Origin of the sequence: Streptomyces durmitorensis (assembly GCF_023498005.1) — a bacterium.
In the GTDB taxonomy this organism is placed as follows: domain Bacteria; phylum Actinomycetota; class Actinomycetes; order Streptomycetales; family Streptomycetaceae; genus Streptomyces; species Streptomyces durmitorensis.
In genome coordinates this window covers 8,538,057-8,648,409 of sequence record NZ_CP097289.1, presented here as the reverse complement: position 1 = coordinate 8,648,409, position 110,353 = coordinate 8,538,057, and the positions used below count along the sequence as shown (strand labels likewise).

Sequence of the window (110,353 nt, the reverse complement as noted above, 5' to 3'; positions counted from 1 at the left end):
GGCAGTCGGTGGCGCGGGCGGTGGTCGAGGCCATGGACGGCGAGTCCGGCGGCGAGGAGGACGGGGGCCACGAAAACGGGGGCCAGGAAGACGGAGGCCAGGAGGGCGATGGCGAGCAGGAACCGCACGCGGCCGGACCCGGGCAGGGCCCGGTCGAGCAAGGCCGCTTCGGCGAGCGGGAGCTCATCGCGCGGCTCCGGACGCGGCGCGTGCTGGTCGTCCTCGACGACTTCGACCCCGTACGTGAGGAGTGCGTGCGCATGGTGCAGTCGCTGCTGCAGCGCGCCCCGGGCGTCCGCATTCTCGCCACCGGACGGCAACCCCTCGGCCTCGGCCAGGAGTTGGTGCTGCATCTCGGGCCGCTCCCGGTCAGCTCGCCGGGGGCGCAGGAGGAACCGGGGCCCGCGGTGCGGCTGTTCATGGAGCGGGCGCGCGGCCTCGGGCGCGGGACGGAAGCGGACCCCGAGCCGAGCGCCCGGGGCTCCGCGCACGCCCCTTCCCTGCCCGACTCCCTGCCCGACGAAGCCGAACTGCGCGCGGTCAGCGACATCTGCGCCCAGCTGGAGGGCGTACCGCTCGCGCTGGAGCTCGCGGCGGCGCAGACCGCCCTGCACCCGCCCGCACAGCTCGCGCGGATGCTTCGCCCGGCCCAGGGATGGCTCGGCAGACCCGAAGCGCCTCTGCGGCGGCATCGGTCGCTGCGGGCCGCGGTGGGCGCCAGCTACGCGCTGTGCGGGGAGGCCGAGCGCAGCGTCTGGGCTCGGCTCAGTGTCTTCGCGGGCGAGTTCGACGAGGACGCCGCCGTATATGTGTGCGCGGGCGGCGGGCTCGACCCGGCGCGCGTCGCGTCCTGTCTCGCGCGGCTCGTCCTGGCCTCGGTGCTCGAACCGGTGCGTGATCCCGGGGGCGTGCTGCAACCCCGCTATCGGCTGCCTGCCGCGGCCCGCGGGTTCGGTGCCGAACGCCTCGAATCCGCCGGCGAGTCCGCGGCGGCGGCCACCCGCCACCTCGCCTGGTACCGCGCCGTCGCCTCGAAAGCACACCAGTTGTGGAGCACCGGCCGGCACGAGCAGGCGACCCTGCTGGTGCGCGACGAGGAGCCCGATCTGCGGGCCGCGCTCGAACGGGACCCGGACAACGCCGACGAGAACGCGACCGCCCTCGGCATGGTGGTGGACCTCTGGTTCTGGTGGGCCGTGTGCGGCCACGCCACCGAGGGGCGCGAGCATCTGCGGCGGCTGCTGCCCCTCGGACGCGCCGACACCGCCGGTTGCGGGCAGGCCCTCTGGCTGGCCGGCTGGCTCTCGGCCTGCACCGGCGCGCCCGAGGCCGAGGAACTCCTCGGCCAGGCCTGGCGCGTCGCGGTCCTCGCCGGGGACGACGCCACCATCGGCCGGGTCGCGCACGTGCAAGGCGTCATCGCGCTGCGCAACGGCGAGACGGAACGTGCCATCGAGCATCTGCGGGAGGCCGCCCACACCGTTCCCGACCATGCTGACCACGGCCCGCCCGCCGCGGTCAGCTGGGCCGGGCTCGCCGTGGCCCAGGCGCTCGTCTCCCCGGCCGACGCGCTGCGCAGTGTCCGCCGCGCGTCGGCCGGAACGCAGACGCGGCATGACATATGGACGCGCTCCATGACGCAGTACGCCCACGCCCTCGTCGAGCATCTGCGCGGCCGCCACAGCCGCGCCTGGCGCCGGGCGCACAAGGCTCTGGCCGGGGTCCTCTCCGTGACCGGGCCGCTCGGTGCCGCCTCGGTCCATCCGGTCCACCAGCTGATCGCCGCGATCGAACGCGGTCCCGCGCTCGGCGGTGTCGCGTGGGTCCCGCCGTGCGGGTGGGATCCACCGGGGGCTTGAGGCGCGGGCGACCGGCCACTGATGGCCTCCCCGCTGCCCACTGATGGGCCATCACCTCACGGCAAATGCACCTTTTGGGTCAAATCCCGTAAAAGACATAAGAACATACGGTTCGTTCATCTTCCTGCGGTCTACACATAGTTCGATCAGGAAGCGAGTGAACGGAGTGACTATGCGCTCGGTCGGCCGAAGGCACGCGCTGAGTCTGGGACTTGCGGTGACAGCGGGCGTGGGCCTCGCCGGGTGCGGTGCGAAGGAGCGGGGATCCAAGGGTGCGGCGTCGCCGTCGCCGTCCTCGTCGCCGTCCGGACGGACGCAGGGACATGGGCGCGAAGGAGAGGGCGGCCAGCACGGCGCGCAGCAGAAGCAGCCTCCGGCGAAGCTGATCGGTGACGGCTCGACCTCGTACACGGGCAAGCAGCCGCATCAGCCGGTCACCCCTGTCCCCCTGGAGCCGGGTGAGACGCCCCCGCAGTTCGTGATCTTCTCCTGGGACGGTGCGGGCGAGGTCGGCAACGGCCTCTTCCCGCGTTTCCTGAAGCTGGCCGAGGACCACGACGCGAAGATGACGTTCTTCCTCTCCGGGCTCTACCTCCTGCCGGAGTCCAAGAAGCGGCTCTACCGACCGCCGAACAACGCGGTCGGCGCCTCCGACATCGGCTATCTCACCGACGGCCACATCAAGGAGACACTGAAGTACGTCCGCCAGGCCTGGCTCGAAGGCCATGAGATCGGCACGCACTTCAACGGACACTTCTGCACCGGCACCGGAAGCGTCGCCCACTGGACGCCCGCACACTGGCAGAGCGAAATCGACCAGGCCGCCTCCTTCGTCAAGGAGTGGCGGACGAACACCGGCTGGACCGATCTTCCGTCGCTTCCCTTCGACTACGACAAAGAACTCGTCGGCGGCCGCACTCCCTGCCTCCTCGGCCGGAACAATCTGCTGCCCGTCGCCCGCGAACGGGGCTGGCGCTACGACTCCTCGTCGCCCGGCGGATCGCAGCGGTGGCCGGAGAAGCGCCTGGGGGTCTGGGATCTGCCACTCCAGCAGATCCCGTTCCCCGGACACCGTTTCGAGGTCCTGTCCATGGACTACAACGTCCTGGCCAACCAGTCGAAGAATTCGACGCGGGCACCCTCGTACAACTATCCCGGCTGGCGCACCCAGGCGACGCAGTCGTACCTCGCCGGATTCCGCCGTGCGTACGAGACGAACCGTGCCCCCTTCTTCATCGGCAACCACTTCGAGGAGTGGAACGGCGGCATCTACATGGATGCCGTCGAGGAGGCCCTCAAAGGAATGGCCGGGAAGAAGGACGTGCGCCTGGTCTCCTTCCGGCAGTTCGTCGACTGGCTCGACGTCCAGGACCCGGCCGTCCTCGCCAGGCTGCGCGGACTCCAGGTGGGGCAGCGCCCCGACGGCGGCTGGCAGAACTTTCTCGGCAAAGCGACCAAGCGAGAAATCAACAGAGAGATGGAGACGAGGAGTTGACCATGAATCGGTGGAAGCTGACGTACGTGTCCGTGGCGGGAATCGCGGCCGTCGCCGTTCTGACGGGCCCCACGGCGACCGGCGCCGCCGCCGTGAGCCCGCACGCCCCGCACGCACCCGGGGCAGCCGCGACCGCGGCCCCGCGGCCGACGCTGACGGCGAAGGCGACCGTGAGCAGCGTGCGCGCCTGGCAGCAGTTCCGCATGTACGGGGTCAGCCACCACATGCGGACCGGCACGCGCGTCACGCTCCAGCAGAAGCAGGGCAAGCGGTGGGTGTCGCTGCCCGCGTCGGTGAACACCACGCGCTCCGCGACGTACAACATGCGGGTCAAGCTCGGCCTCAAGGGCCGCAACGCCCTGCGCATCGTGGGCGGCGGCGCCATCTCGCCCGTCGTCAATGTGACGGTCCGCTGAGCCGTGCCGTGTTCCCGGTCAATGACTCAACACCGCACCCCGCTTCCCAAGACCGGTCCGTGGCGCGAGCGCCAGTACGCCGACCTTGCCCGTGTGCCGGTTGGACTGGACGAGGCGGGCGGCTTCGGCGGTGTCCTGGAGGTCGTACGTCACCGACAGGGCGGGCCGGATGTGGCCGAGGTCCAGGAGGCGGGCCACCGCGGCTTGTTCCTGGAGGTTGGCTCCGTGGCTGCCGATGACGCGCTTGAGGCGCATCCAGAGGTAGCGGTTGTCGAACTCGTGGAGATAGCCGGTGCTCGATCCGCAGGTGACGACGGTGCCGCCCCGGCGGACCACGAAGACGGAGACCCCGAAGGTCGCCCGGCCGACGTGCTCGAACACAATGTGCGGGTCCTCCCCCACCGCGGCACGGATCCGCTTGCCCAGCTTCTTGCCGACCGCCGCCGGGTCGGCCGGAGCGCTGCCGGTCAGGCCGATCTCGGCGCGGTTGATGACCGCGTGGCAGCCGAAGGCACGGGCGCGCTCCGCCTTCTCCTCAGTGCCGACCACGCCCACCGCGATGCCGCCGCCGTTGCGTACGAGCTGCGCGGCGTACGCGCCGAGGCCGCCCGCCGCGCCCCAGATCAGCACGATGTCGCCCTGCGTCATCCGCGCGCCGCGGTCGCTGACCAGCATGCGGTAGGCGGTACCCGCGCACAGTGGGTTGCCGGCCGCTTCCTCCCAGGTCAACTGGTCTGATTTGGGGAGGAGTTGATTGGCGCGGGCCACGCAGTAGTGGGCGAGGCCGCCGAAGTTGGTCTCGAAGCCCCAGGCAAGCTGGGAGTCGCCGAGCATGCCGTCGGCGTGGGTCGCCGGTTCCTCGTCGTCGACGTAGGCGGGGGTGACCACGACCTCGTCGCCGATGCTCCAGCGGCGCACCCCGGCGCCCGTACGGACGACGACGCCCGCCGCGTCCGAACCGACCACGTGATACGGCTGATCGTGCCGCGCGGCCCAGCCGCCTTTCGCGCCGAAGTGCCGCAGAAAGGAGAACGTGGATATCGGCTCGAACATCGCCGACCACACCGTGTTGTAATTTATCCCGCTCGCCATCACGGCCACCAGGACTTCGTCCGGGGCGAGTTCCGGCATCGGCACGGAACCCACGTGGAGTGTTTTTCGGACGTCTTTGTCCACCACCCCCACAAAACTCTCCACATCCTCCCTCCGCAGATGCGCGGCGGTGAATTCATCGGGTAAGGGAAGCCGGCGCAGTTCGTCCGCTCCGGCTCCCGCGACAACTGCCTCTGCGAGCACATCCATGACGTTCCTCCTTCGGCACAACTGTCCAATGGGGCAAGGTCTGTTCATCACTTTCCGAGTAGGTGAGAGAACCCATGGCAGAAGAGAGCACCGTGCTGTGGGGCTGGGGCGTCACCTGGCACGATCTGGTGATCGGCGCGGTGATGTACGCCGTCGCCGTGCACGGCATCACCATCGGCTACCACCGCCTGTTCACGCACAAGGCGTTCAAGGCCGCCCGCCCCCTGAAGATCGCCCTCGCGGTGGCCGGGACCATGGCCGTCGAGGGCGACGCGATCACCTGGTGTGCCGATCACCGGCGCCACCACCAGTTCGCGGACCGGCCCGGCGACCCGCACTCCCCCTGGCGGTTCGGCACCTCCGTGCGCGCGCTGCTCAAGGGCATGGCGTGGGCACACGTCGGCTGGACGTTCAACAACGACAGGACCAACCAGCAGAAGTACGTCCCCGACCTCCTCGCCGACCGCGATCTGGCCCTGGTGGCACGGTGGCAGCCGCTGATCGTGCTGTTCTCGTTCGGTGCGCCCGCAGTGGCCGGAGGCCTCTGGGGCGAGGGGAGTTGGGACTCCGGCGCCGCCTGGTCCGCCTTCTTCTGGGCCGGGCTCGTGCGCATCGGTCTGCTCCATCACGTCACCTGGTCGATCAACTCGATCTGTCACATCAGCGGGGACCGGCCCTTCCGGGTCCGGGACCGCTCCGGGAATGTGTGGTGGCTCGCCCCGTTCTCCGGCGGCGAGTCCTGGCACAACCTCCACCACGCCGACCCGACGTCCGCCCGGCACGGCGTGCTGCGCGGCCAGCTCGACTCCAGCGCCCGGCTGATACGCCTCTTCGAGCTGGCCTCGTGGGCGAGCGCCGTGCGGTGGCCGGACGAGCAGCGGCTGGCCCGCCTCGCCGCCGACGTCAGGGCGCCGTCGCGGGAAGCCCAAGGCCCGCCGCCAGCGTCGGCCAGGAAGCCTTGAACTCCTGCTGCCAGGAGGGCCAGGCGTGCGAGCCGCCGCGGTAGAAGTGGACCGTCGCCGGGACACCGGCGCGGTCCAACTGCCTCGCGAATCCACGCGCTTGGCCCCACAGCGTGCCCTCGAGGACCGCCCCTTCGAGATTGCCGAAGTCGCTGCTGGGGATGCCGCTGCCCTGGGAGACGTAGAGCCGGGTTCCGGCGAGCTGCTCGGCCAGGGCGGCCGGGTTGTGGCGGTTCCAGTTCTCGCGGTGCAGGAAGGGACTGCCCCAGAGGGCGGACGGAAGCTGCAGCTCCCTGGCGACGATGGCGTTCATGACCGTCGGCATGCCGAGGGCCGTCGTGTCCAGGACACCGCTGTACGAAGCCGCCGCGCCGAAGGTGCCGGGGTGCCGTGCGGCGAACGCCATCGCGCCGTAGCCGCCGGTGGAGACTCCGGCGACGGCGCGGGTGCCGTTCGCGCGGTAGGTGTCACGCAGGAGAGACGTCAACTCCTCGACCTGGAAGGTCTCGTAGTCGGGGGCGGTGGGGCTGCCGTGGTTCCACCAGTCGGTGGGGATGCCGGTGGGGCCCGACGCCGGGATCACGGTGATGACGTCCTTGTCGGCCAGGAACTCCTCGACGTCCGTCTCGCGGGTCCAGGAGGTGTAGTCGTCGTGGGCTCCCTGGAGGAGGTAGAGCACGGGCCACGTACGGTCAGGCCGCTCCTTGAACCGGGTCGGCAGGATGACGCGTACGGGAAGCTGTCTGCCCACCGCGGGTGAGTCGACGGTGAGGTCGACGGTGCGGGAGTCGAGCCACTTCTCGCCGACGACGCGCGGCCCTTCGGCGGCGTTTGCCGCCGCCTGCGACGCGGCGGGTGCCCCCAGGGCGGTGGTGGTGCCCAGGGCGCCGCCGGTGGCGAGGAGGGCGGTGACCGCGGCGAGTGCGGCCAGCTTCTTGCGTGGTCTGCGGTGCTTCTGCGGCATGGGGTGTCCTCTTCCAGGAGGGACGGTCAGCGGTCAGGTGGGTCAGGCATGGGGCAGGTCGCGGGTCAGGAGCTCCGCGAGCGTGTCCACGACCGGGGCGTCGAGCAGGGAGAGGTGGTGCCCCGGCAGGGGGATGACCGTGAGGTCGGTGCAGTGGGCGTCCCAGCCGAGGCTTGCGTCGTCCCGTTCGTAGCGGGCGTCGCGCACGGTGTGCGGGGCCGGTTCGCAGGCCCGGTAGAGGAGGGTCCGGCCGGCGTACGGGCCGGGCGTGTGGCGTTCGCCGCTGCGCAGGTCGAGGGCCGAGGTGCGCTGATGGTCGAGGACGGCGTGGGGCAGGTCGACAGCCTGCTCGAGCAGCTTCATGACGAGGGCGATCTGCTCGGCGTCGTCCCTGCGCGCCAGTTCCTCGTAGGGCAGGGAGAGGTGGGTGCGGTACGTGCGCGCTATGTACGCGGCGAAATCGGCGTAGCGGCGGTGGGCTTCCTCCAGCGGGGTCAGGCCCGGGGGCGCGGGCAGGGGCAGCACGGAGTCGAGGAGGACCAGGGCCCTGACGGTGCCGTGCCGCGTGAGGAGCCGCGCGGCCTCCTGGGCGAGAAGGCCGCCGTAGGACCAACCACCCACGATCCACGGGCCGCCTGGGTGCTCCTCACGGATGCGCTCCGCGAAGTGCTCCGCGCGGGGCCGCAGATCCTCCGGAACGGCCAGCCTGTCGAAGCCGTGGACGGGGCGGGTGCCGGAAAGGCGTTCGGCGAGGCGTGCGTACACCTGCGAGGTGCCGCCCGCGGCATGGGCCAGGAAGAGAGGGATTCCGTCGCCCGTGTCGGCGAGGACGCGAAGCGGCCCCTTCGCCGCTCCACCCCTTCCCGGCCGTGGACGGCGCGGCTCGACCCCGCGGGCAGCCGCGTGGGACGTGGCTCCCCCGCCCCGCGAGCGCTCGGCCGACTGCCGCTCCGGCAGCAGGTCCGCGACCCCCCTCAGCGTCGCCTGCCGCAGCAGCACCCCCGGTTCCACCTCCACCCCGAACTCCCGCTCCACCGCGATCCGGATGCGTGCCGCGGTGAGCGAGTCGAGGCCCAGGTCGGTGAGGGGCATGTCGGCGTCGATACGGTCGGGGGTATAGCCCATGACCTCGGCCACGCAGCCGCGGAGGCGGTCGAGCGGCCCCGTGGCGCGGCTCGGGGCCGCGGCGTGACGTGGCGTCTCGTGCGGGCCGGGTTCCTCCCCCGCCCAGAAGCGGCGATGACGCCAGCGCGGTGCGGGGACGTCGACGATGCGCGCCCCTGGATGCAGGAGCCGGCGGGGCTCGGGAAGCCCGCCCACCCCTCGTACGAGCAGGGCAGCCAGGGACGTACGGAAGGTGAGCGCGTCGTCCGTGTCGCGGCGCTGGGTCGGCAGAATCAGCGAGCCGTCCACGTCCGCGTCCCGCAGCGTCTCGGTCAGCGGAAGCAACTGCGTGGGATGCGGGGCCACTTCGACGAACACGCGGTGGCCGTCGTCCGCGGCGGCACGCACCGCCTGCCGGAAGCGGACGGGGCGCCGCAGATTGGCCACCCAGTAGTCGGCATCGCAGGGCGCGGGGTCGCGCGGATCGGCCAGGACGGTGGAGTAGCGGCGGCAGCCGGGCCGCGCGTGCCGCACGGCGCCGAGCTCCCGGGCGAACTCGGCGAGCAGCGGGTCGACATCGGGCGAGTGCCCGGCGCCGGTGACGCGCAGGGAGCGGGCGAAGCCGCCCTCCTTGGTGACGTGGTCGACGAGTGAGCGCACGTCGTCGGCGGAGCCGGTGACCACGCTCTGCGCGGGGGACGCGTGGACGGCGACCTGGAGCGTGCGGAAGTCGGCAGCCAGGGCCGCGATGCGCTCGCCGGGGAGATCCACCACGGCCATGGCACCGCCCGTGAGCCCGGCGAGAAGCCGCGAACGGACCGCGACGACCCGCGCTCCGGTGGCTTCGTCGAGCGCGCCGCAGGCGACGGCCGCGGCGATCTCCCCCATGGAGTGGCCGATCACGGCCGCGGGCTCGAAGCCGTACGACTTCCACAGCGCGGCGAGGGCGACCTGCATCCCGTACAGGGCGGGCATGACTACGGCGGGCGAGGTCAGATCGGCGCCAGGATCCATGCAGTCCCTTAAGGACACACCTGCCTGCTCGTGCAGCAGCGGCTCCAGACGGTCGACGGCGGCAGCGAACTCCGGCTCCGCGGAGAGGAGTTGGCTGCCCATTCCGGGCCACTGCGACCCGTACCCGGAGAACACCCACACCGCCCCGGGACCGTCCCCGGACACGGGCGCACCGACCACCACCCGCCCATCGGGCTCACGCCCTGCCAGGCGGTCCAGCGCCGTGGTCAGCTCCTCCCGGTCGCGGGCGACGACCGCCGCCCTGTGCCGGCCCCGTCCCGCGCGGCCCGCCAGTGTCCTGGCCAGGTCCGCCGGGCGGACGGAGCGGCTGTCCGGTTCCGTCAGCCACTGGGCCAACTCACCCGCGTACGCGCGTACGCGGTCCTCGGTGACCCCGTCGAGCAGGGCGACGGCGGGGCCGGTGACCGTGGGGCGGGCGCCGCGCGGCACGCGGTGTTCCGCAAGGACCACGTGCGCGTTCGTGCCTCCGAAGCCGAACGCCGAGACTCCCGCCCGTGCGGTGCCCGAGTAGCGGGGCCACGGCTCGGGGCCCGTGACGACGCGCAGGCCCAGTGCGTCGAGGTCGGCGTGCGGGCCCGGTGCGGTGAAGTGCAGGTGGGGCGGTATCTCGTCGTGGTGCAGGGACAGGACCGTCTTGATGAGGCCCGCGATGCCCGCCGCCGCTTCCAGGTGGCCGATGTTCGTCTTCACCGAGCCGATGAGCAGCGGCTGGTCCGCGGCCCGCCCACGCCCCGCGCCGAGCGCGGACGAGAGCGCGGACACCTCGATGGGGTCGCCCAGGGCTGTGCCCGTGCCGTGTGCCTCGATGTAGTCCACGGTCTCGGGCCCGGCGGCATGGCACTGCTCCAGGAGCGCGCGCTGGGCCTGCGCGCTCGGCGCCGTGAGGCCGTTCGAGCGGCCGTCCGAATTGACCGCGGTGGACTCGATGACCGCGAGGACGCGGTCGCCGTCGCGCTCCGCGTCCGCGAGGCGCTTGAGGACGACGACGCCGCAGCCCTCGCCGCGCACCATGCCGTCGGCGGACGCGTCGAAGGCCTTGCACCTGCCGTCGGCGGCCAGCGCGCCCGCCCGCTGGAAGCCGAGGGTCACCGCGGGGGAAAGGAGGAGGTTCACCCCGGCGGCGAGCGCCATGTCGCTCTCCCCCGCCCCGAGACTGCGGACCGCGTGGTGCACGGCGACGAGCGAGGAGGAGCACGCCGTGTCGACCGCCATGCTCGGGCCGCGCAGGTCCATGAGGTAGGAGAGGCGGTTCGCGGCGATGCTCAGGGCCGCGCCCGGTGAGGTCCAGGCGCCGATCGACTCCGGGTCCGCGGTGGTGAGATGGGCGTATTCGTTGCCGCTGATGCCCACGAAGACTCCGGTACGGGTGCCCGCGAGGGACGGCGCGGGCAGCGCCGCGTGGTCGACGGCCTCGCGGACCACCTCGAGAAGCATGCGCTGCTGCGGATCCATGGCGGTGGCCTCGTCCGCGCCGATGCCGAAGAACTCGGCGTCGAACCCCGCCACGCCGTCGATGCCCCCGTCCCCGAGGAACCCGCCGTGCCTGCTGATGTCCTCCGGCAGGCTCTTCCCCTCCCGCACGAAGGCCGCCCAGCGGTCGTCGCCGACGGCGCCCACGGCGTCGCGGCCCTCGCTCAGGAGCCGCCAGAAGGCGGCGGGTGAATTGGCTCCGCCGGGCAGGCGGCAGCCGACGCCGATGACCGCGACCGGCGTATCGCCTGCTTCGGAAAGGGAGTTGGGGACGCCCGCCTCGGACGGCGAACCGCCGTGCTCCGGTTCGCCGCGCGCCACCCGCTGTGCGAGCGCGCCGATCGTCGACGCCTCCCAGAGCAGCGTCGCGGGCAGCCGGGTACCCACGAGTTCGCCGAGGCGTGCCGTGAGGACGACCGCGTCACGGGAGGTGAGCCCCAGCTCCGCCAGCGGACGGTCGTCGGCGATCTCCTCGGCGGTGAGGCCGTACCAGGTGCTCAGGCTCTCGACGATCGCGGCCCGGACCTCCGCGTGGCCCACGTCCCTCATCGCGTGCCCTCCGCGCCGCCCCGGCCCCCCTCGCCGAAGGCGCCGAGCAGATAGCGCGCCCGGCCCGCGGCTCTGGCGACCTTGCCGCTGCTTGTCCTGGGCAGCGAGCCCGGCGGGACGAGGAGGAGTTCGGCGAGGCGCAGTCCGTGCCGGGCGGAGACGGCGGCCGTGGCGGTGCGCAGGGCGGCGAGCAGGTCCTGTTCGGTGGGGCGCGCACCGCGCCGGTGCTCGGCGACCACGACCAGGACGTCGCTCTCCGTCCCCGTCCAGGGCACGCGGAACGCGGCGAGCCGGTCGCGGCGCACGAGGTCGACGGCCGACTGCACGGTCTCCTCGATGTCCTGGGGGTAGTGGTTGCGGCCGTCCACGATGATCAGGTCCTTGAGCCGCCCGGTGATGTACAGCAGGCCTTCGTGGAGCGCGCCGAGGTCCCCCGTGCGCAGCCATCCCGCCTCGCCGTCGTGGCCTGTGGCATCGGGTGGACGGAAGCCGAACACCTCCTCGGAGAGGCCGTTGCGCTTCCAGTAGCAGAGGCCGATGTTGGGACCGCGCAGCTGGATCTCGCCGACCTCGCCCGGATCCAGTGCAGCGCCGGTCGCCGGGTCGGCGATGCGCAGCTCCTGCCCTGCCGGGGTGCCGCAGGCGACCAGGTGGGTCGCTTCCGGGGTCGTCAACTCCCTTACGTCGAGCCGCCCTTCGGACAGGGCCAGTGGATCGCACGCGAGGACCGTGGGGGGTTCGGCGAAGGTGTCGGTCGTGACGAACACGGTGGCCTCGGCGAGGCCGTACGCCGGACAGTGGGCCGCGGGCGCAAGGCCCGCGTCGGCGAACGCGTCGCGGAAGCGGTCGACGGTGCCGGGGCGCACGGGTTCGCTGCCGTTGATGAGCACCTTGACGCGGTCGAGGCGCAGCTCGGCGGCCTCCTCCCTGTCGATCCTGCTCGCGCAGTAGTCGTACGCGAAGTTGGGGGCCGCGCTGATCGTGCCGGGGTAGGCGGCGAGCAGCCGCAGCCAGCGCACCGGGTGCTCCAGGAAGGCCACCGGGTCCATGAGGGCCGAGGGGAAGCCGCCGACGACGGGCGCTGCCACGCTCAGGACGAGGCCCATGTCGTGGAAGAGCGGCAGCCAGCCGACCGTCGTGCTGCTCGCCGCGTCGGCCGCGAAGGCCTCGATGGCCTGACGGGCGTTGGCCACCACGTTGGCGTGGCTGATCACGACGCCCGCGGGGCTGCGCGTGGAGCCCGACGTGTACTGGAGGTAGGCGATGTCGTCCGGTTCGATGCGTTCCGGAAGGGCGATGGCGGGCGTCGCGCCCGGTCGTTCCACGCCCGGCCGTTCCACGCTCGCCCGGTCCACCGGGACCACCGGCACGGACGGCAGCCCCTGCTCGGCCATGAAGCGCCCGACCCCGGCGGCTGTGCCCGCATCGGCCAGTACGCACGCGGGCTCGCAGTCGGCGAGTACGGCAGCCAACCTGCCCTCGTGGCCCGGTAGTTCAGGGCTGAAGAGCGGTACCGCGATCACTCCCGCGTAGAGACAGCCGAGGAACGCCGCCGTGTAGTCGAGGCCCTGCGGGAGCAGCAGGGCCGCCCGCTCACCGGGGCCCGCGACCGCGGCGATCCTTGCGGCGGTCGCGCGGGCACGGACGTCGAGACCCTGCCAGCCGAGGGTGTGATGCAGGCCGGGCGAGGAGGGCTCGGGGAACTCCACGTAGGTGAAGGCGCGTTGGTGCGGGCGGTGCGCGGCCCAGTGCGCCAAGTGGTCGGTCAGCAGCGGACCTTCGGGCAACTGAGGGGACGGCGGGCTGAACATGGCGGCTCCATCTGGACAGCGCGGGGACCGGGACGAGCGGTGCACCAGGTTCCGCCCGGATGTGACCCGTGAGTAAGACGGGTTGCTGACAGATCGTCTGACACGCTCTGTCACTCGGCTGATAAGCCATGGCCCTGGATTCGGCGCCATGGGCAGCAGCGGCGACCTGTCGGGGCCCCGGAGAATCCGGCAGCGGAACCGCATCGCGACCGAGGGGAGCCGCACGTGGGCCGGGGCAGGCTGATCGCGCTGCTGGCGATGCTCGCCCTGGCCGGCTTCATCACGACGCTTGACAACACCGTCATCAACGTCGCCCTGCCGACGGTTCAGCGCGAACTCGGCCTGACGGTAGCCGACTTGGAGTGGGTGGCCACCAGCTACGTACTGAGCTTCGGCTCGCTCCTTCCGGCCGGGGGCAGGCTCACGGATCTGCTCGGCCGACGGGTCGTTCTCGCGGCGGGGATCGTCATCTTCACCGCGGCCTCGCTGGCGGCCGCCCTCGCCGACAGCGGCGGAACACTCATCGCGGCGCGCACGGTGCAGGGCGTGGGGGCGGCGCTCGTCATCCCGGCCTCGCTCGCGGTGGTCGCCGCCGATCTGCCCGCCCGCAGGCGCGCCATGGCGGTCGGCCTGTGGACGGCGGCGCTCGCGGTCGCACTCGCGCTCGGTCCCGTGGTGGGCGGGTTCGTCACCGAACGGTGGGACTGGAGCTGGGTGTTCCTGCTCAACGTCCCCTTCGGCATCCTCGCCCTGCTCCTGGTGCCCGCTGTCCCGCGGGCCGTCGACCGCGTACGGCACGGCCTGCTGCCGCTCCTGGACCTGCCGGGCGTGGCGCTGTCCACGACCTCGCTCTTCCTCCTCACATACGGCCTGGTCAGGGGCGGGGAGCACAGCTTCAGCACGCCACCCGTGCCGCTCTGCCTCTGGCTTTCGGCGGCCACCGGGATCGCGTTCCTCGTCGTCGAGTCGCGGACCTTTCTGCCGCTGGTGGATCTGCGGCTGCTGCGCAACCGTTCATTGAGCGGCGGTGCGGCGGCGCAGGTGCTGTGGGGCATCGGCGTCAACGGCGTGTTCTTCTTCACCGCGCTCTACCTCCAGCGCGTGCTCGGCTTCTCGCCCACCAAGGCGGGTCTCGCCTTTCTGCCGCTGGCCGGTGCGCTGCTCGTGACGACGCCGTTCGCCGAACGTGCGGCGAAGGCGGTGGGGGCGCACTGGTCCATCGCCGGGGGTCTCGTCCTTGTCGCGGGCGGGCTCGTGTGGGTGTCGGGGACGGGGCTGCACGCGCAGTACGGGGATCTGCAGCCGGGGCTGCTCCTGATCGGCGCGGGCTCCGCCCTGACCACTCCGCTGACCGTGCGTTCCGTCGCCGACGTCCCCGCGACGCGCACCGGCATGGCTTCGGGGCTCGTCAGCGCGGCCCGTGAGATCTCCGGGGTGTTCGGGGTCGTCCTGGTCGGCGTGGTCCTGACCCGCACGGAACGCACGGCACTGCGGGACGGCGCCGATCCGCGCAGCGCCTTCCTCGACGGCTACGACACGGGACTTCAACTGGCGGCGCTCTGCGTCCTGTTGGGGGCCGTGGTCACCGCCGTCACGCTGCGGCGTCCGGCGCGGCACCGGCGTCCGGGGGCGCCTCCCGGGGTCAAGCGGACGCCCCGCCGCCCGGTGCGCCAGTGACGTACTCCTCACTCCTCCTGCTGGTCCGGTGTGTCCGTGACGTACTGATGGAGTCGGCCGGACGCCGCCAGCATGGCGGTCGCGCGCGCGGCGACGCCCGCGAGGCGCTGCGCGATGGCCGCCCGCAGCGCGTCGGGGCTGCCCGTCTCGCGCAGGCCGTCGAGGACGGCCTGGATCTGGGGCAGGGGGTAGTGGCCCTGCCGGAGGATGCTGACGATGCGGGCGTCGCGTACGTCGGCCGGGCTGAACCAGCGGTAGTGGGTGACCGGTTCGCGCTGGGGCGCCAGGAGGCCCGCCGACTCCCACACCCGCAGCGCCGAGGTGCGCACACCGAGGCGGGCGGCCACCTCGCCGATGCGCAGGCGCGGTGGCGAGGAGGTCTGCGGCGCGTTGTCAGGGGGCTCCTTCGCAACGGCTTCGAGCGCCTCGCCCGCGGCCCGCAGGGAGAGCCGCTGTTCGTGCAGTGCGGCGTGCCCGGCGTCGACGAGGGCGAGCGCCAGCGGCACGTCGCCCGCGTGGACGGCCCGCATGATCGCCTGGGCGGTGTCGAGGCCGTAGCCCGGGACGAGCGCGCGATAGGTGAGCAGGGCGTCGCGGTGGCGGGTGCCGAACCTGCGGTATCCGGCGGGCGTGCGCCGGGTGGGCGGCAGGATGCCCGCGTCGGCGTAGTTGCGGATCTGCTGGGTGGAGATGCCGGCCGCGCGGGCCAGATCGACGGGACGCAGTGCCGTCTCGGCTCGGCTCATGAAGGACCTCTCCTGACTGCTGATGAACCCCCGAGTTGAAGGTTATCCGCTCCCAGATGCCTCTCTTGCAGCCCATGCTTTCGAAAAAGTCCCAACTAGCACTTCAATGGAACACTTGAAGCCATGGATGCCAGCATCGCCACCACCGATTCGATCCGCATCAAGGGCGCGCGCCTTCACAACCTCAAGAACGTCTCGCTCGCCATCCCCAAGAACCAGCTCGTCGTCCTGACCGGGCTCTCCGGCTCCGGCAAGTCCACGATCGCCTTCGACACCCTGCACCGGGAGGGTCAGCGGCAGTATCTGGAGTCGCTCGGCCTGGTCACCACCTTCGTCAGCAAGCCCGCGGTCGACTCGATCACCGGCCTCTCGCCGTCGATCAGCGTCGACCAGCATCTGACCAACCGCAGCCCCCGGTCGACGGTCGGCACGGTCACCGAGGTCTTCACGTATCTGCGTCTGCTGTGGGCGCGCATCGGCCACCGCCCGTGTCCGGCATGCGGGCAGGATGTCCCGCCCGCGTACCGCGTGAGCGGCGACGACCTCTGGGACGACGAGCCGTCAGGCGCCGGACCCGCCGAGGGCACCGAGGGCGCGTCGCCGGACGACGAACAGCCCGCACTCCCCTGCCCGCACTGCGGGACGCCGGTCCCGGGCATGGTGATGGGGACCTTCTCCTTCAACAAACCCGCCGGTGCCTGCGTGACCTGCACCGGCATCGGCACCGTCTTCCAAGCCGATGTGAAGCGCCTGGTCGACGACGGTCTGAGCGTCTCCGGCGGCGCCGTGCTCGGCTGGCTCCCCGTCCTGACCGCGCGCAACATCCCGATCCTGCGCGCCGCCGGCGAGCACTACGGCTTCGCCTTCGACGCGGAGATGCCCGTACATGAACTGGGCGCACCACAAAGGGACTTGCTCCTACACGGTGTGGAGAGCGAGCAGTTTCGCCGCCACTTCCCCGATGCCGCACCGCCGTCGACGGTAGCCCGCGGCCGTTTCGAGGGCGTGGTCACGAACATGCTGCGGCGCTACGCCGAGCGCATCGACGACGACGCCTACCGCGAGAAGGCGGAGAAGTTCCTCGTCAACGACGTCTGCCCGGACTGCGAGGGCACCCGCCTTCGTCCGGAGTCCCGACGGGTCACCGTCGCCGGACTGACCATCGTCGACGCCTCACGCCTGCCCCTCGACGAACTCGCCGGGTGGATCGACGGACTGCGGGCGCACGTCACGGACGGCGAGGCATGGCAGGTGACCGAGCCGATCGTGGACGATCTGCGCGAGCGCGTGCGCCGCCTGGTCGACGTCGGCGTCGGCTATCTGACCCTGGAGCGTGCCACGCCCAGTCTGTCGGCGGGCGAGACCCAGCGCCTTCGCCTGTCGGCGCTGCTCGGTTCCGGACTCACCGGAGTGCTGTACGTCCTGGACGAACCGACCATCGGCCTGCACCCCGCGGACACCGCCCGCCTGATCGACGTCCTGCGCCGCCTGCGCGACCTGGGCAACACGGTCCTGGTCATCGAACACGACCTCGATGTGCTGCGCGCGGCCGACCACGTCGTCGACGTCGGCCCCGGAGCGGGCCGCGAGGGCGGGCACATCGTGGCCGCGGGTTCGCCGGACGAGGTGGCGGCGACCACCGGTTCGGTCACCGGCGACTATCTGTCCGGGCGCCTCGCGATGCCGCTTCCCGCGCTCCGGGCGCCCGCGTCCGGAGCCGAGCTGGTCATCCGAGGGGCACGGGCGCACAACCTCAAGAACGTCACGGCGCGACTGCCGCTCGGCCGGCTCGTCGCGGTGAGCGGCCCCTCGGGCTCGGGCAAGTCGTCCCTGGTGCTCGACATCCTGGGGCGTGCCGCACGGCAGCGTTTCCACGGTGCGGGCGACGCGCCGGGCGCCCACGACGGCATCGAGGGCTGGCAGCACATCGACAAGGTCGTGACCATCGACCAGCAGGCGATCAGCCGGGTACCGCGGTCGAACGCGGCGACGTACTCCGATGCCTTCACGCCGATCCGCGAGGCGTTCGCCGCGAGCACCGACGCACGCCAACGGGGCCTCACCGCAGGGCACTTCTCCTTCAACGTGGCGGGTGGCCGCTGCGAACGGTGCACGGGCGCGGGTGTGCTGACGGCGCAGATGCACTTCCTGCCCGATGTGGAGGTGCGCTGCCCCGCCTGCCGCGGCCGTCGCTTCAGGCCCGATGTACTGGCCGCGCGGTACGGCGGTCACGACATCGCGCAGGTCCTCGCCATGACCGTCGACGAGGCGCTGGCGGTGTTCGCCGCCGTGCCGGGGGCGGCGACGCGGCTCCAGCGGATGTCCGACGTCGGCCTCGGCTACCTCCAGCTGGGCCAGCCGGCCACCACGCTCTCCGGCGGCGAGGCGCAACGCGTCAAGCTCGCGAAGGAGTTGGGACGCCGCGCCACCGGGCGCACCCTGTACCTCCTGGACGAACCCACGACCGGCCTGCACGCCGCCGACACGGCGCGCCTGCTCGGCGTCCTCCAGCGCCTGGTCGACGCGGGCAACACCGTCATCACCATCGAGCACAACCTCGACGTCGTCCGCGCCGCGGACTGGGTCGTCGACCTGGGTCCCGAAGGCGGCGCGGCGGGCGGCGAGATCGTGGCCGAGGGCACACCGAAGGAGATCGCGCGGGCGAGCGCGTCACGGACGGGGGCGTTCCTGGACGGGGTGTGACGCGAAGCCCCGGGTGGCGCCGCTGTTGCCGATGTCGCCAGTGCTGCCCATGAAGCCAGTGCTGCCGATGTCGCCGATATCGCCGATGACGGTCGCGAAGCCGTCCGGACCCAGTACCGCGAGGGTGCCCGTACGCAGCCACCCGCCCGGCAGCAGCCGCCGCCACGTCGCCGCGGGGTCGCCCCAGTAGCCCGCGCACACCTGCGGCCCCCGCACCAGGAGTTCACCGGCGTGCCCCGGCGGCAGCGCGACCTCCGGAGCACCCTCCTGACCGATGCGGACCTCGGTGCCGGGCAGGGGCAGGCCGGACGTGCCGGGGCGGGCATTGGCGCCGCGCGGGTTGGCGAGGACGGCGCCGGAGGCCTCCGGGATGCCGTAGCCCTCGACGAGCACCGCGTCGACGGAGTCGCGGATCCGGTCGGCGGTCCCGGCGTCCAGCGTCTCGGTCAGCCAGGTCCGCACGGTGGCGAGGGCCTCAAGCTCGTGAGCGGGGCGCTGGAGAAGGCGCCGGCAGTCGGCGGGGTCGGCCGCCAGGAGGGTCGCCCTCCTGCGGCGTGCCGTGCGCAGGAGGGCCTGTGGCTCGGGGGTCGGCAGGAGGACGGTACGCGCACCGGTGAGCAGCGGGGCGGTCAGGCCGAAGAGCATCCCGTGCGGGCGCCACAGGGGTGTGACGGCGAGAGCGGTCTCCTGACCTTCACGCAACTGCGGGTGCCACAGGGCCAGTTGATGGGCCGCCGCGACCAGGTTCGCGTGTGTGAGTATCGCCGCGGGGCCGTCGGCGGTGGCGTACGCGAGGACGGCCAGATCGCCCGGCTCGGGCCCGCCACCGCCCGGCCGGGACCGGTCCCGCTTGATCCGGACCGGCTTCCGTATACGGCCTCGCCCCGGCCACTCCCCACCGACCGGGACGGCGACGACGCCCCGTACACACGTGTCGCCACGCACCGCGTCGAGCCGCTCCCCCGCGGAGTCGGCGGCCATCACCAACACCGCGCCCGAATGGGCCAGTTGATGCCTCAGCGCCCGCGGGGACGCCTCGGGGTCGACGGCCACCACGACGGCTCCGAGCCGCAGCACCGCATGCCACGCCACCGCGAACCACGGGCAGTTGGGCAGGACAAGCGCCACCCGGTCGCCGTGCCGGACGCCCAGCGTCCGCAGCCTTTCGGCGCATACGCCCACTGCTCGGTGCAGCCCCGGGAGGCCGGACCGGCCGCCGTGGCGCCGGGCCGCCGCGTCGAGCAGGCCGGGGAGCGTGACGTCGGGGACCTGAAGACGGTGCGGTACCCCGGCGGCGTAGAAGCGGAGCCACGGTCGTGGTTCCCGGGCGGCCGTCACGTGTGGCTCGGTCATGAGCTGATCGTGGCGCAGGAGGGCGGGTCGTCACTTGTGCCCCACGCACAGTTCCGGCGCGGCGGGCTGTGGTTCCACTGACTATCAACGCCTGGTTACTGCTCCGTAACTTCACGGCGTGCACAGCGATTCCCCTCGAAGGTCCCCCCTCGAAGGCCCCCCTCGAACCGAAGGAGCACCCGTGCGCACGCCAAGAGCGAAACGGAAGACGAGGCTGCTCGCGCTGACCGCGGCCGTCGCCCTGGCGGGCCTGGGCCTCGGCGTGCCGACCCTGACCGCGGGCGCCGCCGCGACCCCGGACGCCTCGGCGGCGTGCGACGCCCCGGACGAGCGGATCTACCAGGTGCCCGGCGGCGTGCCGAGCGACCCCGGCAGCGTCATCGCCTGCCGGGCCACCGAACTCCCCCACGTGCCGGGCGACATCCCGATGCACGCCTGGAAGGTGCAGTACAGCTCGAAGGACAACGCGGGCAGGGCGGTCGCGGTCTCCGGCACCGTCGCCGTGCCGGACGCGGAGTGGAAGGGACGCGGCAGCCGTCCCGTCGTGGCCTTCAACCCCGGGACGCTGGGGCTCGGTTCGCAGTGCGCGTTCTCCAAGCAGCTCGCGGGCGCGTTCCAGGACGAGTACGAGGGCGAGAACGTCGCGGCGCTCCTGAAGGCCGGATACGCCGTCGCCGCGACGGACGGAGCGGGCTACCTCGACGGCCAGACCCATCCGTACGTCTCCGGCGCCGACGCCGGTCACGCGCTGCTCGACATCGCGCGCAGCGCGCCCGAGATCCCCGGCAGCGGCCTCGACCCGAAGACGAAGGTCGGCCTGTGGGGCTACTCCGAAGGCGGTGCGGCCAGCCTGTGGGCGGCGCAGCTCGCGGCTTCGTACGCTCCTGAGCTCGACGTCGTCGGCGACGCGTCCGGCGGTGTGCCGGGCGATCTGAAGGTGGTCGCCAAGGCGCTCAACGGCGGCCCGTTCGCGGGTTTCATGGTCGACGCCGTGCTCGGCCTGTCCTCCGCGCATCCCCGGATGCCGTTCGACGAGCTGATGAACGACCAGGGCGAGGAGACCCTTGAGAAGGCCAGGTCGCACTGTCTGGCCGGGACGATCTCGGCCCTCGCGGGCCAGAGGATCGAGGACAACACCAAGGACCGGCTGAGCTTCGAACAGCTCTACGCGCTCAAGGGCACGGACGGCAGGACGTGGGGCGAGGTCGTCGACGCGCAGAAGCTCGGCGTCGGCATCGGCCGCGCGGGCTCCGGCGCCACGTACGAGATCGACTTCCCCGTCCTTCAGTACCGCGGCGCTCTGGAGGAAGTCATCCCGGTCGAGACCGAGGACGCGACGCGCAAGGCGTACTGCGAGGCGAACATCACCACCCAGTGGAAGGTCTATCCGGGCGAGCACCTGACGACTGATCAACTCGCGAAGGACGACGCGGTCAAGTGGCTCGGCGACCGCTTCGAGGGCAAGCCGGAGTTGGGCAACTGCCTGCTTCCGTGACCGAGTTCGCACGCGCTGCCTCTTGTCACCCGGGTGACGAGAGGCAGCATCATGTCTGTCCGTCCTTGACGGGCCGCCACGTACCCCCGGCGGTATCTTCACCAAACCTTTGTCCCCCGCGCGCAGAGGGAGCACCCCATGGTGAACGGTTCGGCACTGCCCGCCGGTATACCCCCGGCAGGCGCACCCGCGTCCGCGGGCACCCCGGCCGAGGAGTCGTCCGCCGCGTTCAGAGCCTTTCCCTCGGGCCTCCACGATCACGTGAGACCGTTCCTCGACGACATCACATCGGAGGTGGTGCGGGCCATCCGCACGGAGATACCGGAGTACGCACGCCCGACCGACGACACGTACATGCACGTCGTGAACCGGGGTGTGGAGCAGGCCCTCGAGGGGTTCCTGGCCCGGATGGCGCACCCGGACACCGACTGGGAGTCGGTGAAGGCCACGTACCAGAACATCGGCAGGGGCGAGGCGGACGAGGGCCGCAGCCTGGACTCCTTCCAGTCGGCGCTGCGCCTGGGCGCGCGCGTCACCTGGCGCCGGGTCAACGCCCTGGTCGACGCCGACCTGCTGCCCCGGCACGTCCTCGCGGCCTTCGGCGAGGCACTGTTCCTGCACCTGGACGAGATGGCGGCGGCGACGACCGCGGGCTACACCGAGGCCAGGCTGCACGCGGCGGGCGAGCTGCAGCAGCGCCGGGCCCGCCTCATCGATCTGCTGACCGCCGATCCTCCCGCGTCGGCGGAGGCCATCGCCGATCTCGCGCAGACCGCACAGTGGCCCATCCCGCGCGAGGTGGCCGTCGTCGTCATCGACCACGCCCTCACCCCGGAGACCATCCGGCCCATCGTGCCGCCGGAGTTCCTCGCGCGCTTCTCGGAACAGCCCGGCTGCATCGTGGTGCCCGACCCGGAGGGCCCGGGGCGGGCCCGCTCGATCGCCGCCGCGCTCCAGGGCCTGCGCGCGGTGATCGGACCCACGGTCGCGCTGCACGAGGGCGCGCGCTCGCTGCGCTGGGCGCTCGACGCCCTTGAGCTGTCCCGGCGCGGCATCCTGCCCCGCGCGGGCCTGCTGCACTGCGCCGACCATCTGGCGACGCTGGTGCTCTTCCACGACGAGGCGCTGATCGACGCGCTCGCGCAGCGGCATCTGCTGCCACTCAAGGAGGTGCGTTCGCCGCAGCGGGAGCGCCTCGCCGAGACCCTGCTGTGCTGGCTGCGGTGCGGGCACAACGCGAGCGAGGTGGCCACGCGCCTCGCAGTGCACCCGCAGACGGTCCGCTACCGCCTGCGACAGCTGGACGAGGTGTTCGGCGACCGGCTGCACGATCCGGTGGCGCAGTTCGAGATGCAGTTGGCGCTGCACGCGCTGAGCCTGCGGCCGCCGGCCACCGGTGAGGCGGTCGCCGTGCGGTGAGGCGGCGGCTGCCTGCGCATCGGGCACGTCACCCGTACGCGCCGCGAGCGCGGCCGTCCGCGGCCGTTATCGAGCCGTAATGTCCCCTTCGCCCCAACTCCCAAGCGAAGGAGAGTCCTTACGTGCGTGCCCGTCCCATGGCCGCTTCCGCCGTACCCGCCACACCCGCCCTCCCGACCACGAAGCGGACCCCCCGGACCTCCCAGCGGATCCTCCCCCGCCTCGTGGTCCTCTTCCTGCTCCCCCTGCTCACCACCCTCAGCGGCACCCTGCTCGCCCCGGCCCACGCCCACGCGGACGCACTGGTGCGCCACGCACCGTCCGCCACCACACTGCTGGCTCCGCCGCCCGCACCCGACGAGCCGTGCACCAGCAAGGACGCCGCCGTCTGCCTGATCCGGCAGATGAGCCCGGAGGAGCGCGAGCAGGCGCGCGAGGTGCGGCTGCGCTACCACCGGCTGCTGGACACCATGGAGCGCGTGGCGGACCGTATGCACGAGGAGGGCCGCTCCGACGAGGAGATCGCCCGCGTCCTCGTCGACATGCGCAACGAGGCCAAGGACATCACCCGCGCCGGGATGTCCCCCGAAGCGGTACAGGCCTTGGAGGCGCGGAACATGAAGAAGTACGGCAACCCGCTGGGCCCGACCGCGGACCAGCAGTTCGCCAAGTACGGCAGCTGGGCGAAGGTCATCGAGGCGGCGACCCGCACCAGCGCCGCCGTCGACCAGGAACTCGGCATCCCGCCGCGCGTCTGACCTCCATGCTGCTTCAGGATTACGACCGCCACGGCCGGACGTGGGACCTCGATGCCCGAACGGGTCTTCTCTCCCCCGCGTCCGGCCGCTGCCACGGCTTCGTCCACGCGGGCGGGGAGGCGGCAGCGGCGCTGTACGCCGACCCGTCCGACGGCGAACCGGCCATCTGGCTCCAGTACGGACGACGCCGCTGGGACTGCGCCACGGTGACGGTCCATCAGTCGCCGGGACCGAACGGAACCCGGCGCTTCACGGTCGAGGGTGCGCGGGGGACGGACCTCGAACTCCTCTACCCCGCACCGGATCCCGGCCCCTTCGACCCGACGTACGACTGGATCGACGCGGAGGGAGACGACTTCTTCCTCTGGGCGGCGGGCCGCATGACGGACGCCGACGCCACGTCACGTACCACACTCCTGGCGCACTTCCGGGCCGGTTTCCTCCCCGCCTGATGTCACAAGTAGCCTCTCCGAGCGATGAGTTGAGGGCTTCTGCGGAGTCTTCACCCACACAAGCAGAAACCGAGAAAAGACCGGGCCGCGCACAAGGTTCGCGACCCCCACCCGGAGGTACACCATGTGCGCCCACCAGCCCTCGTGCCCGCCCGCCGACAGCCCCGACCACCTCGCGGCCCGCATCACCTCAGCCCACCCGGAACAGGGCTGGAGCCTGCTGTGCAACGGCACCATCGTCTTCGACGACACCGGCGAACTGCTGCCGGACGGACGGGTGGTGGCGGTGGCCAGGCCGCTGGCGATGGCGGCCTGAGCGCGGCGCTCGCCTCACGGCCGAGGCGTACGCGCCGGTGACCGTCCCCCGGCGCCCGGCTTGCGCCACCCGCGCTCGATGGCCCGCATCAGCGCGGGGTACACGATCAGGTACCGGAACGGCTTGATCGCGGCCATGTAGGCGGCGCCGAACCAGCCGTTCGGCTTCACCAGGACCGCCATCTGCCCGCGGTACCCGCCTGAGCCGTCCGGGACCCAGCTCAGGTGCATGACCGTGTGCACGGTCCTGTTGGCCAGCTCCGCCGCCCATTCGTCCTTGAGCAGGTACAGCGAAGTGAAGGGGAAGTCGGCGGACTCCGGCCCCTTCGGGGCGGCCCGCAGGTCGTCCGGCATCCGCTCCTTGAGCGAGGGCACGCGCGCGCCGATGCCGGACTTCGGGCGGTCGAGGCGGAGCACGGCACCGATCTTCCACCGGGCGGCCCAGAGGAAGCGGACGATCAGCGGCGCGCCCTCGGGAAAGTCTCCGCCGACGGTCTGCGACACCAGCCTGGGGAGTTCGTCGGGACCACCCGGCGCGGGCAGCGCCCAGACGTCCTCCACCGTGAAGTCGTGGGCGAGTTCGTGGATCCGCCAGGGACGTGACGTGTGCGCGCTCTTCGGCAGCTTCATTCCTGGGCCTCCGTGACGGTGTAGGCCTTGGGCGGCAGGCCCAGCAGGCCCCTGACCGCCCTCTCGACCAGTTCGACGTCGTGCGGGACGTGCCCGGCGAGGCTGCTCACCAGGCCTTCGAGGGTGCCGATGTAGGCGAGCGCGACCTCACGGGGCGGTGGCCCGGGCGGGATCGCGCCGCTCTCCTGTGCGGCGGCGATCCGGTCGGCGCATCCAGTGGCGAGCCGATCGATGACTCCGGAGAGCGCCCGGCCGACCGCATGGTCCTGGCCGGAGAACTCGACCGACAGCGCTCGCATCACCCGGGCCACGTCACGGCGGCAGTAGACGGCGTGACCCCGCGCCATCACGAGCAGCGCGTCGACGGGGTCGGTCTCCTGGGCGGCGGGCCCGCCGACCTCGGCGTTCCAGGTCTCCTCGACCCACTCCACCACGGCCAGCGCCAACTCTTCCTTGTTGGCGAACAGGTGGTACAGGGCGCCACGGGTGTAGCCCGCCTCGGCTGCCACCCGCTCCAGCGCCACGTTTCCGTACCCGTACGTGGAGAACCCGCGCGCGGCCGACTCCAGCAGGGCGCTCCTGGTCCGGGCGCGCCGGTCCGCCTGCTTCTCGCGAACACCTTCAGGTCGTGCCGTCATCGCCACCCTGTTTCACATACAGACATGTATGTAGGTTACTTTGAGGCTGCGCAGCACCGCAATACGAGCCGATCTCACAAGGAGAGCCTCATGAGGGTGGGCATGGTCGCGAACCACTATCCGCACGCCGCGTACCAGGAGGAGTTCATCGCGCGCGTCCACCGGGTCGCCGAGGAGTTCCGGCGGACCCCGGGCTGCCTTTCGGCCGACTGCTGGGTGTCCGACGACGCGGTGGTCTCGATCGTCCAATGGGAGTCGGAGGACGCCTTCGCGGCGTCGTTCGCCGCCGTGAAGGCTGCCGGGCTCGATCTCGACTACGACGAGCGCGAATCACGCCCCCGCGAGATCCGCCGGCTCATCGCCGCCTGACCCCGAGGGGACACCTCACGGCGCGATCGCGCCGAGCAGCGCCCGCGCGCACAGGTCACGCACCTGTGCGCGGGGCAGCAGCTCCGGCTCCTCGAGCCACTCCAGGCAGACGGTCACCATGAAGGCGAGCCAGCCGCGCACGGCCAGGCGCAGCGTGGGCAGGTCGTGGGTGGTGGCCGCCGTCTCGGGGTCCGCGGCCAGGGCTTGCAGGATCTGGTCCTCGTGGGCCGCCAGGCCTTCGTGGTAGATCCCGCGGACCGTGGCGTCGCCCGTCTCCTCCGCCCGGTGGAAGGCGCGGAAGCCTTCGGCGTGCGATTCGACGTACGCGAGGAACGTGTCGAGGCCCGTGCCGATCTGGTCGCGGACCGGCACTCCGGGCACAGCCGCCGTCAGGCGCAGCATGCGATGACTCTCGCGCTGCACCACGGCGGCGAAGAAATCGCTCTTGGTCGGGAAGTAGTGGTAGAGCAGCCCGCGTGAGACGCCCGCGATCTCGGCCACCCGCTCGACCCACACGTCGTCGTACGGATTCTGCGCGAAGAGCCGCGCCCCTGCCGAGAGCAGCTGCTCCCTGCGCTCCTCGGTGCTGAGTCTGCGGCGCGTGCGCTCCTGCGGGTTCGCGGCCATGTGAGCACCTTACTTGACGTGGATTCAATAGCGGGACCAGACTGGAAGGCCTTATTGAATCCGCGTACAACAGGCTCAACGGGTCTGCGGCCCAAGGGAGATGGCACACATGGCGCAGGTGTCGCAGTCATCGCAGGTGGCAGAGGGTGCTGGGACGGCCGGGGCTGCTGACCCTGCTGGGTCTGCTGGGTCTGCTGGGCTCCCCAAAGGGTTCCGCAGCGCCGAGCTCGCGTGGCCGCGCCTCGACCTCATCCCGCATCCCCCGCGCCGCCTGCCCCTGATCGGTGACGTCCTTGGCGCCAACGTCCGTACGCCCGTGCAGGACTCGATGCGCATCGGCAGCAGCCTGGGGCCCATCTTCCGCCGCAAGGCCTTCGGCAAGGAGATCGTCTTCGTCTGGGGCGCCGAGCTCGCGGCCGAGCTGGCCGACGAGTCGCGGTTCGCCAAGCATGTCGGCCTGGGGGTGGCCAATCTGCGGCCGGTGGCCGGTGACGGCCTGTTCACCGCGTACAACAACGAGCCCAACTGGCAGCTGGCGCACGACATCCTCGCGCCGGGCTTCAGCCGCGACGCGATGGCCGGCTACCACCCGCTGATGCTGGACGTCGCCCGGCAGTTGACCGACCGCTGGGACGCGCGGGAATCGGCGGGCCGGTCCGTGGACGTGCCCGGCGACATGACGAAACTGACCCTGGAGACGATCGCCCGCACGGGCTTCGGGCACGACTTCGGCTCCTTCGAGCGGTCCAGGCCGCACCCCTTCGTGACGGCCATGGTCGGCACGCTCTCCTACGCCCAGCGCCGCAACGTCGTGCCGCCCGCGCTCGCCCCGCTTCTCCTGCGCGGCGCGACCCGGCGCAACGCCGCCGACATGGCCTACCTCAACCGCACCGTCGACGACGTGGTCGCCGCCCGCCGCGCCGCGCCGGGTCCCGGCGAAGGCGATCTGCTCGACCGGATGCTGGAGGTCGCCCACCCCGACACCGGTGAGCGGCTCTCCGCCGAGAACATCCGCCGACAGGTCATCACCTTCCTGGTCGCCGGGCACGAGACGACCTCGGGCGCCCTGTCGTTCGCGCTGCACTATCTCTCGCGCTCCCCCGAGGTCCTGGCCCGCGCGCAGGCGGAGGTCGACGCGGTCTGGGGCGACGCGGCGGAACCCGCGTACGAGCAGGTCGCCAAGCTCCGCTATCTGCGCCGCGTCCTCGACGAGTCGCTGCGGCTGTGGCCGACCGCGCCCGGCTTCTCCCGCCAGGCCCTGCACGACACCACCATCGGCGGCACCCACCCCGTCCGCGCGGGCGGCTGGGCTCTCGTCCTGGCCACGCTGCTGCACCGCGATCCGGCGGCGTGGGGCGAGCGGCCCGAGGAGTTCGATCCCGACCGGTTCGCCCCTTCGGCGGTGCGTGCGCGGCCCGCCCATGTCTTCAAGCCGTTCGGCACGGGCGCGCGGGCCTGCATCGGCCGTCAGTTCGCGCTGCACGAGGCGACGTTGGTCCTCGGTCTGCTCCTGCGCCGCTACGACCTGCACGCCGACCCCGGTTACCGCCTGCGGGTCGCCGAGCGCCTCACCCTCATGCCCGAAGGCCTCACGCTGCGGCTCACCCGCCGCGCCGCGGCCGCGTAGGGACGCGATTGTCAGACCCGTGCGCAAGAGTGGAGGGTCCACCGGTGCGAACCACCGGTCCTTGTGACCCCGCGCAGAGGAGCTCTCGACATGACCGGCACGCCGACCCCCGAACTGGCCGCCGCCCAGGCCTGCTTGCGGCTGCTGCACACCGCACGCGCCGCGCTGTCCGGCCCTTCACCGGCCGCGGCGGCCTCGCTGCTCGCAGGTCCCATGGCGGAGGCGGACGAGGCGCTGCGCCGCGCGGGCCTGACGGGCAACGAGGCCGAGCTCCTGAACAGGATCTACGACCTCGGGCCCGACCGCCCCGATCCCCGGACGCACCCCGGTCCCCGGGAGTGCCCCGCTTCGGCTAGTTCGGCTCCGTCACTTCCTTAGGCTGATCGGCCCTCTTGGGTTCCGTCGATGCGTTCGGCTTCCAGGTGAACTTGTCGCCGCCCACCCAGCGCACCAGATCCGGGTCGTCCACGTCGTGCACGACGACACCCGCCTGAGCGGCCACCTCCAGGACGTCGACGAGTTCCCTGGCCTCGCCGACCACCTCGCCGTCGAGCTCCACGATGCGGAAGGGCGGTCGGCCGGGGTTGACGCCAAGGACCGTGATCCGAGGGTTCGCCATATAGAGGTTCGCGCTTTCGGTCATGTCTGGAGGCTTCCACGCTCCGGCTCCGTCATGACCATCACGACCTGCCCGTTCGGCCGCTCGGGCTACGTACCGGTCGTCTCGGGACGCCCGACGAGCCGCTCGGCCGCCGAGCGCGCCGAGGCCAGGGCACCCTTGCGGTCGGCGCCGCGCTGCCCCAGGACGACACGGGTGCTCAGACCGTCCAGGAGTGCGAGGAGTTCACCGGCGCGGCCCGCGGCGTCGTCCACCGCGAAGGCCTCCTGAGCCGTGCCCTGGGTGAGCAGGGCCTCCAGATCGGCCTGCCAGCCGCGGTCGAGGTCGTCCTGGGCCGCGCGGAGCGGTTCATTGGCACCGGCACGCGCCCACAGCTCGATCCAGAGCATCCAGCGGGGGTCACGCGGCCCCTTGGGCAGGTACATCCGCAGGAACCGGTCGAGCTTGCGGGCGGGGGCCGCGCGCCCCGCGAGCAGCGCGCGGCGCTCCTCGGTGAGCGCGGCCTCGCTCCAGCTCAGCGCCTCCAGAAGCAGGCGGTCCTTGCTGCCGAAGTAGTACAGGATGTGGCCGCCGCTGGTGCCGAGACGCTCGGCGAGCGCGGACATGGTGAGCGCGGCGAGGCCGTTCTCGGCGATCGCCGTCATCGCCTCCTCCAGCATCCGGTCCCGCGCGACCTGCCCGTCCCGCCGTCGTGCCACGCCTGCTCCCATTCCGGTCCCCGCGTCCTGCTCCACCCGCCGACCTTATCCCCGGTGCCCGCGGCCGATTTCCCGCAGGGTCTTGACGGCTCCCCGACCTGTGGCGCATTTTGAATGCCGTTCTAGGTCATAGAACGGCATTCAAAGTCTGGGTGCCGGAGAGTGAGGTGCTCGCATGGCGCGACAGGCCGCGGATTCCGCCGGGACGACAGCCGAGGCGGCAGCCGGGACGGCGGTGGGGACGACAGCAGGGACGACCACCGGGCTCGGCACGGGCGTCACCAGCGACGAGGTGTTCCGGGTCGAGACCCACGGCATCGACCCGATCCCTGACGAGGACCGGCACGGCAGCGCCAAGGATCTGTTCTGGCTCTGGTTCGGCTCGAATCTGACCTTCACCTACGTCATCAACGGCGCCCTCGCCGTCAGCTTCGGCCTCAGCTTCTGGCAGGCCACCGCCGTGGTCGTCATCGGCGGGCTCTCCTTCTTCGCCATCAGCGCGGCAGGCCTGAGCGGCATCCGCACCGGCACCGCGACCCTGGTCATCTCCCGTGCCGCCTTCGGCGTACTCGGGAACTTCCCCGCCGGACTGCTCAACTGGGTCGTCTCCATCGGCTACACCATCGTCAACACCGTGGTCGGCACGCTCGCCCTGGAAGCGCTCTTCACCGACCTCGGCTGGACGGGCGGCGGGGACGCGGCACGCGCCCTCGCCCTGACGGTGACCCTCGCGATGACCTTCGCGGTGGCCATGTGGGGGCACGCCACCGTGCAGCTCGCCGAGCGCTGGATGGCGTACGTGCTCGCCGCCGGCTTCGGGGTGCTGCTCGTCTTCGTGCTGCCCGATGCCGACTTCGGTGCGGCATCGGGCGGTGGCGCGGGATTCTCCGGCTGGACGCTCGCGTTCGTGGTGATGCTCGCGGGGCCGTTCTCGTACCTGCCGATGCCCGCCGACTACACCCGCTATCTGCCCCGGGACACCTCACTGCGCTCGATCACCGTCACCGGCGCGCTCGGCGGTCTCGTCTCGTCCGTGGCGCTCGGTGTCGCGGGCGTCGCGGCCGCCACGCAAACCGACATGACGGATGCGGTCGCGGGGGTGGAGGGACTGCTTCCGGGCTGGTTCCAGCCGGTGTTCCTGCTGCTCGTGCTCGGCGGCTCGGTCACCAACTCGATTCTCACGCTCTACTCCTCGAGCCTCAACCTCCAGGTGCTCGGCATCCCCTGGAGCCGTGCGAAGGCCATCGTCATCAGCGTCGCCGTGACGGCGCTCGGCTCGCTCGGCGCACTGTTCCTGACCGACTTCACCGAGTCTCTGCTCAGCTTCCTCTCGCTCCTGATCATCGTGTTCGCGCCGTGGGGCGGGGTGTTCCTCGCCGACATGCTGCTGCGCCGCTGCCGGTACGACACCGGGGCGCTGCACACGACCGGGCGCGACGGTGCCTACTGGTACCGGGCCGGTTTCCATCCCGCCGGGATGGCCGCCCTCGTCGCCGGGATGGCCTTCGCCGCGCTGACCTGCGACTCGGAGCTGTGGACCGGGCCGCTGGTGGCGCCGCTCGGCGGCGGTGACCTCACCTTGCTGGGCTCCGTCGTCGCCGGGTTCACGTACTGGGCGCTCGCCCGCCGCAGCGTGCCCGCTTCCCTGTCGGCCTCCGCCTCCGCCTGAGGCATCCCCGGCCCACTGACCAACCACCCGAACCACCCGTACCGCCCCAGGAGTTCACCTCTCATGACCAGCACCACCCCCAGGCCCGCGGATCTCGTCCTGCGCAACGCCCGCATCCACACCGTCGACCCGGACCTCCCCTCCGCCGAGGCGCTCGCCGTACTGGACGGGCGCATCGCATGGCTGGGCCCCGACGCGGAGGCGGATTCCTGGACCGGCGAGGGAACCCAGGTCGTGGACGGCGGCGGACGCCTGGTCCTGCCCGGCTTCATCGACGCCCACAACCACGTGCGCCTCGGCTCCGACGACGCGTGCGTACAGCTCGCCGGCGCCCGCACCCTGGGCGAGATCCACGACCGCATCCGCGCCTGGCACACCGAGAACCCGGACGCGGACTGGATCGAGGCCGAGGCCTTCGACTACTCCGCGATCCCCGGCGGCCGTATGCCGAACGCCGCCGACCTCGACCCCGTCACCGGCGACACCCCGGCCTTCGTCCTGAGCTACGACGTCCACACCGCCTGGCTCAACACGGCCGCCCTGCGCCGCCTCGGCGTCGACCGCGCACATACGTCGCTGCCGTTCGGCCGCGCCGAGACCGACCCGGCGACGGGCGAACCCACCGGGTTCATCAAGGACTTCGCGGTCAAGGGGCTCTCCCGCGACGGCCACCGTGCCCTGCGCGAGCTCGGTCTTCCGTGGGCGTCGCCCGACCGGCAGTACGGGCGGCTCGCCAAGAGCCTGGACGACGCGATCGGCTTCGGCATCACCACGGTCGTCGAACCGCAGAACTCCCTGGACGACCTGGAGCTCTTCACCCGCGCCCGCGAGGAGGGGCGGCTGCGTTCGCGCATCGTCGCCGCGCTCTTCCATCCGCGCGGCACGACCGACGCCGACCTGGACGACTTCGCGGCCGCCGCACAGCGGTTCGCGGACGACCGGCTGCGCGTCGGGCCGCTCAAGCTGTACATCGACGACGTCGTGGAACCGCGCACCGCCGCGCTCCTTGAGCCCTACTCCGGGTGCGGGAAGCATCGGGGCGACACGTTCTACCCCGCGCACGAGTTCGCGGAGCTGCTCGCGAAGCTGGACGCCCGCGGCTTCCAGTGCTTCGTGCACGCCACCGGCGACCGGGGCATCCGCACGGTCCTGGACGCCGTCGAGCATGCCCGCACCCTCAACGGGCCGCGCGACGCCCGGCACCAGGTCGTCCACGTCGAGTGCCTGGACCCCGCCGACACCCCGCGCTTCGCCGAACTCGGTGTCGTCGCCTGCATGCAGCCGCGCCACTGCGCCCCCGAGATCGCGGGTCCCGGCCAGGACTGGGCCGAGAACATCGGCGCGGACCGGTGGCACAAGGCCTGGCCGATGCGGAGCCTGCACGAGGCGGGCGCGGTGCTCGCGCTCTCCAGCGACTGGAACGTCGCCGAGATGGACCCGATGGCGGGCATCTACACCGCCCTCACCCGCCGCCCCCTCGGCGGCGGCGACCCCTGGCAGCCCACCGAGACACTCGACGTCGAGACGGCCGTCCACGGCTACACGATGGGCTCCGCCCACGCCAACTTCCTTGAGGACGAACGGGGTTCGCTGACCGTGGGCAAGCTGGCCGACTTCGTCGTCCTGTCCCGGGACATCCTGCGCGTACGTCCTGAGGACATCCCGGGGACGAAGGCCGAGGTCGTGGTGGTGGGCGGAGTGGTGACGGTCGGGTAGCCGACCGCGGGCGGACAAGCCGGGGTGCCCCGGCGGTTCAGCCGAGCCGCTCGATCGCCTTGAGGACATGACCGGCGCCGTCCTCCGCGCCCATCCGGCGGGAGACGGCACGGGCGGCTTCCTCGTACGCGGCCTCGCGCACCACACGCCCGAGCTGCTCGGCGAGGCGCTCCGCCGTGAGCTCCTTGAACGGGACGGGTGCGGTGGCCGCGCCGAGTCCGGCGAGCCGCGAGGCCCAGAAGGGCTGGTCCGCCATGACGGGTACGGGGATCGCGGGCACCCCCGCCCGCAGCCCCGCCGCCGTGGTGCCCGCGCCCGCGTGATGGACCACGGCGGCCATCCGCGGGAAGAGGAGCGCGTGGGGCACCTCGTGGACGGTGAGGATGTCGTCGCCGTGCGCCATCAGCCCCGCCCGCCCCTCCTGGAGGACGCCCCGGAGCCCGGCCCGGCGCAACGCGGAGACGGCCAGCTCGCTCAGTCGCGCGCCCTCCCCCGCGGCCATGCTGCCGAACCCGATGAAGACGGGCGGCGGTCCGGCCCGCAGGAAGTCCTCGTAGGGGGCGGGCAGCGGGGTGTCCGGGTCGTGATGCGGCCACCAGTTGCCGACGACGTCGAGACCTTCGCGCCAGTCCGCGGGCCGGGACACCACGGCCGTGCTGAACCCGTACAGGACCGGCCACTCGGCCTCTTCCTGGCGACGCCGCAGGGCACTCAGGGCGGCCGGAGGCAGCGAGAGCCGCGCCCGCAGGTCCGCTGCCGCGTCGGCGTAGACACGGTCGGCCATCCGCAGCGAGAAGCGGCCGAGCGCGCGGTTGGCAGGGCCGCCGAGCGACCTGCCGCCGGTCACCACCGGCGCGAACTCCCTTGTGGGATGGGTGGGTTGCAGGTAGACGCCCAGGGACGGTACGCCCATGGCCTCGGCGAGCTGCCGGCCGAGGGGCGCCGTGGTCGTCGAGAGCAGCAGCACGTCGGCGCCGGGTTCCGCGGCTTCGACGAGCCCGGCGCCCAGCTCCCGTACGAACGCGGCGGCCGTGCGCATCAGCTGCCGCTTTCCGCCACCGCCGCCCGCACTCGTGTCGGCGGGCAGCGGACGGAAGGTGAGCCCGGCGCCGCGCACGAGCGGCGCGAAGGACTCCTGCGTGGCAAGGGCGACGTCGTGGCCCGCTTCCCGCAGCCGGGCACCGAGGCCGGTGTACGGGGCGACATCGCCGTACGACCCGGCGGCGGCCAGCAGAATCCTCATCGGCCCGCCACCTCGCTCCCGCCCTCTTCCGCGTTGGCCCGCACCGCCGCGTGCAGGAACGCGGCAAGCCCGGGCCGCTGCTCCGAAGGCGGTACGACGAGGGCGAAGGCGCGGGGGTCGTCGGCGAAGTCGTCGGCGATGCGCAGGTGCATGGCGGGCGGGCAGGGCGTGAACCAGCGGGTGATGTGCTGCCGGTGCTCCTCGGCGAGGGCCGTGGCGCGCTTCCCCTCGGCGGGTTCGCCCTCGTCGAACGCCTTGATCAGTTCGGCCCGCCAGTGGGCCGCCTCGCCCATGAGCCGGGCCCAGTCCTCCTTGGAGTGGGCCGCGGCACGGCTCATCGCCTCCCTGTGCCCCGCGCTGTTCTCCCACTTGAGCCCGGCCTCGGTGGCGTAGCTCAGGTCGAAGGTGATCTCGCCGAACACCTCGAACCGCTCCTGCGGGCTGAGCCGCACGCCGGTCTGCTGCACCTCCATGGCCCGCTCTGCGACCTCCACCAGGCGGCCCAGCTTGCCGATCTGCTCCACCAGCGCCTTGTGCCGGGCGCGCAGCTGGTCGAGCGCGTTTGCCTGCGGGTCCGCGAGGATCTGCGCGATCTCCTCCAGGGCGAAGCCGAGTTCGCGGTAGAAGAGGATCTGCTGGAGGCGGGCCAGATCGGCCTCGCCGTACAGGCGGTACCCGCCCGGGCTGCGCTCGCTGGGCACGAGCAGCCCGGACCGGTCGTAATGGTGGAGAGTGCGGACGGTGACCCCCGCGAACCCGGAGACCTGCCCGACGGTGTAGCTCATGGACCTCGCCTTTCGTCGCGTACAGCGTGCAGCCTGACGCGACGTGAGGGTCAAGTCGGCCCTGAGCTCACGACCAGCCGTGCTCGACGGTCATCGGCTCGAAGGCGATCCGGGTCAGCGAGCCGTCGTCCGCCCAGCGCACCTCGACCGTGTCCGCCGTGGCGCTCACCACGGTGGCCGCGTCGGCCAAGGACGCGGGTTCCGGCTCCGCGGTGAGCGTGGCCAGAGCCGCGTACACGGCCGTGCCCTGCGCATCGGCCGTGAGCCGCGGCAGGCGGGCCCACCGGGTGAAGGCGGTGCCCTGGGGTGCGCGTTGTTCGTCCTGGCCGCTCCAGCCGTGCAAGGGGTGCAGCGCGGAGAGCAAGGACTCGTCCGGGCCCGTCGCCCAGCCCGTGTGGGTGACGCGGGCGCCGTGCGGTGCGCCGACGACGCGGTGCACGCGCAGTTCGTGGCGGCCCCTGGCCACGGTGACGCTCTCCACGCGCAGCCCCGGCACCATGGGCGGGCCGCTCACGAAGGCCGGGGCGTGCCGGGACGCGGCCCAGCCCCAGCCGTCACCCTGGCCTGCGCCCAGCGGGTGTATTCGGCAGCGGGCGCTGCGCACTCCCGCCACCTCCACGGCGAGGTGGTTGTCCGCGGTGTTGCCGCGTGCCGTGGGTCCTGTCCTGGTGGAGTAGGCCTGGCGGGCGTAGAGCGGGTCCTCGTGGGCCGCCGTCTGGGCCTCGTGGGGGCGCGCGTGATCGCTGCCGTGGTTGTGCAGCCTGACGATCCCGTCGGCGCGGGTGCTCTGCACCAGGAGGCCGGGCGCGGGCAGCGCGAGGACCTGGTCGCGGCTCTCGCTGGGGGCGGGTTCCTCGGTGGCGGTCCACAGGGGGTGGGTGGCCGGTGCCAGGAGACCGACGAACGCCTTCGACGCCCAGTACGGGGACGCGGGGCCCGAGTAGGGCTGGAGGGTCGCCTCGTGCGGGCCGTGCCAGCCGAGGCTGAGCAGTCCGTCGGCACCGACGGAGCCGCGGTCGAGGAAGTAGCGCAGCGATCCGCTGAGGATCCTGCGCGAGGTGCCGGGGGTGAGGGGCGTGTGGCCGGTGAGCGCGCCGAGGGCCACGGAGGCGCCCGCGGCGAAGCGGTAGGTCAGGGAGCGGCCGAAGTGGATCGGGGCGCCGTCGCCGCCGAAGAGGAGCCCGAAGCTCTCCAGGTGCTCGTGCAGGCGGGCGCCGTGCCGGGCCAACTGATCCTCATCGCCTGCGAGTTGGGCGTCGAGCGTCGGGTACAGGTGCAGGGCCCAGCCGTTGTAGTGGTCGAAGGCACGGCCGTCTCCGTCGGCGTACCAGCCCTGGCCGCGGTTCCAGGTCTCCAGGAGTCCGATGGCCCGCTCGCGCGCCCGTGCCGTGCCCGCGTCTCCGCGGCCCACCGACTCCAGGAATCCGGCCACGGTGTACGGGAAGAGGTACCAGTTGTTGGGCGCGGGGACGTGGCGGATCGCGCCGCGCAGCCACTCGGCCGCACGGTCCTGTACGTCGGTGTCGAGCCGGTCCCACAGCCAGGGGCGGGTCAGCCGCAGGCCGAGGGCGACGGACGCGGACTCGACCATCGGCTGGCCCTGGACGTTGTGGTCGAGGATCACCGGCCAGGACTCGGCGTCGTCGCGGCCCGGTGTGCGGGTGCCCGCCGCGAGTCCTTCCGCGTACCGGTCCAGCCAGCCGTGCGGGTCCTTGCCATCGGCGCCCGCCACCCGGAACGCGGCGGCGAGCAGGGTGCGGGCGTATCCCTCCAGGCCGTCCGACCGTACGCCCGACGCGGAGGGCCGCCCCGGCAGGTCGAGGAGTGCGCCGCGCGGAGTCGCCCACTGCCAGGCGGCGCTCAGGAGACCGTCGGCCGCGGCCTCCCAGTGCTCGCGCGTGTAGCCGGTGTGGGGGCTCAACTCCCGGTCGTCTTGGGGCAGTCCGGGGATGCTCATGCGAGGTAGGCCAGCCTTTCGCGTCGTACGGCATGGGCGAAACCGTCGCCCGCGGCCCAGCGGCCGAGCTCGGCGACGGCGAGGTCGGCGAGGCGCCCCCACTCGTTGCCCTGCGAACCGGCCAGGTGGGGGGTGATCGTGACGTGGTCGCACTCCCACAACGGGTGGTCGGGGGGCAGGACTTCGGGGTCGGTGACATCGAGGACGGCGCGGATGCGGCCGGCCAGCGCGGCCTCGGTGAGGGCCTCCTGGTCGAGCACCGCGCCGCGGGCCGTGTTGATGAGCACCGCCTCGTGGCGCATGGCGGCGATCAGTTCACGGCCGACCAGACCTCGGGTGGCGGGCAGCAGCGGCGTGTGGACGCTCACCACGTCGCTGCTCGCGAACAACTCCCCGATGCCGACCGGCCGCACACCCAGCGCCTTGGCCTCCTCGTCGGAGACGTACGGGTCGTGCAGCAGAAGCTGGAGGTCGTAGGGGCGCAGGAGTTCCATGACACGGCGGCCGATCATCGACGCGGAGAGGATGCCGACGCTGCGGCCGTAGTTGCCCACGCCGCGCGAGAGGCCGAGCCAGTCGTCGCGGCGCCGCGTCGCCTTGTACTCCCTGGCCCGCTCCATGACGTGCTTGCCGGTGAGCAGGATCATCGCGACGGTGTACTCCGCCACGGGCAGGGCGTTGGCCGCGGCGGCCGACGACACCTCGATGCCGCGGTCCCAGCACTCCGGGGTGATGTGGCCGCGTACCGACCCCGCGGTGTGGACGACGGCCCGCAGCCGGGGCGCGGACGCGAGCACGGCGGCGTCGAGGGGCGGGCATCCCCAGCCGGTGACCAGGACCTCCACGTCCTGGAGCACGGCGCGGGCCCGGTCGGTGGTGAAGTCGTCAAGGACGGTGTCCGGTTCCAGGTCGCAGACCCGGCCGAGTGCGGCCAGGGCGTCGGGACCGAGCACGGCCGTCGCCGCGTCCCGCGCCATGGCGAGCGCGGTGTGCGGACGGTGGCTGCCGTTCATCAACACGTTCCCTTTCACATGACTCACTGGTGGCTCACTGGTGACTCACTTGACCGAGCCCGCGGTCAGACCCGACTTCCAGAAGCGCTGCAACAGGATGAAGGCGAGGATCAGCGGAAGGACCGCGAGGAGCGATCCCATGATGACCACGGGGTAGTACTCGGGCGAGACGGTGGCCGAGCTGTTCCAGGTGTAGAGGCCGAGACTGACCGGGTACAGCTTCTCGTCCGAGAGCATCACCATCGGCAGGAAGAAGTTGTTCCAGATGGCGGTGAGCTGGAAGAGGAACACCGTGACCAGGCCGGGGCCCAGCATCCGCAGGGAGACGCGCACATACGTGGTGAGCTCCCCCGCGCCGTCCACCCGGGCCGCTTCGAGCACCTCGTCGGGCACATAACCCTGGCTGAAGATCCGCCCCAGATAGACGCCGAACGGGTTGAACAGGACCGGGATGAACACCGCCCAGAAGGTGTCGACGACGCCCGTGGCCGATGCCATCAGATACAGCGGAAGGGCGAGCACCGTCTGCGGCACCATCACCGCCGCGAGCACCAGGCCGAAGGCCTTCTCCTTGTGCCGGAAGCGGTACTTGTCGAAGGCGTAGCCGCAGGCGACGCTCACCAATGCGCTGATCGCGGCGCCCAGGACGGCGTAGAGGAGGCTGTTGGTGTACCAGCGGCCGTAGAGGCCGCCGTCCATGGCGAACAGGTCGCGCAGGTTCTGTACGAAGGAGAAGTCGGACAGCGAGAAGAAGTTGCTGCTGAACAGCGCGTCCCGGTTCTTGGAGGCGGCGAGCACCAGCCACAGGACGGGCAGCAGGGTGTAGAGCACCGCGATGCCGACCACGGTGTTCACGACGGTGCGGCCCAGGAGGCGGGGGCGGTGCGCGGTGAGGGTGTCGGCGCTCATCGCGCGGCCTCCTTCTGGGAGCGGTTGGTCCAGCGGGTGACGCCGTAGGAGAGGGCGACCGTGCACAGGAGCAGGATCACCGAGGCCGCCGCGGCGAGGCCGTAGTTGTTGCGGGTGAAGGCCGCGTCGTAGATGTACATGCTGGGCGAGAAGCGCGAGTTGATCATCGGGGACGACTGGCTGAGCAGCATCGGTTCGGTGAACAGCTGCATCGCCCAGATCAGGGTGAACATGGCGACCATGACGATCGAGGGGCGCACCAGCGGTGCCTTGACCTGGAGGGCGGTGCGCACCGGTCCCGCGCCGTCGACGACGGCGGCCTCGATCACTTCTCGGGGCACGGCTTGCAGCGCGGCGTAGAAGATCACCATGTTGTAGCCGAGGTTGCTCCACAGGGCGATGTTCACGATCGAAGGGAGCACGGTGTTCACGCCGAGGAAGTCGATGTGGATGTCACCCTTGGAGAGCACGTCGACGACCGGACTGAGACCGGGCGTGTAGAGGTACAGCCAGATGAGGGCCGCGATGATGCCGGGCACCGCGTGCGGCAGGAAGAGCCCCAACTGGGCCCAGGCGCGCAGCCGTACGACGCCCGAGTCGAGCAGCAGGGCGAGGGCGAGGGCCCCGATCACCATGAACGGGATGTAGATCAGGCAGTACAGGGCGACCGTGCCCAGGCTGCCCAGGAAGGTCGGGTCGGTGAGGACGGCGGTGTAGCTGCGCAGGCCGACGAAGACCGTCTTCTCCGGTCCGAAACCGAGACCCGGCTGATCGTCGCTGAAGAAGCTCAGCCAGACCGCGGTGCCGACGGGTATCAGGAAGACCGCCACCAGCAGGATCAGGAAGGGGGCCATCAGGACACCGCACGCCACATGTTCACGGCGCCGGGCACGCGTGCGTGCGCCGCGGGCGGGGACCGGGGCGTCGGCGGTGCGGGTGGCGCGGGCCGGGGGCGCGGTCGTGGTCATCGGGGGTCACCTGCCTTTCTGCTGGTGCTCGTCGCGATGCGGGGTCTCTTGGCGTGCCGGGGTGTTCGGGCCGGTCATGTGCTGTGCTCGGTGATGGAGAGGCCAAGAGCCTTGAGGTCCGGCATGGTTCCGTCGTGCGCGGCGCGCACGGCGTCGATGAGCGAGCCCTTGCCGCCGCCGGCGCGCGCGAAGCCGTCCTGCAGCACTCGCTGGGTGGCGGTCATGCGCGGGCCCCAGACCCAGCCGTCGCCGATCGTCCCGGCCTGTTCCTCGAAGAGGCGGTAGATGTCCTGGCCCGAGTAGTAGGTGCGGTCGAACGCCTTGCGGCCCACGGGGACCAGGTCGGGGACGGCCGGGTACTGGCTGCTCGTGCCGCTGGAGAGGCGGGCGCGCAGGGCGTCGGGGTGCGAGACCTGCCACTCGATGAACTCCATGGCGGCTTCGGGGTGTCGGCTGTCCTTGGTGACGGCGAAGGTGGAGCCGCCGTGGGTGCCGACGACGGGGTTCTCGGGGTCCCACTGCGGGAGCGGGGCGATGGCCCACTGACCCTTCTGGCCCGGCCTTGCGTTCATCTGCGAGCCCGCGTCCCAGGCGCCGGTGAGCCGGGCCAGGATCAGTCCCTCACCGAGCTGCGCGTCGTGGTGCCTGCTCTCGCTGGCGTTGACGAAGAGCAGGTCCTCGTCGATGAGCCCCTGCCAGTACGCCGCGACCTTCCGGGTCGGCCGGTCCGTCAGCGACACGTTCCAGGCGCCGTCGCGGGTGTCGAACCACTGGGCGCCCGCCTGCCACGCCCACGCGGCGAACTGGGTGCCGCCGTCGGTGGGGAAGAGCGCGAGCCGCCGGTCGCGGTCCTTGTCCCGCACGGTGCGGGCGGCCTCGGTGAACTCCTCCCAGGTGCGCGGGACTTCGATCCCGTACGACTCGAACAGGTCGGAGCGGTAGTGGAGCACCATCGGCTCGACGTCGAGCGGGACGGTGAAGACCCGCTTCTCGAAGGTGGTGAGGCCAAGTGCCTGCGGAAGGAGCTTGGCGCGCAGCCGGTCACTCATCAGTGAGGTGATGTCCCGGGCGACGCCGTCGATGGCGAAGCCGGGGACCTGGGGGTACTCGATGGTGGCGACGTCCGGGGCGTTTTGGGCCCGGGCCGCGTTGCTGAGCTTGGCGTATCCGCCCATGGCGCCGGACGGGATCTGCTGGAACTCGACCTGGATGCGGTCGTGGGTCTTGTTGAACGCGTCGACCACTTCCTGGCTTCCGCGCAGTGCGGACCAGAAGGTGATGCGTGTGGTGCCGCCTTTGCTGCGCGACGTGCTGCCCGTGCTGCCCGAACAGGCGCTGAGCGCACCTGCCATGGGAACTGCGGCTGTCACGGCGAGCAGGGACCGGCGGCTCGGTCGACCAGGCATGGGTGCCTCCCGCGGCTCTTGTTCGGGACACCGGGAATCCTGATCGCGTGAACGTTGCCGGTCAATAGACCGATCAAAAGAAACTGAAGCGGTCAAACGATCCCTGGATGTGTCGCGGATCCACGGACCTTGAGCTCCGGCAGAAGCTGCACGCGCTGCGTCGTCCCGGCGCCCGGCCCCGCCAACTCGTCCAGCCTGCGCAGCAGAAGCCCGGCCGCCGTCCGCCCCACCTCGTGCTTCGGCGGGGACACGGCGGTCAGCGGCGTGCTGCCGAGCGCGGCCACCACGTCGTCGTACGCCACCACCGAGCAGTCCTGCGGCACCCGCACCCCGCGGTCCATGAGCTGCTGCACGAGCATCAGGGCGTCCACGTCGCCGTGCAGCACGGCCGCCGTCGCCCCGCGTTCGCGGAGCCGCGCCGCCAGGTCCAGTGGTTCGCGCACCCTGCCGGGGCCCGCGCCCGCGGCGCTGAGCATCACGGACCAGTCCTCGATCTCGGGCCGGGACGCGGCGATCTCGGCGAAGGCAGCGCGCAGCGCCCTGGCCGTCGGGCTGTCGTCGCGGGCGGCCAGGACGATCCGCCGGTGGCCGAGCCCGACGAGGTGGTCGACGGCGAGATGGATGCCGTACCAGTGGTCGGTGCAGACCGAGTCCATGGCGTGCAGCGCACTGCCCGCGCGCGGGCGCCGCTCCATCAGGACCGTGGGTACGCCCGACGCGGCGAGCCAGGCGTAGTCCGCCTCCTCCTCGGCCGCGGTGCGCCAGCGCGGGGCGATGAGGAGACCCCGCACGTCCTCGGCCAACACCCGCTCGACCAGCGGCCGTTCGGCGCCCTCCACCTGCGGTGCGATGTGCAGCGCGACCCGCACCCCGGCCTCGTTCAGGACGCCGCGGGCCCCGTGCATCGTCTCGTACAGATAGGTGTGCCGCTCGGGCACCATCAGCGCCACGGCCCCGCCGCTCGCCGGCGGCTCGGCAGGCGCGGAGCTCCGTTCCACCGGCCCGACCGACCGCGCAGTGCCGTGCCCGCGCCGCAACTTGCCCTCCCGGGCGAGGTCTTCGACGTCCCGGCGCACGGTGATCACCGAGACCTCTAGATCGTCGGCGAGATCACTCAGCCGCGCCTCACCACGCGACTCCACGACGGCGAGTATCCGCTGCCGCCTGACATCCCTCGGCTCCCGCATGCTGCCGACCCCCTAGCGACGTACCCATCGGGTGTTCGTTTGAGCGTTTCGCTGGAGGATATCGATCATTGCCCCGTCCGTGTCCAGGTCGGCGATGTTCGTCACTGGCGGCTGAGCGAGCGCGTGATGCCGGCCGCGACCGTGGTGACCAGGACCCAGCCCGTGGCGATCAGCAGATACGAGAGCCACTGGTAGCGGCCGTCCGGCGCGAAGGCCGACTCCTGCCCGAAGCCGATGATCGGAAGGAGCAGGTCAAGGGTGTAGAAGACGGGGTTGAAGTGCGGGGCCTCGTCGGACTTCAGCGGGCGCGGATGGTGGAGGGCGAAGGCGACGGCGCCGGTGAGGAGCAACACCAGCAGCCACCCCGCGGCGCGCATCGGGCGGAATCCGTAGCCGACCGTCACATCCTGAAGGTGGCCCCAGATCCTGGCGTACGCGGGCAGGGTGCGCCGGTGGCGGCGGAGCTTGGCCAGCTGCACGGTGCGGGCGGCGGCCTCGTCGCCCACCGTGCGGTACGCGGCGGCCAACTGCTCGTAGCTCTGCGGGAGATAGCCGGTCGTCTCACGCTCGAGGAGCGGCAGCCGCTGCTCCGCGGGCAGGTCAGGGGCGAGCCTGCGGTAGCCGAGGCCATCGAGCTTGACCTGGTCGGGCCACACCTCCGGGGAGACGTACAGCAGGTCCAGCTGGGAGCGCCGCAGGTTCACGGTCCCCTGGATCGGAGCGGCCTCCCGCAGCCACAGCTCCCCGACGACACAGCTGCTGGCGCGCAGCGCCGTCCCGCCGGGGTGGGAGAGGCGGGCGTGGGCCAGATTGACGTGCCGCGGGATTCTGGCGCCGCTCAGGTTGACCGTGCCGCGGGCGCGCAGCCGCTTGGCCCGCAGATCGGTGCCGACCGACAGGGTCTCGACGTCCAGGGCGATCTCACCGGGGCCGCCGCCCACTTCGGCGCCGTCGAGGTTGACCTGGCCCCCGACGGTGGCTCCGTTCATCCGGACCTGGCCATGGGCCACCAGGCCGGGGGCCCATACGTCGGCGCCGATCACCGCGTGGTTCAGCTGGAGCACCGCTTCCGCCGCGGTTTCGGGGTCCGGCGCGTCCGGCGCCCCGGGGTCGTGCGGGGTGCCCAGCTCCGCCCCGTTGGCGAAGAAGGCGCCGGTGATCTGCGCGCCCGCGAGCCGCACGGGGCCCGCTATCCGGCAGCAGGTGATCCGCAGGGCCGACTCGACCCGGAGGGTGCCCGCCTTCAGCCCCGGCAGAACCGAGTCGCCGAGCGCCAGCGTGCGGACCTGGGCCCCGTACAGGTTCGGCGCCTCATCGAAGTGGCAGGACCGCAGCCGTACGGGCTGCTCGACCGTCCCGTACATGAGGTCGAGGCACCCGGTGATCCGCGCGCCCGTCAACTTCATGCCGGCGATCTCGCCGTCCTCCGTCGGCCCGTTGAGCAGCAGCGCCCTCAGCACCTCGGCGCGCACGGTCCGCTCGGGCCCCCAGGACCCACCGGTCCCGGGATCGTCCTCGGGGCTCTCACGGACCTCGGGGCTCTCGCGGAAGTCGACGCCCTCGCCGAGCGGAAACGCCTGCCAGACGCGGCGCTCCGCGGGTGTCAGGTCGGTGATCTCCATCGCCGGGATGCTGTCGCGGACGTGTTCGAGCTGTCAACTCCGGTCCCTTGTGCGCCCCTTGGGATCACCTGCCCGTCCGCGCGGAACCTTGGGCGGAACCTTAATTCGAAATGGGATCCATTTTCATATAGCCTCGGCACCGCACCGCCGAGAGAGGACCCGAGCCCATGGCCGTACCCAAGCGGAAAATGTCCCGCAGCAACACCCGCCACCGCCGAGCCCAGTGGAAGGCCAGCACCCCCCAGCTCGTGCCGGTCACCGTCGACGGCTCCGCCTACCTGGTGCCCCAGCGGCTCGCCAAGGCGTACCAGCGCGGCTTGCTGCGCCCCGAGGGCTGACGGGCGCGGCCCCGATGCCTCACAGCAGCAGGCGCAGCAGCTGCGCGCACGCCTCCCCCTCGTCCGTGTGCCGGGCGAGGGGATGGTGCGTTCCGCGTTCGTACGTTCCGGTCTCCCACGCCTCGCCGTCCTCGGTTCTCCGCAGGTAGACGAAGTCGGGGGGCGTGGGGGCCGGTTCGTGGACGCCCTCGATCCAGTAGTAGCCGTCGGCGACACCGGCCTCGCGCAGCACGGTGGGCAGTCCACGGATGTCCATCGGCGCGCTAGTCGTTCGCGGGCTCGAGGTAGCCGTGCTCCAGCAGCCACTTCACGTTCAGACGCTGACCCTCGCCCGGGTCCAGGAAGACCGGGTCGAGCTTGATCTGCTGGCCGCCGCCGGGCTGCGCGAACCAGGGGGCGATGCCGCCCTGCCAGACGTGGAACGGCTTGCTCACCTCGTAGACGCGGTAGTCGCAGGCGACCGCGGCGTCACGGGTGTTGAGGTTCTGCGGGGGCAGCGCACGCTCGGCGTACGAGTCGCCCGCGGGGGCCAGGAAGGAGCCGTACTCCGATCCGAAGCGGTCGAGGAGCTCGCCCTCCTCCAGCTCCTCGGGATGCTTGTCGACCTGGCCGTTGGCCGTCTCGAAGCCGTCGTTCGGCGGGTACTTCCAGCCGCCCGATTCGGCGGGTCCTTCCCAGTACTTCTTCAGGAAGGACGACGGCGAGAGGCCACCCGTGCGCTTCCATCCCTTGAGCAGCGGGCCGACCGGCTCCTGCCACTTCTTGGGGAGCCACTTCGGGCCGAGGCGGGCGTCCTTGTGGAACTCACCGGTGCAGGGCTCGTGCCGCGCCGAGGACGACGGCTTCGGCTCCGCCACCGCCGTCGCCGTGGGTGCCGCCGCCATCGCGGTCGCCACGCCCAATGCAGCCAGCACAGTACGCATCCGGATCACAGAACTGCGGTCCACTCAGCAACTCCTCGCGTATCCACGGGAAACAGAAACAGCTCGCACAACGTATCCGAGCAGTGGCTCTCAGTGGTCAACTTCCGTCACGGCGAGCCAGAACCGGCCATCGGGCCCCGGCGGAGGTGGTTCCGAGCAGGCCCTCACCCCACCGGGGGCCGCCGTGAGAGTGGAAGTTCGCCCGCTCCCACCAGGACGCGGCCCTGCCGCCCCGGGCCCGGCGGGAGGCTGTCGCAAGCTGCCGGTAAGGAGCCTTTCCTATCGCCTGAGGAGCTGGTTATCGACATGCCCGGAATGTTCCACACGCATCGTGCCGGACGTCTGCTGACGACCTTGAGCTGCGCGTTCGTCGCCGCGTCCGTTCCGCTGTTCCCCTCCGGGAACGCCTTCGCCTCGGCCGGGGACCCACCCGCCGACCGGGCCGTGGCCGCGCCGCTCCCCGGAGGTCTTGGACCCTGCGTACCGGGCAACTGCCCTCCGGGCCCGTACCCGCCCATCGACAATGGCTCGATCGTGTTCCGCGACAACGCCATCAACGTCTTCGCGGGCGGCGACTTCCGGGTGCGCGGGAGCGCGGCGGAGGCCGAGGGGCGCGTCGTCGTCCTCGGCGACTTCGACCAGGACAAGGCGGACGGGGCCGGCGGCGCCTACAACGTCGGCGAGGCGGGCGTAGGCTCCCGGGTCGCGCCGCCGGTCGGTTCCGACTGGCTCACCACCGGGGGCGGCATCACGATCGGGGCGGGCGAGCGGCTCCTCGCCGAGCAGGGGGTCGTACGTCACGCGGGCGCGGCGAGCGGCACGATCACGGCCCAGGACGTGACCGAGGACCCGGACGCGGCGGCGCCGTACACCGCGCTGCGCGGTCAGCTCAACGCGGCCAGCCAGTGCTACGCGCACGGGGAGGACGGCACGCGTACGCCGACCGGTACGGCCGTGCACGGGGGCGGCGAGACCGTGTTCACCGGGGACGGCACATCGGCGCTCCAGGTGTTCAACGTCGACTTCGACCTGGCAGGCGCGAGCGGCGGGCAGGAGGGCATCCGGTTCCTGAACATCCCGGACGGGGCGACGGTCCTGGTCAACGTGCTGGGCACGCAGCGGGTGGTCAACACGTACAGCGGCGGCATCGACGACGCCACGGACCCGCTCAACAGGCTGCGGGAGCGCCTGCTGTGGAACTTCCCCGACGCGACGGACGTGGAGATCAAGGGCACGGGGCAGTTCCAGGGCAGCGTACTGATCGGCCAGAACGCGTCGGACACGACGGTCAGCGTGCCCGGCATCAACGGACGCTTCTTCACGACCGGTTCGCTCACCCACACCAGCGCGAAGGGTGGCGGCGGCGGCCAGGAGTTCCACAACTACCCCTTCGTGGGTGACCTGCCCGAGTGCGGGGCCGAGCCGACGGTGACCGGCACGGTCGAGGTCGCCAAGAAGGACGCGGAGGGCGGGAAGGCGCTGTCCGGCGCCGTCTTCGAGCTCTGGCAGGAGACCAACGGAGTCCCCGGCGTGCAGACCTCCGGCGACAGCCCCGACACCCAGGTCGGTGCTCCGTGCACCACGGACGGCCAGGGCGAGTGCAACCGGACGGTGCCGCTCGGCACGTACTACTGGGTGGAGACCAAGGCCCCGAACGGATACGCCCTGCCCTCCCCCGCCTCCTTCGGTCCGCTCGTCGTGACCGCGCAGAACGCGGGCGACGGCGTCAAGGTGACCGCGAAGAACAAGAAGAAGACACCCAATGACGACACCAGGGGCGACCTGCACGTCCGCAAGACGGACCGCACCACCGGCCGTCCGCTGGCCGGGGCCGTGTTCGAGCTCTGGCGCGAGACCAATGGCAAGGACGGTCTGCAGACCGCAGGAGCGGACCCGGACACCCGCAGGGGACAAGGGTGCGCCACGGACAGCCAGGGCCGCTGTGACTTCACCGACCAGCCGCTCGACTCCTACTACCTCAGGGAGACCGCCGTACCGGACGGCTACCGCCTGCCCTCCCCCTCGGTCACCGGCCCCTACCGGCTGACCAAGGAGAACGCCGGCAAGGGCGTCACCGTCCGGCTCAGCAATGTGCGGGACGACACGGGCAAGAAGGGCAGCAGGAGCTGAGCCTCACCCGGGGCTCGGGTGAGGCCCGGGTGAGGCCCAGCACCGGCGGCCGGCGGTGCGTCAGCCGCCGGTGCCGGGCTTCGTTCCCCACACGTAGATCCGGTCACCCTTGTGCAGCAGCCGGTAGAGCCGCTTCGCGTCCGCCACCGTCAGGTTCACGCAGCCGCCGGATCCGGACGAGAAGAGGTCGTGCCGGGTGCCGTGCAGGGCCTGGCCGCCGTTGAAGAACTGGGCGTAGGGCATCGGCACCTTGTAGATCGTCGAGAAGTGGTCCCGGTGCTTCCAGAAGATCCGGTGCCAGCCGCGCCGCGTCTCCAGGCCGTCGCGCCCGCTGCGCATCGGCACCGGCGCGAATTCGAGGCGCCGCCCCGCCTGCACCCAGAGGAGCTGCCGGGTCAGGTCCACGCAGACCACTCGGTACGCCCGGGACGGACAGCCCCGGCGGGCTGCGGGGTCACGCCGCACCTTGTCGGCGACCACCGTCCGGTACGTCCGCAGCGAGGCGCGCCCGTCGGCGGGAGAGACGCCGAGGCGCTGCTGCAACCGCCGGATCGCCGCGCAGTCCTCCGGCGACTGGATCCCGTCGACCGGTCTGCGCAACTCTCGCTCCAGCTGGCGCTGGTAGGGGGCGGTACCCGCGGTGCACGGCGGCTCGGGGCGGGCGGACGCGGCGGCTGCCGGGATGGCGGGCAGAGCGAGGAGCAGGGCGGTCGCGGCGAGGAGAGAGCGGGCGAAGGGGTACGTCATGTAATCAGATTTGCCGCTTGCGCCCGTTCTAGGCTGGTCTGTTCAGGTTTCCCTCACAGTCGCCGGGCACGTCCAGGTCGGCGGGCATGCCGTCCAGGACGGTGAAACTGCGGTCGAGGCGCGTAATACGCAGCACCCGCCAGACGCGCGGACTGCTGCGCACCAGCCGCAGGGAGCACCGCCTCGCGACGGCCAGGCCCTTGATGCGCACCAGCAGCCGCAGGCCGCCGGCGTCCAGAAAGGACACCTGCCGCAGGTCCACCACCACGTCAGCGCCTGGCGGGTCCAGTAACTCCGCTATGCGCGGCGCGAGTTCCAGGTCCGCCCAGGCGTCCAGTTCGCCGCGGAACGTCAGAACGATCGATTCGTCCACCACACGGTGGTGCAGCCCAAAGCCCGGGTCGGGCGTGCCCATGGTCCACCCCCCAATTTCACTACACCCCGCATACTAAGAGTTACGACAACGCGAGCGGCGCGGCCCTGAGGTCGGCGCCCGACGCCGCCGGGGACTGGGGCGGCACCGCGAATGGCATCTACATCTTGCCCGCTCAGAGCCAGTTCATACCTCGGGGTGGCATCCTCGGCCACCGTGCGGCGCATATTCGCGGTTGACCTGCCGCAGTTACTCTCCGTGTTCTAAGCGCGGTGCGCGACACCGATCGCGCGCCGCGCCAGAAGGGCATGGACGCCCGACACCGGACTTCGTCCGTCAGCGATCTCGGCATTGCGCAGAATGCAACTCGGGTTGCGCCTCTTGATCGTGGGGATTCTGGGCATCACTCTGTCTGCCACACGCGTCACTACCGACACTCGAGGAGCGGACATGGCGGCAGAGATGAACAGCGGGTCCGACAGCCGGTCCGAGGCGAGCGGCTGGGGGCGGCGCGGATTCATCGGAGCCGTCGCCGCCACGGCTGCCGCCGCCGCTGTCGCCACGCCCGCATCCGCCTCGGCGTCCGCCCTCTCCCCCGAACGGCCGCCGCGCCGCACACGGCAGCTGTTCCTGGGCACGTACACCAGCCAGTCCGGCGGCGGCACCGGCCTCGGTCTGGCGACGTACGACGACGCGACCGGACGCATCACCGGCACCGGCACCCTCGCCGGCGTACCCGATCCGTCCTACCTCTGCCTCCATCCTTCGGGCCGGACGCTCTACGCCGTCAACGAGCGGGAGAGGGGCGGTGTGACCGCGATCGCGCTCTCGGCCTCGGGTCCCGAAGTCCTCGGCTCGCGAGGCACCGGCGGTGCCGGGCCCTGCCATCTGTCCGTGCACCCGAGCGGGCGCTGGCTGCTCAGCGCGAACTACCTCTCGGGGAGCGTGGCCGTCCATCCGATCCAGGGTTCGGGCGCGCTGGGCGAGTTGACCGACTCGGTCACCCACTCCAGCCCGCCTCCCGGCCCGGGGCAGGACGGGCCGCACGCGCACCAGATCGTGACCAGCCCGGACGGCGGGCACCTCCTGGCCGTCGACCTGGGCAACGACGCCGTCTACAGCTACCGCCTCGACACGAAGAAGGGGAAGCTCACCCAGGTCTCGTACGCCACCCTGCGACCGGGCGCGGGACCGCGCCACCTCACCTTCCACCCCTCCGGACGCTTCGCCTATCTGGCGAACGAGGTCGACAACACCGTGGTCGTCTGCGGGTACGACCCCGCGAGCGGGCGGCTGACGCCGGGTGCGCCGCAGTCCACCGGGACGGGCGAAGGCACGAGCTATCCGGCGCAGTTGCTCGTCACGCGCGAGGGCGCCTTCGCCTTCCTCGCCAATCGCGGGCACAACAGCCTCACGCGGTACGCGATCGAAGAGGGCGGCGCCAGGCTGCGGCTGCTCGACACCGTCCCCGTCGGCGGGGACTTCCCCCGGCACATCGCCTTCTCGCCCTCCCAGCGACTGCTGTTCGCGGCGAACCAGAAGTCGAGTTCGGTGAGCGTCTTCCAGGTGGGCAAGGACGGCCAACTGCGCCTGACGGGCGCGCCGTTCGCGGCACCGCTGGCCGTGTGCGCGCTGCCGGTCTAGGGCGCGTACAGGTGGGAGGCCGTCGACGTGCGCGCTTGTTGCCGGTCAGGGGTGGTGTAGGCGAAGTTCAGCACCGTGCGGCGGATGCCCGGCCTGCGCAGTGCGGTGACGCGATGGGCCGTGGTGTCGGCCCGCAGGAGGTAGCCGTCGCCGCTCCTGTGGTGCGCCTGGGCGGCGGCGGTGTGCAGGGCGTCCAGGACGCCCGTGCGCGGGGTGTAGTGCAGCAGGCCGCCGTCTGCCGGGTCGTCCGGCGCCTCGATGAAGAGCACCAGGGCCAGGGGGTAGTCGTCGGTGTGGGCCCCGTGGGTGTCGCCGGGCCGGTGCAGGATGTTCAGGACGTGCCGCTCCAGAGGGTCGGCGACCTCGACCGCGGCCAGGGACGCGACCGCGCCGAGCCAGGCCAGGAGTTCGCCGTCACCGTACAGACGCGGGATCAGGACGGATTCCCTGGCGATGGTGTGGCCGCCGAGGGTGGTCATGTGGCGGGGCGAATCGTCCGTCGACGCCATGGCGAAGTCCCTGCGCACCGCCAGCTTCTCCAGCCGCTCCACCTCCCGCGTCAGCTCCTCCAACAGGTGCGGCGGGATGAGCGACGGCAGTCGCAGATACCCCTCGGCGGCGAAGTGATCGCTCAGCGGCGGGACGTGGCCCGGTAAGGAAAGCACCGGGCGGACCTACCCCGGCCCGCGGCGGGACAACCACCATGCCTCACCGGCGCCGCACGCCGACACACGCCGCCGCACGCCGAGGGCAGGGAAGGGAGGTGTGCTGGACGGAGGCGCTCATGGCCGTGACGCTGGAGGGGCATACGCCTCAGCCCCGCCCGCCTCAACCGCATGCACCCGAGGGAAAGGCCGCACCCCTTCCATGACTTCGTTCCGTCCCGCCCCCGCCTGGCTCTCCGACGCCGTCTTCTACCAGATCTATCCGCAGTCCTTCGCCGACTCCGACGGCGACGGCATCGGCGACTTCAACGGCATCACCGCGCACCTGGACCATCTGGCCTGGCTGGGGGTCAACGCCGTCTGGATCAACCCCTGCTTCACCTCGCCGTTCCGCGACGCCGGGTACGACGTCTCCGACTACCTTTCCCTGGCGCCGCGTTACGGCACGGACGACGACCTGGCCAGGCTGGTGGCACAGGCGGGGCGGCGCGGGATCCGGGTGCTGCTCGATCTGGTGGCCGGGCACACATCCGACCGGCATCCGTGGTTCACCGCGTCGACCGACGACCCGGGCGACCACCGCTACATCTGGGCGCCCGAGGGCCTTCCGAACGGTTTCGTGCCGTCCCCGGGGAGCCGTCCCGGCGCGTATCTGCCGAACTTCTTCGACTCCCAGCCCGCCCTCAACTTCGGTTACGCGCGCAGGGATCCGGCCGAGCCGTGGCGGCAGCCGGTCGACGCCGAGGGGCCGCGCGCCAACCGGGCCGCCCTGCGCGACATCATGGACCACTGGCTGCGCCTGGGCCTCGCCGGATTCCGCGTCGACATGGCGCACTCCCTCGTCAAGGACGACCCGGACCGCAGGGCCACGACCGAGGTGTGGACCGAGCTGCGCGGCTGGCTGGACACCGCCCACCCGGACGCGGTGCTGCTCTCGGAGTGGGGCGATCCGGCCGTGTCCGTGCCGGCCGGGTTCCACGTCGACTTCTTCCTGCAGTTCGGCGGACCCACCAACGGCGGCCCCCTGCGCTCGCTGTGGAACAACGGCGAGGGCACCGCATCCGAGGAGTGGGACCCCGTCGACTGCTTCTTCGACCCGAGCGGCAAGGGCTCGGCGCGTACGTTCGTCGAGGCGTGGCGGGCGGCCCGCGAGGCCATCGGCGACGCAGGGCACATCTCGCTGCCCACCTCCAATCACGACTTCTCCCGCCTCAACTGCGGCCCGCGCACGGCCGAGCAGCTTCCGGCGGCGTTCGCCTTCCAGCTCACCTGGCCCACGCTCCCGGCGATCTACTACGGCGACGAGATCGGCATGCGCTACATCCCGGGCCTGCCCGACACCGAGGGCAGCGTGCTCGGGCCGCACTACAACCGCGCGGGCTCGCGCACCCCCATGCAGTGGGACGACAGCGCGAACGCCGGTTTCTCCACCGCCACGGCCGACCGTCTCTATCTCCCCGTCGACCCCGACCCGCAGCGCCCCGACGTGGCCGCCCAACAGGCCGACGACACGTCCCTGCTGCACCTCGTGCGCCGCCTGATCGCCCTGCGCAAGGCCTCCCCGGAGCTGGGCCCCGACGGCTCGGTGGAGGTGCTGCACAGCGGCTATCCGTTCGTGTACGTCAGGGGCGGGCGCCATCTCGTGGTGATCAATCCCCGCAGCACACCGGCGGCGTTCACCACCGATGCCGTGGGCTCGACGGCCCCTCGGGCCCTGGAGGCGGACGGCGTGGAGGCCGGGAGCGGCACCGTCACGGCGCGAGGATTCGGGTACGGCGTCTTCGATCTGCGTGCCGCATCAGCCTCCGATTGAGTCCCGACGGGACAGATGTCCCATTGGGACATCGCGGGTGTACAGTCGAAGACATGAACAAGGCGACGGAATCCGGCCCAGGAGCCCCGGCCACCGACCGGGGCGGCGAGGACCGCAGGCAGCGCAAGGCCCGGCAGACCCGGGAAGCGCTCGCCGACGCGGCCATCGACCTGATCCTGGAGCACGGCCTCGCGGCCGTCACCGTGGAGGCCGTCGCCGAGCGCGCCGACGTCACGCGCCGCACCTTCAGCCGCCACTTCGGCAGCAAGGAGGCCGCGGCGCTCGACTTCACCCGCGCCGACGGCGACCGCATCAACGCGGCCCTGCGCACCCGCCCCGCCGACGAGCCCCCGCTGGCCGCCTACCGCGCGGCCGTGCGCGACTGGCTCACCGACCCAAAGACCCCGGGCCTGCACCGCCGGGCCCGGACGCGGGCGCTGCTCGCCCTCGTCGACACGGAACCCGCACTGTTCGCCGCGTACGAACGCGTCCGGGTCGACGCCCAGGACGAGTCCGTCCGGATCATCGCCGACCGGCTCGGCACCGACCCCGTCCGGGACCAGCGCCCGGCCGTCGTCGTCGGTGCCGCCGCCGGAGTGCTGACCGCCGCCCTGCGCAGCTGGGCACGCGGCACGCACGGACACGACGCAGACCTCACCGCACATGTGGAGCGGGCCTACGCCGTCCTGACCCAAGAGGCAGCCCTCGCGGCCTCCCACATCGCATGAGGAAAGTGAAGAGCACCATGAGCACCACCCCCGCCACCACCGTCCCCGACTACGCCACCGAGTTCGCGGGCAGGACCGCCCTGGTCACGGGCGCCGCATCCGGCATCGGTCTGGCCACCGCCCGCCGCCTCGGCCAGGGCGGCGCGAACGTCGTCATCGCCGACTTCAACGCCGAGGGCGCCGAGAAGGCCGCCGCGCAGCTCCTGTCGGAGGGCGTGAAGGCCGCCGCGGTCGCCGTGGACGTCACCGAGCCCGCGTCGGTCGAGGCCGCCGTGCGATTCGCCGTCGACACGTTCGGCGGGCTCGACCTCGCCGTGAACAACGCGGGCATCGGCGGCGAGAGCAAGCCGACGGGCGCGTACGACATCGACGTCTACAACCGCGTCGTCCGCACGAACCTCGACGGCGTCTTCTACTCCATGCGCTATGAACTCCCCGTCCTGGAAGCCGCGGGCGCGGGCGCCATCGTGAACGTCGCCTCGATACTCGGCTCCGTCGGCTTCGCGGGCTCCCCCGCCTACGTCGCCGCCAAGCACGGCGTCGTCGGCCTCACCAAGACCGCCGCCGCCGAGTACGCGTCGAAGGGCGTCCGCGTGAACGCGGTCGGCCCCGGCTTCATCGAGACGCCGCTCCTGCAGAACATGGACAAGGAGGCGTACGACGCGCTCGTCTCCCTGCACCCGGCGGGCCGCCTCGGTCACTCCGAGGAGGTCGCCGAGCTGATCGTGTTCCTGCTCTCGGAGCGGGCCTCGTTCATCCACGGCAGCTACCACCTGGTGGACGGCGCGTACACCGCCCGCTGACCCCTACGGCCGCCGGGCCTACGGCTTGGTGAAGTCGACGTCCTGGGCCCTCGCGACGATCTCCACCTCGTCGCCGAGGGCCCATTCGGCCACCCGGGACACCATCGCCGCCGGGACCACGTCGCTGATGCCCTCTGCGGCCGGGATGTCGTACGTCGCGTGTGCGTCGTGCGGCAGGACGACACGGAAGTCCAGTTCCAGGGCACTGCGCGCGGTCGCCAGCACGCACATCTCGGACTGCACCCCGCAGATGGCCAGGTCCCGCACGCCCGAATCGGCGAGCAGGTCCGCGAGTCCGGTCTCCTCGAAGCCGTCGTCGACGGTCTTGCGCAGGACCCTCTCGCCGCGGTCGGCGTCCGCCGGAAGGTGTATCTCCCAGCCCTGAGTGCCGGGTTCGTCGACGGACCCCGGCTCTCCGTCGTTCTGGAGCTGTACGACGAGGGCGCCCGCGGCGCGGGCCCGCGTGATCAGGTCGGTCGTCCGGGCCAGGACGCGGGCCGCTTCGGGCACGGCGCCTTCTCCGGTGACGAAGGCGGACTGCATGTCGACGACGATCAGCGCTTGGACGGGCTTGGCGGGATGTGCCGATGACTCACTCATGGTCCACCATCTTGCCGTTCGCCATGATCAGGCGTACATCGCCCAGGGCCTGAACGTCCTTGAGCGGATCGCCGTGCACCGCGATCAGGTCGGCGCGGTAGCCCGCGGCCAGGCGCCCGACGTGGTCGGCGATGCCCAGGGCGTCGGCTGCCTCCGTGGTCGCCATGTCGATGACGCGGTCGGGTTCGATGCCCAAGTGCTGGTAGAAACCGAGGCTCTGGGCCAGACCGTCGCAGCCCGCACGCTGCACTCCCGCGTCCGTTCCGGCGATCAGGCGCGCCCCGTGCTCCGCCATCGTGCGGACCTGGTCGAACATCGCCTCGGCCCGTTCGGCGCCGAAGAACATGGGCAGCATCCGCCAGTTCGGGCTGATGGTGGGGCAGATCCGGATGCCTTTGGCGACGATGGCGTCCAGGACGTCCTCGCGCAGGTCGAACCCCTTGCGCGTCATCCAGGTGCAGTGCTCGATGGTGTCGACGCCCGCCATCACGGCGGCCACGATCCCCGCGGTGCCGTGTCCATGGGCGGCGACCGGCAGCCCTGCCCGGTGCGCCTCGCGGACGATCACGCGGATGTCGGGGGCGCCGAACTGGGGCTGCCAGGTGGCGGGGCCGCCTCGGGTGAGACCGCCGCCGGTTGCCATGACCTTGATGACGTCCGCGCCGAGCTCGGCGTTGCGCCGCACCAGCGCACGGATCTCGCTCTCGCCCTCGACCTCACCGCCCAGGAACCAGCAGTGGCCGCCTTTGGTGGTCAGCGGTGTCGTGGCGGCGACGATCCGCGGTCCCGGCACCCGGGACGCGGCGATCTCCTCGCGCAGGCGCAGGGTGAGGCGGCCCCGGTCACCCAGATCGCGCACCGTGGTGACACCGCTGCGCAGGAACTGCAGCGCCCGCTCCTCCATCGCCGCCATGAGGGTGGTGTCGCTGTGCGCGTCCAGGACCGCGACGGGGTCCTTGCTCGCGTCGAAGACCAGGTGGACATGGGCGTCGATGAGTCCGGGAAGCACCGTGGCGTCGGGCAGCGCGAACCGCTGCGACACGCCGCGCGCCAGGGGCTCGACCTCGGCTCGGGCGCCCACCGCGACGATGTCCGTGCCCTGGGTCAGTACGGCGCCGTCCGTGACGTACCGGCCACGCGGGCCGGTCAGGACCCGCCCTGCCGTGAGCAGCGTCTGGCTCGTCTCGCTCATCTCTGCCTTTCCAGGAAGGAGTTGGAGGAGCCGGCGTGATGCCGGCCTCCATCGTCCGTCATGGGAGGGCAGAACGTCCGCCGCGCGACCGGGAGCGGAAGGCATGTTCGCGCGGCGTCCCGCGGGTACCCATAGCCTGGGCCGAGTGCCCGCGCAGGACGTCGCAGGATGTCGCAGGACGGAGGTCAGGGTCTGATGAGCACGGAAATCAAGGTCCTCCTTGTTGCCGGCGCGATTCTGGTGGCCGCGACACTCGCGGTCGCGATCGCGCTGCTCGTACGTCTGGTCCACGCGCGGCGCACTCTGCGCGCGGCGGGGCTGCCGGTCGAGCGCCAGTGGGTGTTCTGGGGCGCGGTCGCCTATCTCGTCCTGCCGGCCGATCTGCTGCCCGATCCGGTGTTCCTCGATGACATCGGGGTGCTGGTGCTCGCGCTGCGGTCGATGAAGTCGGCGAATTCAGGCATCGGGGGGCGTGGGGCGCAGTAGGGGGCGTCGCAGGTGCCGGGCTTTGGTCAGCAGCATGTGCATCCGCTCGGTCACCTGGGTGACGTCCTCGACGGGTTCGTCGAAGGCGAGCCGGACGTCCGCCTGGCTGCGGGCCTTCTCCAGGCGCAGGGTGAGGGCGTAGCGGTCGATGGCCAGCGGGCGTACGCGCACCACTCCGTGCAGGCTGTCCGCGCAGACGAGCTTGGTCAGCTGCTCGACGGCTTCCTCGTGCGCGTCGGCGAGATGGGTGAGCAGCCGCGACTCGGCCTCGGCCAGCGGATCGGGGGCCGCCAGGGCGAGTTCGTCGAGGTCGATGCCGATCCGGCCGCCGGTGGAGTCGTGCAGCACGGCGCAGGTCGGCGCGAAGATGAATCCCTCCCCGTCGGGCACCAGCGACCCCGAGAGCCACAGCCGGGCCCGGATCCGGTCCCTGACCGGCACGGGGGCGACGTCGGCGAACTCCACCAGGGTGGACGGTTCACCGCGCGGCGCGCAGATCATCGCGGTGGCCAGCGCGCTGTCGGGGGGCGGGGACAGCAGGAGGATGCCCTCCGGCGTGACGCTGTGCGCGCCGACGAGTTCATCCCTGCCGATCTCCGTGGTCACCGCACAGGACCACGCGGTGGTGAGCAGTGAGCGAGCGCGTGCCGCTGCGGTGGGCACGGACGTGCTGGCGTGACGGACACCCATCCTTGAACCTCCATTAGGTAAGCCTTGCCTAACTTATCGGAGATCGCGGAACAGGGCCAGTACGCGAAAGGCCCCGCGCGGCGAACCACACGGGGCCTTTCGGATGCAGCGTGGTCAGTGACCGCGGGCGATCCACTCCTCCAGGTGCGGCGCCTCCGCGCCCACGCTCGTGCTGTCGCCGTGCCCGGTCCGCACCACCGTCTCCGGGGGCAGCGTGAGGAGCCGGTCCCTGATCGAGTCGACGATCGTCGGGAAGTCGCTGAACGAGCGGCCCGTCGCTCCGGGCCCGCCCGCGAAGAGCGTGTCGCCGGTGAAGACCGTGCCGAGCGCGGGCGCGTAGAGACTGACGGCGCCCAGGCAGTGGCCGGGGGTGTGCAGCACCTTCAACTCCGTGCCCGCCACGGTGAGTTCCTGCCCGTCGGACAGCTCGCCGTCAGGGGCGCGGTCGGGGTGGGTCTGCTTCCACAGCTCCGCGTCGGCGGGGTGAAGGAGGATCGGCGCGCCGGTGCGGTCCGCGAGCGCGGGGGCCGCGTCGATGTGGTCGTCGTGGGCGTGCGTGCACACGATCGCGACGACCCGCCGCTCCCCGACCACGGCCGCGATGGCGTCCGCGTCGTGCGCGGCGTCGATGACCACGACCTCGCTGTCGTCCCCCACGATCCATACGTTGTTGTCGACGTCCCAGGTGCCCCCGTCGAGGGAGAACGTGCCCGAGGTGACCAGGTGGTCGATGCGCGCCGCCATCAGAGGACCACCACCGAACGCAGGACGTCCCCGTGGTGCATCCGCTCGAACGCCTTCTCCACGTCCGCCAGGGCGATCGTCTCCGTGACGAACGCGTCCAGGTCGAGCCGCCCCTGCTGGTAGAGATCGATGAGCATCGGGAAGTCGCGTGAGGGCAGGCAGTCGCCGTACCAGCTCGACTTGAGCGCGCCGCCGCGCCCGAAGACGTCCAGGAGCGGCAGGTCGATGCGCATCTCCGGTGTCGGCACGCCGACCAGGACGACCGTGCCCGCCAGGTCGCGTGCGTAGAAGGCCTGTTCGTACGTCTCCGGGCGGCCGACCGCCTCGATGACGACATCCGCGCCGTTGCCGCCGGTCAGCTCGCGGACCGCCTCGATCGGGTCCGCGGAGCGGGAGTTGACGGTGTGCGTGGCACCGAGGTCCTTGGCCGTCCGAAGCTTCTTGTCGTCGATGTCGACAGCGATGATCTTCGCGGCTCCGGCGAGCCGCGCGCCCACGACCGCCGCGTTGCCCACACCGCCACAGCCGATGACGGCGACCGAGTCGCCGCGCCCCACGTTGCCGGTGTTGATGGCGGCGCCGATGCCGGCCATGACACCGCAGCCGAGGAGCCCCGCCGCGGCGGGCGACGCGGCCGGGTCGACCTTGGTGCACTGCCCGGCGGCGACGAGGGTCTTCTCCGCGAAGGCGCCGATACCGAGCGCGGGCGAGAGCTCCGTGCCGTCCGTGAGGGTCATCTTCTGCTGGGCGTTGTGCGTGTCGAAGCAGTACTGGGGGCGGCCGCGCAGGCAGGCGCGGCACTGGCCGCACACCGCACGCCAGTTGAGGATCACGAAGTCGCCCGGCGCGACCTCCGTGACACCGTCGCCGACCGACTCGACGACGCCCGCCGCCTCGTGGCCGAGGAGGAAGGGGAAGTCGTCGTTGATGCCGCCCTCGCGGTAGTGCAGGTCGGTGTGACAGACACCGCAGGCCTGCACCTTCACCACGGCTTCCCCGGGCCCCGGATCCGGCACGACGATCGTCTCGATCCGTACCGGCTCGCCCTTCGCGCGCGCGATCACGCCCTGTACCTGCTGCGCCATGAGGTCAGCCCCTCTTTCTTCCGGTCCAGCTTCCGGCGTCACTTACTCGTCCGGCATCACATGTTCTTCCCGCATCCTCACAGACCGGGCCGCTCCGCGACGACCCCGCGGACCCGGCCTGATCCAAACGAGAGGCCCTAGGGTGGTCGCGTGCGCGATCTCGCTGCTCAAGCCCTGCTTCCGGTCAACGCGACGCTCGGTGTGGCGCTCCTGGTCCTGCTGCTCGCCGCGGCCACGACGGCCGCCGTTTTCCGCCTCTCCCCCGACGGGTCGCACGGCAGGGCGCGGGAGATCCTCGTGGCCGGGGCACGGGCGGCTCTGCAGCTGGGCGTGGTGTCCCTGGCGATCGGCTGGGTGATTCACCATGTCGTGGCGCTCTTCGCCTTCCTGCTTCTGATGGTCACCGTCGCCGCGCGCACCGCGGGGCGCCGCATCACCGCCAACGGCAGCTGGTGGTGGGTGGCGCTGCCGATCGCGGGCCCCGTCGTCCCGGTGGTGACCTGCCTGGCCCTGGCCGGGCTCCTGCCGGTGCGCGGCATCGCCATGATCCCCGTGACCGGCATCCTGATCGGCGGCGCGCTGACCGCGACGGTGCTCGGCGGGCGCCGCGCCCTCGATGAGCTCCATTCCCGCAACGGCGAGTACGAGGCGGGCCTCGCCCTCGGGCTGCTCGCCCGGGACGCCCGGCTCGAGGTGATCCGCCCCGCCGCCTCGGACGCCCTGCTTCCCGGACTCGACCAGACCCGCACGGTGGGCCTGGTCACGCTGCCGGGCGCGTTCGTCGGCATGCTCCTGGGCGGCGCGTCGCCGGTGCTCGCCGGCGCGGTGCAGCTGTTCGTCCTGATCGCCCTCATGGCGGTCCAGGCGATCGCGGTGGCCGCGACCGTCGAGCTGGTCGCCTGCGGGCGCCTGAACCGGGCGGGGACCGAAGTGATCGGCGGGGCCGCGTGAGCGTAGGGTCCGCACCATGTCTGTCTACGAAAATGCAGAGATCGGCGCCCTCCAGGGCGGCTCGGCGAACCTGGGCCAGTACCTCGGCAAGGCCGTTCTGATCGTCAACGTCGCCTCCAAGTGCGGCCTCACCCCGCAGTACGCGGGCCTCGAGCGTCTGCACGAGAAGTACGCGGCCCGTGGCTTCACCGTCCTCGGCGTGCCCTGCAACCAGTTCATGGGCCAGGAGCCCGGTACGTCGGACGAGATCGCCGAGTTCTGTTCGGCGACGTACGGCGTGACGTTCCCGATGACCGAGAAGGTCGACGTGAACGGCGACGACCGGCACCCGCTGTACGCGAACCTCGTGGGCCAGGCGGATGCCGAGGGGCACACGGGCGACATCCGCTGGAACTTCGAGAAGTTCGTGATCAGCGCGGACGGCGACGTGGTGGCCCGGTTCGGCCCGCAGACCGAGCCGGACGCTCCCGAGGTCCTCGCCGCGATCGAGGCGAACCTTCCGAAGTAACGCACGGCAGGGGCGCGGAGTCGCCGAACTCGACGGTCTGCGGGCCTAGCCCGGGAGGGCCTGGCCGCCCAGCCCCTCCCGGGCCAGGCCCGCGAGGGCGGTCGCCTCCGCGCTGCCCTCGTCGGCGCTGAACACGTGCACCACGAGCCCCGTCTCACCGGGGGCGGCCGGCACGTGCAAGGTCTCGAAGTCCAGGGTGAGCAGCCCGGCCTCCGGGTGCCGCAGCCGCTTGCGGCCCGCCGCGCACATCACGACCTCGCCGCTGTCCCAGATCCGGCGGAACTCGGCGCTGCGCGCGGCCAGTTCGGTGATGAGCGCGGCCAGCTCCGCGTCCTCGGGGTAGCGCCCCGCCGCCACCCGCAGCTGGCCCACGGCCTCCGCCGCCCTGTCGCCCCAGTCGGGGAACACCTCGCGCGACGCCGGGTCGAGGAAGAGGAACCGGGCGTTGTTCCTGTCGCGCCGCCGTGGTTCGGCCAGACCGCCCATCAGCTCTGCGCCGAGGCCGTTCCAGGCCACCACGTCGAGGCGGTGGTCCGTCGCGAAGGCCGGGAAGTCGGCCATGGAGTCCAGGATCCGCCGCAGCAGCGGGCTGACCCGGGCCGTGGGCGCGGGGTCGCGCCGGGCCGCGGCCAGGGTGGCCAGGTGCCCGCGCTCCGCCGCGTCGAGGCCGAGCGCCCCGGCGAGCGCGTCGAGCACCTCGGGGGACGGCTGGGTGGCCCTGCCCTGTTCGAGACGTACGTAGTAGTCCACGCTGATCCCGGCGAGCTGGGCCAGCTCCTCGCGGCGAAGGCCGCGCACCCGTCGGCGACGGCCGCCGGCGATGCCCACGTGCTCCGGCGCCACGCGCCCCCGGCGGGCGCGCAGAAATCCGCCGAGTGCCCGGCGGGTGTCGCCGATCCCGTCACTGCTCTTCATCTGGTCCACGCCGTCCATGGATCAAGTATGCGTGGCCCTCGCAGTACCAGGATCGGCGTTCCGACGGTTCAACAGGGTTCTGGCTCGCCCGTCCCGTCCGGGAGAACGTGGCGTCATGAACGAAGCCACGCCCCAGCAGCCGAAGAAGATCCTCGTCGTCAGCGCCCATCCGGAACCCCGCTCGCTCAACGCGTCACTGGCCGCCTTCGCGGTCGACGAACTGCGCGCGGCCGGGCACGAGGTGGAGGTCTCCGATCTGTACGCGATGAAGTGGAAGGCGACGGTGGACGCCGACGACTTCCCCGACCACGTCGCCGACCGGCGGCTGCACGTCATGGCCACCTCCGAGCGGGAGACGCTCGCGGGCCGCCTCTCGCCCGACGTCGCGGCGGAGCAGGAGAAGGTGCGCCGGGCGGACGCGGTGATCCTGCAGTTCCCGTTGTGGTGGTTCTCCGCGCCCGCGATCCTGAAGGGCTGGATCGACCGCGTGTTCACCGCGGGGTTCGGCTACGGCCCGGCGGTCCCTCCGCCCTACAGCGGGGGCGCGCTCGCGGGGCGGCGGGCTCTGGTGTCGGTGACGGCAGGGGCCCGGGAGTCGTCGCTCTCCGACCGCGGCATCCATGGCCGCCTGACGGACGTCCTGCATCCGCTGCAGCACGGCCTGTTCTTCTTCACCGGCATGGAGCCACTCGAACCGTTCGCGGTCTACGCGTCGAACGACCTGCCGGAGGATCGGTTCGCGGCGGCGAAGCGGGCGTACGGGCGTCGGCTCGACGGGCTGTTCACGGATGAGCCCGTGCCGTTCCGGTCGCTCGTCGGCGGCGACTACGACCACGACATGCGGCTGCTGCCCGGCGTGGAGGCGCCCGGGACGAGCGGACCGGATCTCCACGTCCGGCCACGCGGCTGAGCGGCGGGCCCTTGGAGGACGGCGGGAGCGAGGGGGCGGCCATGGCGACCGAACCCATAACTCCCCTGGCGTACGGCGCTATCCGTACGTCTTCTTCCACCGCGCCCGGTGCCGGGTGTCCCCCTGGCCCGCACCGCTCACGCCGAGCAGCGACTCCAGCGAGGCGCCGCTGTTCCACAGGCCCAGGTGGTCACGGTGCACGGCCACGATGCCGTGCCCTGCCGCGAAGGTCTCCGAGGGGCGGCTGAACCGCGTGGTCGTCACGAAGATCGCCACATCGGCCCCGAAGTGCACCCGCGAACCGAGGAGATCGCGCATCTCGCGGCTCGCTACGGTGCTGCTCGGCGCGTAGCGCTTGCACTGGACGACCATGGTCCTGCCGTCCGGGAGCCGCCCGACGACATCGGCGCCGTTGTCCCCCGCCCCGCCCACGCGGCGCACTTCGGTGCACCCGTCCCTGCGGCACAGCTCGGCGACCAGCTCCTCGAACTCGGTGCCGGTCATCGCGTCCGCCCGCGCGAGCGTCCGGTGGCCCGCCCGCACCGCGTCCTCGCGCCGCCACGCGCGATCACGGCCGCGCGCCATCCGGTCCGTGCGCCACAGCCACCACCCCACGAACCCGAGGCCACCGAGGATCAACACCCCTGCCGCGTAGGGCCAGATGGCCGACCAGAACACCACCACCAGGAGCAGCAGGGCGGCGCCGCCCACCGCACCCGTCCTGCGCCTCGCCTCGCGCCGCCTGCTCGCCGCCGTACGCCGTCCCCGTCGAGCGGTCATCAGGGCCCCCTCCGCCGTCCTTGCACAGCAGTGTGGGCAGGGACGGCGGGTTCGGGAAGAGCGCACGCACACACGGTCGCCGGCCACCCCGTACATCCAGCCGGACCAAGCTGACCTGCGGGCTTCGGGCCGCGCTCATACGGTGGCTGAATGGTCATCAGGTACCTCCCGCGCTCCTCATCCGTCCGCACCGCGGCCCTCGCGGTCGCCGCTCTGGTCCTCCTGCCCACACCCTTCGCCACGGCCGCCACAGAAGAGCCCACGCCGCCCAAGCCGGGCCCCGCGTACACCTCGGACCTCCTGGACCGGCCGGGCGTCCAGGCCCGCCCCGGTGCCGGCGCCCCGGCCGTCCCCGCCGACGTCTCCGCGCTCTCCTGGCTGGTGGCCGACGCCCGTTCGGGCGAAGTGCTCGCCGCGCACAACGCGCACCGTCAACTGCCGCCCGCCTCCACCCTGAAGTCGCTCTTCGCCCTCACCGCGCTGCCCCACCTGGACGCCGTGGCCCGGCACAAGGTCACCCAGAGCGAGCTCTCCGAGGTCGGTGAGGGCAGCAGCCTCGTGGGCGTGGAGGCGGGGCGCAGCTACACCATCGCCGACCTGTGGCGTGGCGTGTTCCTCAGCTCGGGCAACGACGCCGTCCACGTGCTGGCCGAGCTCAACGGCGGCTGGCAGCAGACCGTCCGTCAGATGCGCGCCAAGGCCCGCTCCCTGGGCGCCCGCGACACCCATGTGGTCTCCCCCGACGGCTACGACGCGGCGGGGCAGGTCTCCTCGGCGTACGACCTTGCGGTGTTCGGCCGGGCGGGGCTCGCGGACCCGCAGTTCGCCCGCTACTGCTCGACGTCGGTCGCCAAGTTCCCGAACGGCAACTGGTCCTACCCCATCCAGAACACCAACCGCCTGCTCACCGGAGCCGACGGCGTGGCCCGCTACCCCGGCCTGCTCGGCATCAAGAACGGCTACACCAGCCACGCGGGCAACACCCTGATCAGCGCGGCGCAGCGCGGCGGCCGCACCCTCATCGTGTCGGTGATGAACCCTCAGGTGAGCGGCGGACACCGCGTGTACGAAGAGGCCAGGTCGCTCCTCGACTGGGGCTTCAAGGCGGCGGACCACGTCAGGCCGGTGGGTTCGCTGATCCCCAGGAGCGAGAGTCAGGGCACGGCGCAGGGTCCCGCGCACGCCGCCGAGCTCGCCGCCCATGGGGTCGAGGCGGACGGCTCGGACTGGACGGCGATCCTGCTCGTCGTCGCGGGTGCGGCGGCCCTGGTGGCGGGTTCGGTGGTGGTGATCCGGCGGCGGCGGACGGTCCGTGCCTACCGCTTCGCGGGGCGCCAGTAGCCGAGCGCGTGCACGCGCTGTTTCGGGATCGAAAGGTCCTTGCGGACGTATGAGGTGAGGGCCCGGGTCGTCGTCGTGTCGCAGGTGATCCACGCGTACACGTCGGTGGGGTCCTCCACCAGCGCGGGCAAGGCGGCCTTGACCTCGGCGACCAGGTGGCTTCCGGCGTCGCGTCGCTCCACCCGGTGCAGGTCGTGCAGGGCCGGATCGAGGCGCAGGTCGAGGTCATGGTCCGAGGCGTGCTGCGTCTCCAGCCAGACGGTCGCCGGCACGTCGGGCATGGCGGTGAGGAGTGAGTTGACGGCCGGGACCGCCGCCGTGTCCCCGATCACCAGGAGCCGTGCGGGTGGCGGCTCCGGCACGTCGAAGCCGGTGCCCTGCAGGGTGGCCTCGATCCTGTCCCCCGCACCGGCTTTGCGCGCCCAGTCGCTCGCGCGGCCGTCGTGCAGGGCGAACTCCAGGCTGAACGTACCGGCGACGGGATCGGGGTCCACCAGGGTGTAGGCGCGCTGGTGGTGCCTGCCGTCCGCCTGGTCGAACCACAGACGCACCCACATCGTCGGATGCACTCCGGTCTGCGCGAGCATGCCGCCGTCCGTGAGGCGCAGGCGCCGGTAGTGCTCGGTGACGTCCTCGGCGCCGGTCACGGTGAACTCGAAGTCCTTGCCGCGGAACAGCTTGAGGACCGCGCCCTCCCAGCCGTGCCCCATCGGATTCCCCTCCCCTGAGCGGCCGGAAACCGCCCACCACGATTGAGTTAGGGCAGCCTAACCTAATCATCGCCGGGCACGTACGGCGCGCTCAGACTCCACCGAGGAGGCGGGCGAGATCCTGGTCCAGGTCGAGCCCCGCGGCCTCGCGCCCCGTACCGACGACCGCGTACGTACGCAGCAGGAATCGCCGCAGCACGGCTCTGTCGAACTGGACCAGGGCAAGACCCTGCGGCGCATGGAACTCCAGAACCGTGCGCGCCCGCCCGCACGGCCAGATGTGCACGTCACCGCCGCCCGCGGGGGCGCGAAGGCCCTCCTCAAGGAGCTGGCGGGCGAAGATCCAGGTGACTTCCGCACCGTCGAGGGAGGCCTCCGGCGGGAAGGTGATCTGGACGGCCAGGGGGTCGGCCGCCTCGTAGCGCAGGGTCACGGGCAGTGGGCGCTCGCGCCCTTCAGAGGTGACCAGGCGGGCGCGGGCGGGCTGCTCAAGGGTGACGGCCATGATCGGACTCCTCTTCTGGCGCAGCTGCCGCTGCTCGCTCTGCTTTCTTCCGTGACTGTTCGAGTCCGTGGCGAGGGTGTTCATTACGCGACACGCGGGCCAATCCCTGTGACCTGCGCCACTCCCGCATCACAAGTCAGACATTTACCCCTTAGTGTTTCGAATTCGTCCGAACCACCCGCAGTGGGACCGGGAGAGTGCTCTGCCATGACCGACGTATCCGCCGACGTATCCGCCGACGGGCCCGTCACCACGCCCGCCACGGCCACGTACTCCCGCATCTACGAGGAGGAACAGCCCCGCCTTGTCGCCTACGCGCGCTCGCTGACCGGCAACGCCTGGGTCGCCGACGATCTCGTCGCCGAGGCGCACTTCCGTGTCTGGCGGCGGCTCTCCGCGGGCCACGAGATCGAGAACGTACCGGCGTACCTCATGACGACCGTGCGGAATCTCGCGGTGGCCGTGGGGCGCGATGCCGGGCGCGAGACGCCGCGTGATCCGCATGCCGCGGAGGCCGTCGGCGCGGTGACCAGTAGCGGTGACGACCCCGGCGACCGTGTGTCCTCCGTGGATCTGCTCGGCCGCGTGCTCGGGCAGTTGCCCGAGCGGTGGGTGAAGGCGCTGTGGCTGGCCGAGGCGGAGGGGCAGCCGCTGGAGACGGTCGGCCGCCGGATCGGCGCCGGGCAGGGCGCGACGGCCGTGCTGCTCCACCGGGCCCGCGAGGGGATGCGGCAGGCTTTCCTGCGCGCACATCCCGGGACGCCCGAGGATCCCGCGTGCGAGCAGCACTGGGACCGCATACCCGGCCACATACGCGGCGAGGCCTCCGCCCGGCAGTCCGAGCAGCTCCTCGCCCATCTCGACGCGTGCGCCGACTGCCGGGGCAGGCTCGCGCTGCTCGCCCGCGCGAACGATCGGCTGCCCGCGCTGGTCGGACCTGCGCTGCTGATCCTCGTTCTGGGGGGCGCGGGCGAGTTCCTCCTGCCGTTGGCCGCGGGTTCTGTGGGGGTGGGCTCGGCTTCTGCTTCTGCTTCTGCTTCCGCTTCGAACGGGCATGGCGGTTTGCTGCACGGCGTACGTCACGTCCTCACCGGGGGCGGCAAGCTGCCCGCTGCCGCGGTGGGGGTCGTGGGCGCGTCCGTGGCGGGGGCTGCTGTGGCGGCGGGGCTTGTGCTCGGGGGGTCGGGTGCGGGTTCGGGTGCGGGTTCGGGCCATGCGGTGCCGCCGCAGCGGGCTGCCTCGGTCGAGAGCGGGGCGCCGGAGCGGCCTTCCGCTCCGGCGGGTCCTGTTGCTCGTCCGCCGGAGCCTCGTCCGCCGGAAGCACCTCGTCCCGCGGCTCCGGAGCCTCCGGAGCAGAAACCCGCCGCCGAGGAGGCTCCAGTTCCGGCGAAGCCGGAGGCGCCTGTGCCTGAGCCGCCGGTTCAGCCTGAGCAGCAGGGTTCGGCGGAGCCGGTGGCTCCGGTGGCGCCTCCTGAGCCGGCGAAGCCGGTCGCGCCGTCTGCCGAGCCGACGGAGCCTGTTGCGCCGCCGGTCCCGACGCCGACCCCTACTCCCACGCCTACGCCTACGCCGCAGACGCCCACCCCGGAGCCCACTCCGGTGGACCCGACTCCGGTCGAGCCGACCCCGGTCGAGCCCACGCCTCCGCCGGAGCCGGTCTGTGAGCCCTGGGTCGGGCCGATCTATATCTGCCACAGCCCGTAGGAGGGGGTCGGGGCGACAGATTCAGTCCCCAACCCCGCCCCTTCCCGAAAACCCTCTGGCGCGGGGGCCTTGCGCACCGTCATCACCGGCTCTGCCGAGTTCGTCCTCAAACGCCGGACGGGCTGGAAGATTCCGGCCGGGCTGGAGAATTCCAGCCCGGCCGGCGATTGAGGCCATCCTGTACGGGAGTCCAGAGGGCGGAGCCTCCTGGTTTCGGGAAGGGGCGGGATCGGGGAACAGACACCGCATGCTCCTAGCCCGCCTCGCCCACGTGTCCGCCGCCGTGGCCACCACCCCCGCCCGTTCCCAGAAGATCGCCCTCCTCGCCGATCTCTTCCGCGCGGCCACCCCCGCCGACGCCCCCATCGTCATTCCCTACCTCGCGGGCCGCCTCCCCCAAGGGAGGCTCGGCATCGGGTGGAGTCTGCTCAAGGAGCCGCCCGCGCCCGCCGTCGAACCCACCCTCACCGTTCAGGCCACGGACAATGCCCTGACCGCCATCGGCGCCCTCTCAGGTCAGGGGTCACAGGCCGGACGGAAGCGGTTGGTCAGGGAGTTGATGGGGGCCGCCACCGGTGAGGAGCAGCGGTTTCTCTTCGGGCTGCTGACCGGTGAGGTCCGGCAGGGTGCACTCGACGCCATCGCCGTGGAAGGTCTCGCCCGAGCCACCGAGGCCCCGCCGGCCGCCGTGCGTCGCGCGGTGATGCTGGCCGGAGCGGTGACCCCTGTCGCCGAGGCTCTCCTCGCCAGGGGGCCGAGCTCCCTGGACGAGTTCCGGCTCAGCGTCGGCCGGCCCGTGCTCCCGATGCTGGCGCACGGCGCGGGATCCGTGACGGAAGGCGTCGGCAAGCTGGGGGTGGCGTGCGCCGTCGAGGAGAAGCTGGACGGCATCCGGGTCCAGGTGCACCGCGACGGGGACGACGTCCGCGTCTACACCCGCACCCTCGATGACATCACCGATCGGCTCCCCGAAGTCACCTCCACAGCAAGGGAGTTGGCAGGGGAAGCCTTCATCCTCGACGGTGAGGTCATCTCGCCCGGCGGCGACGGCAGACCCCGGCCCTTCCAGGAGATCGCCGGACGCGTCGGGTCCCGTGTCGATGTCGCCACCGCCGCCGCCGGACTTCCCGTGTCGCCTGTCTTCTTCGACGTCCTTTACAGCGACGGACAGGATCTGCTCGACCTGCCGTTCGCCGAGCGGCACAGTCACCTGGCGCGGCTCGCGCCCGAACCGATGCGGGTGCGGCGCGCCCTCGTCGACGACCCCGCCGACGAGGCTCAACTCCGCGTCGGCGAGGAGTTCTTCGCCGATACGTTGCGTCGCGGCCATGAAGGCGTCGTGCTCAAAGCCCTCGACGCGCCGTACAGTGCCGGCCGCCGTGGTGCGAGCTGGCTGAAGGTCAAGCCGGTGCACACCCTGGATCTCGTGGTCCTCGCCGCCGAGTGGGGGCACGGGCGGCGGACCGGCAAGCTGTCCAACCTCCACCTGGGCGCCCGGCGCGCGGACGGTACGTACGCCATGCTCGGGAAGACCTTCAAGGGCATGACCGACGTGATGCTCGCCTGGCAGACCGAGCGGCTCCGTGAGCTCGCGGTCAGCGACGACGGATTCGTGGTGACCGTACGCCCCGAGCTCGTCGTCGAGATCGCCTACGACGGGCTGCAGAAGTCCACCCGCTATCCGGCCGGCGTCACGCTGCGCTTCGCCCGGGTCGTCCGCTATCGCGAGGACAAGTCGCCCACGGAAGCCGATTCCGTCGAGACGGTGTTGGCGGAGGGTCAGTCTTAGGCGCGAGGCGGGATCTCTACCACCAAGTTCAGGCAAAGAACGGGCCGATAGGGTGACCTTAACGCCGTATTGACGCCCACCAGCCAATCAGCAACTAGGGGAAGAGCTGTGTCCGCATCACGTCTCAGCCAGACGCCACTCCCAGGCATCGGCATCCGGTACGACCTGACCACCCGAGAACACCGCCAGATCTCGGTCGTCGCGCACCGGGACGGCGCGCGCACCCTCAGCGCCTACCGTGCCGACGACCCCGACGAGTGCGCCCTCTCGCTGCGGCTGAGTTCCGGTGAGGCGGACGCGCTGATCGACGCGCTGATGCCCTCGCACCACAGCCCGAACCTCCTGCACACCACCGACCTCGGTCTCGTCGCCGAACGCATCGAGGTGACCGGCACCTCGCACTGGAACGGGCGGGTGCTCGGCGAGACCCAGATGCGCACCGAGACCGGCGCCTCGATCGTGGCCGTCCTGCGCAGGGCCGAGGCCATTCCGTCGCCCGCGCCGGACTTCCGCCTCGCGGGCGGGGACACCCTCATCGTGATCGGCACCCGCGAGGGTGTGGAGAGCGCCGCCGCGATACTCGGGCGGGAGTGATTCGATGCACTCCGCTGTCTTCCTGATCGAGTTCGGCGCGATCATCCTCGCGCTCGGGCTGCTCGGCAGATTCGCCGGACGGTTCCGCTTCTCCCCCATTCCCCTCTATCTGCTCGCCGGGCTCGCGTTCGGCGAGGGCGGGCTGCTTCCGCTCGGCGCCAGTGAGGAGTTCGTCGCCATCGGCGCCGAGATCGGCGTCATTCTGCTGTTGTTGATGCTGGGGCTCGAGTACACCGCGAGCGATCTGGTCAGCAACCTCAAGACCCAGTACCCGGCCGGTCTGGTCGACATGGGGCTCAACGCCGTGCCGGGCGCGATCGCCGCCCTGCTGATGGGCTGGGGTCCTGTCGCCGCCGTCGTCCTCGCGGGCGTCACCTGGATCTCGTCGTCCGGAGTCATCGCGAAGGTCCTGAACGACCTGGGCCGCCTCGGCAACCGTGAGACGCCCGTCATCCTCAGCATCCTGGTCCTCGAAGACCTGGCGATGGCCGTGTATCTGCCCATCATCACCGCCCTGTTGGCCGGTGTCGGCTGGGCCGCGGGCAGTCTCACCCTGGGCATCGCGCTCGGGGCCGCCGGTCTGGTGCTGTTCCTCGCCGTGCGCTACGGCCGCGTCATCTCGCGCTTCGTGTCGAGCGACGACCCCGAGAAGCTGCTCCTGGTCGTCCTCGGTCTGACCATCCTGGTCGCCGGGATCGCGCAGCAGCTCCAGGTCTCCGCCGCCGTGGGGGCGTTCCTGGTCGGCATCGCCCTGTCCGGCGAGGTCGCCGAGGGCGCGCACAGTCTCCTCGCGCCGCTGCGGGACCTGTTCGCCGCCGTGTTCTTCGTCTTCTTCGGCCTGCACACCGATCCGGCGAGCATTCCGCCGGTGCTGCTTCCCGCGCTTGTACTGGCCGTCGTGACGGCGTGCACGAAGATCGCCACGGGGTACTGGGCGGCCCGCCGCGCCAAGATCTCCGTCAAGGGGCGGTGGCGGGCGGGCGGTGCGCTTGTGGCGCGCGGCGAGTTCTCCATCGTCATCGCGGGGCTCGCCGTCACCGCGGGCATCGAACCGTCGCTCGGCCCGCTGGCCACGGCGTACGTCCTGATCCTCGTGATCGTCGGCCCGCTGACCGCACGCTTCGCGCAGCCGGTGGCCGCACGGCTCTCCCGAAGCCGCAAAGCCACGGCTACGGTGTCTCTGCCTCCTCAGCGGGAGCCGGTCCCGGCCACGGAGGACTCGCTCGACGGGCAGGGCACGGGGGGCCGTTCCTGATTCCGGCGCAGTCTGATTCCGGCGCAGTCTGATTCCGGCGCAGGGTGGGCGCCGAAGCGCGGCCATGGCCCGATCATGTCGAGCATTGGCCGTCCACCCTGCTTCCAAAGCCGAAACCGCCGTCGAAGATGAAGCTCCGAAGAGTCCAGTCCAGGAGGAACGATGGCGTTGGAGATGCGGGACCGTTGCGAGCGCTGCGAGAAGGCGGCCCTGCCTCTCGACGCGCCGGCGCGTATCTGCTCCTACGAGTGCACCTTCTGCGAGCCGTGCGCCGTCGGCATGCAGCATGTCTGCCCGAACTGTGGCGGCGAGTTGGTGCGCCGCCCCACTCGCGCATCGGCCTGAGGGCACCGCGGGGCTGAGGGCACCGCAGGGCTGAGGGCGCGCGCCCCGGAAAAGGCTCCGGCCGAGCTCGTCGAGCTCGGCCGGAGCCTGTTCGCGTCGGGCGTCTCACCGCCCCACGGCGTACCCCTGCATTCCCCGCGGGTTGGCCGCCGCCGAGAGCACCCCGGTCCGCGGGTCCCGCGCCACCGCGCACAGCCGCCCCTCCGACCAGGGCTCGCCCACCGTCACGTCGTGCCCGCGCCGCCGCAGCTCCTCGATGACCGCCTCGTCCATGCGGGACTCGACCGTGACGCTGCCCGGACGCATGCCGCGCGGGTAGAAGGAGCCGGGGAAGCTGTCGTTGTGCCAGTTGGGGGCGTCGATGGCGCCTTGGAGGTCGAGGCCTCCGCGTACGGAACCGCGCAGCGCGACCGCCAGGAAGAAGTGGACCTGCCACTGGTCCTGCTGGTCTCCACCCGGCGTGCCGAACGCCATCACCGGTACGCCGTCCTTGAGCGCGAGGGACGGTGTCAGGGTGGTGCGCGGGCGGCGGCCCGGCGTCAGGGAGTTGGGGAGGCCCTCTTCGAGCCAGGCCATCTGGAGGCGGGTGCCGAGCGGGAAGCCCAGTTCGGGGACGACCGGGTTGGACTGGAGCCAGCCGCCGCTCGGCGTGGCCGCGACCATGTTGCCCCAGCGGTCGACGATGTCCAGGTGGCAGGTGTCGCCGCGGGTCGCGCCGTCCGCCGAGACGGCCGGTTCGCCGGGGACGGGTGAGGTGCCGCTCTTGGCGACCGTCGGCTCGCCGGCGCCCGCTCCGGGCAGGCCGAGCGCGTCGAAGCCGGGCTCGCCCGCGGCGACGGCGCGAGCGTGGTCGGAGATCTTCGCGGTGCGCCCGCCAGGGCTTCCCGGGCGCAGTTCGTGCGAGGCCTTCTCGCCGATGAGCGCCCGCCGCTCCTCGTTGTAGGCGGGGGACAGGAGATCGGCGAGCGGGACCGTACCGGCGCCGTCCGCGTCGCCGTACCACGCCTCGCGGTCCGCCATGGCGAGCTTGCAGCCCTCGATCAGCAGGTGCACGTAGTCGGCCGAGCCGTACACGGGCAGGTCCGCGCGTGCGGAGGGCAGCACGGCCAGCTGCTGGAGGAACGCCGGGCCCTGGCTCCAGCCGCCCGCCTTGCACAGGGTCCAGCCGTTCCAGTCGTACGTCGCGGGGGCCTCGTAGGTCGCTTCCCATCCGGCGAGGTCGGCGGCCGTCAGCGTTCCGGTGTGCCGGGATCCGCTGGTGTCCATCGTGGGGACCGCGGCCTGGCGTATGAGCGCCTCGGCGATGAAGCCCTCGCTCCAGGTCTTCCGCGCGGCCTCGATCTGCTCGGTGCGCGAGCCGTTGCCCGCTTCCTCGATCACGCGGCGCCAGGTCGCGGCGAGCGCAGGGTTGCGCAGGAGTTCGCCGGGGCGCGGGGACTCTCCGCCGGGCAGGTAGACCTCGGCCGACGAGGGCCACTCGGTCTCGAAGAGTTCGCGCACCGTCTCGACGGTCTCGCCGACGCGCTCCACGGGCGCGTGCCCGTCCTCGGCGTACCCGATGGCGTACTTGAGGACATCGGCGAGGGACTTGGTGCCGTGGTCGCGCAGGAGCACCATCCACGCGTCGAAGGCGCCCGGCACTGCGGCGGCGAGCGGTCCGGTGCCCGGCACGAGGTCGAGGCCGAGCGAGCGGTAGTGGTCCACGGTCGCTCCGGCGGGCGCGACGCCCTGCCCGCACAGGACCCGCACCTCCCCTTCGGCGGGCGCCACGATGATCGGCACCTCGCCCGCCGGGCCGTTGAGGTGCGGCTCGACGACGTGCAGGACGAAACCCGCGGCGACGGCCGCGTCGTAGGCGTTGCCGCCGTCCTCCAGGACGGCCATCGCGGACTGCGAGGCGAGCCAGTGGGTGGAGGACACCATGCCGAAGGTGCCTTGGAGTGTCGGCCGGGTGGTGAACAAGAGGGCTGCTCCTAGCGTGCGGTGCGGGTACTGGGGATCGTACGGAGGGTCTGGGCCGCGGCGGCGTCCGGAGCCGTTCCGTCGTCGGCGACGAGGTGGCAGGAGACCTCGCGTCCGCCGTCTCCGGGCAGCGTGCGCAGCGCGGGCACCTCGACACGGCAGCGGTCGACGGCCAGCGGGCAGCGCGTGTGGAACCGGCACCCCGGTGGCGGGGCGAGGGGGCTGGGCAGTTCACCGCTGAGGACGATGCGCTCGCGGGTGCGCTGGAGCGCCGGGTCGGGCACGGGCGCGGCGGAGAGGAGCGCCTGGGTGTACGGGTGCTTGGGGTCGGCGAACAGCTCGGCGGTCGGGGCCTGTTCGACGATCTGGCCGAGGTACATGACCGCGATGCGGTCGGCGAGGAACTCCACGGCGGCCAGGTCGTGCGTGATGAACAGGCACCCGAAGCCGCGGTCGCGCTGGAGATCGGCCAGGAGGTTGAGGACCGAGGCCTGGACGGAGACGTCCAGGGCCGATGTGGGTTCGTCGGCCACCAGGAGGTCCGGGTCGACGGAGAGCGCGCGGGCGATGGAGATGCGCTGGCGCTGCCCGCCGGAGAGTTCGTGCGGATGCCGGTCGGCGTGCTCGGGGCGCAGGCCGACCTGGGCGAGGAGTTCCGCCACGCGCGCGCGTGCGGCGTCCCCCTTGGCGATGCCGTGCAGGCGCAGGGGTTCGGCGATGATCTGCCCGACGGTCATGCGCGGGTCGAGCGAGGAGGAGGGGTCCTGGAAGACGAGGTGGAAGTCCTTGCGCAGGGGACGCAGGGCGCGCCGCGAGAGGCGGGTCACGTCTTGGCCGTTGATGTGGATGGCGCCGCCGGTGGGTTCGTCGAGCCGCACGGCGCACCGACCCACCGTCGACTTGCCGCTGCCCGACTCGCCGACGAGTCCGACGACTTCGCCCTTGCCGACGGTGAGCGTGACGCCGTCGGCGGCGCGTACGACGCCGCCGGGTCCCGCGAAGTGCCGCTCCAGGTCCCGCAGTTCGAGCACCGGCTGCGCGTCGCCGTCGCGCGTCTGGGTGGGGGTCACTGTCCGGCCTCCTGGGTGGTGGGCGTGAGCACGGGGGTCTCCTGCGGGTGCCAGCAGGCCGCCCGGTGCGCGGCATCGGCTCCGGCGTCCAGGGACACCGCTTTGAAGCCGGGCCTGCGCGTCGTGCACTGGTCGTCCGCGTGCGCACAGCGCGGGGCGAAGTTGCAGGCGTCCGGCTGTGCGTCGAGGCTCGGCACGAGACCGGGGATCTCGGGCAGGCGGCGCTTGCCCTCACCGCCGGGGCGCAGGACGGCGCCCAGCAGGCCGCGGGTGTAGGGGTGGCGCGGTTCGGCGAACAGCTCGTGCACGGGGGCCTGTTCGACGGGGCGGCCCGCGTACATGACCAGGACCCGGTCGGCGGCGTCGGCCACCACGCCCAGGTCGTGGGTGATCAGGACGATCGCGGTACCGAGCCGTTCGCGCAGGGACTGCAGGACTTCGAGGATGCCCGCCTGGACGGTGACGTCGAGTGCGGTGGTCGGCTCGTCGGCGATCAGGACGGACGGGTCGCAGGCGACGGCGATGGCGATCATGACGCGTTGCCGCATGCCGCCGCTGAGCTGGTGGGGGTATTCGTCGACGCGCTGGGCGGGGGCCGGGATGCCCACCAGGTCGAGGAGTTCGACGGCACGCGCGCGTGCCTCCTTCTTCGACAGGCCCTGGTGGCGCCTCAGCACCTCGCCTATCTGTCGCCCGATCGTCAGGACCGGGTTCAGCGAGGACATCGGCTCCTGGAAGATCATCGCGATGTCCTTGCCGCGGACCCGCCCGAGCTCCTTCTCGCTCGCTCCGGCGATCTCGGTCCCGCCGAGTCTGATCGACCCCTCGATGCGCGCGGTGGGCGGCAGGAGCCCCATCACGGCCATCGCCGTGACGGACTTGCCGCACCCCGACTCACCGACCACCGCAAGTACTTCGCCCGGTGCGACGTCGTACGAGAGATGGTCGACGGCGTGCACGGTGCGAGTGTCGGAGCGGAAGGAGACCGACAGATCGCGCACGCTCAGTACTGGGTTTGTCATCGGGTGGCTCCTCGGGGGTCGAGGACGTCCCGCAGGCCGTCGCCGAGCAGATTGAACGCCAGGGTGGCCGCGACGACGGCGAGTCCGGGGAAGACCGCCATCCACGGCGCGGGCGCGAGGAAGGACTGGGCGCCGGAGAGCATCACGCCGAGCGAGGCGTCCGGTGGCTGCACGCCGAGACCCAGGAAGCTGAGCAGTGCCTCGCCGATGATCGCGGCGGGGATGCCGACGGTCGCCTGGACGGTCAGCGCGGAGGTGGCGTTGGGCAGGATGTGCCGGAGGAGCACGGTGGCGTCGCCGCCTCCGTTGGCGACGGCGGCGGCCACGTAGTCGACGTGCCGCAGCCGCAGCGTCTCCGCGCGGGTGATGCGGATGACGGCCGGGATCTGTGAGATCCCGATCGCGATGGTCGCGTTGGTGAGCGAGGGGCCGAGCACCGCGGCGAGCCCGACGGCGAGCACCAGGAAGGGGAAGGCCAGCATCGTGTCGGTGAGCCGTGAGACGACGCTGTCGGTGAACTTGCCGTAGTAGCCCGCGAGCAGCCCCAGCGGCACGCCGACGACGAAAGCGAGCGCCACCGCCAACACGCCCACCTGCATCGACGCCCGCGCCCCGTACACGACGCGGGAGAGCTGGTCGCGGCCGAGGTCGTCGGTGCCCAGCCAGTGCGACCAGCCGGGCGCGGCAAGGGCGTCGGCGAAGTCGGGGCGCGCCGGATCGTAGGGCGCGACCAGGGGCGCGAAGAGCGCCACGAGGACGAACACGGCGGCGATGACACCGCCGGTCATGGCGAGCCGGTTCTTGCGCAGGGCGCGCAGCTTGCCGCTGCGCGCGCTCGCGGAACGTATCCGTCCCAGCGTGGTGAGGACCGCTGTGGTCACCGGGCACCTCCGAGCCGGATGCGCGGGTCGATGACCGAATACGCCACGTCGACCAGCAGGTTGATGAGGATGTACGCGGCGGAGGTGCACAGCACCACGCCTTGCAGGGTCGCGTAGTCGCGGGTGAAGACGGCGTCGATGGTGAGTTTGCCGAAGCCGGGCAGGACGAAGATCTGCTCGGTGACGACGGCGCCCGAGATGAGGTGGCCGAGCTGGAGCCCGAGCACGGTCACGACCGTCACCAGGGAGTTGCGCAGCGCGTGCCCGCCGATGACCTCGCGCCGGGACAGGCCCTTGGCCCGCGCGGTGCGTACGTAGTCGGCGGAGAGCGAGTCGAGCATCGCCGCCCGTGTCTGGCGCATCACCACGGCGGCGAGGCCCGAGCCGAGGACGATCGCGGGCAGCACCATGCGGCGCAGGTTGTCGAGCGGGTCCGTACCGAAGGGAACGTATCCGGATGCCGAGAAGACCGGTAGGGCGATGGCGAACCCGAGGACCAGGACGATGCCCAGCCAGAAGGTGGGGATGGAGAGCCCGAGGAGGGCGAGGGCGTTGGCCAGCCACTCCTCCGGCTTTCCGCGCCGCACGGCGGCGACGATGCCCGCGCCGATGCCGACGGTGACCGCCAACAGCAAGGAGAGGGCGGCCAGTTCGAGGGTGATGGGCAGGGCCGCGGTGATCGCGTCGGCGACGGGGAGGCCGGTGCGTGAGGAGGTCCCGAGGTCACCGGTGATCGCGTGGCCGATGAACCGCCCGTACTGGATGACGATGTTGTCGTCCAGGCCGTAGCTCTCGCGGACCGCGGCGAGCGCCTCGGGGCTGCGCTCCTCGCCGGCGAGGGCGAGCGCGGGGTCGCCGGGCAGGGCGCGGATCCCGGCGAAGACGACCATGCTCACGAGGACGAGCGTGATGCATGACTGCCGGAGCCGGGTGAGGATGTAGGCCGTCATGGGGCTCAGCCGCGGGGTGATCGAGCGGGCGGGACCCAGGCGCAGGGGGCTGAGGCTCATCGCGCGTACCCCGCAGTCGTGACGCGGACCAGGCCGTCGCCGTAGACGCGGACGCCCGCGACGTCCTTGCCGGTGACGATGTAGTTCTTCTGCCGGTAGAGGTAGATGAGCCCGCGCCTCTCCTGCGCGCGGTGGGTCAACTCCGCGTAGATCTTGGCGCGTTCGTCCGGGTCGGCCTCGGTGCGGCCGCGCTCGACGAGGCGGTCGATGGTCGGGTCCGAGAGGCCGTAGGCGTTCATCGCGCCGCGTGTCTGCAGGAAGCTGGCGATGTTGCCGTCCGGGTCGAGCCGCCCGGACCAGCCGCTGGTGAAGGCGTCGTACTTCCCGGAGTCGGTCTCTTCGAGCATCGTGGCGTACTCGGTGGGGCGCAAGGTGACGGCGAACCCCGCTTCCTTGGTCATGGCCTGGACGACTTGTCCGAGGCGGCTGGACTCGGGCGTCGTGGACACCTTCAGCTCGATGCGGACCGGCGTCTTCACCCCGGCCTCCTTCAGGAGCCGCTTGGCCTTGGCGACGTCCCGCTCGGGGCAGACGGACGCCTTGACGCCGGGCGCGATGGCGGACTCGGGTGAGACGGGGCCGCAGGCGGGCTCGAACATGCCCTGGAAGACGACCTTGTTGATGAGATCGCGGTCGATGGCGAGCTCGAACGCCTCACGGACCTTCGGCTCGCGCGCGAGGGGCGTGTCGATGCGCCCGGGCTTCTGCCCGAGGCCCTTCACGTTTCCCACGTTGAGGCCGATGCCCTGGTAGCCGAGCGAGGGCGAGTTGAAGAGTTGGAGGCCGGGCTCGGTCAGCGCGCTGCGGACGTCGACGGGGGTCATCTGGTCGCCGACCTGGATGTCGCCGGAGCGCAGGTTGGCCAGGCGGACATTGCCGTCGGGTATCGGCTTGTAGATCACTTTGTCGAGGTGGACCTGGTCGGCCGCGTAGTAGTTGGGGTCCTTGGCGAGCACGATGCGGTCGCCGCCGACGCGCTCCACGTACTTGAACGGGCCCACGCAGGAGGGGTGGTTGGTGAAGTTCTTGCCGTACTTCTTGAGTGCGGTCGGCGACATCACCATGCCCGAGCGGTCCGCCAGGACGGCGGTCAGCGGCACGTAGGCCTGCTTGAGCGTGAGCTCCACCGTGTACGGTCCGGTCGCCTTCGCCCCGGCCAGCGGGGCGAGTTCGGTGGCGCGCGCCGAGCCCGCGAGGTCGCGGTGGCGCAGCAGCGAGGTGACGGCGGCCTCCGCGTCCAGCTTCGTCCCGTCGCTGAACTTCAGGCCCTTGCGCAGGCCGAAGGTGACGGTGCGGCCGTCCTTCGACGTCTTGGGAAGGGCCGTGGCGAGCTGCGGGATCACGGTCCCGTGCTCGTCGATGTCGTAGAGCTTCTCGCACATCCCGGCGAAGACGGTGCGGCCCACGAGGGTCTGCGCGAGGGTCGGATCGAGCTTGTCCGGGTCGGCGTTGAGGGCGACGGTGAGGGTGCCGCCGTCGCGCACGGGACGGTCGTCGGTCATGCGCTCACCGCCGACCTCGGTGGCCGAGGACTGCAGGGAGCCGCAGCCCGCCGTCAGGGACATCACCAGGGCAACTGCCGCGAGGGCAACCGCTTTTCGGCGCACGGGTAGGTACCTCCGCCAGGGGTGGTTCCGGGCTGATCGTGGACGATCAAGGAATACGGCAGAACGTATTTCGCATACAGTCCGCACACAAGAGGCCTGTCCGGATGCCGGACCGGATTTGATGAAGATTGAATAACCGGGCGCGACATTCGGCGGCCTATCCGTCCATCAAGGGACGACGTGCCTTTCCGTGCCTCAAGGGACGACCTGCCGCATGCCGCCCGACGGGCCGTTGTCAGTGGGCCGCGCTAATCTCCGCGCAACTGACCGTTCACCCCGATCTGGGAGGTTTTCATGGCCTCGCGTCTCAACCCGTATCTGAGCTTCGGCGGCGATGCCCGCCAAGCGCTGGAGTTCTACAAGGAGGTCTTCGGCGGCGACCTGGCCCTGAACACCTTCGGCGAAGCCGGCCACCAGGGCACTCCGGAGGCCGACCAGATCATGCACGGCATGCTGGAGGCACCGAACGGCTTCACCCTGATGGGCGCCGACACCCCGCCCGGCATGCAGCACACCCCCGGCAGCAACTTCTCGGTGAGCCTCAGCGGAGACGACGACGCCGAGCTGCGCGGCTACTGGGAGAAGCTCTCCGCCGGCGCCTCGGTGGCCGTGCCGCTGGAGAAGCAGATGTGGGGCGACGTCTTCGGCATGTGCACGGACCGCTTCGGCGTCCCCTGGATGGTCAACATCAGCGAGCCGCAGAGCTGACCGCCCACCCGCGGTCCGCAGTGCTGATCACCCGCCCGCGGAACCGACCGGTCGTCCGTCCGGGGCCCGGCCCTGCCGTGCCCCGGTCGCGGCCTGTGACCAGCGCGCCTACGGTGTGACGGGGATGTCTTGTGTGGCGGGGGGCGTCTGGAGGCACCGATGGACCGCTCGCCCGCGCCTGAGCCCTTCGATGCGGTGCAGACCGCGGGATCCTCGGCGTCCTCTCCCCCACATCCGAGCGGCGGGAGCCACGAGCACCGCTGGCTGATCCTCGGGATCGTGGGGATCGCCCAACTCATGGTGGTCCTCGATGCGACGATCGTGAACATCGCGCTGCCGTCGGCCCAGCAGGATCTCGGGTTCAGCGACGGCAACCGCCAGTGGATCGTCACCGCGTACGCACTCGCCTTCGGCAGCCTGCTGCTCCTCGGCGGGCGGATCGCCGACCTGGTGGGCCGCAAGGTGGTCTTCCTCGCCGGTCTCGGCGGCTTCGCCCTCGCCTCGGCCCTCGGTGGCGCGGCGACCAGCTTCACCATGCTCGTGGTGGCCCGCGCCCTCCAGGGCGTCTTCGGCGCGCTCCTCGCGCCCGCCGCGCTCTCCCTGCTCACCACGACGTTCACGGACCCCAAGGAGCGGGCGAAGGCGTTCGGCATCTACGGCGCCATCGCGGGCGCGGGCGGCGCGGTCGGCCTGCTCCTCGGCGGCGTCCTGACCGAGTATCTGGACTGGCGCTGGTGCCTGTACGTGAACCTCATCTTCGCCGTGCTCGCCATGCTGGGCGGCGCCCGGCTGCTGCACGGGGGCAGGCCCGCGGACCGGCCGAAGTTGGACGTCCCCGGCACGCTGCTGGTCTCCGCGGGCCTGTTCTGCATCGTCTACGGCTTCTCGAACGCCGAGACGCACGCCTGGAGCGACGTCGACACCTGGGGGTTCCTGGTCGTCGGCGCCGTCCTGGTCGCGGCTTTCGCCTGGTGGCAGACGCGGGCCGAACATCCGCTCCTTCCGCTGCGGGTGGTGCTCGACCGGGACCGCGGGGCGTCGTTCCTCGCCATGTTCATCTCGGGCGCCGGCATGTTCGGCGTCTTCCTGTTCCTGACGTACTACCTCCAGCAGATCCTCGGCTACACGCCCGTCAAGACGGGGCTCGCCTTCCTGCCGATGGTCGCCGTGATGGTGGTGATCTCGGTCGTCACGACCAACTGGCTCGTCCCGCGGTTCGGCGCGAAGCCGATCGTGCCGCTCGGCATGGGTCTCGCGGCGGCCGCGATGGCCTGGCTCACCGCCCTCGACGTGCACAGCGGGTACGCGGCCCACGTGCTGCCGCCGCTGCTCGTCGCGGGTCTCGGCCTCGGTCTGGTCTTCGCCCCGGCGATGAGCATGGCGACGGCGGGCGTCGCCGCGCACGACGCGGGTGTGGCGTCGGCGATGGTCAACACCAGCCAGCAGGTGGGCGGTTCGATCGGCACGGCCCTGCTCAACTCGCTTGCGACCAGCGCCGCGGCCAACTACCTGGTGGGCAAGCAACCGACGCCGGAGGTCCAGGCCCAGTCCGCGATGGAGAGTTACTCGACCGCGTACACGTGGTCGGCAGTCTTCTTCGCGCTCGGCCTCCTCGTTACGGTCGTGCTCTACCGCAGAGGAGCTCCCGTCCACTCGGACGCGGACGGCGGCACGGTGCACATGTAGAGCGGCGGTGGGGCGATGGTTTCGACGGAGAAGGCTTCGGCGACGGACAGCGCCGACGGCGGCGTCGCGCTGAAGTCGGCGCGGGGCCGCTGGGTGCTCACCTGTGCCGTCCTCGCGTCCGGCATGGCCATGCTGGACGGCACGGTGGTGAACGTCGCCCTGCCCACGCTCGGCCGCGATCTGGACACCTCGCTCGCGTCCCTCCAGTGGGTCGTCAACGCCTACATGCTCACGCTCTCGGCCCTGCTGCTGCTCGGCGGAGCGCTCGGCGACCGCATCGGCCGGCGGCGCACCCTGGTCATCGGCGTCGTGTGGTTCGCCCTCGCATCCGCCCTGTGCGGGCTCGCGCAGGACGCGGGGATGCTCATCGCGGCGCGGGCCCTGCAGGGCATCGGCGGCGCGCTGCTCACACCGGGGTCGCTCGCCCTGGTGCGTACGTCGTTCCGGCCGCAGGACCAGGCACGCGCGGTGGGCGCGTGGTCGGGGCTCGGCGGGGTCGCGGGCGCGATCGGGCCGTTCCTCGGCGGCTGGCTGATCGACGGTCCCGGCTGGCGGTGGATCTTCCTGATCAATGTTCCGCTGGCCGCGCTCGTGCTCTTCGCGGTCCGCCATGTGCCGGAGAGCCGGGCCGAGGGCGCCACGGAGAAGCCGTTCGACGTGACGGGGGCGTGCCTTGCGGCGCTGTTCCTCGCGGGCATCAGCTTCGCGCTGATCGGCGCCTCGGGAGACTCCTCGAAGGCGGTGGCTCTCCTGCCGGGTCTCGGCGGCCTCGCGGCGGGAGTCGCCTTCGTCGTGGTCGAGCACCGCCGCCGCAACCCGATGCTGCCGCTCTCCCTCTTCCGCTCCCGCCTGTTCAGCGCGGCCAACGTCATGACGCTGTGCCTGTACGCGGCCATCGGCGGGCTCTTGTTCATGCTGCCGGTGCAGTTGCAGACGACGCTCGGCTACGACGCACTGCAGGCGGGCACCGCGACGCTCCCGATCACGGTCCTGATGCTGCTGCTGTCGGCCGCGGCGGGCGATCTGTCGCGGCGGGTCGGCCCCACCCTGCCGCTGGTCGCCGGTCCGTTGGTCGCGGGCGCCGGTGCGCTCCTGATGCTGCGGATCGAGCCGGGCGCCGCGTACGTCACGGAGGTCCTGCCCGCGGTCGTGGTGCTCGGCCTGGGGATGAGCCTGTTCGTGGCTCCGCTGACGGCGACGGTCCTCGCCTCGGTGGACGCGGGGCGCGCGGGCCTGGCGAGCGGCGTGAACAACACCGCGGCGCGGGTGGCCCAGATGCTCGTCGTCGCCGCGCTGCCGCTGGCGGTGGGCCTTTCCGGGACGGCGTACGCGGATCCCGACGCGCTGAACACGGCGTTCGGCAAGGCGGCCGTGGGCTGCGCGGGCCTGTTCGTCCTCGCGGCGGCAGCGGCGGCGGTCTTCATCCGCCCGCGGCCCGCCTCCTGGCACGAGGACGCGGGGAACACGCCGCGCTGCAAGTCCCATCTGGGCGTCAGCGCACCGCCGTTGGAGCCGGGGAAGGACTGCGCGGGATGAGGGCCGTGCCGAGGGGCCCGGCCCTCAGAGCACCACGTCGGGAGCGTCGCGCACGAACAGCGTGACCGACACGCTCTCCTTGAAGCCGTTGCGCCGCATCAGCGCGGCGGACGCCGTGTTGCGCGACTCGACATCGGTCACGACGGCCGTGGCACCGGCGGCGGTCAACGTCGCGCAGCAGGCCTGCACCAGATGGCTGGCGACGCCCTGCCCCTGGTAGTCGGGGGCGCTGGCGATCCACTCCAGGTTCCCCCAGTCCGCTCGCTGGTCGAATCCCATCGAGCCGAGGACGAACCCGGCGAGGGCGTCACCGTCGAGCGCCACCCAGCAGGAGGAGGCATCGGCGTCCATGTGCCCGGCGATCGCCGAGAGGGACCAGGACGTGTACGGCTTCACCGAGGTGTCGTACAACTCGCGCCCCAGGGCGAGGACGTCGGCCAGATGGGTGGGGGCCATCCGTTCGAGGACGATCGGGGACCGCTGGTGAGCGGCGGCGGCTGACATGGGACCTCCCGGGTGACGGACGCCGGGGCCCGCACGGGGGCGGGGCGGTGACCGGCTGCTTCTCACGCTATGAGGGCCCGGGGCGTCGCGCACGCCAGGACCGGCGGCCACGGCGCCCCCGGCTGAACCGAGGAGCCCCTTAACAGACTGCTGTCGCGAGCGCCTATCGTGGTGCGCATGTCCGCTCCTGAGCTGATCCGCATCGTCTCCCGTTCCTCTCCCATGGCGCTGGCCCAGGTGGAGCGCGTACGCGCCGAACTCACCGCGCTGCACCCCGGGATCCGCACGGAGGTCGTGCCGGTCACAACCTCCGGCGACCGGTGGATGGGGGACCTTTCGAAGCTCGGCGGCAAGGGCGCGTTCACCAAGGAGGTCGACGCGGCGCTGCTCGCCGGTGAGGCGGACCTCGCGGTGCACTGCGTCAAGGACGTACCGGCGGACCGGCCGCTTCCTGCGGGCACCACCTTCGCCGCGTTCCTCAAGCGGGACGACATCCGCGACGCGCTCATCCACCCGGGCGGGCTCACCCTTGACGAGCTGCCCGCGGGAACCCGCATCGGCACCTCGTCGGTGCGCCGAATCGCTCAACTCGCGGCGTCACACCCGGAGTTGGAGTGCGTACCGATGCGGGGGAACGCCGGGCGCCGGATGGAGAAGCTGGCCGCGGGCGACGCGGACGCGCTGCTGCTCGCGGTGTCGGGCCTTGAGCGCATCGACCGTATGGACGTGGTCACCGAGGTCCTGTCGGTGGAGACGATGTGTCCGCCGATCGGCGCGGGGATCCTGGCGCTCCAGTGCCGCGAGGACGACACGGAGACCATCGACGCCGTGTCGGGCCTCGGCGACCCCGAGGCCTGGCGGGAGGCCACCGCCGAGCGCATGTTCCTGCACGTCCTGCAAGGGCACTGCAACTCCCCCATCGCCGGGTACGCGCGCTGCGAGCGGGGCGGCGACCTCTCGCTGCGCGCCCGCGTCTTCACCCCGGACGGCAAGACGGTCCTCAACGCCCACGAATGGGCGGGGCCGCTCGACCCGGCGACGCTCGGCACGTCCGTGGCCGTGACGCTGCTGCGCCAGGGCGCGCGCGAGCTGATCGACTCCATCGCGCACTGAAAAGCATGGCCGGTAATCCCGACGCTGAACTGACGGCACCGGCAGCGCTCACGCGACGGTGACCTGCACGCCGACGGCGGCGATGGCGTCGAGTTCGCCCCCGGGCGCACCGGCGTCGGTGACCAGGGTGTGCACCCCGGCCGTCGGGCAGATCTTGGCGAACGTCGCCCTGCCGATCTTGGTGTGGTCGGCGACCACGACGGTGCGGCTGCTGTGGCCGGCGAAGGCGCGGTCGGTGGCCGCCTCCAACTGGTCGTGCGTGGTGCACCCGTGGACGGCGCTGATGCCGTCCACGCCGAGGAACGCGATGTCCGTGTGGTGGTCGGCGAGGGTCTTCTCGGCGATGGGGCCGACCAGTTCGTAGCTCTCGCTGCGGGCGGTGCCGCCGACCACGATCAGGGTGACGGTCGGGCGCAGGACGAGGGCGGCCGCGATGTTGACGGCGTTCGTGACGATCGTGACGGGGCCGCGGTCGGCGAGCAGACGGGCCACTTCCGTGGTGGTGCTGCCACCGGTGAGACCGACCACCGCACCGGCGGGGACCAGGTGGGCGGCGGCCCGCGCGATGGCCTGCTTCTGCGGGGAGCGCTGACCGACCCGGTGCCGCAGCGGCACCTCGATGCTCAGGCCGCCGAGGACCGCGCCCCCGTGCGTGCGCTCCAGGAGCCGCTGGTCGCTCAACTGCCGCAGGTCACGGCGGACGGTGGCCTGCGAGACCCCGAGGAGCAGGGACAACTGCGCCACGTCCGCGCTGCCTTGGGCAGCGACATGCTCAAGTATCCGCGCCTGGCGGTCGCTTCTCAGCACCGGTCGAGCATAAGCCGGGACGACCGGCCCGAGCAGAGTCCCGCAAGATTGATGCGCGTTTCTGCTCAAGTGCGTCACGTGCTTCTCGGTCCTCTCCCCTTGACATGACTGAAACTGCTCGATTAACTCCCTGGCACGCCGATGCCGAGCACTCGGCGCAGAGGTACGCCCAGCCGGTAGTTGGCCTCGGCCATGAGCCCGGACTGAGTCGCCAGGACCCTTTTCCGTGTCCGAGGCGGGGACGTGCCCTCGGACATCTGGAGCTCCTCGATGAGCCTCAATCGTGTTCTGCGCAGGGGCATCGCCGCGTCCGCGGCGCTCACGGCCACCGCCGCCGCCTGCCTGCTCGCCCCGTCGTCGGCGTCCGCGGGCGCGGCCGCCGCCGAACTGCCCCCGCTGCACGCCGGGTTCGACTACCAGATAGGCGGCGCGTACACGCCGCCCGCCGGGGTCGAGATCGTCAGCCGCGACCGAGCCGCCGCCCCCGCGCCCGGCCTGTACAACATCTGCTACCTCAACGCCTTCCAGGCCCAGCCCGGGGCCGAGGGCGACTGGGATCCCGACCTGCTGCTGCGGGACGCCGACGGCGACGTCGTGTACGACGGCGAGTGGGGCGAGGCCGTCCTGGACATCCGCACCGCCGACAAGCGCGAGCGGATCGCCGCCAAGGTCGGCGGCTGGATCGACGGCTGTGCCGACCAGGGCTTCCAGGCCGTCGAGCCGGACAACTACGACACCTTCACGCGCTTCCCGGACCTGCTGACGGCCGATCAGGCCATGTCCTACGTCGCGCTGCTCTCCGCGCACGCCCACGAACAGGGCCTGGCCGCCGCGCAGAAGAACACCCCCCAGCTGGCGGGCGAGCGCGAGCGGACCGGGCTCGACTTCGCCGTCGCCGAGGAATGCGGCGCGTACGACGAGTGCGGGGATTACACCTCCGCGTTCGGTGACGACGTCCTGGTCATCGAGTACACGGACAGCGGTCTGCGCAAGGCCTGTTCGGGCTGGGGCGAGCGGCTGAGCATCGTGCGCCGCGACGTCGACGTGTCGCCCGCGGACAGCAGCGGATACGTACGCCGGACCTGCTGAACCGCGGCCATCCGCGTCGCCGCGCCGCGCGGGCTTCCCCGGCGCGCAGATCGCCCGGAACCGGGCGTCGCGCCCCACCTCCCCGCCATGGACGTTCCGTCCATGGACCCTTCGCGCCGCGGGCGCATCCGATCCCCCTGGAGGCAGTGATGAGCGCAGGAACCCGAGCGCCGGGAAGACCCTCGCGGCGCGGTGTGCTGCGCGCGGGCGGCGCGGCGGCGCTTACGGCGGTCGGGGGCGCGCTGGCCGGCTGCGGCACGGGGCCCGCCGACGGGGTCGGCCCCGACGGGCGGGTGACCATTCAGCTGTGGCACGGACAGACGGACACCGCGGCCAAGGTGCTCAAGGGCCTGGTCGCCCGCTTCCACGCCGCTCATCCGGACATCCGCGTCGACCTGGGCGGCGGTGTGCTCGCCGACGCCATGCTGCAGAAGGTCACCGCCGCGCTCGCCTCGGGCTCGTACCCCGATGTCGCCTACGTCTTCGGCTCCGACCTGGCCAGCGTCGCCCGCAGCCCCGAGGTCGTCGACCTGACCTCACAGGTGCGCGAGGGGCCGACGCCGTGGCGCAACTTCTGGGCACCGGCCCGGCAGGCCGTCACCATCAACGGCCGGGCCCGGGCGGTGCCCGCGGTCCTGGACTGCCTCGCCGTGGTCTGCAACAAGAAGCTGTTCGCTCAGGCCGGGATCGATCTGCCCGAGGCGGGCTGGACCTGGCAGGAGTTCACCGACACCGCGCGCCGCCTGACCGATGCCTCCAAGGGACGGTTCGGCACCGGCTGGCCCGGCACCGGCGACGAGGACACCGTGTGGCGGATGTGGCCGATGGTGTGGGACCTGGGCGGCGACGTGATCGCCGACGACGGGCACGGCATCGGCTTCGCGAAGGAGGGCGTACGCGCCCTGGAGGTCGTACGGGACCTGGCGCGCGACAAGAGCGTCTACGTCGACCCCAAGCCAGGCAGCGAGCAGATGTACCAGGTCTTCCTGTCCGGGCGGATGGGCATGGTGCCCACAGGACCCTGGCAGCTTCCGGACATCACGCAGGCCGAGGTCGACTACCACGTGGTGCCCCTGCCCAGCTTCAGCCGCCGCCCCCTGACCATCTCGGGCCCCGACACCTGGACGGTCTTCGACAACGGCTCGGCCAGGACGGAGGCGGCCCGCACCTTCGTCACCTGGCTCAACCAGCCCGCCCAGGACAGCCGTTGGGCCGTAGAGGCGGGCGGCCTTCCGCTGAGCCGCCGCAGCCAGGACCGTCCGGCCTGGCGCGAGCACGCCGACCGGATGCCGGGCCTTCCGGTGTTCACCGAGGCGGTCGCATCGGCGCGGGTGCGTCCCGTGCACGCCGCCTACCCCCGCATCTCCCAGTCCCTCGGGCAGGCGGTCGTCTCCGTACTGCTCGGCCGCAAAAGCCCCGCCGACGCGGTGCGCTCCTGCGCCGAAGAGGCCAACGCCGCCCTGCTGATCCCGCGTTGAGGACGTTGAGGACACCGCCATGCCGTCACTTCCCCGCCCCCTGACTCTGCCGCCCGACACCTCCGGCCGACGTGCCCTGCGCCGTCGGCGCCGCGGCGAGACCGTCACCGCCTGGGCCTTCGTCTCCCCCGCGGTGCTCGTCATCCTCGGCCTGAGCGTCCTGCCGGTCGTGTGGTCGCTGCTCCTGTCCTTCCAGGCCAACGACCTGGTCACGCCCAGCCGTTGGGTGGGCCTCGACAACTACCGCGCCCTGTCGCAGGACCCGCACTTCAGCCAGGCCGTGCGCAACACCCTGCTCTACACCGTGTTGTACGTGCCCTTGAGCATCGGCATCGGACTTGCCCTCGCCCTGGCGCTGAACCGGCGGATCCGCTTCGTCGGCCTGTACCGCACCTTGTTCTTCGTGCCGTTCGTCATCTCGGCCACCGCCCAGGGCGTGCTGTTCTCGTTCATCCTCGACCCCGACTTCGGGGCGGCCAACTCCGTCCTCCACCACCTGGGGATCTCGCCGCAGGGCTTCCTCACCGACTCGTCGCAGGCGCTGTTCGTGCTGGTCGCCATCACCCTGTGGAGCGGCACCGGACTGTGCACCGTCATCTACCTGGCCGCGCTCCAGGACGTCGACCAGTCCCTGATCGAGGCCGCCCGCCTGGACGGCGCGGGGCGCAGGCACCTGCTGCGGCACGTGACGCTGCCCGCGCTCTCCCCGGTCAGCGTGTTTCTGCTGCTGTGGCAGACCATCCAGTCCCTCCAGGTCTTCGACCTGGTCTATGTGACCACCAAGGGCGGGCCCCTCGGTTCGACCACGGTGATCGTCTACTTCATCTGGGAGCAGGCCTTCAAGAACTTCACCGCCGGGTACGGCGCCGCGGCCGCCTACGTCCTGGCGCTCGCCCTGTTCGTCGTGGCCGCCGTGCTGCGCGTGGTCCGTGGCCGTGAGCGCACCCTCCGTACGAAAGCAGCCGCCTGATGACCGCGACCACCACCGCGCCCGGAACCACCGCACGCCGGGCGTCCGAGCCCGCCGCTGTGCGCCACCGCCGCTTCCGGCTGCCCTTCAGCGCCTGGCACGTTCTGCTCGCGCCGCTGGCGGTGCTCTTCGCGGTGCCGCTGCTCTGGCTGCTCCTGAGCTCGGTGATGAGCAACGCGGAGATCAACCGCTTCCCGCCCGCGCTGTGGCCCTCGGGCATCGACCTGGGCGGCTACCGCTATGTCCTGGGCAACGCCATGTTCCCGCGCTGGCTGATGAACTCCGCGATCGTCTCCGCCGTCGCCGTCGCATCGAACCTCGTCTTCGGCGCGCTCGGCGGCTACGCGTTCGCGCGGATGCGCTTCCGCGGCTCGCGGGTGCTGCTCGTGCTGATGCTTGCGACGATGGCGGTGCCCTTCCAGCTGACGATGATCCCCACCTTCCTGGTGATGAAGAAGCTGGGCCTGATCGACACCCTGGGCGCGCTGATCGTGCCCTCCCTCGTCACGCCGTTCGCGGTGTTCCTGCTGCGGCAGTTCTTCCTCTCCCTGCCCAGGGAACTGGAGGAGGCCGCCTGGATCGACGGCTGCTCGCGGCTGCGGGTCCTCTGGGCGATCGTGCTTCCGCTGGCGCGGCCCGCGCTCGCCACGGTGGCCGTGCTGACCTTCCTCACCACGTGGAACGACCTGACGTGGCCGCTGATCGCGATCAACCACGACACCCAGTACACGCTGCAACTGGGTCTCACCACGTTCCAGGGGCAGCACCACACCCGCTGGTCCGCGGTGATGGCGGGCAACGTCATCACCGTCCTTCCGGTCCTGCTCGCGTTCCTCGTCGCGCAGAAGGCCTTCATCCGCTCGGTCACCTCCAGCGGCCTCAAGGGCTGACCTTCCCGGCCCGTCTCGTCGCGCCCGTCCCTCTCTCCCGCACGATCCGAAGGAACTCGATGCCCCACTCGTACGACCTGCTCGTCATCGGGGACGCCAACCCCGATGTGATCCTGGGCCCGCTGACCGGCCACCTCGCCTTCGGCCAGCGCGAACAGCTCGTCGGCGCCGGGTCACTGACCCTCGGCGGCTCGGCCGCGATCATGGCGTGCGGGGCCGCGCGCCTGGGCCTGAAGGTGGCCTTCGCCGGGCGTGTGGGCGACGACGACGCGGGCCGCTATCTGCGCGACGCGCTCGCCGCCCGTGGCGTCGACACCCGCGCCCTGCGTCTGGACGCCTCCCGCCCGACGCCGCTCACGGTCGTACTCACCCAGGGCGAGGACCGGGCCATCCTCACCTCTCCTGGCACCCTCACCGCCGTCAGCGGCGACGACGTACCGACCGAACTGCTCGCCGACGCCCGGCACGTCCACGCCGCCTCGTACTTCCTCCAACCCCGCCTCGCCGCCGACCTGCCCCGGCTGCTGCGCACCGCGCGATGGCACGGCGCGAGCACATCCCTGGACACCCAGGACGACCCGTCGGGGCGGTGGGAGCCGACAGCCCTCGATGCCGTCCTCGCCGAGACCGACATCCTGCTGCCCAACGCCCAAGAGGCCCTGCGGTTGGCCGGGCTGCCGTCCGGCACCCCGCAGCAGGCAGCCGAACTCCTCGCCGTGCGCGTCCCGTTGGCCGTCGTCAAGAACGGCGCCGAGGGTGCCCTGTGCCACAACGGCCACACCCTGCTCACCGCGCCGGGCCTCCCCATGGCCCCCGTCGACACCGTCGGCGCCGGAGACAGCTTCGACGCCGGGTTCATCGCCGCCCTCCTCGACGGACGGCCCCCGCACGAGGCACTGCGGTACGCCGTCGCCTGCGGATCCCTGTCCACCCGCGCTCATGGCGGCACCGCGGCCCAGCCCACGCGGGACGAAGTCCTCGCCCACACCACCCCGAGCGGAGCACACGCCTCATGAACCACCCCAAGATCGCCTTCATCGGCGCGGGCAGCGTCGTCTTCACCCAAGGCCTGCTCGCCGACCTCTTCGCCTTCCCCGAACTGAAGGGCGCCCACATCGCCCTGCACGACATCGACCCCGAACGCCTGACCACCGCACAGGCCGCGGCCGACCACATCGCCGACCACCTCGGCGCGCACGCCACCGTCACCAGCCACGCCGACCGCCGAGAGGCCCTGGCAGGCGCGGACTTCGTCATCAACATCGTGCAGGTCGGCATGGGCGAGGCCACCCGCACGGACTTCGAGGTGCCCGCCCGCCACGGGGTGCGCCAGACCATCGGCGACACCCTCGGCATCGGCGGCATCTTCCGTGCGCTGCGCACCTTCCCACTCCTGAAGGCACTCGGCGAGGACATCGCCGAACTGTGCCCCGACGCCTGGCTCCTGAACTACACCAACCCCATGGCCATGAACGTCCAGTACCTCACGCAGGCCACAGGGCTGACCCGGGTGGTGGGCCTGTGCCACTCCGTGTACTGGACCATGCGGGACCTGGCCGAGCTGGTGGACGTCCCGTACGAGGAGATCACCTACCTGGCGGCGGGCGTCAACCACCAGGCGTGGGTGCTGAGGTTCGAGCACCAGGGCAGCGACCTCTACCCCCGGCTCGACGAACTGATCGCCCAGGACGCGCAGTTGCGGCGCCGGGTGCGCGTCGACATGTACCGGCGGCTCGGCCACTACCCCACCGAGACCAGCGAGCACTCCTCCGAGTACGTCCCTTGGTACCTGCACCACGACAGCGAGGTCGAGCGCCTGCGCCTGCCGATCGGCGCCTACCTCGGCATCGTCGACGAGAACGTCGCGGCCTACCACCACACGCGCGACGCCCTGGCCGCCGGTGAACCTCTCACCGTCGAGGGCACCATGGAGTACGCCCCTCAGATCATCCACAGCATCGTGACCGGCACCCCGCGCACCGTCTACGGCAACGTCCCCAACCACGGTCTGATCGACAACCTCCCGGGCCACGGGGTGGTCGAAGTCCCCTGCCTCGTCGACGCCTCCGGCATCCAGCCCACCCGCGCGGGATCACTGCCCCCGCAGCTGGCCGCGCTCAACCGCACCTACCTCAGCATGAACGACCTGGTCGTCCGGGCCGCCGTCGACGACGAGCCACGCCACATCCGGCACGCGGCGATGACCGACCCGGCCACCGCCGCGGCCCTTCCCGTGGAACAGATCTGGCGGCTGTGCGACGCCATGGTCCGCGCCCACGGGGACCGGCTCCAGCCCTCCCTGCGCCGGCTCCTGGGCGACTGAGGAGCCAGTCATCGGCCCGGCAGCCCACCCCTCGCATCCCATGGAATCCCATGGAAACAGAAGGCACCCCCATGTCACTCACCCATCAGGAAATCGACACACAGCCGCAGTGCTGGGAGTACGTACTGAGGCAACTGCCCGAGTACGCAAAGGCGTTGCCCGCCAAGGGCGAGCGCGTCGCCGTGATCGGCTGCGGTACGTCGCTGTTCATGGCCCAGGCCTACGCCCATCTGCGGGAGGACCTGGGGCACGGCCCCACCGACGCGTTCCCCGCATCGGCGGCCCGGCTGCACCGTCCTTACGACCGCGTCCTGGCCCTCACCCGCTCCGGCACCACCACCGAGATCCTCAGCGCCCTCGGGACGGCCCCCTCCTCCACGCGGGTCACCACCGTCACGGCGGTCCCCCGGTCGCCTGCCGCACGCGCCGCCGACGACGTGATCATCCTCGACCACGCCGACGAGCGGTCCGTCGTGCAGACCCGCTATCCGACCACTCAACTGGCTCTGCTACTGGCCCACTTGGGCCACGACCTCGGCCAGGCGCTGGCCGATGTGCCCTTGGCCCTCAGCGCACCGCTGGATCCGCGGCTGCTCGCGGCGGAGCAGATCACCTTCCTCGGCGACGGCTGGCACGCCGGGCTCGCGCACGAGGCGGCGCTCAAGGTGCGGGAAGCGGCGGCGCATTGGACGGAGTCCTACCCGGTGATGGAGTACCGCCACGGCCCCATCGCGGTGGCCGGTCCCAGGCGGGCCGTGTGGAGCCTGTCCCCGCTGCCCGCTGACCTCGCCGCCGCCATCGCGGCCACCGGCGCGCACCTGCGCGGCCCGGAGCTCGATCCGCTCGCGGAACTGGTACTCGCCCAGCGCCTGGCCGTGCGGCTCGCCGAGGACGCGGGACGCGACCCGGACCGGCCGGCGCACCTGACCCGCTCGGTCGTCCTGGCCTGACGGTCGGCCCGGCCTCACCTGCATCCTGCTCCTGACCGTCGAGGTCTCGGCAGACGTACGTAAGATCGACATCGCGTCATATGTCGCCACGGTCTTCGTGACGCGTCGCTCCGGCGGCTCCCTCACCAGCTGCCGCCCCGAACGAAGGTCTTCGATGCACCGCCCGTACCACCCTTACCACCCGTACCGCCTGTACCGCTCGCGCCCGTTCCGCCTGGCCGCCTGCGCCGCCGCCCTGGCCCTGTCCGCCGCCTGCACCACCGCCGACGGCAAGGACGCCCCGGCCACGGACGGGGCGGACTCCGTGCGCGCGCCGAAGGCCGACGCCGTCTTCGACTACCAGCTCGGCGGACCCTACGCCCCGGACGACGCCGTGCAGGCGGTCTCCCGCGACCGCTCCGCCGAGCCGGCCAAGGGCCTGTACAACGTGTGCTACGTCAACGCCTTCCAGACCCAGCCGGGCGACGCCATCACCTGGTGGAAGAAGAAGCACCCCGATCTGCTCCTGAAGGACGACGGCGGCTCCCTGGTGGTCGACGACGACTGGGAGGAGCCGCTCCTGGACATCTCCACGTCCGCCAAGCGCCGGGAGCTGATGGACGTCGTCGGGCCGTGGATCGACGGTTGCGCGAAGTCGGGCTTCGACGCCGTCGAGCCCGACAACCTGGACTCCTACGAGCGCTCCGACGACCTCCTCAAGCCTGAACACGCCGCTGCCTTCGCCAAGTTGCTCGCCGAGCGGGCCCACAGCCGCGGCCTTGCCATCGCCCAGAAGAACACCACCGACCTCCTCCCCGAGCGCGGCCGGATCGGGTTCGACTTCGCCGTCGTCGAGGAGTGCGCGGCGTACAAGGAGTGCGGTGACTTCGCCGATGCCTACGACGACAAGGTCTTCGCCGTCGAGTACACGCGCAAGGACTACGGCAACGCATGCGACGCCTGGGGCTCTCGCCTGTCCATCACACTGCGCGACCGCGACGTCAGCCCCAAGGGCGCGAAGGGATACGTCTTCGCGCAGTGCTGAGGACCCGCACCTGACCGTTTCGCCCTCAGCCCTTCAGCCCTTCAGCTCTTCAGCCCCTCAGCCCCTCAGCCCCTCAGCCCCTCAGCCCTCTTAGTTCTTGACCGCTTCCGCGATCCGCAGGGCCGCCTGGGGCGGTGTGAGATGTGTGGTGTCGATCACCTCGGCCTCCGCGTGCAGCCAGGTGCGGGCCGCCTCCGCGTAGGGCTCCAGGTAGTCGATGCGGAACTGTGAGGGGCCGAGGTCCTTGTCCCCCTCGATGCGCCCCCTGAGTGTGTCCTGGTCGGCGTGGAGGACGAAGTGCCTCACCGGGATGGCGTGTTGGGCGAGACCCGCGCTGATCTCGCGCCAGTACTCCTCGACCAGGACGGTCATGGGCATCACGAGGGTGCCGCCGGTGTAGTCGAGCACGCGACGGGCGGTCTCGACGACCAGTGGCCGCCACGGCGGCCAGTGCTGGAAGTTGCCCGTCCAGGGCAACCCGGGCTTGATGTCCATCAGCGTCTCGCCGACCTTCTCGGCGTCGAACACCCGGGAATCCGGGAGGAGCTGCTGCACGAGCCCACTGGTCGTCGTCTTGCCTGCACCGTGAGTGCCGTTGAGCCATACGATCATGGGTCCCGACGCTAGCGGTGTCCGGGCCGCGGGCAGCGGCCGATCACGTCACAGATCTGGAACAGCGCGGGAGACGGGGTGGCGTGACTCCGCCCCGGCTCCGCCGCCGGTTGCTTAGGCTGGTGGAGGCAGCGCCCCGGCCGTCCGTCGCCCAAGGCCCTGCTCGCCGAAGTGCCGATCCCCGAACCGGGACCGGATCCACCGCACGAGCAGGGAGGCAACGTGCCGCAGCGCGCCACGCCCCTCTCCGCTGCCCGGGACTCGCGGGCCTCGTGGGTCATCGCGCTCGCCTCCGCGGCGTTGCTCTCGCTCGTCACGCTGTTCGTCCCCTCGGCGTCGCTCCCCGACCTGACGCCGCAGCCCCATGCCCCGTCGGCCGCCGCCGAATGGTGCGGCCATCCGCAGGGCCAGCCCGCCCCGCACGCCGCCCTCCTGCACACACCCGCCGTCCGCGGTACGCCTCCTGAGGCATCCCCCTTCCCCCACCCCGGGCTGATCACGGGGACGGCGACCGATCCGGCGTCACACCGCAGCCTCGGCGGACCGGACCAGGCACGCGCGCAGGCCCCGTCCGGCACCCGGCGTTCCGACGGACCGGCCGCGCCCCGTGGCCCTCCGTGTGCTCCGCGCAGCGACATCACCCTCGTCAGCGCCTGACCCGTCCGCGCACCGCGTGCGAGGCGATCGGGCAGCTGCCCCTTCGTCCTGCCGTGGAGCACTCTCATGTCTCAGACCAAGTCCCGCGCGCCCTTGTGGCGTGCGCTGTTCGCACTCGCGGTGATCGCCGCCTCCCTGGCCATCGCCCTCACTCAATCCGCCCGCCTGGGTCTCGACCTGCGGGGCGGCACCCAGATCGTCCTGGAGACCAAGGACTCCCCCGACCGGAAGATCAAGGCAGGGCCCCGGGCCACCGACCGCGCCCTGGAGGTGCTGCGCCAGCGCGTGGACGCGCTCGGTGTGTCCGAGCCGAGCCTGTCCCGCTCGGGCGACCACCGCATCATCGTCGAACTTCCGGGCGTCCAGGACCCACGCGAGGCGGCCGCCGTCATCGGCCGTACCGCCCAGTTGACCGTGCATCCCGTCTCCGGAGTCACCGACCGCGCCCCCGCGGGCGACGGCCGCACCGCCGACGACGGGTCCCGCACGCTCCCCGACCCCGATCAGAAGGGCACCTACCTGCGGCTCGGGGCGTCCGCGTTGACGGGCGACGGGGTGAAGGACGCCGATGCCGCCTTCGACCAGCAAGGGATGGCCGGCTGGACCGTCGGCCTGACCTTCCGGGAGGACGCGAGCGATGACTGGGCCCGCATCACCGGTGCCGCCGCCTGCGCCGCCCAGGGTTCGCCGGAGCGGCGCGTGGCCATCGTCCTCGACGACAAGGTCATCTCCGCACCGGGCATGAACCCCGAAGTGCCGTGCGACACCGGCATCACCGGCGGGGACACGCGCATCACCGGCGGGTTCTCCCACGAGCAGGCCCGGGACCTGGCCGCGCTCGTGAAGGGCGGCGCCCTGCCGGTGCCCGTCGACGTCGTCGAGCAGCGGACGGTCGGCGCGACGCTGGGTGCCGACGCCATCGCCGCGTCGACACAGGCGGCGCTCATCGGCCTCGCGCTGACCGCGCTGTTCATCACGGTCGTCTACCGGCTCCTCGGAGCGCTCGCCACCCTCGCGCTCGCGCTGTACGGACTCATCTCGTACGCGGCTCTCGTCGCCCTGGGGGCCACGCTCACGCTGCCGGGTCTCGCCGGCTTCGTCCTGGCGATCGGCATGGCCGTCGACGCGAACGTGCTCGTCTTCGAGCGGGCCCGTGAGGAGTATCTCGGCGCACGGACGAAGTCGCTCGACAAGCCACTGGCCCGCGGATTCCGCAAGGCGTGGAGCGCGGTCGTCGACTCCAACATCACCACGCTGCTCGCCGCGGGACTGCTGTTCTTCTTCGCCACCGGACCCGTCAAGGGGTTCGGTGTGACGCTGTCCATCGGTGTCGTCGCGTCGATGGTGTCGGCGCTCGTCGTCACCCGTGTACTCGCCGAATTCGCCGTACGACGACGTTCCGTGCGCAAGCGGCCCGGCATCACCGGCATCACCTCGACGGGGCGCGTGCGCGCGTGGCTGGCGCGGCGCGATCCGCAGATCGTGCGGCACCGCAGGCGCTGGCTCGGCGTCAGTGCGCTGCTCGTGGTGGTCGCGATCGCGGGGATCGCCCTGCGCGGTCTCGCCTTCGGTGTGGAGTTCACGGGCGGACGGCTCGTCGAATACTCCACGAGCCGCACGGTCGACGTGGACACGGCCCGGACCGTCGTGGCCGACGCCGGCTTCCCCCGTGCCGTGGTCCAGGAGTCCGGCGACGGTGACATCTCCGTACGCACGGGTGAACTCTCCGACGACGAACAGCACACCATCAAGCGCGCGCTGGAGAAGCCGGGTGGTGACGTCAGTGTCGAGCGCGACGAGATGATCGGCCCGAGCCTCGGTGACGAGCTACGGGTGAAGGCGTTGATCGCGCTGGGGATCGCCGTCGCCGCGCAGCTCATCTATCTGAGCGTGCGGTTCCGGTGGACGTTCGCCGCGGCGGCCGTCAGCGCGATGGTGCACGACGTACTGGTCGTGGTGGGTCTGTTCGCCTGGCTCGGCAAGCCGGTGGACAGCGTCTTCCTCGCCGCGCTGCTCACCGTCATCGGTTACTCGGTCAATGACACCGTCGTCGTCTTCGACCGCGTGCGGGAGGCGCGACGCCGCGATCCCCGCACGGACCTGGAGCGCACCGCGAACAGGGCCGTCCTCCAGACCCTGCCGCGCACGGTCAACACCGGCATGGGGGCGCTCTTCATCCTCGCCGCGCTGACCGTGCTCGGCGGGGACTCGCTCGGCGACTTCTCGCTGGCGCTGATCGCGGGCGTGGTCATCGGCACGGTGTCCACCGTGTTCACCGCGGTGCCGACCGCGGTGACGCTGGAGCGGCGCCGCCCTCCGCGGGAGCCGCGCCGTGATCGCGGGCGGTCCGCCGGGGGCGGGAAGGGCCAGAGCCCTCTCGATGCGCGGCGCGCGGCACGGGAGGACACCGGCGCCGTCGTCTGAGCGCTGTTGAGCACAGTGGTTGCGGGCCTCAGCAAGGCAGCTCACGGAAGGTCCGGGCCGCCGTACTCGCTCATCGCGTCGATGAGCCAGCGCGCGAGGTAGTCGGCGAAGGAGGCCCGCGGGAGCAGGCGATACGTCGGCGCGTCGTCGGTCTGCCAGAGCAGTGCCGCGACGGGGCCCACCGTGGTCGACACCGCTCGGCCCGGACCGAAGGCTCGCGGATGCAGGTCCAGCGGGCAGCCCTTCTCCAGCACCTGCCGGGCGGCCGGACCGGTCAGCTCCAGGGTGGTGCGGTTCGCCGAGACGTCCACCACCGAGCCCGGGTCGCCGCCAAGGGCCTCCCTCAACTCCGCTGTCAGGAGGGCCCCTTCGGCCTGGGAGAGGACGAGCCACTCGTCCGGGCCGAGCCAGAGGACCGTATGTCCTTCGGATGCGCTGGTGTGACCGCACTCGCGCGGGAGCGGCGCCCCCAGGACCTTCCCGATGCGGCCGGCCGCTTCGGTGGCGGGGGCGACCGCTTCGGTGGCGAGGTCGACGCGCAGGTTCACCATGGTGACGTACGGCCGCTCGGTCAGCCGCACACCGCGGGCGCCCGTGACCGCGGCGGTGCGCATCCGCTCTCCCAGATGTGCCAGCGGGCTGCGGCGCAGGCCCGTCAGGCCGGTGGCCTCGGTCGGCTCAGCCATCTCGCTTGGTCCCTTCGGGGTCGTAGAGCACGGAGTCGGCCACCAGGACGGGCACCAGGTCATCGCCCACCGGGGCGATGAGGGTCTCGCCGATCCTGGCCCGCCCGTCGGCGACGAGGGCGAGGGCGAAGGGGCGGCCGAGGGCCGGGCTGTGGTAGCTGGACGTGACGTGGCCGAGCATCGGCACCGGCCCGGACTCGGGGGTCAAGGGCACGCCCTGAGCGATGAGTTGAGTGCCTTCGGGGAGGCGGGTGCTGCGGTCGCTCGGCAGCAGACCGACGAGCTGCTTGCGGTCGGTGCGGGCCGTGTCCGCGCGCGTGTAGGACCGGTTTCCGACGAAGTCCTTCCGCTGCGAGACCACCCAGGACATGCCCGCGTCCTGTGGCGTGACGGTGCCGTCGGTGTCCTGCCCGACGATGATGAAGCCCTTCTCGGCCCGGAGGACGTGCATGGTCTCGGTGCCGTACGGCGTGATGTCGTACGGCCGTCCGGCCTCGTGCACCTGCTCCCAAACCGCGAGGCCGTACCACGCGGAGACGTTGATCTCGTAGGCGAGTTCGCCGGAGAAGGAGATGCGGCAGACGCGGGCCGGGACGCCGGACGCGAGGGTGGTCTCGCGGAAGGCCATGAAGGGGAAGGCGTCGTTCGACAGGTCGATGTCGGGAGCGAGTTCGGCGACGACCTGGCGCGACCGGGGGCCCACGACGGCGATCGTCGACCACTGCTCGGTCACCGAGGTGCAGTGGACGTCGAGTTCGGGCCACTCGGTCTGCAGCCACTCCTCCAGCCAGTCCAGGACGTTCGCGGCGCCACCGGTCGTGGTGGTCATGAAGTAGCGGCCCTCTTCGAGCCGCAGCGTCACGCCGTCGTCGAAGATCATCCCGTCGGGCTTGCACATGACTCCGTACCGGGCCATGCCGGGCTTGAGCTTCTTGAAGGCGTTGGTGTAGATGCGGTTGAGGAACTCCCCCGCGTCCGCGCCCCAGATCTCGATCTTGCCGAGGGTGGAGGCGTCCATGAACGCCACCCCTTCGCGTGCCGCACGGCATTCGCGGGCCACTGCCGCGTCCATGTCCTCGCCAGGACCGGGGTAGTACCACGGGCGCTTCCACTGCCCGACGTCCTCGAACAGTGCCCCGTGGGCCACGTGCCAGGGATGGATGGCGGTCGTGCGCTCCGGATCGAACAGCTCACCGCGCTCGCGCCCTGCCAGGGCGGCGAAGGCCACCGGCGTGTAGGGCGCGCGGTAGGCGGTGGTGCCGATCTCCCCGGGGGACGCGCCCGCGCCGAGCGCCTCGGCGATCACGCCGATGGCGTTGACGCCGGACGTCTTGCCCTGGTCGTTGGCGGTTCCCAGCGAGGTGAAGCGCTTGACGTGCTCGACACCGCGCATGCCGGCGCCGGTGGACCGCCACACGTCGGCGACGGTGACGTCGCGCTGGAGGTCCACGAAGTGGGTGTCCCAGGTGGCGGGGTCCTGGGCGCCGCCGGGAGCGGGGACCAGCCACAGGGCGCGAGTGGCGGGGCGCGCTTCCTCGGAGCGGGCCGCGGGCACCGGGAGAGGGAAACCGGCGTCCGTCGCGGACAGCGCACCGGCCCGCCTTCCTTCGGCCAGCGCGGCGTCGAGACCGTACGTCCCGCGGGCCGCACCGACGACATGCTGGTCGCGCACGGTGCCGTCGGGCACGAAGGCGACCAGGTCCTCGTCCCAGCGCAGGCGGCCCTGGCGCTGGCTGTGCAGGTGCACCACCGGGCTCCAGCCGCCCGATACGGCGAGCAGGTCGCAGTCGAAGGACTCCGGTGCGCCGGTGAGTTGACCGTCTTCGCCGAGGGCCTGGACGGTGACGCCGGAGAGCCGGGCCTCGCCCGCGGTGTCGATCACGGCGCTGCCCAGCAGCACCCGCACGCCCGTCGCGGCCGCGATCTCGGCGGCACGGCGGGAGAGGGCGGGGCGGGCGTCGACGACGGCGGCGATGTCGATCCCGGCGGCATGCAGGTCGGCGACCGTGTCGTAGGCGCTGTCGTTGGTCGTGCTCACCACGGCCCGCGAACCAGGAGCCACGGCATACCGGTTGAGGTACGAGCGCACGGCCGCGGCCAGCATCACTCCGGGCCGGTCGTTGCCCGCGAAGACCAGCGGACGCTCGTGCGCGCCGGTCGCCAGGACCACCTGGCGGGCCCTGATGTGCCACAGCCGTTGGCGCGAGACGCCTTCGGACGGCTCGGGGGTGTCGGCGCCCAGGTGGTCGGTGCGCCGTTGCAGGGCGAGCACGTAGTTGTCGTCGTAGCTGCCGAACGCGGTGGTGCGCGGCAGGAGGACGACTTCGGGGGCGGCTTCGAGTGCCGCGCGGACGTCGGCGACCCAGTCGATGGCGGGCTGTCCGGCGACCGTGTCGGTACGTCCCGAGAGCAGTGAACCGCCGGGCTCGGGCTGGTCGTCGACGAGGATCACGCGGGCGCCGGAGTCGGCGGCAACGGCGGCTGCCGCGAGCCCGGCCGGTCCCGCGCCGACGACCAGGACGTCGGTGTGCACGTACTTCTTGTCGTAGACGGCGGGGTCGGGGTTCGGGTCGAGCCGTCCCATCCCGGAGAGCGTCGTGGCGCACAGGCCGTCGTACAGCTCCACGGCCGTCGCGGGCAACATGCCTTCGGAACATGAACCCCCGAGCTGTACAAGGGCGTTGGGTTCCTCCACTCCCGCGGCGACGATGCCGCGCGGGCGGTCGCGGTAGAGCGAGGGTGCGGCCTGGACGACGCCGTTCGCCAGCATCGCTGATGCGAGGGTGTCGCCGGGGTGGCCGGTCAGCTCCCGTCCGTCGACGGTGAAGTGCAGGACGGTGCCGCGGTCGACACGGCCTCCGCCGCCCCTGAGCCGGAAGTGCTGCTGTTCGGTCATCGTTCTCCTCCGGCGGCCGGTGCGGCGAGGTCGGGACGCGGCTCGTCGGGCCGGTAGGTGGCGAGCACCTCGTAAGTGACCGTGTCCCGCAGGGCGTTGAACCAGCGGCGGCAGCCGTGGCCGTGCATCCAGCGTTCGGCGAAGGGGCCCTTGGGGTTGTCGCGGTAGAAGACGTACTCGGCCCACTGCCGGTCGTCGAGATCCGCGGTGTTCTCCGGGTAGGGGACGTGGGCCTGTCCCCCGTAGTGGTACTCGGTCTCGTCCCGCGGACCGCACCATGGGCAGGTGATCAGCAGCATCGGATCCTCCTCTCAGTGGGCCACGGCTGCGGCGCCGTGTTCGTCGATCAGTGCGCCCGTGGTGAAGCGTTCAAGGGCGAAGGGGGCGCCCAGGGAGTGCGGTTCGCCGGTGGCGATGGTGTGGGCGAAGGTCCAGCCGGCCGCCGGGGTGGCCTTGAAACCGCCTGTTCCCCAGCCGCAGTTGACGTAGAGGTTCTCCACGGGCGTGGCGCCGATGATCGGCGACGCGTCGGGGGTGACGTCGACGATGCCGCCCCAGGTCCGCAGCACGTGCGCGCGGGCGAAGACGGGGAACAGCTCGACGGCGGCGGCCATCTGATGCTCGATCACATGGAAGGAGCCGCGCTGCCCGTAGCCGTTGTACGTGTCGACGCCCGCGCCCATCACCAGCTCACCCTTGTGCGCCTGGGAGACGTAGACGTGCACGTGGTTGGACATCACCACGGTGGGGTGGACCGGTTCGTGCAGTTCGGAGACCAGCGCCTGGAGCGGATGGGACTGCACCGGCAGCCGTATGCCCGCCTTCTCGGCCAGGACGCTGCTGTGCCCGGCGGCCGCGAGCCCGACCCTCCCCGCGTTGATGCGGCCACGGTTGGTCTCGACGCCCACGACCCGGTCGCCGTCCTTGAGGAAGCCGGTGACCTCGCACCCCTGGATGAGGTCCACGCCCATCTCGTCGGCCCTGCGGGCCAGCGCCCAGGCGACGTGGTCGTGCTTGGCTATGCCGGCCCGCGGCTGGAAGGTGCCGCCGAGCACCGGATAGCGGGTGTCGGGCGAGACGTTGAGGATGGGGCAGACCTTGGCGACCTCGTCGGGGTCGAGCCAGTCCGCGTCGACGCCGTTGAGACGGTTGGCGTTGACGCGGCGCACGCTCTCGCGTACGTCCTGGAGCGTGTGCGCGAGGTTGAGCACGCCGCGCTGGCTGAACAGGAAGTCGTAGTCCAGCTCTTCGGGGAGCCGCTCCCACAGCCCGAGGGCGTGTTCGTAGATCGCCGCGCTCTCATCCAGGAGGTAGTTGGAGCGGATGATCGTGGTGTTGCGGGCCATGTTGCCACCGGCCAGCCAGCCCTTCTCCAGGACGGCGACGTTCGTGATGCCGTGGTTCTTGGCGAGGTAGTAGGCGGTGGCCAGGCCGTGGCCTCCCGCGCCGACGATGACGACGTCGTACGACGGGCGGGGGTCGGGGTTGCGCCAGAGGAAGTCGGGGTGCTCCGGCAGCGGCTCGGTGGTCATGCCGCGTCTCCGTTCGGGTCGTTCAAGCCGTGCGGGCCGTGCGGGTCGTCCGGGCCGTGCGGGTCGCTCAGGTGGGGATAGAGGGGGAACGCGCCTGCGAGCTTCTCGACCCGGTCGCGCAGCAGGCCCGCGCGCCCGTCGCCGAACCGCTCGTCCTTCAGCGCCTCGGCGATGACGTCGGCGACCTCACGGAACTCCGTCTCTCCGAAGCCCCGGGTGGCCAGGGCCGGGGTACCGATCCGCAGGCCCGACGAGACCATCGGGGGGCGCGGGTCGAAGGGCACCGCGTTGCGGTTGACGGTGATGCCGACGCGGTGGAGGCGGTCCTCCGCCTGCTGCCCGTCCAGGGCGGAATTGCGCAGGTCGACGAGGACCAGATGGACCTCGGTGCCACCGGTCAGGACCGTGATCCCGGCCTCGGCCACGTCGTCGGCCAGCAGCCGCCCGGCGAGGATGCGGGCACCGTCCAGGGTGCGCTGCTGTCGCTCCCTGAACTCCTCCCCCGCCGCCGCCTTGAAGGCGACCGCCTTGGCCGCGATGACGTGCTCCAGGGGGCCGCCCTGCTGGCCGGGGAAGACCGCGGAGTTGATCTTCTTGGCCAGGCCTGCCCTGCTGAGGATCACCCCGCCGCGCGGCCCGCCGAGGGTCTTGTGCGTGGTGGTCGTCACGACATCCGCGTACGGCACCGGGCTGGGGTGGAGGCCCGCGGCCACGAGTCCGGCGAAGTGCGCCATGTCGACCATCAGGTACGCGCCGACCTCGTCGGCGATCCGCCGGAACGCGGCGAAGTCGAGACGGCGGGAGTAGGCCGACCAACCGGCCACGATCAGCTTCGGCCGGTGCGTCCGGGCGAGCTCCGCCACCTCATCCATGTCGACCCGCAGGTCGGAGGCGCGCACGTGGTACGGAACCACGTTGTAGAGCTTGCCGGAGTAGTTGATGCGCATACCGTGGGTGAGGTGCCCGCCGTGCGCCAGGTCGAGGCCGAGGATCGTGTCACCGGGGTCGAGCAGCGCGAACATCGCGGCAGCGTTGGCCTGGGCGCCCGAGTGGGGCTGCACGTTCGCGGCCTCGGCGCCGAACAGCTCCTTCACCCGGTCGATGGCCAACTGCTCGATGACGTCGACGTGTTCACAGCCGCCGTAGTAGCGGCGGCCCGGATATCCCTCGGCGTACTTGTTGGTCAGTACGGAGCCCTGGGCCTCCATCACGGCGGCCGGGGTGAAGTTCTCCGAGGCGATCATCTCGAGGGTCGACTGCTGACGGTGCAGCTCGGCCCCGACGGCGGCGGCGACCTCCGGGTCGAAGGCGCCGAGCGGGAGGGAGAGGGACGAGGCGACCGTGGTGATCGACGGGTTCGTTGCCATCTGTGCACCATCCTGAGAGCCAGGTAATGGACAACTGATATATCAGCCTGTGCGGTAAGGTATGGGAGCTCGTGCGACAGGTCAAGGGGGCTTTCATGCAGCAGCTGGGCACCGCGCCGAGAGGTGAGGAGCTGTCCCTTGCCGAACGCGCCTACCGGGCGATTCGCGACTGGCTCGTGATGCTGGAGATCCGCCCCGGTGCGCCGATCAACGAGGACCAGCTTGCGCAGTCCCTCGGCGTCGGTCGGACCCCGGTGCGCGAAGCGCTCAAGCGGCTCCAGTACGAGCGCCTGATCACGACGTACCCCCGGCGCGGCACCTTCGCCACCGACGTCAACATCACCGACCTGGCCCACATCTCAGAGGTGCGCCAGGAGTTGGAGCCGCTGGCTGCCGCCCAGGCCGCACGGCGCGCCACGGCCGCGGACCGGGCGGCCCTGACGGCGCTTTGCGAGGAGCTGGACGGCGTGGACTCCGGTGCGCACGACCCGGCCGAGCTGATGCGCCTGGACCTCCAGGTCCACCGCGCCATCTACGCGGCCACGCACAACCCGTACCTGGAGGACACCCTCGTGCGGCACGACAACCTGGCCACCCGCATCTGGTGCCTGTTCATCGACCGGCTGCCCGGCATGACCGGCCACGTCCAGGAGCACGGCCCCCTGCTGCGGGCGATCGTCGCCGGCGACCCCGACAAGGCGGCGCAGCTCACCCGCGGCCACGTCGAGGGCTTCGAGCGGGCCATCCGCGAAGCCATCTGAGGCGCTCCGTCCGACCTCACCTCGGGTCCATGAGGCCGGTGCGCCGCGCATAGTCTTCGAGCGGCTCTGCCGATGCCCACCACGACCGGTAGTAGTCCCGGAAGGAATTCACGGCCTCAGCCGTCTCCAGGCTGTGCCCGCTCATGAAGGATCCGTCCGCGGTCAGCAGCAACAGGACCGCGGTGTCGTCGATGATCGCCATGTTGACCGCGTCGACACCGCTGTGGGTGGTCACGACGCGGGCGTGGTAGTTGGCGAGACCGTGCATCTCTTCGTAGTGCTCGCGCAGCCACAACCGCATGGCGCTCCCGCCGGGTTCCTGAGCGGGAACACCGATGATGCGGTGGAACGAAGCGCCGGGATTGCGCCGGGTCCAGTCCGCCGCTGCCCTGAAGTACTCCTGTGCGGCGGGGGATTGGAAGCTCGGCGGTGCCGTGTTGCGCACGTAGCTCGTGTAGACATGCCGCTCGGCCGTGCGCACCAGACGGACGAACGACAGGAAGAATTCGTCACTGGTGCGGTAGTGCGTGGAGGACGCGGGAGCCTGACGATCACGGATCTCGATGGCGATCGAAAGCAGGACGTACAGGACCGCGTAGATGAGCGGGATCTGCCACTTCACGTCCCACGCGAAGAGGTTCGCGACGATCGACCCGCCCATCACGAACAGGAGAGCGAGCAGCAGCAGCTTCTGCTCGACGGACTGCAAGGTGACCACCCGTCGCACCAGCCCCGCCCCCGCCCCTCGCCCCGTCGCGCCCCGCGCAGCACGCCCGCCGCCAAGCGGGTTGGCACGCGCTTCGTGTCTACCCTTCGCACCGGGTGAGGATGCGGCTCCGAAGCAGCTCGAACCACGCCCTGAACCCCTTTCCGGCCTCTCCGGCCTCTCCGGCCTTTCCGACCGACGGCCGGGTCCTGGGATAGCCTCCCGGCGTGAGCACCGGACAGGACGACCCAGAGGCCGAGAAGTGGCTGGCGGACACCCGGGCGTCCTACGATGCCGACGCCACCAGCTACGCGGACGAGACGCGCAACCTCCTGGCCGAACTGCCGCCCGAGCAGGACGTCATGGCACTCTTCGCCGAGCGGGTGCGGGCACACGGCGGCGGGCCCGTCGCGGACGTGGGGTGCGGCCCCGGGCGGATCACCGCCCACCTGAGGGACCTCGGCGTGGACGCCTTCGGCATCGATCTGTCGCCCCGGATGATCGAGGTGGCGCGGCGTGAGCATCCCGGTGTGCGGTTCGAGGAGGGGTCGATGACTCAACTCGGCCTAGCGGACGGCGCGTTGTCCGCTCTGGTCGCCTGGTACTCGATCATCCACGTCCCCGATGGAGCGATCGGCGCGGTCCTTGCCGGCTTCCGTCGGGTGCTGCGGCCCGGTGGTCTGCTGCTGGTGGGTTTCCACGTCGGCGACCCCTCACCGCCCGAGCCGCAGGAGAACGGCGAGCGCTGGCCGGAGTCCTACGTCCGTCGTCGCGAGCCGAGTCAAGTGGCTGCCTGGATCGAGGAGGCCGGCTTCACCCTCGAGGCGCACCCCACGCTCACGTCGGCCGCGCGCAAGCTCGGCGGCGTGCTGCTGGCGCACCGCTAGGCCGTCGCCCAGCCGCCGGCGGAGTCCCGCGGCAGTCGGTGAGTACCTCGGCTTCGGGGGAAAACCAATGGAACAGCGCCGCTGTGCGCCACTACCGTGCTGCCCGACCAAGTCGTCTGGGCAAGGACGTGCCGTTGTACACCCTGTGAGACCTCCCGAGTGCTGATGCGTCGCGCGTCGCGCATGTGCGCCGCGCTGCTTTTTGCTGCGGACTTCTCACTGAAACCGGTGTACTTCTGTGCTCAACGACTGGGTGGTCATGCCCACCTGCCTTCCGACCGTTCTCCGGCGCTGTCACGCGTGCGCGTCCCAGCGCTTTGGGGCCAACGGAAAGTTTCGCGTCAACGCACACCACAAGCTCATCGACGCCTGGCTCCTCGTGCTCTGTGCCGCGTGCGGGGAAACCGCGAAGCTCACGGTCCTGGAGCGGATGAACGTGCGCTCCGTACGACCTGAGCTGCTGGACCGGCTGCATGACAACGACCCCGGCCTGGCAGCTGAGCTCCTCCAGGATCCGGTCATACGGCGCCGCAATCGCATCGCCCTCGACTGGGACGGCGCGTGGCGTCTCGACACCGGCGGATCGGACCATCTGGACCGCGAGGTGATCGACGTGTCGGTCCGCTTCGCGGCACGGATCCCTGTCCGGCCGGTGCGTGTCATCGCTGAAGGCTGCGGTCTTCCGCGCTCCGAGGTCGAGCGATTGATCGCGGAGGGGAAGGTCGTCTCGGCCGTACGGCTGAGCGGCAAGCTCTCCGGCGGCTTCACCTTCACGCTCAAGCGCTGAGCCCTCTTGCTGACCAGGGCCTGTCCGGCGACACCCGCCGGACAGGCCCTGGTCCGTGCGGCGGGTCGGCGGGCCGCCCGCCGCGGGCGGCCACTCTCAGAGCGGCTCGCCATAACGGGCGGCGAACGCGGCGGCGCGGTCGCGCAGGGAGGTGCGCAGCGACTGCGGGGCCAGGGCTTCCGCGTCCGTACTGAGCTGCCACAGCGCCCATTCGGCGTGACGTGAGTCCTGGTAGGTCACCTCAAGGCGCAGCCATCCGTCCGCGTCGGGGTCTTCCGCGCGGACTGCCAGCGCGGTGTCCAGCAGGTCCTCGCGCCGCGCCGGGTTCACCCGTACCAGCACGGTGAGGTGGTCGCCGCCGGAGAGGAACCGCGCGGAGCGCTCCCGCCAGATCCGGTCCAGATCGACCCGGTTGGGACGCTGTGCCGTTTCGGGGAGCTCCTCGGCGGCCAGCACCCGCGAAAGACGGTAGGTGCGGTCCGCGCCGGCTCTCGTGGCCAGCAGGTAGCCCCGGTCGCGTACGGTGACCAGGCCGATCGGGTCCACCGTGCGCCACTGCGGCGCCTGGCCCGTGGCCGCGTAGTGGATGCGCAGCTTGTGTCCGGCGAGCACCGCGCGCCGGACCTCGAACATGGTGGTGTCCGGCACGTCCTCGGTCACCTGCCGACGTGAGAGCAGGTCGGTCTCCGGGTCGACGAGGAACCGCTGGACCGCGTCGCTCGCGGTCGCGCGGTGGCCTTCGGGCAGCGCGTCGAGCACCTTGCGCATGGCCGAGGCGAGTGCCGAGCCGAGGCCGAACACCTGCTCGCCGCGCCCCGATCCGGCGGCCAGCAGGGCAAGGGCCTCGTCGTGGTTCAGTCCGGTGAGTTCGGTCCGGAAACCGGGCGACAACGCGAACCCGCCGTGCCGCCCGCGTTCGGCGTAGACCGGGACGCCGGCCGAGGACAGCGCCTCGATGTCGCGCAGCACGGTGCGGGTGGATACCTCCAGCTCGCGGGCCAGCGTGTCCGCGGTCAGCAGACCGCGCTGACGGAGCAGAAGCACCAACGAGACCAACCGGTCGGCGCGCATGCGGGAACTTTATCGAAATACATGACCAAGGATGTCGTGATTCGCTGCGAGGCTCCTCAACACGACAACACGACATCGAGGCCGGCGGCCGCCGAGCCGATGGACGTACGAACTCCCCATGAATCGAATGGAGCTGACGTGGCGATCGAACGCACGGCGATCAACCCGGTGACGTGGTCCGCGGGGATGGGATTCCACCAGGGTGAGGTCGTCTCCGGGCAGACCCGGACCCTGTACATCTCGGGTCAGACCGCGATGAGCGGCGACGGCAAGCCCCAGCATGACGGTGACATGGCGGCGCAGTTGGCGCTGAGCATCGACAACCTGGAGGCCGTGCTCGGCGAGGCAGGCATGTCTCTCGCGAACCTCGTCCGCCTCAATGTCCACACGACCGACGTCGATGTGCTCTTCCAGCACTACGGCGTGCTGGCCGGGCGGTTGGGCGCCGCCGGGGTGGCACCGACCACCACGATGCTCGGGGTGACGCGGCTGGCGATCCCCACGCTGATGGTCGAGCTCGAGGGCACCGCCGTAGCGTGATGCGAGCGTGACGCATTGACCCCCACGGCTCCATCACGGTTGCATGCATGTGGCCCTCCGGTGGGGAACTGGAGGACGGGCCAGGTCCTACTTGGGGGGAAAATGAGGGGAAACGCGAACCGGAGCACCACCAGACGTGTGCGGGCCGCCCTGAGCGCGGCGGTCGCGGCCTGCGCGGTGACGGTGGTGCCGCCCGCGGCCGCCTCGGCCGGGACCACGGCCGGGGCGGGCGTCGCGGGGGCCCGCGGAGCCGGTGTCGAGAGGATCAGTGTCGCCACCGACGGCACCCAGGCCGACGACGACTCCGGCGGTGCCTCGATCACGCACGACGGTCGCCGCATCGTCTTCTCGTCGTCGGCGAAGAACCTCACGGCCGACGCCACGACGGGAGGCGTCAGGGTGTTCCTCCGCGACCAGCGGACGAGGCAGACCCAGCGGATGGGGAACCTCGCCCCGCTCCAGCCCCCGGTGATCAGCGGGGACGGGGCATACCTCGGCTATGCGCACCAGTGGATGGACAACGTACGGATTCGCCAGTATCAGGTGAGCACGGGACGCACCGCGTCCCTCGACTGCTCGGCCTACACCTGCGACCAGCCGTCGCTGAGCGCGGACGGCCGCTACACCGCACATGTCATCCGCTCCATCAGGCAACCGTCGTTCGGCCAGCGCATCGAGGTGCAGGACTGGAACAACGGCAGCAGGAACGAGACCGTCGCCGTCCTCGACCACACCCAGCCGTCCCGGCCGTCCATCAGCGGCGACGGCCGCCATGTCGCCTACCAGGACGGCAGGACGAAGGACGTCCTGGTCTGGGACCAGGCCGACGGCACCACCTCCGACCCGATCGAGGGCCCGTCCAAGGAGGCGACACTCGTCCAGCTCAGCGACGACGGCAGCAAGGTCGTCTATCTCTCGGGCTCCGACACCTACGTCCACGACATGAGCTCGGGCACCGCCCAACTGGTGCCGAACGTGCGGGGCGTGGCCATCGATCCCACCGGCCGCTATCTCCTGTACGCCCCGCACGACACGAACGGACCCTCGCTCACCCTGCGCGACCTGCAGACGGGCACCGACGAGACCGTCTCGAACCAGCCCGCATCGGCCGGGACCGACGCGGTCAGCGCCGAGGGGCGTGACGTGGTCTTCCAGTCGACCGCCGACGACATCGTGCCCGGCGACACCAACGGCAAGTCGGACGTCTTCGTCCGCGGCTTCTACTGATCGCCCCGCCCGTCAGGACGAGGGGTTGGTTCGGCGGCTTCCGCGATCGAGGGGAGGATCAGCGCAGCCCGGCGAAGAGGTCGTTCTCGGGCAGGGCAGCGCCGGTGGCGTCCTTGACCCGTACGAAGGTCTCCATGCCCATGAACTCGCCGAACCGCTCCTTGCCCATCTTGAGGAAGAAGATGTTCTCGCCCTGACTGGCGTGCGCGGCCAGCGAATCGAACTTCTGGCCGCTGAACGCGATGGTGTCCACCCACGTGGTGATCTCGTCGTCGGGGAGGCCGATCTCGGCCATCGCGGCGGCTTCGGCGGGATCCGGCTCCGGCATGTCCGGGTGGAACTCGCGCATGATCTCCCCGAACCGCTGCATCCCCGAGCGGGGCATCGTCGTCCAGTACACCTTCGGCGTCAGCGAGGTCATCTCCAGGGCCGCCATCGTGATGCGGTGGGCCTGGATGTGGTCGGGATGGCCGTAGAAGCCGTTCTCGTCATACGTGACGACCACGTCGGGCCGGTAGTGCCGCATGAGTTCCGCGAGCCGGGCGGCGCCCTCCTCCACCGGGGTCTGCCAGAAGGACCCGGGGGCGTCGTTGCTCGGCCAGCCCATCATCCCGGAGTCGGCATAGTCCAGCATCTCCAGATCGCTGATCTTCAGGACGTCACAGCTCTCCTGAAGTTCCTGACGGCGCATCAGGGCGACCGCCGCAGGATCGTGCCCGGGATCGCCCGGCTTG

The 110,353-nt window shown here is 71.5% G+C and carries 102 protein-coding genes (2 of these 102 only partly in view); 51 read left to right on the top strand and 51 right to left on the bottom strand.

Annotated features, from left to right (window positions below):
• The 3 genes from M4V62_RS38705 to M4V62_RS38695 all read left to right on the top strand — a co-directional run.
• Nucleotides 1-1,859: the 3' portion of an ATP-binding protein gene (locus M4V62_RS38705; protein WP_249591864.1), read on the top strand. 220 nt of this gene lie to the left of the window's left edge; only the last 1,859 of its 2,079 coding nucleotides appear in the window; its start codon lies beyond the left edge, outside the window; its stop codon occupies nt 1,857-1,859.
• A gap of 172 nt (nt 1,860-2,031) precedes the next feature.
• Nucleotides 2,032-3,354: a polysaccharide deacetylase family protein gene (locus tag M4V62_RS38700; protein ID WP_249591863.1), complete on the top strand. Its 1,323-nt coding sequence runs from the start codon at nt 2,032-2,034 to the stop codon at nt 3,352-3,354.
• 2 nt (nt 3,355-3,356) lie between these two features.
• Entirely contained in the window at nt 3,357-3,770 is a 414-nt protein-coding gene (locus M4V62_RS38695; protein ID WP_249591862.1) for a hypothetical protein, read from the top strand.
• Nucleotides 3,771-3,788: 18 nt separating this feature from the next.
• Here M4V62_RS38695 and ccrA read toward each other — a convergent pair whose 3' ends face one another.
• Complete coding sequence (ccrA, locus tag M4V62_RS38690; protein ID WP_249591861.1) at nt 3,789-5,072, bottom strand: crotonyl-CoA carboxylase/reductase; 1,284 nt, start codon at nt 5,070-5,072, stop codon at nt 3,789-3,791.
• Between the two features lie 74 nt (nt 5,073-5,146).
• Between ccrA and M4V62_RS38685 the strand changes: the two genes are divergently transcribed.
• Complete coding sequence (locus M4V62_RS38685; RefSeq protein ID WP_249591860.1) at nt 5,147-6,034, top strand: acyl-CoA desaturase; 888 nt, start codon at nt 5,147-5,149, stop codon at nt 6,032-6,034.
• On the opposite strand, the gene M4V62_RS38680 is transcribed toward M4V62_RS38685, so the two are convergent.
• The 3 genes from M4V62_RS38680 to M4V62_RS38670 are packed head-to-tail and all read right to left on the bottom strand — an operon-like array spanning nt 5,976 to nt 12,967.
• A complete protein-coding gene (locus M4V62_RS38680; protein WP_249591859.1) occupies nt 5,976-6,998 on the bottom strand; it encodes an alpha/beta hydrolase in 1,023 nt (340 codons plus the stop codon). The genes M4V62_RS38685 and M4V62_RS38680 overlap by 59 nt on opposite strands.
• Before the next feature lie 42 nt (nt 6,999-7,040).
• Complete coding sequence (locus M4V62_RS38675; RefSeq protein WP_249591858.1) at nt 7,041-11,156, bottom strand: type I polyketide synthase; 4,116 nt, start codon at nt 11,154-11,156, stop codon at nt 7,041-7,043.
• Complete coding sequence (locus M4V62_RS38670; RefSeq protein ID WP_249591857.1) at nt 11,153-12,967, bottom strand: fatty acyl-AMP ligase; 1,815 nt, start codon at nt 12,965-12,967, stop codon at nt 11,153-11,155. The genes M4V62_RS38675 and M4V62_RS38670 overlap by 4 nt, the downstream gene beginning before the upstream one ends.
• A 225-nt stretch (nt 12,968-13,192) precedes the next feature.
• Between M4V62_RS38670 and M4V62_RS38665 the strand changes: the two genes are divergently transcribed.
• The gene (locus tag M4V62_RS38665; RefSeq protein WP_249591856.1) at nt 13,193-14,644 is read left to right on the top strand and encodes an MFS transporter; all 1,452 of its coding nucleotides are present in this window, start codon (nt 13,193-13,195) and stop codon (nt 14,642-14,644) included.
• Nucleotides 14,645-14,652: 8 nt separating this feature from the next.
• On the opposite strand, the gene M4V62_RS38660 is transcribed toward M4V62_RS38665, so the two are convergent.
• The gene (locus tag M4V62_RS38660) at nt 14,653-15,390 is read right to left on the bottom strand and encodes a MerR family transcriptional regulator (protein ID WP_249591855.1); all 738 of its coding nucleotides are present in this window, start codon (nt 15,388-15,390) and stop codon (nt 14,653-14,655) included.
• 123 nt (nt 15,391-15,513) lie between these two features.
• Between M4V62_RS38660 and uvrA the strand changes: the two genes are divergently transcribed.
• The gene (gene uvrA / locus M4V62_RS38655) at nt 15,514-18,093 is read left to right on the top strand and encodes an excinuclease ABC subunit UvrA (protein WP_249591854.1); all 2,580 of its coding nucleotides are present in this window, start codon (nt 15,514-15,516) and stop codon (nt 18,091-18,093) included.
• Here the strand turns inward: uvrA and M4V62_RS38650 are convergent.
• Nucleotides 18,061-19,446 carry an AMP-binding protein gene (locus tag M4V62_RS38650; protein WP_249591853.1) on the bottom strand — a complete coding sequence of 462 codons (1,386 nt, stop codon included), beginning with the start codon at nt 19,444-19,446 and terminating at the stop codon, nt 18,061-18,063. The two genes, uvrA and M4V62_RS38650, sit on opposite strands and share 33 nt — an antisense overlap.
• A gap of 181 nt (nt 19,447-19,627) precedes the next feature.
• Here M4V62_RS38650 and M4V62_RS38645 point away from each other — a divergent pair, with 181 nt between their 5' ends.
• The 5 genes from M4V62_RS38645 (at nt 19,628) to M4V62_RS38625 (ending at nt 23,886) form a co-directional block, all read left to right on the top strand.
• Nucleotides 19,628-20,941, top strand: a complete 1,314-nt coding sequence (locus M4V62_RS38645) for a lipase family protein (RefSeq protein WP_249591852.1) — start codon at nt 19,628-19,630, stop codon at nt 20,939-20,941.
• Nucleotides 20,942-21,079: 138 nt separating this feature from the next.
• On the top strand, nt 21,080-22,360 hold the full coding sequence (locus tag M4V62_RS38640; RefSeq protein ID WP_249591851.1) for a PucR-like N-terminal domain-containing protein: 1,281 nt from the start codon (nt 21,080-21,082) through the stop codon (nt 22,358-22,360).
• Nucleotides 22,361-22,482: 122 nt separating this feature from the next.
• On the top strand, nt 22,483-23,118 hold the full coding sequence (locus M4V62_RS38635) for a hypothetical protein (protein ID WP_249591850.1): 636 nt from the start codon (nt 22,483-22,485) through the stop codon (nt 23,116-23,118).
• Nucleotides 23,119-23,123: 5 nt separating this feature from the next.
• Entirely contained in the window at nt 23,124-23,570 is a 447-nt protein-coding gene (locus M4V62_RS38630; RefSeq protein WP_249591849.1) for a hypothetical protein, read from the top strand.
• A gap of 124 nt (nt 23,571-23,694) precedes the next feature.
• Nucleotides 23,695-23,886 (top strand): DUF5999 family protein, encoded by a 192-nt coding sequence (locus tag M4V62_RS38625; protein ID WP_249591848.1) that lies wholly within the window; start codon nt 23,695-23,697, stop codon nt 23,884-23,886.
• A 14-nt stretch (nt 23,887-23,900) separates the two neighbouring features.
• Here M4V62_RS38625 and M4V62_RS38620 read toward each other — a convergent pair whose 3' ends face one another.
• Both M4V62_RS38620 and M4V62_RS38615 read right to left on the bottom strand, forming a co-directional pair.
• A complete protein-coding gene (locus tag M4V62_RS38620; RefSeq protein WP_249591847.1) occupies nt 23,901-24,515 on the bottom strand; it encodes a DUF2867 domain-containing protein in 615 nt (204 codons plus the stop codon).
• Complete coding sequence (locus M4V62_RS38615; protein WP_249591846.1) at nt 24,512-25,153, bottom strand: TetR/AcrR family transcriptional regulator; 642 nt, start codon at nt 25,151-25,153, stop codon at nt 24,512-24,514. Before M4V62_RS38615 ends, M4V62_RS38620 begins: the two co-directional genes overlap by 4 nt.
• A 90-nt stretch (nt 25,154-25,243) precedes the next feature.
• Here M4V62_RS38615 and M4V62_RS38610 point away from each other — a divergent pair, with 90 nt between their 5' ends.
• Nucleotides 25,244-25,522, top strand: a complete 279-nt coding sequence (locus tag M4V62_RS38610) for an antibiotic biosynthesis monooxygenase family protein (RefSeq protein ID WP_249591845.1) — start codon at nt 25,244-25,246, stop codon at nt 25,520-25,522.
• Between the two features lie 15 nt (nt 25,523-25,537).
• Here M4V62_RS38610 and M4V62_RS38605 read toward each other — a convergent pair whose 3' ends face one another.
• Nucleotides 25,538-26,149, bottom strand: a complete 612-nt coding sequence (locus M4V62_RS38605; protein WP_249591844.1) for a TetR/AcrR family transcriptional regulator — start codon at nt 26,147-26,149, stop codon at nt 25,538-25,540.
• Between the two features lie 109 nt (nt 26,150-26,258).
• On the opposite strand from M4V62_RS38605, the gene M4V62_RS38600 reads away from it, so the two are divergent.
• Both M4V62_RS38600 and M4V62_RS38595 read left to right on the top strand, forming a co-directional pair.
• On the top strand, nt 26,259-27,776 hold the full coding sequence (locus tag M4V62_RS38600) for a cytochrome P450 (protein WP_425575153.1): 1,518 nt from the start codon (nt 26,259-26,261) through the stop codon (nt 27,774-27,776).
• Between the two features lie 90 nt (nt 27,777-27,866).
• Nucleotides 27,867-28,154: a hypothetical protein gene (locus tag M4V62_RS38595; RefSeq protein ID WP_249591842.1), complete on the top strand. Its 288-nt coding sequence runs from the start codon at nt 27,867-27,869 to the stop codon at nt 28,152-28,154.
• Here the strand turns inward: M4V62_RS38595 and M4V62_RS38590 are convergent.
• Both M4V62_RS38590 and M4V62_RS38585 read right to left on the bottom strand, forming a co-directional pair.
• Nucleotides 28,129-28,419, bottom strand: coding sequence for a hypothetical protein (locus M4V62_RS38590; RefSeq protein ID WP_249591841.1), 291 nt, complete (start codon nt 28,417-28,419; stop codon nt 28,129-28,131). The genes M4V62_RS38595 and M4V62_RS38590 overlap by 26 nt on opposite strands.
• A 65-nt stretch (nt 28,420-28,484) precedes the next feature.
• Nucleotides 28,485-29,105 (bottom strand): TetR/AcrR family transcriptional regulator, encoded by a 621-nt coding sequence (locus tag M4V62_RS38585; protein ID WP_425575180.1) that lies wholly within the window; start codon nt 29,103-29,105, stop codon nt 28,485-28,487.
• Between the two features lie 163 nt (nt 29,106-29,268).
• On the opposite strand from M4V62_RS38585, the gene M4V62_RS38580 reads away from it, so the two are divergent.
• Both M4V62_RS38580 and M4V62_RS38575 read left to right on the top strand, forming a co-directional pair.
• Nucleotides 29,269-30,762 carry a purine-cytosine permease family protein gene (locus tag M4V62_RS38580; protein WP_249591840.1) on the top strand — a complete coding sequence of 498 codons (1,494 nt, stop codon included), beginning with the start codon at nt 29,269-29,271 and terminating at the stop codon, nt 30,760-30,762.
• 63 nt (nt 30,763-30,825) lie between these two features.
• Entirely contained in the window at nt 30,826-32,478 is a 1,653-nt protein-coding gene (locus M4V62_RS38575; RefSeq protein ID WP_249591839.1) for an amidohydrolase, read from the top strand.
• A 37-nt stretch (nt 32,479-32,515) separates the two neighbouring features.
• Here M4V62_RS38575 and M4V62_RS38570 read toward each other — a convergent pair whose 3' ends face one another.
• From M4V62_RS38570 to M4V62_RS38530, 9 genes are all read right to left on the bottom strand, one after another.
• Nucleotides 32,516-33,721 carry a glycosyltransferase gene (locus tag M4V62_RS38570; RefSeq protein ID WP_249591838.1) on the bottom strand — a complete coding sequence of 402 codons (1,206 nt, stop codon included), beginning with the start codon at nt 33,719-33,721 and terminating at the stop codon, nt 32,516-32,518.
• Nucleotides 33,718-34,506, bottom strand: a complete 789-nt coding sequence (locus M4V62_RS38565) for a MerR family transcriptional regulator (RefSeq protein WP_249591837.1) — start codon at nt 34,504-34,506, stop codon at nt 33,718-33,720. Before M4V62_RS38565 ends, M4V62_RS38570 begins: the two co-directional genes overlap by 4 nt.
• A 67-nt stretch (nt 34,507-34,573) precedes the next feature.
• Nucleotides 34,574-36,463: a DUF2264 domain-containing protein gene (locus M4V62_RS38560; protein ID WP_249591836.1), complete on the bottom strand. Its 1,890-nt coding sequence runs from the start codon at nt 36,461-36,463 to the stop codon at nt 34,574-34,576.
• Nucleotides 36,460-37,476 carry a hydroxyacid dehydrogenase gene (locus M4V62_RS38555; RefSeq protein WP_249591835.1) on the bottom strand — a complete coding sequence of 339 codons (1,017 nt, stop codon included), beginning with the start codon at nt 37,474-37,476 and terminating at the stop codon, nt 36,460-36,462. Before M4V62_RS38555 ends, M4V62_RS38560 begins: the two co-directional genes overlap by 4 nt.
• A 45-nt stretch (nt 37,477-37,521) precedes the next feature.
• Nucleotides 37,522-38,385 carry a carbohydrate ABC transporter permease gene (locus M4V62_RS38550; protein WP_249591834.1) on the bottom strand — a complete coding sequence of 288 codons (864 nt, stop codon included), beginning with the start codon at nt 38,383-38,385 and terminating at the stop codon, nt 37,522-37,524.
• Nucleotides 38,382-39,353, bottom strand: coding sequence for a carbohydrate ABC transporter permease (locus tag M4V62_RS38545; RefSeq protein ID WP_249591833.1), 972 nt, complete (start codon nt 39,351-39,353; stop codon nt 38,382-38,384). The genes M4V62_RS38550 and M4V62_RS38545 overlap by 4 nt, the downstream gene beginning before the upstream one ends.
• A gap of 74 nt (nt 39,354-39,427) precedes the next feature.
• Entirely contained in the window at nt 39,428-40,759 is a 1,332-nt protein-coding gene (locus M4V62_RS38540; RefSeq protein ID WP_249591832.1) for an ABC transporter substrate-binding protein, read from the bottom strand.
• 92 nt (nt 40,760-40,851) lie between these two features.
• A complete protein-coding gene (locus tag M4V62_RS38535) occupies nt 40,852-41,946 on the bottom strand; it encodes a substrate-binding domain-containing protein (RefSeq protein WP_249591831.1) in 1,095 nt (364 codons plus the stop codon).
• 101 nt (nt 41,947-42,047) lie between these two features.
• Nucleotides 42,048-43,568 carry a membrane-associated oxidoreductase gene (locus M4V62_RS38530; protein WP_249591830.1) on the bottom strand — a complete coding sequence of 507 codons (1,521 nt, stop codon included), beginning with the start codon at nt 43,566-43,568 and terminating at the stop codon, nt 42,048-42,050.
• Nucleotides 43,569-43,735: 167 nt separating this feature from the next.
• Between M4V62_RS38530 and rpmF the strand changes: the two genes are divergently transcribed.
• A complete protein-coding gene (gene rpmF, locus M4V62_RS38525) occupies nt 43,736-43,906 on the top strand; it encodes a 50S ribosomal protein L32 (protein WP_249591829.1) in 171 nt (56 codons plus the stop codon).
• 19 nt (nt 43,907-43,925) lie between these two features.
• Here rpmF and M4V62_RS38520 read toward each other — a convergent pair whose 3' ends face one another.
• Nucleotides 43,926-44,162, bottom strand: a complete 237-nt coding sequence (locus M4V62_RS38520) for a hypothetical protein (RefSeq protein WP_249591828.1) — start codon at nt 44,160-44,162, stop codon at nt 43,926-43,928.
• A 7-nt stretch (nt 44,163-44,169) separates the two neighbouring features.
• Nucleotides 44,170-44,829: a TNT domain-containing protein gene (locus M4V62_RS38515; protein ID WP_425575154.1), complete on the bottom strand. Its 660-nt coding sequence runs from the start codon at nt 44,827-44,829 to the stop codon at nt 44,170-44,172.
• 306 nt (nt 44,830-45,135) lie between these two features.
• Here M4V62_RS38515 and M4V62_RS38510 point away from each other — a divergent pair, with 306 nt between their 5' ends.
• Nucleotides 45,136-46,959, top strand: a complete 1,824-nt coding sequence (locus M4V62_RS38510; protein WP_249591827.1) for a choice-of-anchor A family protein — start codon at nt 45,136-45,138, stop codon at nt 46,957-46,959.
• Between the two features lie 60 nt (nt 46,960-47,019).
• Here the strand turns inward: M4V62_RS38510 and M4V62_RS38505 are convergent, their stop codons facing one another.
• Together M4V62_RS38505 and M4V62_RS38500 are read right to left on the bottom strand one after the other, a co-directional pair.
• On the bottom strand, nt 47,020-47,706 hold the full coding sequence (locus tag M4V62_RS38505; protein ID WP_249591826.1) for a L,D-transpeptidase: 687 nt from the start codon (nt 47,704-47,706) through the stop codon (nt 47,020-47,022).
• Between the two features lie 28 nt (nt 47,707-47,734).
• Nucleotides 47,735-48,121: an STAS domain-containing protein gene (locus M4V62_RS38500; protein ID WP_249591825.1), complete on the bottom strand. Its 387-nt coding sequence runs from the start codon at nt 48,119-48,121 to the stop codon at nt 47,735-47,737.
• A gap of 408 nt (nt 48,122-48,529) precedes the next feature.
• Here M4V62_RS38500 and M4V62_RS38495 point away from each other — a divergent pair, with 408 nt between their 5' ends.
• Complete coding sequence (locus M4V62_RS38495) at nt 48,530-49,723, top strand: lactonase family protein (RefSeq protein ID WP_249591824.1); 1,194 nt, start codon at nt 48,530-48,532, stop codon at nt 49,721-49,723.
• On the opposite strand, the gene M4V62_RS38490 is transcribed toward M4V62_RS38495, so the two are convergent.
• Nucleotides 49,720-50,388: a HalD/BesD family halogenase gene (locus M4V62_RS38490; RefSeq protein ID WP_249591823.1), complete on the bottom strand. Its 669-nt coding sequence runs from the start codon at nt 50,386-50,388 to the stop codon at nt 49,720-49,722. The genes M4V62_RS38495 and M4V62_RS38490 overlap by 4 nt on opposite strands.
• 202 nt (nt 50,389-50,590) lie before the next feature.
• Here M4V62_RS38490 and M4V62_RS38485 point away from each other — a divergent pair, with 202 nt between their 5' ends.
• The 3 genes from M4V62_RS38485 to M4V62_RS38475 are packed head-to-tail and all read left to right on the top strand — an operon-like array spanning nt 50,591 to nt 53,732.
• Complete coding sequence (locus M4V62_RS38485; RefSeq protein ID WP_249591822.1) at nt 50,591-52,201, top strand: alpha-amylase family glycosyl hydrolase; 1,611 nt, start codon at nt 50,591-50,593, stop codon at nt 52,199-52,201.
• 53 nt (nt 52,202-52,254) lie between these two features.
• Nucleotides 52,255-52,929, top strand: a complete 675-nt coding sequence (locus M4V62_RS38480) for a TetR/AcrR family transcriptional regulator (RefSeq protein ID WP_249591821.1) — start codon at nt 52,255-52,257, stop codon at nt 52,927-52,929.
• A 17-nt stretch (nt 52,930-52,946) separates the two neighbouring features.
• Nucleotides 52,947-53,732 carry an SDR family NAD(P)-dependent oxidoreductase gene (locus M4V62_RS38475; RefSeq protein WP_249591820.1) on the top strand — a complete coding sequence of 262 codons (786 nt, stop codon included), beginning with the start codon at nt 52,947-52,949 and terminating at the stop codon, nt 53,730-53,732.
• An 18-nt stretch (nt 53,733-53,750) separates the two neighbouring features.
• On the opposite strand, the gene M4V62_RS38470 is transcribed toward M4V62_RS38475, so the two are convergent.
• Both M4V62_RS38470 and M4V62_RS38465 read right to left on the bottom strand, forming a co-directional pair.
• Nucleotides 53,751-54,332, bottom strand: a complete 582-nt coding sequence (locus tag M4V62_RS38470) for an isochorismatase family protein (protein WP_249591819.1) — start codon at nt 54,330-54,332, stop codon at nt 53,751-53,753.
• On the bottom strand, nt 54,325-55,524 hold the full coding sequence (locus M4V62_RS38465; protein ID WP_249591818.1) for an amidohydrolase family protein: 1,200 nt from the start codon (nt 55,522-55,524) through the stop codon (nt 54,325-54,327). Before M4V62_RS38465 ends, M4V62_RS38470 begins: the two co-directional genes overlap by 8 nt.
• A 195-nt stretch (nt 55,525-55,719) precedes the next feature.
• Here M4V62_RS38465 and M4V62_RS38460 point away from each other — a divergent pair, with 195 nt between their 5' ends.
• A complete protein-coding gene (locus tag M4V62_RS38460; RefSeq protein ID WP_249591817.1) occupies nt 55,720-56,010 on the top strand; it encodes a YkvA family protein in 291 nt (96 codons plus the stop codon).
• On the opposite strand, the gene M4V62_RS38455 is transcribed toward M4V62_RS38460, so the two are convergent.
• From M4V62_RS38455 to M4V62_RS38445, 3 genes are all read right to left on the bottom strand, one after another.
• Nucleotides 55,981-56,700, bottom strand: a complete 720-nt coding sequence (locus M4V62_RS38455) for a DUF2470 domain-containing protein (protein WP_249591816.1) — start codon at nt 56,698-56,700, stop codon at nt 55,981-55,983. The two genes, M4V62_RS38460 and M4V62_RS38455, sit on opposite strands and share 30 nt — an antisense overlap.
• Before the next feature lie 114 nt (nt 56,701-56,814).
• Nucleotides 56,815-57,444, bottom strand: a complete 630-nt coding sequence (locus tag M4V62_RS38450) for an MBL fold metallo-hydrolase (RefSeq protein WP_249591815.1) — start codon at nt 57,442-57,444, stop codon at nt 56,815-56,817.
• Complete coding sequence (locus tag M4V62_RS38445; RefSeq protein WP_249591814.1) at nt 57,444-58,529, bottom strand: S-(hydroxymethyl)mycothiol dehydrogenase; 1,086 nt, start codon at nt 58,527-58,529, stop codon at nt 57,444-57,446. The genes M4V62_RS38450 and M4V62_RS38445 overlap by 1 nt, the downstream gene beginning before the upstream one ends.
• A 150-nt stretch (nt 58,530-58,679) precedes the next feature.
• Here M4V62_RS38445 and M4V62_RS38440 point away from each other — a divergent pair, with 150 nt between their 5' ends.
• Together M4V62_RS38440 and M4V62_RS38435 are read left to right on the top strand one after the other, a co-directional pair.
• On the top strand, nt 58,680-59,480 hold the full coding sequence (locus M4V62_RS38440) for an ABC transporter permease (RefSeq protein ID WP_249591813.1): 801 nt from the start codon (nt 58,680-58,682) through the stop codon (nt 59,478-59,480).
• Nucleotides 59,481-59,496: 16 nt separating this feature from the next.
• Nucleotides 59,497-59,988 carry a glutathione peroxidase gene (locus tag M4V62_RS38435; protein ID WP_249591812.1) on the top strand — a complete coding sequence of 164 codons (492 nt, stop codon included), beginning with the start codon at nt 59,497-59,499 and terminating at the stop codon, nt 59,986-59,988.
• A 45-nt stretch (nt 59,989-60,033) separates the two neighbouring features.
• On the opposite strand, the gene M4V62_RS38430 is transcribed toward M4V62_RS38435, so the two are convergent.
• Nucleotides 60,034-60,921 carry a helix-turn-helix domain-containing protein gene (locus tag M4V62_RS38430; RefSeq protein WP_249591811.1) on the bottom strand — a complete coding sequence of 296 codons (888 nt, stop codon included), beginning with the start codon at nt 60,919-60,921 and terminating at the stop codon, nt 60,034-60,036.
• Between the two features lie 97 nt (nt 60,922-61,018).
• On the opposite strand from M4V62_RS38430, the gene M4V62_RS38425 reads away from it, so the two are divergent.
• Entirely contained in the window at nt 61,019-61,813 is a 795-nt protein-coding gene (locus tag M4V62_RS38425) for an NAD(P)H-dependent oxidoreductase (RefSeq protein ID WP_249591810.1), read from the top strand.
• A 78-nt stretch (nt 61,814-61,891) separates the two neighbouring features.
• Here M4V62_RS38425 and M4V62_RS38420 read toward each other — a convergent pair whose 3' ends face one another.
• Nucleotides 61,892-62,593: a restriction endonuclease gene (locus M4V62_RS38420; RefSeq protein WP_249591809.1), complete on the bottom strand. Its 702-nt coding sequence runs from the start codon at nt 62,591-62,593 to the stop codon at nt 61,892-61,894.
• A 150-nt stretch (nt 62,594-62,743) separates the two neighbouring features.
• Here M4V62_RS38420 and M4V62_RS38415 point away from each other — a divergent pair, with 150 nt between their 5' ends.
• Nucleotides 62,744-63,934, top strand: coding sequence for a D-alanyl-D-alanine carboxypeptidase family protein (locus M4V62_RS38415; protein WP_249591808.1), 1,191 nt, complete (start codon nt 62,744-62,746; stop codon nt 63,932-63,934).
• Here the strand turns inward: M4V62_RS38415 and M4V62_RS38410 are convergent.
• Together M4V62_RS38410 and ssgD are read right to left on the bottom strand one after the other, a co-directional pair.
• On the bottom strand, nt 63,910-64,644 hold the full coding sequence (locus M4V62_RS38410; RefSeq protein WP_249591807.1) for a siderophore-interacting protein: 735 nt from the start codon (nt 64,642-64,644) through the stop codon (nt 63,910-63,912). The genes M4V62_RS38415 and M4V62_RS38410 overlap by 25 nt on opposite strands.
• A gap of 91 nt (nt 64,645-64,735) precedes the next feature.
• The gene (gene ssgD / locus M4V62_RS38405) at nt 64,736-65,149 is read right to left on the bottom strand and encodes a spore wall synthesis regulator SsgD (RefSeq protein ID WP_249591806.1); all 414 of its coding nucleotides are present in this window, start codon (nt 65,147-65,149) and stop codon (nt 64,736-64,738) included.
• A gap of 207 nt (nt 65,150-65,356) precedes the next feature.
• Between ssgD and M4V62_RS38400 the strand changes: the two genes are divergently transcribed.
• The 5 genes from M4V62_RS38400 to M4V62_RS38380 all read left to right on the top strand — a co-directional run bounded on the left by M4V62_RS38400 (nt 65,357) and on the right by M4V62_RS38380 (nt 70,836).
• Nucleotides 65,357-66,853: a sigma factor gene (locus M4V62_RS38400; RefSeq protein WP_249591805.1), complete on the top strand. Its 1,497-nt coding sequence runs from the start codon at nt 65,357-65,359 to the stop codon at nt 66,851-66,853.
• A 247-nt stretch (nt 66,854-67,100) separates the two neighbouring features.
• Complete coding sequence (locus M4V62_RS38395) at nt 67,101-68,642, top strand: ATP-dependent DNA ligase (RefSeq protein ID WP_249591804.1); 1,542 nt, start codon at nt 67,101-67,103, stop codon at nt 68,640-68,642.
• Between the two features lie 108 nt (nt 68,643-68,750).
• On the top strand, nt 68,751-69,236 hold the full coding sequence (locus M4V62_RS38390) for a cation:proton antiporter regulatory subunit (protein ID WP_249591803.1): 486 nt from the start codon (nt 68,751-68,753) through the stop codon (nt 69,234-69,236).
• 4 nt (nt 69,237-69,240) lie between these two features.
• A complete protein-coding gene (locus M4V62_RS38385) occupies nt 69,241-70,491 on the top strand; it encodes a cation:proton antiporter (protein WP_249591802.1) in 1,251 nt (416 codons plus the stop codon).
• Nucleotides 70,492-70,653: 162 nt separating this feature from the next.
• On the top strand, nt 70,654-70,836 hold the full coding sequence (locus M4V62_RS38380; RefSeq protein WP_249591801.1) for a DUF1272 domain-containing protein: 183 nt from the start codon (nt 70,654-70,656) through the stop codon (nt 70,834-70,836).
• Between the two features lie 105 nt (nt 70,837-70,941).
• Here the strand turns inward: M4V62_RS38380 and M4V62_RS38375 are convergent, their stop codons facing one another.
• From M4V62_RS38375 to M4V62_RS38350, 6 genes are read right to left on the bottom strand one after another with little or no spacing between them, the layout of a single operon-like run.
• A complete protein-coding gene (locus M4V62_RS38375) occupies nt 70,942-72,798 on the bottom strand; it encodes a gamma-glutamyltransferase family protein (RefSeq protein WP_249591800.1) in 1,857 nt (618 codons plus the stop codon).
• An 11-nt stretch (nt 72,799-72,809) separates the two neighbouring features.
• The gene (locus tag M4V62_RS38370; RefSeq protein ID WP_249591799.1) at nt 72,810-73,868 is read right to left on the bottom strand and encodes an ABC transporter ATP-binding protein; all 1,059 of its coding nucleotides are present in this window, start codon (nt 73,866-73,868) and stop codon (nt 72,810-72,812) included.
• Nucleotides 73,865-74,890, bottom strand: a complete 1,026-nt coding sequence (locus M4V62_RS38365) for an ABC transporter ATP-binding protein (RefSeq protein WP_249591798.1) — start codon at nt 74,888-74,890, stop codon at nt 73,865-73,867. Before M4V62_RS38365 ends, M4V62_RS38370 begins: the two co-directional genes overlap by 4 nt.
• Entirely contained in the window at nt 74,887-75,771 is an 885-nt protein-coding gene (locus M4V62_RS38360; protein WP_283779133.1) for an ABC transporter permease, read from the bottom strand. Before M4V62_RS38360 ends, M4V62_RS38365 begins: the two co-directional genes overlap by 4 nt.
• The gene (locus tag M4V62_RS38355; protein WP_344646359.1) at nt 75,768-76,721 is read right to left on the bottom strand and encodes an ABC transporter permease; all 954 of its coding nucleotides are present in this window, start codon (nt 76,719-76,721) and stop codon (nt 75,768-75,770) included. The genes M4V62_RS38360 and M4V62_RS38355 overlap by 4 nt, the downstream gene beginning before the upstream one ends.
• 56 nt (nt 76,722-76,777) lie before the next feature.
• Entirely contained in the window at nt 76,778-78,388 is a 1,611-nt protein-coding gene (locus tag M4V62_RS38350; RefSeq protein ID WP_249591796.1) for an ABC transporter substrate-binding protein, read from the bottom strand.
• A gap of 294 nt (nt 78,389-78,682) precedes the next feature.
• Here M4V62_RS38350 and M4V62_RS38345 point away from each other — a divergent pair, with 294 nt between their 5' ends.
• The 3 genes from M4V62_RS38345 to M4V62_RS38335 all read left to right on the top strand — a co-directional run bounded on the left by M4V62_RS38345 (nt 78,683) and on the right by M4V62_RS38335 (nt 82,318).
• The gene (locus tag M4V62_RS38345; protein WP_249591795.1) at nt 78,683-79,096 is read left to right on the top strand and encodes a VOC family protein; all 414 of its coding nucleotides are present in this window, start codon (nt 78,683-78,685) and stop codon (nt 79,094-79,096) included.
• 159 nt (nt 79,097-79,255) lie between these two features.
• Entirely contained in the window at nt 79,256-80,782 is a 1,527-nt protein-coding gene (locus tag M4V62_RS38340; protein ID WP_249591794.1) for an MFS transporter, read from the top strand.
• Between the two features lie 15 nt (nt 80,783-80,797).
• A complete protein-coding gene (locus M4V62_RS38335; RefSeq protein WP_249591793.1) occupies nt 80,798-82,318 on the top strand; it encodes an MFS transporter in 1,521 nt (506 codons plus the stop codon).
• A 24-nt stretch (nt 82,319-82,342) separates the two neighbouring features.
• On the opposite strand, the gene M4V62_RS38330 is transcribed toward M4V62_RS38335, so the two are convergent.
• A complete protein-coding gene (locus tag M4V62_RS38330) occupies nt 82,343-82,822 on the bottom strand; it encodes a GNAT family N-acetyltransferase (RefSeq protein ID WP_249591792.1) in 480 nt (159 codons plus the stop codon).
• A gap of 177 nt (nt 82,823-82,999) precedes the next feature.
• On the opposite strand from M4V62_RS38330, the gene hemC reads away from it, so the two are divergent.
• Nucleotides 83,000-83,935 carry a hydroxymethylbilane synthase gene (hemC, locus tag M4V62_RS38325; protein WP_249591791.1) on the top strand — a complete coding sequence of 312 codons (936 nt, stop codon included), beginning with the start codon at nt 83,000-83,002 and terminating at the stop codon, nt 83,933-83,935.
• Nucleotides 83,936-83,983: 48 nt separating this feature from the next.
• On the opposite strand, the gene M4V62_RS38320 is transcribed toward hemC, so the two are convergent.
• Nucleotides 83,984-84,742, bottom strand: coding sequence for a DeoR/GlpR family DNA-binding transcription regulator (locus M4V62_RS38320; RefSeq protein WP_344646354.1), 759 nt, complete (start codon nt 84,740-84,742; stop codon nt 83,984-83,986).
• Nucleotides 84,743-85,012: 270 nt separating this feature from the next.
• Here M4V62_RS38320 and M4V62_RS38315 point away from each other — a divergent pair, with 270 nt between their 5' ends.
• The 8 genes from M4V62_RS38315 to M4V62_RS38280 all read left to right on the top strand — a co-directional run bounded on the left by M4V62_RS38315 (nt 85,013) and on the right by M4V62_RS38280 (nt 93,466).
• Nucleotides 85,013-85,831, top strand: a complete 819-nt coding sequence (locus M4V62_RS38315) for an endo alpha-1,4 polygalactosaminidase (RefSeq protein WP_249591790.1) — start codon at nt 85,013-85,015, stop codon at nt 85,829-85,831.
• A 149-nt stretch (nt 85,832-85,980) separates the two neighbouring features.
• Nucleotides 85,981-87,309 carry an ABC transporter substrate-binding protein gene (locus tag M4V62_RS38310; protein ID WP_249591789.1) on the top strand — a complete coding sequence of 443 codons (1,329 nt, stop codon included), beginning with the start codon at nt 85,981-85,983 and terminating at the stop codon, nt 87,307-87,309.
• Between the two features lie 19 nt (nt 87,310-87,328).
• Nucleotides 87,329-88,279: a carbohydrate ABC transporter permease gene (locus tag M4V62_RS38305; protein ID WP_249591788.1), complete on the top strand. Its 951-nt coding sequence runs from the start codon at nt 87,329-87,331 to the stop codon at nt 88,277-88,279.
• Complete coding sequence (locus M4V62_RS38300; RefSeq protein ID WP_249591787.1) at nt 88,279-89,169, top strand: carbohydrate ABC transporter permease; 891 nt, start codon at nt 88,279-88,281, stop codon at nt 89,167-89,169. The genes M4V62_RS38305 and M4V62_RS38300 overlap by 1 nt, the downstream gene beginning before the upstream one ends.
• Before the next feature lie 59 nt (nt 89,170-89,228).
• Nucleotides 89,229-90,185: a carbohydrate kinase family protein gene (locus M4V62_RS38295; RefSeq protein WP_249591786.1), complete on the top strand. Its 957-nt coding sequence runs from the start codon at nt 89,229-89,231 to the stop codon at nt 90,183-90,185.
• The gene (gene melA / locus M4V62_RS38290; RefSeq protein WP_249591785.1) at nt 90,182-91,492 is read left to right on the top strand and encodes an alpha-glucosidase/alpha-galactosidase; all 1,311 of its coding nucleotides are present in this window, start codon (nt 90,182-90,184) and stop codon (nt 91,490-91,492) included. Before M4V62_RS38295 ends, melA begins: the two co-directional genes overlap by 4 nt.
• 71 nt (nt 91,493-91,563) lie before the next feature.
• The gene (locus M4V62_RS38285; RefSeq protein WP_249591784.1) at nt 91,564-92,442 is read left to right on the top strand and encodes an SIS domain-containing protein; all 879 of its coding nucleotides are present in this window, start codon (nt 91,564-91,566) and stop codon (nt 92,440-92,442) included.
• A 154-nt stretch (nt 92,443-92,596) separates the two neighbouring features.
• Nucleotides 92,597-93,466: an endo alpha-1,4 polygalactosaminidase gene (locus M4V62_RS38280; protein ID WP_249591783.1), complete on the top strand. Its 870-nt coding sequence runs from the start codon at nt 92,597-92,599 to the stop codon at nt 93,464-93,466.
• Between the two features lie 90 nt (nt 93,467-93,556).
• Here the strand turns inward: M4V62_RS38280 and M4V62_RS38275 are convergent, their stop codons facing one another.
• Nucleotides 93,557-94,078 carry a P-loop nucleotide/nucleoside kinase family protein gene (locus M4V62_RS38275; RefSeq protein WP_249591782.1) on the bottom strand — a complete coding sequence of 174 codons (522 nt, stop codon included), beginning with the start codon at nt 94,076-94,078 and terminating at the stop codon, nt 93,557-93,559.
• Nucleotides 94,079-94,300: 222 nt separating this feature from the next.
• On the opposite strand from M4V62_RS38275, the gene M4V62_RS38270 reads away from it, so the two are divergent.
• Both M4V62_RS38270 and secD read left to right on the top strand, forming a co-directional pair.
• The gene (locus M4V62_RS38270; RefSeq protein WP_249591781.1) at nt 94,301-94,735 is read left to right on the top strand and encodes a hypothetical protein; all 435 of its coding nucleotides are present in this window, start codon (nt 94,301-94,303) and stop codon (nt 94,733-94,735) included.
• Between the two features lie 66 nt (nt 94,736-94,801).
• On the top strand, nt 94,802-97,159 hold the full coding sequence (gene secD, locus M4V62_RS38265; RefSeq protein WP_249591780.1) for a protein translocase subunit SecD: 2,358 nt from the start codon (nt 94,802-94,804) through the stop codon (nt 97,157-97,159).
• A gap of 41 nt (nt 97,160-97,200) precedes the next feature.
• Here secD and M4V62_RS38260 read toward each other — a convergent pair whose 3' ends face one another.
• The 5 genes from M4V62_RS38260 to glyA are packed head-to-tail and all read right to left on the bottom strand — an operon-like array spanning nt 97,201 to nt 103,640.
• Entirely contained in the window at nt 97,201-97,845 is a 645-nt protein-coding gene (locus M4V62_RS38260; protein WP_249591779.1) for a sarcosine oxidase subunit gamma, read from the bottom strand.
• Nucleotides 97,838-100,741 carry a sarcosine oxidase subunit alpha family protein gene (locus tag M4V62_RS38255; protein WP_249591778.1) on the bottom strand — a complete coding sequence of 968 codons (2,904 nt, stop codon included), beginning with the start codon at nt 100,739-100,741 and terminating at the stop codon, nt 97,838-97,840. Before M4V62_RS38255 ends, M4V62_RS38260 begins: the two co-directional genes overlap by 8 nt.
• Nucleotides 100,738-101,040 (bottom strand): sarcosine oxidase subunit delta, encoded by a 303-nt coding sequence (locus tag M4V62_RS38250; RefSeq protein WP_249591777.1) that lies wholly within the window; start codon nt 101,038-101,040, stop codon nt 100,738-100,740. Before M4V62_RS38250 ends, M4V62_RS38255 begins: the two co-directional genes overlap by 4 nt.
• A 12-nt stretch (nt 101,041-101,052) precedes the next feature.
• A complete protein-coding gene (locus M4V62_RS38245) occupies nt 101,053-102,273 on the bottom strand; it encodes a sarcosine oxidase subunit beta family protein (RefSeq protein ID WP_249591776.1) in 1,221 nt (406 codons plus the stop codon).
• On the bottom strand, nt 102,270-103,640 hold the full coding sequence (gene glyA / locus M4V62_RS38240) for a serine hydroxymethyltransferase (RefSeq protein WP_249591775.1): 1,371 nt from the start codon (nt 103,638-103,640) through the stop codon (nt 102,270-102,272). Before glyA ends, M4V62_RS38245 begins: the two co-directional genes overlap by 4 nt.
• 95 nt (nt 103,641-103,735) lie before the next feature.
• On the opposite strand from glyA, the gene M4V62_RS38235 reads away from it, so the two are divergent.
• The gene (locus tag M4V62_RS38235) at nt 103,736-104,401 is read left to right on the top strand and encodes a GntR family transcriptional regulator (protein ID WP_249591774.1); all 666 of its coding nucleotides are present in this window, start codon (nt 103,736-103,738) and stop codon (nt 104,399-104,401) included.
• A 16-nt stretch (nt 104,402-104,417) separates the two neighbouring features.
• Here the strand turns inward: M4V62_RS38235 and M4V62_RS38230 are convergent, their stop codons facing one another.
• On the bottom strand, nt 104,418-105,119 hold the full coding sequence (locus M4V62_RS38230) for a hypothetical protein (RefSeq protein ID WP_249591773.1): 702 nt from the start codon (nt 105,117-105,119) through the stop codon (nt 104,418-104,420).
• 215 nt (nt 105,120-105,334) lie between these two features.
• On the opposite strand from M4V62_RS38230, the gene M4V62_RS38225 reads away from it, so the two are divergent.
• The gene (locus M4V62_RS38225) at nt 105,335-105,994 is read left to right on the top strand and encodes a class I SAM-dependent DNA methyltransferase (RefSeq protein WP_249591772.1); all 660 of its coding nucleotides are present in this window, start codon (nt 105,335-105,337) and stop codon (nt 105,992-105,994) included.
• 238 nt (nt 105,995-106,232) lie between these two features.
• Nucleotides 106,233-106,781: a DUF1062 domain-containing protein gene (locus M4V62_RS38220; RefSeq protein ID WP_249591771.1), complete on the top strand. Its 549-nt coding sequence runs from the start codon at nt 106,233-106,235 to the stop codon at nt 106,779-106,781.
• Between the two features lie 96 nt (nt 106,782-106,877).
• Here M4V62_RS38220 and M4V62_RS38215 read toward each other — a convergent pair whose 3' ends face one another.
• Nucleotides 106,878-107,852, bottom strand: a complete 975-nt coding sequence (locus M4V62_RS38215; RefSeq protein ID WP_249591770.1) for a helix-turn-helix transcriptional regulator — start codon at nt 107,850-107,852, stop codon at nt 106,878-106,880.
• 144 nt (nt 107,853-107,996) lie between these two features.
• Between M4V62_RS38215 and M4V62_RS38210 the strand changes: the two genes are divergently transcribed.
• A complete protein-coding gene (locus M4V62_RS38210) occupies nt 107,997-108,392 on the top strand; it encodes a RidA family protein (protein ID WP_249593181.1) in 396 nt (131 codons plus the stop codon).
• A gap of 138 nt (nt 108,393-108,530) precedes the next feature.
• On the top strand, nt 108,531-109,619 hold the full coding sequence (locus tag M4V62_RS38205; protein WP_249591769.1) for a WD40 repeat domain-containing protein: 1,089 nt from the start codon (nt 108,531-108,533) through the stop codon (nt 109,617-109,619).
• Between the two features lie 58 nt (nt 109,620-109,677).
• On the opposite strand, the gene M4V62_RS38200 is transcribed toward M4V62_RS38205, so the two are convergent.
• Nucleotides 109,678-110,353 carry the 3' portion of a PIG-L family deacetylase gene (locus tag M4V62_RS38200; RefSeq protein ID WP_249591768.1) on the bottom strand. Its footprint extends 158 nt past the window's final position, so only the last 676 of its 834 coding nucleotides appear in the window; the start codon falls outside the window, past its right edge — the gene reads right to left on this strand; its stop codon occupies nt 109,678-109,680.

What these genes read in the sequence shown, in the direction of transcription:
- M4V62_RS38700 (WP_249591863.1), top strand. Translation starts at nt 2,032, where the DNA reads ATGCGCTCGGTCGGCCGAAGGCACGCGCTGAGTCTGGGACTTGCGGTG.
- M4V62_RS38695 (WP_249591862.1), top strand. Translation starts at nt 3,357, where the DNA reads ATGAATCGGTGGAAGCTGACGTACGTGTCCGTGGCGGGAATCGCGGCC.
- ccrA (WP_249591861.1), bottom strand. Translation starts at nt 5,072, where the DNA reads ATGGATGTGCTCGCAGAGGCAGTTGTCGCGGGAGCCGGAGCGGACGAA.
- M4V62_RS38685 (WP_249591860.1), top strand. Translation starts at nt 5,147, where the DNA reads ATGGCAGAAGAGAGCACCGTGCTGTGGGGCTGGGGCGTCACCTGGCAC.
- M4V62_RS38680 (WP_249591859.1), bottom strand. Translation starts at nt 6,998, where the DNA reads ATGCCGCAGAAGCACCGCAGACCACGCAAGAAGCTGGCCGCACTCGCC.
- M4V62_RS38675 (WP_249591858.1), bottom strand. Translation starts at nt 11,156, where the DNA reads ATGAGGGACGTGGGCCACGCGGAGGTCCGGGCCGCGATCGTCGAGAGC.
- M4V62_RS38670 (WP_249591857.1), bottom strand. Translation starts at nt 12,967, where the DNA reads ATGTTCAGCCCGCCGTCCCCTCAGTTGCCCGAAGGTCCGCTGCTGACC.
- M4V62_RS38660 (WP_249591855.1), bottom strand. Translation starts at nt 15,390, where the DNA reads ATGAGCCGAGCCGAGACGGCACTGCGTCCCGTCGATCTGGCCCGCGCG.
- uvrA (WP_249591854.1), top strand. Translation starts at nt 15,514, where the DNA reads ATGGATGCCAGCATCGCCACCACCGATTCGATCCGCATCAAGGGCGCG.
- M4V62_RS38650 (WP_249591853.1), bottom strand. Translation starts at nt 19,446, where the DNA reads ATGACCGAGCCACACGTGACGGCCGCCCGGGAACCACGACCGTGGCTC.
- M4V62_RS38640 (WP_249591851.1), top strand. Translation starts at nt 21,080, where the DNA reads ATGGTGAACGGTTCGGCACTGCCCGCCGGTATACCCCCGGCAGGCGCA.
- M4V62_RS38630 (WP_249591849.1), top strand. Translation starts at nt 23,124, where the DNA reads ATGCTGCTTCAGGATTACGACCGCCACGGCCGGACGTGGGACCTCGAT.
- M4V62_RS38625 (WP_249591848.1), top strand. Translation starts at nt 23,695, where the DNA reads ATGTGCGCCCACCAGCCCTCGTGCCCGCCCGCCGACAGCCCCGACCAC.
- M4V62_RS38620 (WP_249591847.1), bottom strand. Translation starts at nt 24,515, where the DNA reads ATGAAGCTGCCGAAGAGCGCGCACACGTCACGTCCCTGGCGGATCCAC.
- M4V62_RS38615 (WP_249591846.1), bottom strand. Translation starts at nt 25,153, where the DNA reads ATGACGGCACGACCTGAAGGTGTTCGCGAGAAGCAGGCGGACCGGCGC.
- M4V62_RS38610 (WP_249591845.1), top strand. Translation starts at nt 25,244, where the DNA reads ATGAGGGTGGGCATGGTCGCGAACCACTATCCGCACGCCGCGTACCAG.
- M4V62_RS38605 (WP_249591844.1), bottom strand. Translation starts at nt 26,149, where the DNA reads ATGGCCGCGAACCCGCAGGAGCGCACGCGCCGCAGACTCAGCACCGAG.
- M4V62_RS38600 (WP_425575153.1), top strand. Translation starts at nt 26,259, where the DNA reads ATGGCGCAGGTGTCGCAGTCATCGCAGGTGGCAGAGGGTGCTGGGACG.
- M4V62_RS38595 (WP_249591842.1), top strand. Translation starts at nt 27,867, where the DNA reads ATGACCGGCACGCCGACCCCCGAACTGGCCGCCGCCCAGGCCTGCTTG.
- M4V62_RS38590 (WP_249591841.1), bottom strand. Translation starts at nt 28,419, where the DNA reads ATGACCGAAAGCGCGAACCTCTATATGGCGAACCCTCGGATCACGGTC.
- M4V62_RS38585 (WP_425575180.1), bottom strand. Translation starts at nt 29,105, where the DNA reads ATGGGAGCAGGCGTGGCACGACGGCGGGACGGGCAGGTCGCGCGGGAC.
- M4V62_RS38580 (WP_249591840.1), top strand. Translation starts at nt 29,269, where the DNA reads ATGGCGCGACAGGCCGCGGATTCCGCCGGGACGACAGCCGAGGCGGCA.
- M4V62_RS38575 (WP_249591839.1), top strand. Translation starts at nt 30,826, where the DNA reads ATGACCAGCACCACCCCCAGGCCCGCGGATCTCGTCCTGCGCAACGCC.
- M4V62_RS38570 (WP_249591838.1), bottom strand. Translation starts at nt 33,721, where the DNA reads ATGAGGATTCTGCTGGCCGCCGCCGGGTCGTACGGCGATGTCGCCCCG.
- M4V62_RS38565 (WP_249591837.1), bottom strand. Translation starts at nt 34,506, where the DNA reads ATGAGCTACACCGTCGGGCAGGTCTCCGGGTTCGCGGGGGTCACCGTC.
- M4V62_RS38560 (WP_249591836.1), bottom strand. Translation starts at nt 36,463, where the DNA reads ATGAGCATCCCCGGACTGCCCCAAGACGACCGGGAGTTGAGCCCCCAC.
- M4V62_RS38555 (WP_249591835.1), bottom strand. Translation starts at nt 37,476, where the DNA reads ATGAACGGCAGCCACCGTCCGCACACCGCGCTCGCCATGGCGCGGGAC.
- M4V62_RS38550 (WP_249591834.1), bottom strand. Translation starts at nt 38,385, where the DNA reads ATGAGCGCCGACACCCTCACCGCGCACCGCCCCCGCCTCCTGGGCCGC.
- M4V62_RS38545 (WP_249591833.1), bottom strand. Translation starts at nt 39,353, where the DNA reads ATGACCACGACCGCGCCCCCGGCCCGCGCCACCCGCACCGCCGACGCC.
- M4V62_RS38540 (WP_249591832.1), bottom strand. Translation starts at nt 40,759, where the DNA reads ATGCCTGGTCGACCGAGCCGCCGGTCCCTGCTCGCCGTGACAGCCGCA.
- M4V62_RS38535 (WP_249591831.1), bottom strand. Translation starts at nt 41,946, where the DNA reads ATGCGGGAGCCGAGGGATGTCAGGCGGCAGCGGATACTCGCCGTCGTG.
- M4V62_RS38530 (WP_249591830.1), bottom strand. Translation starts at nt 43,568, where the DNA reads ATGGAGATCACCGACCTGACACCCGCGGAGCGCCGCGTCTGGCAGGCG.
- rpmF (WP_249591829.1), top strand. Translation starts at nt 43,736, where the DNA reads ATGGCCGTACCCAAGCGGAAAATGTCCCGCAGCAACACCCGCCACCGC.
- M4V62_RS38520 (WP_249591828.1), bottom strand. Translation starts at nt 44,162, where the DNA reads ATGGACATCCGTGGACTGCCCACCGTGCTGCGCGAGGCCGGTGTCGCC.
- M4V62_RS38515 (WP_425575154.1), bottom strand. Translation starts at nt 44,829, where the DNA reads ATGCGTACTGTGCTGGCTGCATTGGGCGTGGCGACCGCGATGGCGGCG.
- M4V62_RS38510 (WP_249591827.1), top strand. Translation starts at nt 45,136, where the DNA reads ATGCCCGGAATGTTCCACACGCATCGTGCCGGACGTCTGCTGACGACC.
- M4V62_RS38505 (WP_249591826.1), bottom strand. Translation starts at nt 47,706, where the DNA reads ATGACGTACCCCTTCGCCCGCTCTCTCCTCGCCGCGACCGCCCTGCTC.
- M4V62_RS38500 (WP_249591825.1), bottom strand. Translation starts at nt 48,121, where the DNA reads ATGGGCACGCCCGACCCGGGCTTTGGGCTGCACCACCGTGTGGTGGAC.
- M4V62_RS38495 (WP_249591824.1), top strand. Translation starts at nt 48,530, where the DNA reads ATGGCGGCAGAGATGAACAGCGGGTCCGACAGCCGGTCCGAGGCGAGC.
- M4V62_RS38485 (WP_249591822.1), top strand. Translation starts at nt 50,591, where the DNA reads ATGACTTCGTTCCGTCCCGCCCCCGCCTGGCTCTCCGACGCCGTCTTC.
- M4V62_RS38480 (WP_249591821.1), top strand. Translation starts at nt 52,255, where the DNA reads ATGAACAAGGCGACGGAATCCGGCCCAGGAGCCCCGGCCACCGACCGG.
- M4V62_RS38475 (WP_249591820.1), top strand. Translation starts at nt 52,947, where the DNA reads ATGAGCACCACCCCCGCCACCACCGTCCCCGACTACGCCACCGAGTTC.
- M4V62_RS38470 (WP_249591819.1), bottom strand. Translation starts at nt 54,332, where the DNA reads ATGAGTGAGTCATCGGCACATCCCGCCAAGCCCGTCCAAGCGCTGATC.
- M4V62_RS38465 (WP_249591818.1), bottom strand. Translation starts at nt 55,524, where the DNA reads ATGAGCGAGACGAGCCAGACGCTGCTCACGGCAGGGCGGGTCCTGACC.
- M4V62_RS38460 (WP_249591817.1), top strand. Translation starts at nt 55,720, where the DNA reads ATGAGCACGGAAATCAAGGTCCTCCTTGTTGCCGGCGCGATTCTGGTG.
- M4V62_RS38455 (WP_249591816.1), bottom strand. Translation starts at nt 56,700, where the DNA reads ATGGGTGTCCGTCACGCCAGCACGTCCGTGCCCACCGCAGCGGCACGC.
- M4V62_RS38450 (WP_249591815.1), bottom strand. Translation starts at nt 57,444, where the DNA reads ATGGCGGCGCGCATCGACCACCTGGTCACCTCGGGCACGTTCTCCCTC.
- M4V62_RS38445 (WP_249591814.1), bottom strand. Translation starts at nt 58,529, where the DNA reads ATGGCGCAGCAGGTACAGGGCGTGATCGCGCGCGCGAAGGGCGAGCCG.
- M4V62_RS38435 (WP_249591812.1), top strand. Translation starts at nt 59,497, where the DNA reads ATGTCTGTCTACGAAAATGCAGAGATCGGCGCCCTCCAGGGCGGCTCG.
- M4V62_RS38430 (WP_249591811.1), bottom strand. Translation starts at nt 60,921, where the DNA reads ATGGACGGCGTGGACCAGATGAAGAGCAGTGACGGGATCGGCGACACC.
- M4V62_RS38425 (WP_249591810.1), top strand. Translation starts at nt 61,019, where the DNA reads ATGAACGAAGCCACGCCCCAGCAGCCGAAGAAGATCCTCGTCGTCAGC.
- M4V62_RS38420 (WP_249591809.1), bottom strand. Translation starts at nt 62,593, where the DNA reads ATGACCGCTCGACGGGGACGGCGTACGGCGGCGAGCAGGCGGCGCGAG.
- M4V62_RS38415 (WP_249591808.1), top strand. Translation starts at nt 62,744, where the DNA reads ATGGTCATCAGGTACCTCCCGCGCTCCTCATCCGTCCGCACCGCGGCC.
- M4V62_RS38410 (WP_249591807.1), bottom strand. Translation starts at nt 64,644, where the DNA reads ATGGGGCACGGCTGGGAGGGCGCGGTCCTCAAGCTGTTCCGCGGCAAG.
- ssgD (WP_249591806.1), bottom strand. Translation starts at nt 65,149, where the DNA reads ATGGCCGTCACCCTTGAGCAGCCCGCCCGCGCCCGCCTGGTCACCTCT.
- M4V62_RS38400 (WP_249591805.1), top strand. Translation starts at nt 65,357, where the DNA reads ATGACCGACGTATCCGCCGACGTATCCGCCGACGGGCCCGTCACCACG.
- M4V62_RS38395 (WP_249591804.1), top strand. Translation starts at nt 67,101, where the DNA reads ATGCTCCTAGCCCGCCTCGCCCACGTGTCCGCCGCCGTGGCCACCACC.
- M4V62_RS38385 (WP_249591802.1), top strand. Translation starts at nt 69,241, where the DNA reads ATGCACTCCGCTGTCTTCCTGATCGAGTTCGGCGCGATCATCCTCGCG.
- M4V62_RS38380 (WP_249591801.1), top strand. Translation starts at nt 70,654, where the DNA reads ATGGCGTTGGAGATGCGGGACCGTTGCGAGCGCTGCGAGAAGGCGGCC.
- M4V62_RS38365 (WP_249591798.1), bottom strand. Translation starts at nt 74,890, where the DNA reads ATGACAAACCCAGTACTGAGCGTGCGCGATCTGTCGGTCTCCTTCCGC.
- M4V62_RS38355 (WP_344646359.1), bottom strand. Translation starts at nt 76,721, where the DNA reads ATGACGGCCTACATCCTCACCCGGCTCCGGCAGTCATGCATCACGCTC.
- M4V62_RS38345 (WP_249591795.1), top strand. Translation starts at nt 78,683, where the DNA reads ATGGCCTCGCGTCTCAACCCGTATCTGAGCTTCGGCGGCGATGCCCGC.
- M4V62_RS38340 (WP_249591794.1), top strand. Translation starts at nt 79,256, where the DNA reads ATGGACCGCTCGCCCGCGCCTGAGCCCTTCGATGCGGTGCAGACCGCG.
- M4V62_RS38335 (WP_249591793.1), top strand. Translation starts at nt 80,798, where the DNA reads ATGGTTTCGACGGAGAAGGCTTCGGCGACGGACAGCGCCGACGGCGGC.
- M4V62_RS38330 (WP_249591792.1), bottom strand. Translation starts at nt 82,822, where the DNA reads ATGTCAGCCGCCGCCGCTCACCAGCGGTCCCCGATCGTCCTCGAACGG.
- hemC (WP_249591791.1), top strand. Translation starts at nt 83,000, where the DNA reads ATGTCCGCTCCTGAGCTGATCCGCATCGTCTCCCGTTCCTCTCCCATG.
- M4V62_RS38315 (WP_249591790.1), top strand. Translation starts at nt 85,013, where the DNA reads ATGAGCCTCAATCGTGTTCTGCGCAGGGGCATCGCCGCGTCCGCGGCG.
- M4V62_RS38310 (WP_249591789.1), top strand. Translation starts at nt 85,981, where the DNA reads ATGAGCGCAGGAACCCGAGCGCCGGGAAGACCCTCGCGGCGCGGTGTG.
- M4V62_RS38305 (WP_249591788.1), top strand. Translation starts at nt 87,329, where the DNA reads ATGCCGTCACTTCCCCGCCCCCTGACTCTGCCGCCCGACACCTCCGGC.
- M4V62_RS38300 (WP_249591787.1), top strand. Translation starts at nt 88,279, where the DNA reads ATGACCGCGACCACCACCGCGCCCGGAACCACCGCACGCCGGGCGTCC.
- M4V62_RS38295 (WP_249591786.1), top strand. Translation starts at nt 89,229, where the DNA reads ATGCCCCACTCGTACGACCTGCTCGTCATCGGGGACGCCAACCCCGAT.
- melA (WP_249591785.1), top strand. Translation starts at nt 90,182, where the DNA reads ATGAACCACCCCAAGATCGCCTTCATCGGCGCGGGCAGCGTCGTCTTC.
- M4V62_RS38285 (WP_249591784.1), top strand. Translation starts at nt 91,564, where the DNA reads ATGTCACTCACCCATCAGGAAATCGACACACAGCCGCAGTGCTGGGAG.
- M4V62_RS38280 (WP_249591783.1), top strand. Translation starts at nt 92,597, where the DNA reads ATGCACCGCCCGTACCACCCTTACCACCCGTACCGCCTGTACCGCTCG.
- M4V62_RS38275 (WP_249591782.1), bottom strand. Translation starts at nt 94,078, where the DNA reads ATGATCGTATGGCTCAACGGCACTCACGGTGCAGGCAAGACGACGACC.
- secD (WP_249591780.1), top strand. Translation starts at nt 94,802, where the DNA reads ATGTCTCAGACCAAGTCCCGCGCGCCCTTGTGGCGTGCGCTGTTCGCA.
- M4V62_RS38260 (WP_249591779.1), bottom strand. Translation starts at nt 97,845, where the DNA reads ATGGCTGAGCCGACCGAGGCCACCGGCCTGACGGGCCTGCGCCGCAGC.
- M4V62_RS38255 (WP_249591778.1), bottom strand. Translation starts at nt 100,741, where the DNA reads ATGACCGAACAGCAGCACTTCCGGCTCAGGGGCGGCGGAGGCCGTGTC.
- M4V62_RS38250 (WP_249591777.1), bottom strand. Translation starts at nt 101,040, where the DNA reads ATGCTGCTGATCACCTGCCCATGGTGCGGTCCGCGGGACGAGACCGAG.
- M4V62_RS38245 (WP_249591776.1), bottom strand. Translation starts at nt 102,273, where the DNA reads ATGACCACCGAGCCGCTGCCGGAGCACCCCGACTTCCTCTGGCGCAAC.
- glyA (WP_249591775.1), bottom strand. Translation starts at nt 103,640, where the DNA reads ATGGCAACGAACCCGTCGATCACCACGGTCGCCTCGTCCCTCTCCCTC.
- M4V62_RS38235 (WP_249591774.1), top strand. Translation starts at nt 103,736, where the DNA reads ATGCAGCAGCTGGGCACCGCGCCGAGAGGTGAGGAGCTGTCCCTTGCC.
- M4V62_RS38215 (WP_249591770.1), bottom strand. Translation starts at nt 107,852, where the DNA reads ATGCGCGCCGACCGGTTGGTCTCGTTGGTGCTTCTGCTCCGTCAGCGC.